The sequence below is a fragment of the Nocardioides agri genome, from assembly GCF_013778305.1.
Lineage (GTDB): Bacteria > Actinomycetota > Actinomycetes > Propionibacteriales > Nocardioidaceae > Nocardioides > Nocardioides agri.
The window spans coordinates 1,440,626-1,552,598 of the sequence record NZ_JACEIC010000002.1; the positions used below are offsets into that span (position 1 = coordinate 1,440,626).

A 111,973-nucleotide genomic window follows, 5' to 3' on the forward strand; every position below is an offset into this window, starting at 1 on the left:
CGCGAGCGTCGCCTACGAGGGCTCCAAGGAGTTCGAGGCCCAGCTCGTCGTCCGGGTCAAGAGCGGCAACCCGCCGGACGTGGCGTTCATCCCGCAGCCCGGCCTGCTGCAGACCCTGGTCAAGGACACCGGCAAGGTCGTCGAGGCGCCCCAGTCGGTCTCGGACAACGTGGACGAGTTCTACGGCGAGGACTGGAAGAAGTACGGCACCGTCGACGGCACGTTCTACGCCCCGCCGCTGACCGCCAACGTGAAGTCCTTCGTCTGGTACTCCCCGAAGATGTTCCAGGAGAACGGGTGGGACATCCCGACCACCTGGGACGACATGCTGGCGCTCTCCGACAAGATCGCGGCCACCGGCATCAAGCCGTGGTGCGCGGGCATCGAGTCCGGTGAGGCCACCGGTTGGCCGGCCACCGACTGGCTCGAGGACGTGCTCCTGCGCACGGCCGGTGCCGACGTCTACGACCAGTGGGTCGCCCACGAGATCCCGTTCAACGACCCGGCGGTCGTCGAGGGCCTCGACACCGTCGGCAACATCCTCAAGAACGACAAGTACGTCAACGGCGGCATCGGTGACGTGAAGTCGATCGCGACGGAGCCCTTCCAGGAGGCCGGCTACCCGATCGCCGACGGTGAGTGCGCGATGCACCGCCAGGCGAGCTTCTACGCCGCCAACTGGAAGGAGAAGGACCCGAACCTCGAGATCGGTGAGGACAAGGACGTCTTCGCGTTCTACCTCCCGCCGATCGGCGAGGAGTTCGGCAACCCGGTCCTCGGTGGTGGCGAGTTCGTCGCCGCGTTCTCCGACGCTCCTGAGGTGCAGGCCTTCCAGACCTACATCTCCGGTGGCGAGTGGGTGAACGAGAAGGGCAAGGCCACCCCCAACGGTGGCTTCGTCTCGGCGAACAAGAACCTCGACATCGCCAACGTCGCGAGCCCGATCGACAAGCTCTCGACCGAGATCCTCCAGGACCCGGACGCCACGTTCCGGTTCGACGGCTCCGACCTGATGCCGGGCGCCGTGGGCGCCGGGTCGTTCTGGAAGGAGATGACCGCGTGGATCGCAGAGGACCAGAGCACGCAGGACACGCTCGACAACATCGAGTCGTCCTGGCCGTGATCTGCCCCTAGTTGAGGCCGTCGGCCGGCCGGTCCCTGACCGGCCGGCCGGCACCGCACCACCCGCGCCGGGCCGCGCGGGGCCCGTCCGAGGGATGGACGGGAGCCGCGCGGCCCGGCAGCATCCTCCTCGTCCACCCGGCCGCGTGAGCCGCCGCTCCGCCGCCCGAGCCAACGGGAGTGCCCTGCATGACCACTGGTGAGAAGTTCGCCCAGATGTTCATCGCGATCGCGCTGTTCTTCGGCGTCGTCGCGGTGATCCTCCTGCTGACCCAACGCCTGCGCTCCCGGCGCGGCGAGCTGATCCAGTCGGCCGCCTTCGTGCTGCCCGCGATCCTGCTGATCTGCATCGGCCTGCTCTATCCCGCGCTCTCCACGATCAAGCAGTCCTTCGGCAACGCCGCGGGCACCGAGAACGTCGGGTTCGAGAACTACAAGCACATCTTCACCGACGAGGCCCTGGTCCGGGTGCTGCTCAACACCGCCGCCTGGGTCGTGATCGTGCCGACCGCCTCGACCGTGATCGGCCTGGTCTACGCCGTGCTCATCGACCGGTCCCGGTTCGAGAAGTTCGCGAAGGCCCTGATCTTCCTGCCGATGGCGATCTCGCTCGTCGGCGCCTCGATCATCTGGAAGTTCGTCTACGAGTACCAGTCGACCGAGAACGCCCAGACCGGCATCGCCAACGCCGTCTTGAAGTTCTTCGGCTTCGACACCTACCGCTTCCTGCTGAACCAGCCCTGGAACACGCTGTTCCTGATCGTCATCATGATCTGGGTCCAGGCGGGCTTCGCGATGACGCTGCTCTCCGCCTCGATCAAGGCGATCCCCGACGACATCGTCGAGGCCGCTCGGCTCGACGGGGTGGGCGGGTTCAAGCTCTTCCGCTACATCACCGTGCCGAGCATCCGACCCTCGCTCATCGTGGTGCTCACGACGATCAGCATCACGACGCTGAAGGCGTTCGACATCGTCCGCACCACCACGGGCGGCAACTTCGACACGAGCGTGCTCGCCTACGAGTTCTACGTGCAGAGCTTCCGCTCGTTCGACCAGGGACTCGGCGCCGCGCTGGCCGTGCTGATCTTCATCCTGGTGTTGCCGATCGTCATCTACAACGTCCGTCAGATGCGCAAGCTGGAGGCACGATGACCACCACAGGTGCCCAGGAGATCTCGGTCCAGGAGGCCTACGAGCAGGAGCCGGTCGCCAGCTCCGCCCGCCGCGCCCTGTCCTCGCCGTGGGCGTCGCTCGCCGCGATCGTCATCGCCGTGCTGTGGACGATCCCGACGATCGGCCTCTTCATCACGTCGTTCCGTCCGGCCGCCGACATCGCCGACAGCGGCTGGTGGACGGTCTTCACCAACCCGAGCTTCACCCTCGACAACTACGACGAGGTGCTCAACGGCGACACCGCCCTGTCGACGTACTTCGTCAACTCGATCGTCATCACGATCCCCTCGGTGCTGATCCCGGTGAGCATCGCGGTGATGGCGGCCTACGCGTTCGCCTGGATGAAGTTCCCCGGACGCGACCTGATCTTCGTGGGGGTCTTCGCCCTCCAGATCGTGCCGATCCAGGTGACGATGATCCCGCTGCTCTCCCTCTACGTCGACCGCGGCCTGGCCGGTGGCGACGCACCGGGCGGCGGCTTCTACACCGTCTGGCTGTCGCACTCGATGTTCGCGCTGCCGCTGGCGATCTACCTGATGCACAACTTCATGCGGCAGGTGCCGGGCGAGCTGGTCGAGTCGGCCCGCGTCGACGGCGCCGGCCACGTGCAGATCTTCAGCCGGATCATGCTCCCGCTGATGGTGCCCGCGATCGCGGCGTTCGCGATCTTCCAGTTCCTGTGGGTCTGGAACGACCTGCTGGTCGCCCTGGTCTTCGCCGGCGGCAACCCGGACGTGTCCCCGCTGACCGTCCGGCTCGCCGAGCTCTCCGGCACGCGCGGCCAGGCGTGGTACCTGCTCTCGGCCGGTGCGTTCGTCTCGCTGGTGGTCCCGCTGATCGTCTTCCTGTCGCTCCAGCGCTACTTCGTGCGTGGGCTGCTGGCCGGCAGCGTGAAGGGCTGACCGGCCGGCAGGCCAGGCGATCAGGACCCAGTGGAGCCGATGTGCTCGACGAGCCAGTGGTAGGACGCCTTGGGGGTCCGGGTGAGGTCCTCCGGGTCGATGTGCACGATCCCGAAGGTCTTCGTGTAGCCCTCGGCCCACTCGAAGTTGTCCAGCAGCGTCCAGACGAAGTAGGCGCGGACGTCGGCGCCGGCCTTGCGGGCGGCCTCGGTGGCGGCGATGTGGTCGCGGAGGTAGTCGATCCGGTCCTGGTCGTCGACCATCGGGCGCCCGTCGGGGCCGTCGACGAACGTGTCGTCGACGCACGCGGCGCCGTTCTCGGAGACGATGATCGGCAGGCCCGTCCGCTCGTGGGTCTGCACCAGGATCGCCTCGAGGCCGGAGGCGTCGGTCTCCCAGCCGATGTCGGTCCGGGGCTCGCGGACGACGAAGGAGATCGGCGAGACGCCCGGGTAGGCCTCGATCTCGGTGTGCACGGGCACGTCGGGGTCGGCCGGCGTCGGCCGGAACGGCGTGTAGTAGTTGACGCCGATCCAGTCGGCGGAGCCCTTCACGAGCGCCAGGTCGCCGTCGCGGACCAGCGTCGGATCGGCGAGCACCGGGGCGACCCGCAGCAGCTCGTCGTCGTAGGCGCCGTGGGCCAGCGGCCCGGTCCAGATCCGGTTCCGCACCGCGTCGAGCTCGGCCGCAGCCTGCTCGGCCTCGGGCGTCTCGGGCCAGAACGGCGCGAGGTTGTGCACGATGCCGAGGTCGGTCACGCCCGCCTCGTGCAGCCGCGCCGCCGCCAGGCCGTGGCCGAGGTTGAGGTGGTGGGCGGCCCGGTTGCCGGCGTCGCCCTCGCGGCGACCCGGCGCGTGGATGCCGGCGGAGTAGCCCAGGTACGCCGCGCACCACGGCTCGTTGTGCGTGGCCCAGACCTTCACCCGGTCACCGAGCCGCTCGTGCACGACCATGGCGTAGTCGGCGAACGCCTCCGCCGTGTCGCGGTTGAGCCAGCCGTCGCGGTCCTCGAGGGCCTGCGGCAGGTCCCAGTGGTAGAGCGTGGCCGTGGGGCGGACGCCTCGCGCCAGCGCCGCGTCGACCAGGCGGTCGTAGTAGTCCAGACCGCGGGTCTCGACCGCGCCGGTGCCAGCAGGGATGATCCGCGGCCAGGCGATGGAGAAGCGGTACCAGCTGCCCGCCCCGAGGCCCGCCACCAGGTCGAGGTCCTCGGCGTAGCGGTGGTAGGAGTCGCACGCGACCGAGCCGTCCCGGCCGTCCCTGGTGGCGCCGGGCCGCGCGGCGAAGGTGTCCCAGACAGAGGGCCCGCGACCGTCCTCGGTGCTGGCCCCCTCGATCTGGTACGCCGCGGTGGCGGTGCCGAGCTGGAGCGTGGATCCGTCGGGAAGGTGCGAGGTCATGGGCACCACCGTAGTGGTTTTCCGCAGGCAGTGGGAGCGTTCCCACCGTGACCAGCATCAAGGATGTCGCGCGCGACATCGAGATGTCGACGGCGACGGTCTCGCGGGCCCTGCGCGGGCTGCGCGGCGTCTCCGACGAGACCCGCGAGCGGGTCATGGAGTCGGCCCTCCGGCTCGGCTACGTGCCCTCCCCCAGCGCCGCCGGGCTCGCCAGCGGTCAGACCCGGACCGTGGCCGTGATCGTCCCGATGGTGACCCGCTGGTTCTTCGCAGCGGTCGTCCAGGGCGCCGAGGAGGTGCTGCGCGAGCGCGGCTACGACCTGCTGCTCTACAACCTCGCCGGTGACGCCACGGCGCGGCACCGGGTCTTCGCGACCAGCCTGCTCACCAAGCGGGTCGACGCCGTCCTGGTGCTCAGCCTCAAGCCCACCGCCGAGGAGCTGGACCGGCTGGGCCGGCTCGGCCGGCCGGTGACGATCGTCGGTGCCGACATGCCGGGCTGGGCCACGGTGCGCATCGACGACCGGGACGCCGCCGCCACCGCGACGGCGCACCTCGTCTCGCTCGGGCACCGGCGGGTCGGCTACATCGGCGGGGCGACCGAGGGGGTCCTGGACTTCACCGCGCCGACGGCCCGGCTGGACGGCTTCCGGTGCACCCTCGAGGCGGCCGGCATCGCCCCGGCTCCCGAGCTCGAGCAGGACGGCGAGTTCACGATCGCCGGCGGCGATCGCGCGACGCGCACGCTGCTGGCGCTTCCGGACCCCCCGACCGCGATCTTCGCGGCCTCCGACGAGATGGCGATGGGCGTGCTGCGCGCCGCCCGCGAGCTCGGCGTTCGGGTGCCGCAGGACCTGTCGGTCATCGGGCTCGACGACCACGAGCTCGCGGACTACTTCGAGCTCACCACGGTGGCGCAGCCGGTGCAGGAGCAGGGCCGGGTCGCCGCCATGCAGGTGCTGGCCGCGCTCTCCGACGGCGACTGGCAGCCCACCCAGGTGATCCTGCCGACCCACCTCGTCGTACGCCGGACCACGGCGGCTCCCGCCCGTCAGCCGTCGTCGCGCCGGCGCACGTAGCGCAGGTCGGTGATCTCGCGGTCCTTCGCGAGCCCCTTGCGCTCGAACTTCGTCACCGGGCGCTCGGCCCACCGCTCGACCCGGCCGCCCTCGAGCAGCGGCTCGGCGTCGAGCACCTCGACCATCTGCTCGGCGTAGTCGGCCCAGTCGGTCGCCAGCCGCCACTCCGCGCCCGGCGCCAGCCGACTCGCGGCCAGGGCGGCGAACGACGGAGTGACCAGCCGGCGCTTGTGGTGCTTCTTCTTGTGCCACGGGTCGGGGAAGAACACCCACAGGCCGGCCAGGCTGCCCGGGGCGATCAGGTGCTCCACCGACCAGACGGCGTCCACGCTCAGCAGCCGGACGTTGTCCAGGCCGGCCTCCCCGATCCGGCCGAGGGTGTCGGCGACCCCGGGCCGCCAGACCTCGAACGCGACGACGTCGTGGTCGGGACGGGCGGCCGCGAGCGCGACCGTCGACTCACCGATGCCGGAGCCGATCTCGACGACGAGCGGCGCGTCGCGGCCGAAGAGACCGGCGAGGCTGAAGCCCGGGTCGTCCACGACCTCGTCGGGCACCCACCACCTCTCGGCGTACGCGTCCCAGGCCTCGGCCTGCCGCGGAGTGAACCGGCTGCCGCGACGGGAGTAGGTGAGCACCTCCCGCATCCGTCGCCCGTCGTCGGTGAGCTTGTGGTGCGGTCGTGCGGGTCGCACCCGGTCGTCTGCCATGTGGCCTATGTTCCCAAGCATGATCTCTCGCGAGCGACTCGGCTCCCTCCGCTCCGCCGAGGAGCAGCGCTTCGCCGACCTGCACCCGCGATCCGCCGCGCTGGCCGCGCGGGCGCGCGGTCCGCTGCTCGCCGGGGTGCCCATGCCGTGGATGACCCGGTGGCCCGGTGGCTTCCCGGTCTTCGTCGACGCGGCCGCCGGTGCGCGGCTGACCGACGTCGACGGCAACGAGTACGTCGACCTCTGCCTGGGCGACACCGGCGCGATGACCGGTCACGCGCTCCCCCAGGTGACGGCGGCCATCGCCCAGCGCGCACAGGCCGGCCTCACCACCATGCTGCCGTCGCCGGACGCGGTGTGGGTGGGTGAGGAGCTGGCCCGCCGCTTCGGCCTGCCCACGTGGCAGCTGGCGATGTCGGCCACCGACGCCAACCGGTTCGTGCTCCGCTTCGCCCGGCACCTCACCGGTCGGCCCAGGATCGCGGTGATGGACTGGTGCTACCACGGCACCGTCGACGAGACGCTGGCCGTCCTGGACGGGGACTCCGTGGTCGCCCGGCCGGGCGCGCTCGGCCCGCAGGTCCCGGTCGCCGAGACCACGGCCGTGGTGCCCTTCAACGACCTCGACGCCCTCGACCGGCGGCTGGCGGTCGGCGACGTGGCGTGCCTGCTGATGGAGCCGGCGCTCACCAACATCGGCATCGTGCTGCCCGACCGCGGCTACCTCGAGGGCGTGCGGGAGGTGACCCGCCGGCACGGGGTGCTGCTGGTCAACGACGAGACCCACACCCTGTGCGCCGGTCCCGGCGGCGCGACGGCGGCCTGGGGCCTCGAGCCGGACCTGCTGGTCGTCGGCAAGCCGATCGGCGGCGGCGTCCCGTGCGCGGCGTACGGCATGAGCGCCGAGGTCGCCGACCGGCTGTCCGGGCCGATGCTCGGCCACGAGATCGACGTCGCGGGCGTCGGCGGCACGCTCACCGGCAGCGCGCTCGCGCTGGCGGCGGTCCGGGCCACGCTCTCGACCTGCCTGCGCGAGGAGGACTTCGCCGTCGCCGTGCCGCTGGCGGAGCGCTTCACGTCCGGTGTCGCCGGGGTGATCGCCGAGCACGGCCTGGACTGGCACGTCCAGCGCCTCGGGTGTCGCGCCGAGTACTGGTTCTGCCCGCCACCGCGGGACGGGGCGGCCGCAGCGGCCGCCGTCGACGAGGACCTCGAGGGCTTCCTGCACCTGTGGTGCCTCAACCGCGGCGTGCTGCTGACGCCCTTCCACAACATGGCGCTCCTCAGCCCGCACCACACCGAGGCCGACGTCGACCGGCACACGGGGGCGTTCGCCGGCGCGATCGCGGCGCTCCTCGCGCCCTAGTCAGGCGGCGGCGAGGCCGACGAGGAAGAGGACGGCCAGCAGCAGCAGGAAGAGCACCCCGACGCCGATGATGGCGGTCCCCACGATCCCGCAGATCCGACCGGCGTTGGCCGCGCCGCGGCCGCCGATGGCGCCGCCGCTGGCGTCGATCTCCCGCACCACCCGGTTGCCCATCACCCAGGCGATCGGCGAGATCACCTGGCAGAGCACGATCCCGAGGATCCCCAGCACCAGCACGGTCGCCGCCTGCTCGTGGTCGGGCGCTCGGTAGTAGGGCTGCTGCGGGTAGGGCTGGCCGTAGGGGTTCGGCGGCGGGTTCTCGCTCACGCGGACATCCAACCAGAGGCCGGGAACGGTCGAGGGCCCCGAACCATGCGGTTCGGGGCCCTCGGTGTGCTGCTGAGTCAGATCACTTCGTGATCACAGCTCGCTTCGCTCGCTGGATCACTTCAGCTCGGAGCGGATACGAGCAAGCTCGATCCGCCGGTCCTCACTTCGTGATCTTCGTGACCCGGCCGGCGCCGACGGTGCGGCCACCCTCCCGGATCGCGAAACGCAGGCCCTCGTCCATGGCGATGGGCTGGATGAGCTCCACCTGCATCTCGGTGTTGTCACCCGGCATGACCATCTCGGTGCCCTCGGGGAGGGTCACGACGCCGGTCACGTCCGTGGTGCGGAAGTAGAACTGCGGACGGTAGTTGTTGAAGAACGGCGTGTGACGGCCGCCCTCCTCCTTCGAGAGGATGTAGACCGAGGCCTCGAAGTTGGTGTGCGGGGTCGTGGTGCCCGGCTTGATGACGACCATGCCGCGCTCGACGTCCTCGCGCTTGGTGCCGCGGAGGAGCAGACCGACGTTCTCGCCCGCCTGGCCCTCGTCGAGCAGCTTGCGGAACATCTCGACGCCGGTGACGGTCGACTTCTGCGACTCCTCGCGGATGCCGACGATCTCGACCTCCTCGCCGACCTTGACGATGCCGCGCTCGATGCGACCGGTGATGACGGTGCCACGACCGGTGATCGTGAAGACGTCCTCGACCGGCATCAGGAACGGCTTGTCGGTGTCACGAGCCGGGGTCGGGATGTACTCGTCGACCGCGGTCATGAGCTCGAAGACCGACTCGCCCCACTTGGCGTCGCCGTTGAGGGCCGGGAAGGCCGCAACGCGCACGACCGGGATGTCGTCGCCCGGGAACTCGTACTCGGAGAGGAGCTCGCGCACCTCCATCTCGACGAGCTCGATGAGCTCCTCGTCGTCGACCATGTCGCACTTGTTGAGCGCGACGACCAGGGCGGGAACGCCGACCTGGCGGGCGAGCAGCACGTGCTCACGGGTCTGCGGCATCGGGCCGTCGGTGGCGGCGACCACGAGGATCGCGCCGTCCATCTGCGCGGCACCGGTGATCATGTTCTTGATGTAGTCCGCGTGACCCGGGCAGTCGACGTGGGCGTAGTGACGCCCCTCGGTCTGGTACTCGACGTGCGCGATCGAGATCGTGATGCCGCGCTGACGCTCCTCGGGAGCCTTGTCGATCTCGTCGAACGGCGTGAACGGGTTCAGGTCCGGGAACTTGTCGTGCAGGACCTTGGTGATCGCGGCAGTCAGGGTGGTCTTGCCGTGGTCGATGTGACCGATCGTGCCGATGTTGACGTGCGGCTTGGTCCGCTCGAACTTCGCCTTAGCCACTGTGGGCTCCTCCTGGTTGGTGTGGTACTTGACTCGTACTTGCTGGGTGTTACTGCCGAGGATCCGGGCGACTACTCGCCGCGGACCTTCTTGATGATCTCGTCGGCGATGTTCGTGGGAACCTCGGCGTACGAGTCGAACTCCATCGAGTACGAAGCCTGGCCGGAGGTCTTGGACCTCAGGTCGCCAACGTACCCGAACATCTCGGAGAGCGGCACGAGGGCGTTGATGACCATGTCACCGTGACGCTCCTCCTGTGCCTGGATCTGGCCGCGACGGCTGTTGATGTCGCCGATGACCGTGCCGAGGAAGCTCTCGGGGGTGGTCACCTCGACGGCGAACATCGGCTCGAGCAGCACGGGCTTCGCCTGGCGGGCGGCCTCCTTGAAGGCCTGGTTGCCGGCGATCTTGAACGCGAGCTCGGACGAGTCGACGTCGTGGTAGGCGCCGTCCTCGAGGCTGAACTTCACGTCCACCATGGGGAAGCCGGCGAGCACGCCGAACTCCATGGCGTCCTGGCCGCCCTGGTCGACCGACGGGATGTACTCCCGCGGCACGCGGCCGCCGCTGACGTTGTTGACGAACTCGTAGCCCGCGCCGGTCCCGGTCTCGGGGTCGATGTTGGGCTCGAGCGAGACGACGACCTTCGCGAACTGACCCGAACCACCGGTCTGCTTCTTGTGCGTGTAGCTGTGGTTCTCCACCTTGCGGCGGACGGTCTCGCGGTAGGCCACCTGCGGCTTGCCGACGGTCGCCTCGACGCGGAACTCGCGCTTCATCCGGTCGACGAGGATCTCCAGGTGGAGCTCGCCCATGCCGGCGATGATCGTCTGGCCGGTCTCCTCGTCGGACTTGACCGTGAAGGTCGGGTCCTCGTCGGAGAGCCGCTGGATCGCGGTGCCGAGCTTCTCCTGGTCGCTCTTCGTCTTGGGCTCGATCGCGACCTCGATCACCGGGGCCGGGAACGTCATCGACTCGAGCACGACCTGGTTCTGCGGGTCGCAGAGGGTGTGGCCGGTCTTGGTGTCCTTGAGGCCCATGACGGCGACGATCTGGCCGGCGCCGACCGACGCGATCTCCTCACGCTTGTTGGCGTGCATCTGGTAGACCTTGCCGATCCGCTCCTTCTTGCCGTTGACCGAGTTGACCACGGTCGCGCCGGCCTCGAGCTTGCCCGAGTAGACCCGGACGTAGATCAGCTTGCCGAGGTGCGGGTCGGAGGCGATCTTGTAGGCCAGGCCGGAGAACGGCTCGTTGTCGGCCGGCTTGCGGGAGATCTCGACCTCCTCGTCGCCCGGCTTGTGACCGATGATCGCGTCGATGTCGAGCGGCGACGGCAGGTACTTGACGACCGCGTCGAGCAGGGGCTGGACGCCCTTGTTCTTGAACGCGGTGCCGCACAGCACCGGGTTGAGCTTGTCGGCCAGGGTGGCGCGACGGATCGCGTCCTCCAGCTCCTCGACCGTGAAGGTCTCGCCCTCGAGGTACTTCTCCATGATCGCGTCGTCGGCCTCGGCGAGGGTCTCGAGCAGCTTCTCGCGGTACTCCGCGGCCTGCTCGGCGAGCTCCGCCGGGATCTCCTCGACGGTGTAGTCCTCACCCATGGTGGTCTCGCCGCGCCAGGTGAGCGCGCGCATGCCGACCAGGTCGATGACTCCGAGGAAGTCGGACTCGGCACCGATCGGGAGCTGGAGGACCAGCGGGGTGGAGTTGAGGCGCTCGACCATCATGTCGACGCAGCGGAAGAAGTCCGCGCCGGTGCGGTCGAGCTTGTTGACGAAGCACATGCGGGGCACGGCGTACTTGTTCGCCTGGCGCCACACGGTCATCGTCTGCGGCTCGACGCCGGCCACGCCGTCGAAGACGGCGACTGCGCCGTCGAGGACGCGCAGCGAGCGCTCGACCTCGGCGGTGAAATCGACGTGACCCGGGGTGTCGATGATGTTGATCTGGTGGTTCTTCCACCAGCAGGTCGTCGCGGCCGACGTGATGGTGATGCCGCGCTCCTGCTCCTGCTCCATCCAGTCCATCGTGGCAGCGCCCTCGTGGACCTCACCGATCTTGTAGGTGATGCCGGTGTAGAACAGGATGCGCTCGGTGGTGGTGGTCTTGCCGGCGTCGATGTGCGCCATGATGCCGATGTTGCGGACCTTGTTGAGGTCCGTCGTGATGTCGACTGCCACTGTTGTCAGCGTCCCTTGAGAGAAGTTCGTAAGTTCTGGGTGGAGCGCGGGCGTGCCGCCCTGGGGCAGTGCCCGCCCGCGCCCGTGGTCACCAGCGGTAGTGCGCGAAGGCCTTGTTGGACTCGGCCATCTTGTGGGTGTCCTCGCGCTTCTTCACCGCGGCACCGAGGCCGTTGGAGGCGTCGAGGATCTCGTTCATGAGCCGCTCGTGCATGGTCTTCTCGCGGCGGTCGGCGGCGTACCCGACGAGCCAGCGCAGCGCGAGCGTGGTGCCACGCGTGCCCTTGACCTCGATCGGGACCTGGTAGGTCGCGCCGCCGACGCGGCGGGACTTGACCTCGATGGCCGGCTTCACGTTGTCGAGCGCGCGCTTCAGCGTGACGACCGGGTCGGTGCCGGTCTTCTCGCGGCAACCCTCGAGGGCGGTGTAGACGATGCGCTGCGCGACCTGCTTCTTGCCGTCCTGCAGCACCTTGGAGACGAGCTGGGTGACCAGCTGCGACCCGTAGACCGGGTCGACGTCGATCGGCCGCTTCGGGGCCGGACCCTTGCGCGGCATATCAGCTCTTCTCCTTCTTGGCGCCGTAGCGGCTGCGAGCCTGCTTGCGGTTCTTCACGCCCTGGGTGTCGAGCGTGCCGCGGATGATCTTGTAGCGGACACCGGGAAGGTCCTTCACCCGGCCGCCGCGGACGAGCACGATCGAGTGCTCCTGGAGGTTGTGGCCCACGCCCGGGATGTACGCCGTGACCTCGACGCCGCTCGACAGGCGCACACGGGCGACCTTGCGGAGGGCGGAGTTCGGCTTCTTCGGGGTGGTGGTGTAGACGCGGGTGCAGACGCCACGGCGCTGCGGAGACCCCTTCAGGGCAGGCGTCTTGGTCTTCGACACCTTGTCCTGGCGGCCCTTGCGGACCAGCTGGTTAATGGTGGGCACCGGGTGGTTCCCCTTCTTGTCACTCTCACGTGCAGGCGCTCTGCCCGCACGGTTGTGGTTTCGGGTCCGGGTGGTGCAGTCTCAACCCGCCGCACTCGCCCCCGAGGTCGGGCGTGTCGCCCTCCCCCGTCTCTCAGCGCGACCCGGTGAGGGTCTCGTCGAGGGGGTTTTCCGCGCCGGAGGAGGGAGCATGTTCTCCCGCCTGAATCCGGGCACGCGGAGCGGCCTGGTTGTCCCAGACACGAGGACCAAGGCTACCCGCGCCCTCTACACCGGTCAAAACGCCCGAGACCCCTCCTCGGAGGCGGACGTACACGGCGGTGGCCAGCAACACGCCGAGCGTCGTCAGCACACCGCCCAGCACGAAGGTCCAGCGGGCTCCGAAGTGCTGGCCGACCCAGCCCATGAGCGGCGCGCCGAGCGGCGTGCCGCCCATGACGATCGTGAAGTAGAGCGCCATCACCCGCCCGCGCATGAGCGGGTCGGACTCGGTCTGCATGGTCGCGTTGGCGGAGTTGAGCGTGGTGATCGCGGCGAACCCGACGACGGGCGCGAACGCCACGAACGTCCAGTACGTCGGGAGCAGGCCGAGCACCAGGCAGGTGACGCCGAAGGCGATGCCGGCCCCCAGGACCAGCCGGAGCCGGATCCGGGTCCGGCGGGCGTTCGCGAGTGCCCCGGCGAGCGAGCCCACCGCGAGCGCGGACCCGAACAGCCCGAAGGCGCTGGCGCCCCGGTCGAAGACGTCGGTGACCATGAGGGCGGCGTTGACCTGGAGGTTCATGCCGAACGTGCCCGCGAAGAACACCAGCACCAGGATCAGGATCATCACCGGCTGGCTCCGCACGTAGCGGACTCCCTCGCGGAGCATGCCGGGCGTGCGCGGTCGCGTCGCCGGCGTGCGCAGCAGCGCGGTGTCCATCCGCTGCAGCTGCCAGATCACGGCGAGGTAGGAGAAGGCGTTGATGAAGATCACCCAGCCGGTCGCCTCGGGGCCGCCGCCGAGGGCGCCGATCATCACGCCGGCGAGCGCCGGGCCGACGACGCGGGCCGCGTTGAAGCTGGCGGAGTTGAGGCCGACCGCGTTGGTGAGGTCGTCGGGGCCGACCATCTCGGAGACGAACGACTGGCGCGCCGGGGTCTCGAAGGCGGCACCGACGCCGAAGAGCAGCGCGAGCAGGTAGACGTGCCAGGTCTCGGCCACGCCGAGCACCGCGACCAGGCCGAGCGCCAGCGACGTCAGCGCCATCATCGCCTGGGCCAGCTGCATGAGCCGGCGCTTGGGGAAGCGGTCGGCGACGACTCCGGCGTACGGCGTGAGCAGCAGGATCGGCAGGAACTGGAGCCCGGTGGTGATGCCCAGCTCGGTGCCGCTGTTGCCGGGGATGTGGAGCACCAGCCAGTCCTGCGCCACCCGCTGCATCCAGGTGCCCACGTTGGACACCACACTGCCGGCCAGGTACAGCCGGTAGTTGGGGTTGCGGAGGGCACGGAACGTGGGGCTCAGGTGCGATCAGTCCTTCTGGGCGAGAGATTCGAGGAGGGCGGCCGCCCGGCGGAGGACCTCGCGGTCCTCCGGGGCGAGCTCGTCGAGGCGGCGGGCCAGCCACGCGTCGCGGCGTACCCGGTCGGCGGCCACCCGGGCCTGGCCCTGCTCGGAGATCTCGACGACGATCTGGCGGCCGTCGGACTCGTGCGGGCGCTTGAGGACGTCGCCGGTCTCAACGAGGCAGTTGACGGTGCGCGTCATCGAGGGCGGCTGCACCTTCTCGGCGGCCGCCAGCTCGCCGACCGTCATCTCGCCGCGGCGGGCCAGCACGCCGAGCACGCCCATCTGGTTGATGCTCAGCTCGTTGTCGGGGTGGCGCTCGCCGGCGAGCCGGCGGCGCAGCCGCATCACGGCCAGCCGGAGCTCGGAGGCGAGCCCGGCGTCGGTGGCGAGTCCCTGCGTGGTCATGTCGTTAGCCTAACTCATTAGCCGTGCTAACTATTCCACCGGGAAGAGGCCCGGCGGTCGCCGGGCCTCTTCGCGCTGCGGACGGCCGGCTACGTGAGCAGCCGGGTGATCGGGTTGATGAAGAAGTAGGCGACGAACAGCGCCGCGACCACCCACATCAGGGGGTGGAGGGCGGCGACCTTGCCGCGGATGACCTTGATGAACACGTAGGTGATGAAGCCGGCGCCGATGCCGACGGTGATCGAGTACGTGAACGGCATCAGCACGATCGTGAGGAACGCCGGGATCGCGATCTCGAGGTCGTCCCAGTCGATGCCCTTGACCTGCTGCATCATCAGGAAGCCGACCAGGACGAGCGCGGGGACGGCGGCCTCCGACGGGATGATCGCGACGAGCGGCGCCAGGAAGATCGACAGCAGGAACAGGACGCCGGTGACGACCGAGGCGAGGCCCGTGCGGGCACCCTCGCCGACGCCGGAGGCGGACTCGATGTACGACGTGTTCGAGGAGACGCCGGCAGCACCGCCGGCCGCGGCGGCGATCGAGTCGACGATCAGGATCCGCTGGGTGTTGGGCGGCGTGCCGTCCTCCTCGAGCAGGCCGGCCTCGGCGCCGATGGCCGTCATCGTGCCCATCGTGTCGAAGAAGTCGGCGAGCAGCAGGGTGAAGACGAAGAGCAGCGCGGTCACGACGCCGGCGCTCTCGAAGGAGCCGAGCAGGCTGAACTCGCCGATGGTGCCGAAGTCGGGGGTGTCGAAGATCTTGTCCGGCCAGGCGGGCGTGGTGAGGCTCCACGCCTTCGGGGCGCCGATCGCCTCGACCACGATCGCGAGGAGCGTGGACGCGATGATCGAGATGAGGATGGCGCCCTTGACCTTGCGCACCCACAGGCCGATGACCAGCAGCAGGCCGAACGCGAAGACCAGCACCGGCCAGCCGGACAGCGTGCCGGTGGCGCCGAGCTGGACGGGCACGGTCGTGTTGGCGGCGTCCGGGATGCGGTGCACGAAGCCGGCGTCGACGAAGCCGATGAGGGCGATGAAGAGGCCGATGCCGACCGAGATCGCGACCTTCAGCTGGGCCGGGACCGCGTGGAAGACGGCCTCGCGGAAGCCGGTCAGCACCAGGACCAGGATCACCAGGCCCTCGATGACGACCAGGCCCATCGCGTCCGCCCAGGTCATCTGGCTGGCGATCGAGAACGCGACGAACGCGTTGAGGCCCAGACCGGTGGCCAGGGCGAGCGGGTAGTTGGCGACGACGCCCATGAGGATCGTCATCAGGCCGGCGACGAGGGACGTGCCGGCGGCGATCATCGCCAGGTTGGGCACGGTGCCGCCGCCGAGGAGCTCGCCGTCGGAGTCGGGCGCGAACCCGAGGATGAGCGGGTTGAGGACGATGATGTAGGCCATCGTGAAGAACGTGACGAAGCCGCCACGCACCTCCTGGCCCACCGTCGACCCGCGCTGGGAGATCTTGAAGAATCGGTCGATGCCGCTGGAGGGCGCGGCCGCGGTCTGGTTGCTCACGGGCGGCACTATCGCAGACGCCGAACCCGTCGACTAGCGTGGTCCACGTGGGACCCGACGAGCAGCCGTTGCAGCACGAGTTCGGCAGCCGGACGTTCTTCGTCGCCGACGTCGAGACGCTCGACATGGACGGCGTGCGGACCGTCGAGGTCGGGTCCGCGCTCTGGCTCATCGCCTTCGTCGGGCTGCTGCCCTTCTACGGGCGGCTGGAGGAGTCCGGCCACCTCTGGTGGCTGTGGACCTGCCTCACCGGGTTCGGCCTCGGGATGATCGGCCTGGAGTTCTGCCGGCGCCGGCGCAAGGCGCGGCTCGAGCGCGAGGCGGCGTACGCCGAGGTGCTCGGCGACGACGCCTGACCGACCCGCCGGTCGCGGGCCTGAGCCCGCTCAGAACTCCTCGAGGTCCGTGGGGGTCAGAGTGTCGAAGGCGTGCTCGGGGCGCGGCTGCGGGGCGTGCTTCTTCGCGAGCCGGACCTCGGAGTGGGCGCCGCAGCCGTGGTCGAAGGACACCACCCGGCCGTCGTCGTTGGCGTCGCCGTTGGCGCACACGCCGAACGCCTCCGACAGCGGGCCGGCGATGCGCAGGAGGAAGCCGCACGTGGTGCACGAGTCCGGGGCGGAGCGGGCGATCGGCGCGTCGGGGCCGCCGTCGCCGTCGTACCAGCGCTGCGCGGCGAGCTCGCGGCCCTCGATCGAGAGCGTGCGGACCCGGCCGAGGCCGAGGTCCTTGGCGACGGTCCGGATCTGGGCCTTCTCGTCGGCGTCGAGCGGGTCGTCGCCGAAGGAGTACGTCGGGACCAGCCGCGGGTCGTCGTCGTCGACCGGGAGCAGGTCGCCCGGCGACAGGTCGCCCGGCTTGATGCGCTCGCGGTAGGGCACCCACGACGGCGCGACGATCGCGCCCTCGCCCGGGACCAGGACGACCTCGTCGACCGTCACCTCCTTCGCGCGGCTCGCGCGGGCGACGGTCACCGACCACTGCCAGCCGACGTAGCCGGCTCGCGTGCAGGCGAAGAGATGGGTGACGACCCGCTCCCCCTCGACGACGTGGCCGAGGTGGTCGCCGACGTCGGCGGCGTCGACTTCCTCGAGGAGCGCGGCGCGAGCCGCGTCGACGGCCGCCACCGTGGCGGAGTCGGGCTTGGGGCGCGCGGTCGTGATCACCGGCAAATCATGGCCCATCGGCTATGTCGATGCCAGGCCGGGGGCGGTGCGACCGGGCAGGATGGAGCCATGACCGAGCCCTCCGACCCCGCGGCTGCCGACGGCGGCTCGAAGGTCACCCGGGGGTTCGGCGCCACCGCGCGGGCCACGAAGCGGGCCGGCAGCTTCACGATGCGCACCGCCCGACGGGCCGCCGAGGCCCAGGGCGCGGGCGAGTCGGGCCTGTCCCGCCTGATCCAGATGCACTTCTTCAACACCGCTGGTGACGCGGCCGTCGCGATCTCGCTCGCGGGCACGCTCTTCTTCCAGGTGCCGTCGGGCGAGGCACGGGGCCAGGTGGCGCTCTTCCTGGCGCTGACGATGCTGCCGTTCGCGATCGTCGCGCCGCTGCTCGGGCCGTTCCTCGACCGCTTCGCGCACGGCCGACGCTGGGCGATCGGCTCGACCATGGCAGTGCGGTCGTTCCTCTGCTGGGTGCTCGCGGGGGCCGTGGTGACCGAGTCGCCGTGGGTCTTCCCGGCCGCGCTCGGCGTGCTCGTCGCGTCCAAGGCGTACGGCGTGACGCGCGCCGCCGCCGTGCCCCGGCTGCTGCCGCGCGACTTCACCCTGGTGCGCGCCAACGGCCGGGTGTCGATGTCGGGCGTCGTCGGGGTCGCCGTGTCCGGCCCCATCGCGGGGCTGGCCGCGCTCGCGGGGCCGGAGTGGGTGCTGCGCTACGCGTTCGCGCTGTTCGTGGCGGCGACGGTCGCCGCGATCCGGCTGCCACCGCGCGTCGACTCCAGCGAGGGCGAGGAGGAGCTGGTGCTGCGCGGCTCGGCCGTGGCGGCGACGTCGGGGCGCCGGCGTACCCGGATCCCGCCCGCGGTGGCCTACGCGCTGCGCGCCAACTGCGGGCCGCGCTGGCTCTCGGGCTTCCTCATCATGTTCATGGCCTTCCTGCTGCGGATCCACCCGATCGAGGGCTGGAGCCCGGAGTTCCTCACCGCCGTCGTCGTCGGGGCCGCCGCGACCGGCAACTTCCTCGGCGTCGTGGCCGCGTCGGTGGTCAAGCGGATCAGCCCGGCGATCACCGTCACCGCCGTGCTCTTCGCCGACGTCGCGGTCACGCTCACCGGGGCGATCTTCTACGGCGTGCTGATGCTGGGCGCGCTCGGCCTGGTGGCCGGCTTCGGGCAGGCGCTGGCGAAGTTCTCCCTCGACGCCACGATCCAGCGCGACGTCCCGCAGCGCGTGCAGGCCAGCGCCTTCGCTCGCAGCGACACCACCGTCCAGCTCGCGTGGGTGATCGGCGGCTTCATCGGGATCGCGATGCCGCTCGACCCGGCCTCGCTCGGGCTGGGGGTCGCGACCGTGGTGCTCGTGGCGTGGACGGCGTTCGTGCTCTACACCCACCCGCGCCGGATGCGGGAGCGGATGACGACCGGCAACTGACCCGCTCTCAGGCCTCGAGCTCGTCGGCGAGCGCGCGCAGCAGCTTGGCGACCGGCTTCGCCGTGGCCCGCTCGGGGTGCCGGCCGTGGCGGTAGGCCTCGCCGATGCCGTCGAGCAGCCCGATGAGGTCCTCGACGATGGTGGCCATCTCGTCGGGCTTCTTGCGCTTGGCGTCGCGCTGGTTGCGCGAGACCGACTGCGGCCGGTCGAGGATCTTCACCTGCAGCGCCTGGTCGCCCTTGCGGCCCTGGGCGATGCCGAACTCGACGCGCGTGCCGGCCTTGAGCGCGCCCGTGCCCTCGGGCAGCGCCTCGGCGCGCACGTAGACGTCGGGGCCGTCCTCCTGCGACAGGAAGCCGAAGCCCTTGTCGGCGTCGTACCACTTCACCTTGCCAGTGGGCACGGGTCTGACCTCTTCTTGCTAGCGGGGATGCTGCGGCGTCAGAGTCTAGAGGGCTTCGTTCATCGAGCCACTCCGGAATCCGCGCGGGTCCACCTCGGCGGCGGCGAAGCCGGCCGCTCGGACGCCGGCCAGCAGCGCGGCCTCGACCTGCGGATCGAGCGGCAGCAGGGCGACGTCGACCTCGACCGAGGCGCGGTCGCCGAGGTCGCGGACGCGCAGGTCGACCAGCCCGGCGTCGGCGAGCGCCGACCGGACCGCGACCTCCGCGCGCTCGACCCGGCCGAGACGGTGGGGGGTGACCTCCACGCCGTACGCGATCCGGGAGGAGAGGCAGGCGGCGGCCGGCTTGTCCCAGGTCGGCAGCTCCCACCGGCGCGACGCGGCCCGCACCTGCGCCTTGGTGAGCCCGGCGTCACGCAGCGGTGCGATCGCACCGCGCTCGGCGGCCGCGCGGATGCCGGGCCGGAAGCCGGCGACGGCGTCGTCGGCGTTGGTGCCGGTGGCGACGTGGGCGAGCCCGCGCGCGGCGGCGATCGGGGCCAGCACGTCGAGGAGCTCGGCCTTGCAGAAGTAGCAGCGGTCGGCGCCGTTGGCGCGGTAGCCCTCCCGGTCCATCTCGTGGGTCTCGGGTGTCAGCACCTCGACGCCGAGCGACTCCGCGAACTCGCGCGCCGGGTCGCGCTCCGAGACCGGCAGCGAGTGGGAGTAGCCGGTGGCCGCAGCGACGCGGTCGGGGCCGAGCGCCCGGACCGCGGCGGCCAGCAGGAACGCGCTGTCGGCGCCGCCGCTGTAGGCGACCAGCACCGAGCCGCGCGCCCGCAGGTCCGCCTCGAGCTCCTGCAGGCGGAGGTCGAGGACATGCTCGTCGAGCCAGGCCGGGAAGGCGTGGAGGTCGTCGAGCACGACGTGGGTGCCGGCGGCCTCGAGCTCCTCGCGGGTGCAGCCGCCGGTGAGCACCGACACGCTGAGAGCGCCTGCGGCCAGCGCTCCCTCGACGTCGTGGACGTGGTCGCCGACGTAGACCGTCGCGCCCTCGCGGCGCAGCACGTCGGCCTTGCCGACGCCCCAGACCCACCCCTCGAGGTGGTCGACGTCGAAGGCGAGGTGGTCGAGGTGGAGCTGCGCGTTGGCGGGGTACTTGCCGGTGACGACGAGGTTGCGGCCCCCGTGACGGCGTACGGCGGCCAGCGCCTCGTGCGCGCCACCGAAGGCCGGCGTGCCCGTGATCGCGTGGTCGGGGTAGAGCGCGCGGAACCGGTCGCCCGCGGCCGCGATCGCCTCGGCTTCGAGGTAGGGCTCGAGGAGCAGGTCGAGCGGCGGCCCGAGCTTGGCGGTCATCTCCTCGACGGGGAACTCGACACCCAGCTCGGCGCCCAGCGCGACCAGCACGTCGCGGAATCCGGGCGCGGTGTCGATCAGCGTCATGTCGAGGTCGAACCCCACGACGAGCTGATCTGGCATGGCCTCAGCCTAGGAGGTCAGGCCAGCCCGAGCGTCTTCGCCGTCTCCTCGCGCATCTGCACCTTGCGGATCTTGCCGGTGACCGTCATCGGGAACTCCTCGACGACCAGCACGTAGCGCGGGATCTTGTAGTGCGCGAGCTTGCCGGACGCGTAGGCGCGGACCGCGTCGGCGTCGAGCGGCTCGGCGTCGGCGCGCATCTTGATCCAGGCGCAGAGCTCCTCGCCGTACTTCTGGTCAGGGACGCCGATCACCTGCACGTCCTCGATGTCCGGGTGCTGGTAGAGGAACTCCTCGATCTCGCGCGGGTAGATGTTCTCGCCGCCGCGGATCACCATGTCCTTGATCCGGCCGACGATGTTGCAGTAGCCGTCCTCCCGCATCACGGCGAGGTCGCCGGTGTGCATCCAGCCGTCGGCGTCGATCGCCTCGGCGGTCTTGTCCGGGTCGTCCCAGTAGCCGAGCATCACCGAGTAGCCGCGCGTGCAGAACTCCCCGGGCTCGCCGCGCTCCACGGTCTCCCCGGAGACGGGGTCGACGATCTTGACCTCGACGTGCGGGTGGACCCGGCCGATGGTGGCGGTGCGGCGCTCGAGGTCGTCGTCGACGCGGGTCTGGCAGGACACCGGCGAGGTCTCGGTCATGCCGTAGGCGATCGACACCTCGGCCATGTGCATGTCGTCGACGCACCGCCTCATCACCTCGACCGGGCAGATCGACCCGGCCATGATCCCGGTGCGCAGCGACGAGAGGTCGTGCTCGGCGAACGTCGGGTGGTGCTGCATCGCGATGAACATCGTCGGCACGCCGTAGACCGCGGTGCACCGCTCGTCCGCGATCGTGCGCAGGGTGACCTCCGGGTCGAAGCCGGGCGCCGGGATCACCATCGTGGCGCCGTGCGTCGTGCAGCCGAGGTTGCCCATCACCATCCCGAAGCAGTGGTAGAAGGGCACCGGGATGCAGAGTCGGTCCTCCTCGGTGAAGCCGATCAGCTCGGTGGTGAAGTAGCCGTTGTTGAGGATGTTGCGGTGGCTGAGCGTCGCGCCCTTCGGGTAGCCGGTGGTGCCGGACGTGTACTGGATGTTGATCGGGTCGTCGGGCGCCAGCGTCCACGTCACCAGCTCGGCCGACGACCCGGTGGCCGACGCCAGGTCGTCCCACTCCGGGGACCCGAGGTAGACGACCTGCTGGACGGGCGTGTCCGCGACGACCTCCTCGACCATCGCGCGGTAGTCGCTGGTCTTGAAGGACGTCGCCGAGACCAGCAGCCGGGTGCCGGACTGGTTGAGGGCGTAGGCGAGCTCATGGGTGCGATAGGCCGGGTTGATGTTGACGAGGATCGCGCCGATCGCCGCCGTGGCGTACTGCACGAGCGTCCACTCGGCGCAGTTGGGCGACCAGATCCCGACCCGGTCGCCCTTGCCGATGCCGGCCCGGGCCAGGCCGACCGCGAGCGCGTCGACGTCGCGCCCCAGCTCCGCCCAGGTCCAGCGCCGCCCGGTGGCCACCTCGACCAGCGCCTCGCGGTCGGCATGGGCGGCGACGGTGCGCGCGAGGTTGGCCCCGATGGTCTCGTCCAGGAGGGGCGGCTGGGTGTCTCCGGCGGCGTACGACTCCATGGAGGGAACGTACGCCGCCGAGGTTGGTCCGGCGACGGTCAGCGCTGGACGCGGAGCACCTGGTACTGCACGCCGTTGGTGTACGTCGTGCTGTCGACGAGCGTGAGCTTGACCTTGTCCTCGGCGTCGGTCGGGAACGGGCCGCGGCCGGCGCCGAGGATCACCGGGAAGACCATCAGCCGCATCTCGTCGACCAGCCCGGCCTTGAGCAGGCTCTGGGTGAGCAGCATGCTGCCCTGCACGTAGATCGGGCCGCCGTCGGTCTGCTTGAGCGCGGCGACGTCGTCGAGCGAGGCGAGCACGGACGTGTTGTGCCACTGCGGGTCGGTCACGGTGCGGGACACGACGTACTTGGGCATCGCGTTCCAGCCGGCGAAGAAGTCGAGGGTGGGCCAGACCTCGCTGAACGCGTCGTAGGAGCGGCCGCCCATCAGGAAGGCGGTCGCCTCCTCCTGCTCGCGGCCCTTCGGCTCGTACTGCGCCGGGTCGGGCTCGACGTCCTGGGTCCAGCCGCTGTGCCGGTAGCCCTCCTCGCCGCCGGGTGCCTCGGCGACGCCGTCGAGGGAGACGAAGTGGGTGGTGATCAGGTTGCGCATGGCGGTTCCTCTCGTCGGGGGATCTCGCCCACACCACGAACGGGCGGCGCCCGTCACGACAGGTCGGTCAGGACTTCTTCTCGGCCATCTGCACGAGCGCCTCGAGCGCCTTGGACGTGTCGCCGGTGACCAGCGGGCCGATGCTCCGCGCCCCGTCGCCCTCCACGCTGGTGCGCACCAGCACCTCGCTGCCGGCGTCGGTGGCCGTCACCTGGTGGTCGACGCGGATGACCAGGTCACCGATCATCAGCCGGTCGAGGTAGCGGGCGCGCGGCTCGACGATCTCGAGCACGAAGGGCGCCTCGACCCCGCCGGACAGGGTCATCGTCCCGGCGGCCCCCTCGCCGAAGTGACCCTCCAGCGCCACGCGTTCGACGGCAGGGTCCCAACGATGCCAGCTGCCGACGTCGCTCCAGAGGGCCCAGACCTCGGCCGGGCTCGCGGTCGTGGTGACGGTGTGCTCGTGCTCGAAGGTCATGACAAGTCAATGTAGAGCGTTTCCGCGTTCGCGGGGAGGGCCAGGCGCGCCCGCTCAGTGCACCGGCTCGACGAGCATCTCCCGGTCGCCGAGCCGGACGCGGTCTCCCGCGAGCAGGGTCGCGGCGCGGTCGGGCGCGAGGCCGCGCGGGACGCCGTGCCGGATCAGGATCGAGCCGTTGGTCGAGCCGCGGTCCACGACCACCAGGGTGCCCTCGGCGGTCACGTGGACCAGCGCGTGGGTCTTCGACAGCGACATGTCGTCGGACGGCAGCGGCACCAGGTGTGCCACCTGCTCCCCGTCGCGCGGCGCCGGGCGCCGGCCCACCAGGACCGGTCCGTCGACCACCACCGACTCCCCCGTGTCGAAGCCGAGCCGCCACTGCTGCGGTCGGGGCGCGGCATGGGCGCCACCGCCGGCGGGCTCCGCGTCGGGCCGGGGCTCGGGGACCAGCGGGAAGCCGAGCTGCTGCCGCCCGTTCTGCGGTGCGGGAGCGGGCGCCGGCGCTGGTACGGCGGCCGCGTGGCGTGCGGCGGGCGCGGGGGCCGAGACCGGGACCGGCACCGGAGGCGCCGGTGGCGGGCTCGCCGGCCGCGCGACGCGCGGCGCGGGCGCCGACTCGGGCACCGGCACCAGGCGCATGGCGGTCAGGTTGACGACGTGCCGCGGGCCGAGGTCGACGTCGGGCTCCTCGGCCGGCGCGGGCCGCACGTCGACGACGACGGAGCCGACCAGGTGGTCGTGCCAGCCGCGGCGCCGTCCGCTCGGGTCCATCGCGACGGTCCACGCGAGCGCGGCGAGGCCGATCCCGAGCGTGGGGAGGGTCGCGACCCCCAGCACGGGCTGCCGCAGCAGCGCGGCGCTCACGCCGATCGGTCCACCGGAGTCCTCCCGGACGACCCGGGTCGAGGTCACGAGGCTGCCCGGCGAGCTGCCGGTCAGGCCGAGCACGACCGCGAGCACGCCCCCGACGACGAGCACCACGGCGGCGATCGCGCCGACGGCGGCCCAGACCTGGTCGGTGCCGAGCGCTCGCACGATCAGCACGGCGGCGGCCACGTCGACGCCCCAGGCGACCGCCCGGTCGACGGCGAAGGCGTAGAAGCGGCGGTCCAGGTCGGCAGCCGGGGCGCTCACGGCGACACCACCCGGATGTTGACGCCGTCACCGAGGTCGACGAGCGAGCCGGGCACCAGCTGGACGGCGACGCCGGGTCGCAGGTCCTCCGGCGGGAGGCCGGGCTGGACGACGACGGTGCCGTTGGTCGAGCCGAGGTCGGTGACGACAGCGGCGCCGTGGTCGGCGCCCGACCCGGGGCGGATCTCCAGGTGGGTGGAGGAGACCTCGTGGTGGGGGCTCGGGACCGTGACCAGCCGTGGTGCCCCGTCGGTCGAGGAGCGGGCGGGCTGCGGGGCGCGTCCGACGAGCACGGCCCGGTCGACCGCGACGGTCTCGCCGTCGTCGAACACCAGCCGGGCGACCGGCTGCGCCGTCACCGGTGGAGCCTGCTCCTGGCCGGCGATGCCGGGCGCACGGGGGCGGAGCAGCTCGAGCGGGTCGACCTCGGGCGGCCTGGTCAGGCCGTCGTGCTCGGGCCTGACGAGCTGCGTGGCCTGGGGCACCTCCGGCTCCGATTCCGGCTCGACACGGGCCGGCGGGTGCTCGGCGGTCGCGACGCGCACCAGCCCGGTCTCGACCAGGCCGTCGACACCATCGGCCTCCTCGTCGACCTCCTCGTCGACCTCGATCCGGATCCGGGTGACGCCGTGCAGGCTCCGCTCGACCCAGGTGGTGCCCTCGACGCCCTCGACGAGGACGACGTCGTCGCCGACCGCGAGGTGCGCGCGGGCCGGTCCGCGGATCACGACCCGGGTGGTGTCGCCGTCGACGCTGACGAGGACGAAGCCGTCCAGGTCCCGCAGCCCCGCGGAGACCAGCGCGTCGAGGGTCTCGTCGAAGCCGGCGCCACCGTCGACGAGCTCCCAGAGCGCGGCCACCCGGGCCCGCTCGCTCGAGGGGAGCGCGACCGTGGCGTGCGGGCCGATGACGGCGTACCAGCCGCCGGGCCGGAAGGACCAGGCGGGCGCGGTCATCGCGGGGCCTCGGGCCGGAGGCCCGGTAGCGTGGGAGGGATGTCCACGACGGCGCACCGCACCCTCGCCGACCAGCTGCGCAGCTGGTCGGACGAGCGGCTCGCCCTCCTGCTCCACGAACGTCCCGATCTCGCCACTCCGGCCCCTCACGACTCCGGCCAGCTCGCGTCGCGTGCGGCCGCCCGGTCCTCTGTCCTGCGCGCGCTCGACCAGCTGAACCTGCTCGAGCTCTGTGTCCTTGATGCCCTCGTCGTCGTGGGTCAAACCAGTGCCGACGAGCCTCTGGAGGTCGTGGCGGGCGACCCCGTCGCCGTGCGGGCCGCCCTCACCCGGCTGGCCGACCTGGCGCTCGCCTGGGAGAGCCCTCAAGGCCTGCGGGCACTGACCACCGTCGCCGAGGCGCTCGCCCCCGGCACCCCCGGGGTCAGCGGGCTGCGGCCCGTCTCGCCCGACCCGCTGCCCGCGGCCGAGATCGAACGCCGCCTGGCTGCGCTGTCGCCGCCCGCCCGCGCCCTGCTGGAGCACGTCCTCGACGCCGGCGGCACCGCCACCACCGGCACCGCCCGCCACGGCGTCGGTCCCGAGGACGCGGCGACACCCGCGGAGGAGCTGCTCGCCCACCGCCTGCTGGTCCCGCGGTCCGGCGGCACGGTCACGCTGCCGGGCGAGGTCGGGCTCGTGCTCCGCGGCGGCCGCACCACGACGTACGACGCCTCGGCGCCGCCGGTGCTCGCGACCTCCGAGCGCGACCAGACCGTCGTCGACCGGGCCGCGGCGGGTGCGGCGTTCGAGATGGTCCGCCGGGTCGAGCTCGTGCTCGACGAGTGGAGCGGCGCGCCGCCGTCGGCGCTGCGCAGCGGCGGCCTGGCCGTCCGCGACCTGCGAGCCCTGGCCGCGGACCTGCACACCGACGAGCCCGGCGCCGCGCTGCTCGTCGAGGTCGCCGCGGCGGCCGGGCTGCTGACGACGGCGGCCGGCCCGGACGGCGACCCGCGCTGGATCCCGACCGACGCCTTCGACGCCTGGACGGCGAAGCCGACGGCCGAGCGCTGGCTCGCCCTCGCCGTCGCCTGGCTGGAGAGCCCGCGGCTGCCCGGGCTGGTCGGGTCGCGCGACCCGTCCGGCAAGCCCTGGAACGCACTGTCCCCGGAGCTGGCCGGCATGCACCAGGTCGAGACCCGCACCCTGACCCTCGCGCTGCTGGCCGGGCTGCCGCCCGGCGCCGTGCTCGCTGCCGGGACCGGCACGCCGTCGCTGGTCGCCCGCGCCGAGTGGGAGCGGCCGCGCCGCCCGCGGACCCGCGCCGACCAGGTGGCGTGGGCGGTCACGGAGGGGTCCGCGCTCGGCCTCCTCGGGCTCGGCGGCCTGGCCGGGTTCGCCCGACCGCTGCTCGCCGGCGACGGGGCGGCCGCGACCGCGGCGCTCGCCGGTCTGCTGCCCGAGCCCATCGACCACGTGCTGCTCCAGGCCGACCTCACCGCCGTCGCGCCCGGGCCGCTGGAGTCGGGACTGGCCCGTCAGCTCCGGCTGGTGGCCGACGTGGAGTCAGGTGGCGGAGGCACGGTCTACCGCTTCACGCCCGGGTCGGTACGCCGGGCGCTCGACGTCGGCTGGTCCGCGGCGGAGATCCACGGGTTCGTCGCGTCGGTGTCCCGGACGCCGGTGCCGCAGCCGCTCACCTACCTGGTCGACGACACCGCCCGCACGTTCGGCACCGTCCGGGTCGGGCACGCGGAGGCCTTCCTCCGGGCCGACGACGAGTCCGCCCTCACCGAGCTGCTGCACCACCCGAAGGCCGCCTCGCTCGGGCTGCGCCGGCTGGCGCCGACCGTGCTGGTCAGCAGCACCCCGATCGACGTGCTGCTCCCCCGGCTGCGCGAGCTCGGCGTCGCACCCGTCGTGGAGTCACCCGACGGCACCGTGCACGTCGCCCGGCCCGACCTGCTCCGGGCCCGCACGCCCAAGGACCACCGCGGCCGGGCGCTGCGCGCGACCCGGGAGGCCGCCCACGTCAGCCAGGTGGTCGGCGCGATCCGGGCCGGCGACCGCACCGAGTCCACCCGGCCGGCGTCGGCCGAACGGCTCACCCCGGCCGGGTCGATGGCCGCGCTGCGCGAGGCCATCGAGACCGGTGCGACGGTGGTGATCGGCTACGTCGACAACCAGGGCGCCAGCTCCGACCGCCTCGTCGACCCCCTCTCGCTCGACGGCGGGTCGCTCACCGCGCGCGACCACCGCAGCGACGACGTACGCACCTTCGCCGTGCACCGGATCACGACCGTGCGGGACGTCCCCGCGTAGGCCGGCTCCGTAAGATTGAAACGTGGACTTCATCCGGTACGCCGAGGCCGCCGCCTCGCTGCTCAACGCCGACCTCGCGGAGGTCGACGGGCTGGTGGCGTACCTCGACGACCGCCCGTGGCTGCAGGAGAAGGCCACCGACCGCGACTGCATGCTGCTGCGCAAGCTCCAGCGGGAGCTCCGCCCGGTCTTCGACGCCGGCGAGGCCGGCGACCTGCCCGGCGTGACCGGCGGCCTCAACACGCTGCTCGCGCGGCACCCGATCACGCCGCAGATCTCCGACCACGACGCGCAGCACCTGCACCTGCACGTCGCCACCGGCTCCGGCAGCGTCGCCGAGCAGGTGATCGGCGAGTCCCTCCTGGGCCTTGCGACGCTGGTCTGCGACCTCGGCGCCGACCGGCTCGGCGTGTGTGCCTCGGCGACCTGCAGCAACGCGTTCGTCGACGCCTCCCCCAACCGCTCCCGCCGCTACTGCTCCGAGCGCTGCTCCTCGCGCGCCAACGTCGCGGCCTATCGGGCACGCCAGAAGGCCGGCGCGTGAACGACGGTCCCCTCATCGTCCAGTCCGACAAGACGCTGCTGCTCGAGGTCGACCACGAGCGCGCGGCGGACTGCCGCAAGGCGATCGCGCCCTTCGCCGAGCTCGAGCGCTCGCCCGAGCACGTCCACACCTACCGGCTGACGCCGCTCGGCCTGTGGAACGCCCGCGCGGCCGGGCACGACGCCGAGCAGGTCGTCGACACCCTGCTGACCTACAGCAGGTACGCCGTCCCGCACGCGCTGCTCGTCGACGTCGCCGAGACGATGGCCCGCTACGGACGGCTGCGCCTCGAGAAGCACCCGGTGCACGGGCTGGTGCTGGCCTCCAACGACCGGCCGGTCCTGGAGGAGGTGCTGCGCGCCAAGAAGGTCGCCGGCATGCTCGGGTCGCGGATCGACGACGACACGGTGGCCGTGCACGCCTCGGAGCGCGGCAACCTCAAGCAGGCCCTGCTCAAGCTCGGCTGGCCGGCCGAGGACTTCGCCGGGTACGTCGACGGCGAGGCGCACCCCATCGCGCTGTCGGAGGTCGAGTGGCACCTGCGTACCTACCAGCGCGAGGCGGCCGACTCCTTCTGGCACGGGGGCTCGGGCGTCGTCGTGCTGCCCTGCGGGGCCGGCAAGACGATCGTCGGCGCGGCCGCGATGGCCGAGGCCCAGGCGACCACGCTGATCCTCGTCACCAACACCGTCTCCGCCCGGCAGTGGAAGGACGAGCTGCTCCGGCGCACCTCGCTGACCGAGGACGAGATCGGCGAGTACTCCGGTGCCGTCAAGGAGGTGCGGCCGGTCACGATCGCGACGTACCAGGTCCTGACGACGAAGCGGAAGGGCGTCTACCCGCACCTCGAGCTGCTCGACGCCCGTGACTGGGGCCTGATCGTCTACGACGAGGTGCACCTGCTGCCGGCGCCGATCTTCCGGATGACCGCCAACCTCCAGGCCCGCCGTCGGCTCGGCCTGACCGCGACCCTGGTGCGTGAGGACGGCCGAGAGGGCGACGTCTTCTCGCTGATCGGCCCCAAGCGGTACGACGCGCCGTGGAAGGACATCGAGGCACAGGGCTGGATCGCGCCCGCCGACTGCGTCGAGGTGCGGGTGACGCTGCCGACCACCGAGCGGCTGGCGTACGCGACCGCGGAGCCGGAGGAGCGCTACCGCCTCGCGTCGTGCACGCACCACAAGATCGACGTTGTCCGGTCGCTGGTCGCATCGCACCCGGGCCAGCCCACGTTGGTGATCGGGCAGTACATCGACCAGCTCGACGAGCTGGCTCTCGCGCTGGACGCGCCGGTGATCAAGGGCGAGACGACCGTGCGCGAGCGGCAGCGGCTCTTCGAAGCGTTCCGGGCGGGCGAGGTCGGCCTGCTGGTCGTGTCGAAGGTCGCGAACTTCTCCATCGACCTGCCGTCGGCCGAGGTCGCGATCCAGGTGTCCGGCTCCTTCGGCTCGCGCCAGGAGGAGGCCCAGCGACTCGGCCGGCTGCTGCGGCCGAAGTCCGAGGGCAAGACCGCGCACTTCTACACGATCGTGTCGCGCGACACCGTCGACGCCGACTTCGCCGCCAACCGGCAGCGGTTCCTCGCCGAGCAGGGCTACGCCTACCGGATCGTCGACGCGGAGGACGTCGGGGCCTGACGCCTCAGTGCATCGACTCAGTGCATCGACGACATCGAGTGGGTCGGCTCGGGCGTCTCCGACGGGGCGGCGGCCGGTGCGTCGCCGGCCTCTCCGTCGCAGCCGGGCCCGCGCTGCGCGGCCTTCGCGGCGGCGCGGTAGTCGTCGAGCTCGCTGACCCCGCGTTGCCACATCGACAGCCACATCTGGGTGGCGGCGGTGGGCGACAGCTTGCCGAGCCGGAGCTGTTCCATGTCCGCCACGTGGTGCCGCCACGTGGCGATCGCGGTCCGGGCGGCGTCGAGCGCATGGACCTCGGCCTCGACCTGGGTGCTGCAGGCGCGCACGGCGGCCGGGACCCCCGTCCCGAGGAGCCGCGGCGCCGGGCAGTCCACGCCGTCCCGCTCGATCCGGGCGGTCGCCCGGTCGAAGGTTTGGATCCGTTGGTGGGCCCCCACCCGGGTCTGGTTCCAGAACGCCGTCGCCTGTGTCAGGGTGATCTCGCCGACCACGAGCTTGTTCATCGCTCCCACGTGGACCGCCCACTGGTCCATCGCGGGCTGCGCGAGCTGGAGCGGCCCCGTCAGGCCGCGCGCCGCGGCGGCGCAGCGGTCCATGCGGCTCGGAGCGGCAGCGGGGGTCGCGCCCGGCGCGGCCAGAGGGGCCCCGATCTCGGCCTCGCCCGCCTGCCCGGAACCCGCGCCGTCCGAGTCCGACGTGACCATGGCGACGGCCCACCAGACCAGCCCGACCAGCAGCGCCCCGATCGCGAAGCCCGTCAGCAGTGGACCCGCCAGGTCGTCGGTGCGCTGGCCGCGCTCCCACTCGCCGTCCGTCTTCTCGATCTCGCCCATGACCTCGGCCTCCCGGAGTAGCCGTCAGTTCTCAACCATGTGCCCGGACAGGGCCTCCGGATTCACCCATAGGAATAACAGGGCGCTCAGAGGGCCGTATTTACCCCAGATGGATGACGCGTGGACGTCACGGGCGACCGAGGGCCCGGGCCACGACCCGGGCCATCAGGTCGGCGGCGTCGGCGGTGGAGAGACCGCTGTGGCGCAGCGACTGCCAGGTCCGGAAGCCGATCGCGAGATCGACCGTCGCGGCGCCCTCGCGATCCGTCGCCCCGCCGAGCAGCGCGGCGCGGATCGCGCCCAGTGGCACGCCCCAGCGCGCCTCGCTGACCTCGCGGACCAGGGGCTCGGACTCGGCGTCGCGGAGCACGTGGGCGACCATCTGCTGGTTGGCCTCCCAGTAGGCGTAGAGCGCGCGCAGGCCGGCACCGGCGCGCTCGAGCGGGTCCTCGACATCGGACCAGCCGTCGGTCGTGGGCACGGGGTTGAGCTCGGAGTAGTGCGCCGAGCAGGCGTGGAGGAGCTCGCGCTCGTCCGGGAAGTAGCGGTAGAGCGTGTTGCGCTGCACGCCCGCCTTCTCGGCGACCGCACTCAGCGATGTGCGCGCTGGTCCGATCGCGCCGTGCAGCCCGACCGCTGCCTCCACGATCCGGCGCCGGGTCTCCTCCTGCTGCTCCGCGCGGCGTCGCTGCTCGTACTTCCTCGTCACGGACAAATAATTGCACACATCTGTTCAACCAATTGACAGGGCGGCCGAGTCGACCTAACTTCGTTGCACATCACTGTTCATCGAAATGAGGAGACCCGCCATGACCATCGAGCTCGACACCGACATCGACCCGAGAACCCTGATCCGGCCCGGCCGGCCAGGCTTCGACGACCTCCGCGGCACGTTCAACGTCCTGGACGACCAGCAGCCCGAGGCGATCGCGGTGCCGACGGACGCCGACGAGGTCGCCGACGTCGTCCGCTGGGCGCACCGCCGCGGCCTCCGCGTGGCAGCGCAGTCGACCGGCCACAACGCCAGCCCCCTGGGCTCCCTCCGCGGCACGGTGCTCCTCAACACCTCGCGGCTCACCGACGTCCGCATCGACGCCGCCGCGCGCAGCGTGCGGGCCGGTGCCGGCACCCGGTGGCGCGACGTCTCGCCCCAGCTGGCCGACCTCGGCCTCGCGGCGCTGCACGGCTCCTCCCCGGAGGTCGGCATCGCCGGCTACTCCCTCGGCGGCGGCATCGGCTGGCTGTCCCGCAAGCACGGGCTGCAGACCAACGCGATCACCGCGATCGACGTCGTCACCGCCGGTGGCGAGCTGGTCCGGGCCGACCGCGAGCACGAGCCCGACCTCTTCTGGGCGCTGCGGGGCGGCGGGGGCAGCTTCGGGGTGGTGACCGGCTTCGAGTTCGGCGTCCAGCCGCTCGCGCAGGTGTACGCCGGCGCGCTGTTCTACCCCGTCGAGCGGATCGCCGACGTGCTGCACGCCTGGACCGCGCTGCTGCCCGGCTTCCCGGAGGAGATGACGACCTGGTGCTCGACGATCCACTTCCCGCCGTTCCCCGAGGTCCCCGAGCCCGTGCGTGGCCGGTCGTTCACGATCGTCCTCGTGGCGTTCCTGGGCGCCGAGGCCGACGGCCGGGCGCTGCTCGAGCCGCTGCGCCGGCTGGGCCCGGCGATGGACACCGTCGCCGTTCAGCCCCCGTCGGCCCTGCACCGCCAGGCGATGGATCCCGAGAGCCCGCTGCCCTTCCGCGCGACCACCGCGCTGCTCGAGGAGCTGACGCCGAGCGCGATCGACGACGTGGCGCGGATCGCCGGCGCCGGGTCGCCGCTCGGGCTCGTGGAGTTCCGGCACCTGGGCGGCGCGCTGCACCGCGCCACGCCCGACGCCGGCGCGCGCGCCACGCTCCCGGGCGAGATCGGGATGCTCAGCCTGGGCGTCGTCCCGGTCCCGGAGGCCGAGCCCGCGGTGCGGGAGGCGCTCGGCGGCGTCGCGGCTGCCACCGCCGACCAGCGCGTCGGCGACTACCCGAACTTCGTCATGCAGCCGACCGACGCCAGCAGGTTCTTCGACGCGCCGACCTGGGCGCGGCTGCGGCAGGTGAAGGCGGCCTACGACCCCGGCGACCTGGTGCGGGGCAACCACCACGTGCCGCCCGCTCGGTAGGCTCGGGGGGTTCGCACCCGTCGTGAAGGGCACAGTGTGGAGAAGAAGAAGTCGGGCACCGCTCGGTCGGTGCTGACGTTCTGGCTGCCGGTGATCGTGCTGATCGCCCTGGTGCCGCTCATCCCCTGGGCTGCCTCGGCGTACTTCGACCTCGACGAGAGGACTCCGCTGGCGATCGCGGAGGACACGCTGGCCGAGGAGTACGGTCTCGAGATGGTCGACGGCGCGGGCCAGCCGCTGCCGGAGGACTCGGTCGAGCTGAGCGTGTCGACCTTCGACATGTCGCCGGGCTCGACGACCGAGGACGTGCCGTTCTCCCGCAACGGCAAGAAGGTGCGCTGCACCGTTCACGTGCCGACCGACGACCCGCGCGACGTCACGGCCGACTGCCCGGGGAGCTGACCCGGGAGGTCAGCGCGCGTCGACGACGGTGACCGTGCGGACGAAGGTCCGCCGGCCGACGTCCAGCCGGACCCGGAGCGTCTCCGGACCCTCCGTGACCCCGTCACGCAGCGTCGGGATGCTCATCCGCAGCACGGTGCGTCGCGGCCGCAGCGACCCGAAGGTCGCCACACCGGTGCGCCAGAGCGCTCGGCCTGCCTCGACGACACCGATGTGGGACGCGATCCAGTCGGGGTCGACGTCGCCCACCCGCAGGGCCGGGCGCGGGCTCCTGACCACGCTGAGCGCGACCGGGACGTCGTAGTCGGCCGGTCGGTCGAGCGCGATGGTCCAGCGGGCCGCCTCCCCCTCCACGATCTGGAGGCGCTGGGTGCGCACCCGCAGCCGCGGCCGGGGGTCGTCGTCGACCACGGTCACCTGACCGAGGTAGCTGTCGGTGACCAGGTTGCGGGTGGCCCACGCCGACACCTCGGTGATGGTCCTGCGCCGGTCCGCGCGCAGGTCGGCCTCGTGGCTCACGGGCACGGACCCCCCGGTCTCGCCGGGGACGAGGTCGACCGTGAGACGCTCGTCGGGGCCAGGTCCCCGCCCGCTGGTGACGAAGACGACCTGGGCAGGCTCGGTGAGCGCGCCGGCGAGCCGGTACGGAAGGTGGACGACGGGGACACCCCGGTCACCCTCGGCGACGGTCACCCGGTCGAGGTCGAGGATCGGCAGCCGTCGCTCGGGCACGGGCGCGAGCGAGGCCGGCGCGGCGGACACGTCGGCGACCCACACCCGCCCGCGGTCGCTCGCCGCGACGAGGTCGACGCGGGTGATCCGGGTCAGGTCGACGGCAGCGGCGGAGGGATCGACGACGAGCGCCTGCGCCCACAGCCTCCGGACGTCCGGCTCCCGACCCAGCGGCTCGAGCACGCCGCCGCCGACCGGCGTGAGCAGTGCCGTCCGGCCGCCGGAGTCGGCGACGCGCACCCGGAGGGCGACCGGCCGGCGCGGGTCGGCGATCGTGCGCACCTCGAGCCGCCGTCCGGTCAGGTCGAGCGGCGCCGTGAGCTGGAGCCCGCCGGCCTGCCCGGCCGCGGTCCACGCCATCTCCAGGAACTGTCGGGTCGGCGCGCGGTCGCCGGCCACGCTCCAGTGCGGGGCGCTCGCCGCACGCAGACCGCCGTACCCGCAGGCACTCGCCTGCCGAGGCTCGTCCGCGCCCCGGCACAGGCGCGTGGCCGCGCCGCCAGGCGGCGTCGCCGGCGACGCCGGCGACGGTGCGCGAACCGAGCGCCCGCCGCCGATCGCGTGGCTGAGCACCTGCGCCCGGCCCTGGGACGCGACCCGCGCCCGCGAGCCGTCCAGCAGCGGGAGCACCCGCTGGTCGCCGGCGGCGAACAGGTGCACCGCGCCGGCGACGTACGCCGCCGCGACCGCGCGCTGCTCGCTCGACGACAGCCGGCCCGGGCTCCGGGCGCCGCACTCGCGCCGGGATGGGCCGGTCCAGTCGTCGGCAGCAGGCGCAGGGCCGGATCCAGGAGACCAGACCGCGTTGAAGTAGTTGTGGTTGGCGCCCATGACCAGCACCGAGCTCTTGAGCGAGGTGTCGTCGTCGGTGAGGTCGCGCGCCGTGTCGGTGAACCGCTGACCCTGCAGGTCGGTGATGTCGCCGTCGCAGGACGGCAGCAGCGTCACGGTCGGCACGTACGGCGAGGTCTGCCAGCCGAAGTCGGTCGGCGCCACCAGGACCTGGCCGACCACCCGGTAGGGCGCGGTCAGCGGGATCCGGATCGAGGCCCGGGCCACGCCCTCCCCACCGCGGCTGTGGCCGACGAGCACCACCCGTCGGAGGTCGACCTGGTGGTCGGCGGCGATCGTGGCCCAGTGGTCGAGGTGGGCGATCGCGACCGTCGCACGGGCGCTCGCCCCGCCGTCACTCACCTGCTCGTCCTGGACGTTGACGCCGTTGGCGCGCACCGAGACGGTCGCGTAGCCCTGGGACGCCAGCACCTGTTGCACGTAGTCGTAGCCCAGGTGGCTGGGGACCTCCACGAACGGCGCCGGGCACGGCCACGCCGCCGTCCACGCGTCCGCGTCGCCGGGCTGGTAGCAGGCGCTGTGCCGCCCGTGCTCGAAGAGCACCAGCGGGCGCGGGCCTGTCGCGGCCTCCGGCGCGGGCTCCACGACGTGACCGACCATCTCGACCGGCCTCGCCAGCCCCGGCACGACCAGCGAGGGGAGCGTGTAGTCGCTGGTGACGACGGCGAAGGGCCCCGGGGTCGCCGGGTCGTCGTCGAGCGTCACGGTGCCCGCGAGCTCCAGCGGGGCGGCCGGCACCGCCGCCACCCGTCGCGTGGGGGCCGCATCCGTCTCGTCGAGCCGGTGGCCGGAGAGGACGACGTCCAGGTCGTCACCGTCCGGGGCGACGGGCGCGGTGACCGTCGCGCGCACCGTGGGACCGGCCACCGCGGTGACCCCGACCAGCACCGAGCCGGGCCCGACGACCCGCGGCCGGTCGTCGGTCATCGGCAGCGGGACCGGTGAGGTCCACGCCACGGCGTACCGCCCGGAGCCGAGCGACTGGACCTGCCAGGTGCCCCGCCCCTCGGTGTCGGCGCGAGCCGGGGCGCGGTGCGGGGCGGCGATCCCGTCGGCCGCACCGGCGGCCAGCACGGTCGCCGCGAGCATGAGCGCGACCGCGACCGCCGTACGCCGAGCCGGACGGGTCATGCGGCTGATCATGCCGGTCGCACACGAACGGCGGGCGGCTATCAGCATTCTGGACCGCCGCCGGGTGGCGCGGTCGCGGCGCCTAGGCTGGACGACCGTGAAGGTGCTGCTGCTCGAGAACATCCATCCGGTCGCCGTCGAGATCCTCCAGGCTCGCGGCTTCGAGGTCGAGCTGCGCACCAGCTCGCTGTCCGAGGAGGAGCTGCTGGAGGCGCTTCCGGGCGTGCACCTGCTGGGCATCCGCTCCAACACCCACATCACCTCGGCCGTCCTCGACAAGGCGCCGGACCTGCTCGCGGTCGGCTGCTTCTGCATCGGCACCAACCAGGTCGACCTGGCGGCCGCCGCCGAGCGCGGCATCGCGGTGTTCAACGCGCCGTACTCCAACACGCGCAGTGTCGTGGAGCTCGTGATCGGCGAGATCATCGTGCTGGCCCGCCGGCTGGCCGAGAAGACCGAGAAGATGCACGCCGGCGTCTGGGACAAGTCCGCCAAGGGCAGCCACGAGATCCGCGGCCGGACCCTCGGCATCGTCGGCTACGGCAACATCGGGACCCAGCTCTCGAACCTCGCCGAGTCGATGGGCCTGCGGGTGATCTTCTTCGACACCGCCGACCGCCTCGCCCACGGCAACGCCCGTCGCGTGAAGACCCTCGACGACCTGCTGGCCGCGGCCGACGTCGTGAGCATCCACGTCGACGGGAGGCCGGGCAACGCCGGGATGTTCGGCGCGGAGCAGTTCGCGAAGATGAAGCCGCGCAGCCTCTTCATCAACGCCTCGCGCGGCATGGTCGTCGACGACGTCGCGCTCCGGGAGAACATCCTCTCCGGCCACATCGCCGGCGCCGCGCTCGACGTGTTCCCCGTCGAGCCGAAGGCGCAGGGCGACGCCTTCGAGTCGGTGCTGCGCGGGCTCGACAACGTCATCCTCACCCCGCACGTCGGCGGCTCGACGCAGGAGGCGCAGGAGGAGATCGGGTACTTCGTCGCGGGCAAGCTCGCCGGCTTCGCGCTCGAGGGACGCACCGAGCTCTCGGTCAACCTGCCGGCCGTGCAGGCTCCGCAGCTGCACGCCGGCCACCGGCTCGGCTTCCTGCACGTGAACATCCCCGGCGTCCTCGCCGACGTGAACCGGATCCTGGCCGAGGGCGGCGACAACATCACCGCGCAGTACCTCTCCACAAGGGGCGAACAGGGGTACGTCGTCACCGACACGCTCGACCCGCTGCCCGAGGCGGCGCTGGCCAAGCTGGCCGAGTCCGACTACACGATCTGGCTGCGCACCTGGGACGCCTGAGGGCGCCTGACGTTGGGGTGACGCTCAGCCTTCGCAATTACGATGGGGGCATGCTCCCCCCGACCCGCTCTCGTGCTGCCCTGCTCGCGGTCGTCACGCTCCTGGCCGGGTTGCTGGTCGTCGTCGCACCGACCGGCGCGGCGAGCGCCGTGGCACCCACGACCGGCACGGTCACCGGCGTGATCAACTTCCCGGCGAAGCGGACGCAGGTCGAGGTCCTCTGGTTCACCTCGGGCTGGCAGTTCATCGGGCGCAAGAACGCCGGCGCGGGCTCGTACGCGATCACCAACCTGCCTCCGGGCCGCTACTGGCTGCAGTTCGTCGACCAGCGCGAGTCCTATGACATCGGCAAGTACGCCGCGACCGACGTCCAGGTGAGCGTCCGGGCGGGCGACACGACGATCCGCAACGTCACGATGCAGCGCGGCGGCTACATCACGGGCACCGTCCGGACCGGCGACGGTCGGCCGGCCGCGAAGGCCACCGTCACGGCGGCGAACCGGCAGGGCCGGTCGTTCTCGACGACCGCGAACAGCAAGGGCCAGTTCGCGATCGGCGGCCTGCCGCAGTCGCGGTACTCGGTGTTCACGTGGGACCGGCGCAAGCGCTGGGTCGCGAAGAGCACCTGGGCCGGCGCGATCAGGCCGCGACAGGGCAAGGACGTGCGGATCCGCCTCGACAAGCGCGCCGGCGCCATGCGTGTGCTTCTCCTCTCGCCCGAGGGCTCGCTGACCGCGCGAACCCAGGTCACCGTCACCAACCGCACGACCGGGCAGTGGTGGACCGCCACCGCACGCTCGGGCAGCGCGGTCTTCCAGGGTCTCTACCCCGGCCGCTACACCCTGGACTTCCCGGGCGCCGGAGTCTGGCTGCGGGCCACCGGCAAGCCGGTCCAGCGGGCGACCGTGCGACCCGGACGGACCGTGATCGGCAAGGTGAAGGTCACCCAGCGGGGCGGCTGGATCACCGGCCAGGCGGTGGACGCCCACGCGCCGGCGTACCCGCTCGCCAAGGCGCAGGTGCAGCTCTACGACGCCTATGGCACCAAGGTCGACGAGACGACCACGGCCACCGACGGCACGTTCCTCCTCGACGGGCAGCTCTACACGCAGACCGGGATGACGGTCGTCGTCAACCCGAACCCGAACGCCGGTGGCTGGACCCAGACGACGGGCTACTGCCAGTTCCAGTCGCTGCAGCTCCCCGGGATCCCGGTGACCCAGGGATCGGCGACCGCACTCGGGGCGGTCAGCGTCCAGCAGACCGCCGACTCCCCCTGCCTCAAGGTCAGCTGACGACGAGGTCGCCCTCGCCCCAGAACGCCCGCATGGCGGTGACCCGGCCGTCGTCGTCGAAGACCATGTGGTCGATCGGCGAGAGCGTGAAGGCCGCGCCGTCGGCGCGGGTGACGATCTCGAAGTGGAACACCGCCTCGCCGCCGGCGATCCGCAGCGACAGCAGCCGGGTCTCCTGCTCCATCGACTCCAGCGGCGCGTAGAACTCGCCGATCGCGGCGTGCCCGCGGCGCACGTCGGTGCCGACCGGGTCCTCGACGGTCGCGTCCTCGGCGTACAGCGCGACGATCTCGTCGGCGGTGCCGGTGCCGACGAGGCGGACGTAGTCGTCGACCACCGCACGGATGCGGTCGGGGCTGGCGGCCATGCGGTCCTCCGGGGATTCGAAACTAGAACACGTTCCTCTTCTGGCCGTAACCGTAGCGCACCGGCCGCGCAAGGGCTTCAATGTCCGCCGTGGACCTCCTCGCGGCCTGGCCGCTGCCGGGCGACCGGGCGCTGGGTGCGCAGCTGGTCGCGTCGTACGCCCATCCCGAGCGTCGCTACCACGACGGTCGCCACCTCGAGGAGGTGCTCGACCGCATCCACGAGCTGGCACTGGCCGGCGAGGAGTTCGACAAGCTCGCCGTGCTGCTGGCGGCGTGGTTCCACGACAGCGTCTACGACGCGCAGCCGGACGCCGAGAAGCGGTCGGCGGCGTGGGCGGCCGAGGCGCTGCCGACGCTGGTCGACCCGGGCCTGGTGGACGAGGTCGTGCGGCTGGTGCTGGTGACCGAGCACCACCGGCCCGCGCCCGACGACCGCAACGGCTGCGCGCTCTCCGACGCCGACCTGGCGATCCTCGCCTCCGACCCCGAGAGGTACGCCGAGTACGCCGCCTCGGTCCGCGAGGAGTGGGCGCACGTCGCCGACGCCGACTTCGCCGCCGGCCGGTCGGCGATCCTGCGCGAGCTGCTCGCCGCGCCGTACCTCTTCCAGACCGCCCACGCCCGCGCGTCCTGGGAGGCTCCCGCCCGCGCCAACGTCGAGGGGGAGCTGGTCGCCCTGGAGGCCCTGGCGTCGCGATAGCCAGCGACGTTCTGGTCGTTCCCGGAGGCTGGGAACAGCCACAACGTCGCTGGCTATCGCGGTGGCGACCCCTTGCGGCGACGGAGGCCGGCAGCGATCAGGCGGGCGACGAGCTCGCGGGAGGTGACGGGGACGGCACCGGCGGCGACGACCGCGTCGTACCACTCGGCGGGCACGTCGTAGTGGTCGCGGTCGAAGCCGCGGGCGGGGACGCCCACCTCGGCCGCGAAGACGTGCAGCTCGTCGTAGGACACGTCGCTGGCGAGGTGCGACCACAGGCGACCGTGGCCGGGGGCGTTCGGCGGGTCGATGAGGATCATGGCCGCCTCATCCGGCGGAGCGGGCGTTCCGTTCGACGGCATGGTCGAGCAGCAGGCGCCAGGAGCGCACGTGGCCGGCGTCGACGTAGGCCTTGGCCGAGCCGCCCGGCCGCGCCTGGAGGTCGAGGTGGAGCTGCCGGACGCCGGCGCGCACGAACCACGGGACCTGCTCGGCGACCAGCCCGCCGCCGGCCACCAGCGTGCGCGCGACCACCGGGTCGCTCGAGGCCAGGGCGAGCAGCTCGTCGTACCCCGCGGCGAGGCCGCGCGGCGACCCCGCGGCGCGTACGCCGACCAGACCGGGCAGACCGGCGAGGCGGCGCCACGAGCGCCGCAGGTCGAGGGTGTCGTCGATCGCCCGGCCGAAGGTCCACGGGACGTGCGGCAGCTGGGCGGAGAGGTAGCCGCAGGTGTCGGCGTCGACCTCGAGGTCGGCGTCGAGGAAGCCGAACGAGATGCCCGCGGCGCCGCTGCCGAGGTAGTCCTCGGCGAGCCCGACCAGCCGCGTCATCTCACCGCCCGTGGTGCTCCAGGTGTTGTTGAGCCGCAGCACGACGTGCACCTCGGCGGCGGACTCGCGGCACACCGCGGAGACGACCGACGGCTCCGGCGAGAGCCCGTCGGGTGTCGAGAGCAGCAGCCGGTCGGCTCCGCCCTCCACCGCGCCGGACACGTCGCGCGGGCCGAGGACGGCGACCTCGAGGAGGACCTGGCCCATGAGTCCATCGTAGGAGCGCGGGCACGCGGTGCGCGGGAGCCGCGCTGACGCCGTCCGCTTTCGGGTGCCAGGCATGATGGAGAGATGGACGACGCGCTGCTGTTCGATGCGCGAGCCCGGGTCCTGGCCGACCTGGCCGCGCGCGACCACGCGACGGCGGTGGCCGTCTCCGCGCTCGAGGACGCGGTCGCCCAGCGCGCGTGGTGGGCCGACCAGTGGCCGGAGGGCGCGCAGTACGTCGCCGGGCTGGTCGCCCAGGACGTCCAGGACGCGCTCCTGGAGCGGGTCGGCCGCTGGCCGGTCTGCGTGGACTGCGGCGCCGACGCGGCCCAGCACCTGCTCTACATCCAGCCCGACCTCGGCGGGCCCGACCCCGTCTGGGTGTGCGAGGAGAGCGGCGACGTGGTGGCGCCGCTCGGTGGGCTCTAGGGCCTCAGTCCTCGGCGCCGACCTGGAGCCACATCGTGTAGCGGTCGGCGCGGTAGACACTGCGGGACACCTCGACGACCTTGTCGCCGGCGAACGCGCGGCGCGAGTGTCGGAGGACCGGCGCGCCCGCGGGGATCTCGAGGTGCTCGCCCTCCTCCGCGGCGGCGACGTCGGCGTTGATCGAGTCCTCGGCCCACGTCGGCCGCAGGCCGCGCGCGTCGAGCGCGTCGTAGAGGCTGGTCGGCATCCCGGACTGCAGGAACCCGGGGATCAGGATCTCGTTGAGGTAGGCGTCCTCGATGCACATCGCGTGGCCGTCCGCGCGCCGCAGCCGGCGCCAGTGGATGACGGCGTCGCCCTCGCTGACGCTGAGCGCGCGCGCCACGCCGGGACCGGCCTGCTCGCGCCGCGCCAGCAGCGTCTGCGACTCGGCCAGGAGGCCGCGTCGGGTCATCTCCTCGGTGTAGCTGCTCAGCCGGCTCGTCATCCGGCGAGGGCGGGCCACGAAGGTGCCGCGTCCGGGGATCCGTTCCAGGAGGCCCTCGACGACGAGGGCGTCCATCGCCTGCCTCACCGTCATGCGGGCGACCCCGAACCGGTGCACGAGCTCGCGCTCGGACGGTGCAGGTGAGCCGGGTGCCGCTCCCGCGACGAGCGTGCGCACGTACTCACGCACCTGGACGTGCTTGAGCGCCCGCCCCTCCGTCATCAGCAACTCGTCCACAGCTGAACTGTAGGGCTCCGGACCGCCCGCGTCCCGAGTTCTCGACTTCCCGCCTGACCAGCGGAAACGGACCTACTCGGTCGCGATCGCCTGCAGTACGTCGAGGCGGGCCGCGCGCCTGGCCGGGAAGACCGCGGCGAGCACGCCGATGACCACCGAGAGCAGCAGGAAGACGACCAGCTGCCCGGTCGGGACGGAGATCACCTCGAGACCCTGGTCGCGCACGGCGTACATCAGCGCGATCCCGAACCCGATCCCGAGCCCGACGCCGAGCAGCGCACCCAGCAGCGCGATCACGACCGACTCGAGCCTGATCATCACCCGCAGCTGGCGGCGGCTGAGCCCGATGGCCCGGAGCAGGCCGACCTCGCGGGTGCGCTCGATGACCGAGAGCGCCAACGTGTTGACGATGCCGAGGACCGCGATCACGAGCGCGAGCCCGAGCAGCGCGAAGATCATCAGCACGAACTGGTCGATGGGCTCGCGCTGCTCCTGGGCGAACTCGGCCTGGTCCTTGACGGTGACGATCGGCAGGTCGGCCACGACGTCGTCCAGCTGGAGGCGGATGCCGCGGCGGTCGTCGGTGAAGACGATCAGCGCGTTGTCGCTCTCGGGGAAGCCGGCGGCGGCGTAGTCGTCGAGGCTCAGCAGCACCGGGGTCAACACGACCGGGTTGTCCTCGAAGACGCCGCCGACGGCGTACGTGCGCTCCCCCGCCGGCATCTCGACGGTGATCTCGTCGCCGACGCCGAGGCCCTCGTCCTCGGCCCAGCTCCGCTGCAGCAGCACCCGGTCCGAGCCGAGGCCGCCCGGGTCGCCGTCGGTCACCTCCAGCTGCAGGCTGGGCACGTCGGCCGGGTCGACCGCCGCCACGGGCAGCCGGTCACCGTCGCGCTCGGCGCCGGCGAACCGCTCGCGCACGACGCGATCGACGCCCTCGATCCTGGCCATCTGGTTGCCGATCGCGGGCGTGAAGCCGGTGCCGATGACGTTGCTGACGACGTAGTCGCCGACGAAGTTGTCCTCGATCGACTTGTCCACGCTGGCCTTCGCGGAGTCGCCGACGATCGCCATCGTGCACGCGAGGGCGAGGCCGATCATCAGCGCCGACGCCGTGGCGGCGGTTCGCCGCGGGTTGCGCAGCGCGTTCTGCCCGGCGAGGTTGCCGACCGACCCGAAGACCCGGGCGTACGTCGCCCGCGTGACCAGCAGGAACGGCCGCGCGATCACCGGGCTCGCCGCAGCGACGCCCAGCAGGATCGCCAGGATGCCGCCGCCGGTCTGCCAGCCGCCGTGCGGCAGGTCGCTGAACAGCCCGAGGTAGAGCACGCCGAGGCCGGCGAGCACGAGGAGGATCCCGGCGACGAGCCGTCGCCGCAGCGTCGCCTCGGGCAGCGCCACGTCGTCGCGCAGCGCCTGCACCGGTGCGATCCGCGCGGTCCGGCGGGCTGGCATCCAGGCGGCCGCCATCGTGACGACGATGCCGACGGCGTACGACGCGATGAACGTGCGTGGCGCGAAGATCAGCGGCTGGCCGGACAGGTCGAGCCCGAAGTTCGAGAAGAGCGCTCGGATGCCGAGCGCCAGCAGGACGCCGAAGCCGAGACCGAGGGTCGAGCCGACGACCCCGAGCACGAACGCCTCGAGCTGGACCGACCACGTCACCTGACGCCGGGAGGCGCCGAGCGCGCGCAGCAGCGCGAGCTCGCGGCTGCGCTGCGCCACCAGGATCGAGAACGTGTTGACGATGAGGAACGCCCCCACGACGAGCGAGATGCCCGCGAAGATCAGCAGGAACGTCGTGAGGAACGAGACCGCCTTCATCAGCTGGCTGGCGGACTCGTCCGCCGCGTCGTCGCCGGTGATCGCCTCGAGGCCGTCGGGCAGCACCTTCTCGACCTCGTCGCGCAGCTCGCCCTGGCTCACGCCGGCCTCGGCGGTGACCCAGATGTCGTTGAACTCGTCCTTGCCGCCGAGGAAGAGATCCTGCGCCGTGGGGGTGTCGAAGGCGGCGTACGTCGCACCGTTGAGCGAGCCGCCGCTCGGGAATCCCACGAAGCCGACCAGGCGCGGCGTCAGCGGCTTCACGTCGACGGGCCCGTCGGACCTCCGCTCCGTCGCCAGCGTCGTCGACGGGATGATCGTGACCTTCTCACCGAGGTGGTAGCCGGCTCGGGACACGGTGCGACTGTCGAGCACGACCTCGTCGGGCCCCTCGGGCGCCCGGCCGGTGACGATGGCGAGGCCCTCGAGCCCGTGCCCGGCGGGCGCGTCGCTCCAGCTGCCGCCGATGGCCGGCGGACCGAATCCGCTGACGACCTTGCCGTCCTTGCCGACCACGAAGACGCCGAACGAGACGACGTTGCCGTCGGCGCGGGCCGCGCCGGGGACCTCCGCGAGGTCCGCCACGACGCTCGCCGGGATCGTCACCGTCGACGGGGCACCGTCGCCCGTGCCGGCGTTCTCCGGGCGCACGACGACGTCGCCGACGGTGGACGCGAACAGCGCGGTGAAGCTGCGGTTGAGGGTGTCGGAGAAGATCAGCGAGCCGGCCACGAACGCGACGCCGAGCACGATCGCGAAGGTGCTCAGCAGCAGCCGGACCTTGCGACCGAGCAGGCTCTTGAGCGCGGCCCTGATCATGACGCGGTCTGCTCGGCCATCCGGTTCATGACGTCGAGCACGCGCTCGCGCGTCGGCTCCCGCAGCTCGTCGACGACGCGACCGTCGGCGAGGAACACCACGCGGTCCGTGTACGACGCGGCGACGGGGTCGTGGGTGACCATCACGACGGTCTGGCCGTGGTCGTCGACGCTGCGGCGCAGCAGCTCGAGCACCTCGGCGCCGGACCGGGAGTCGAGGTTGCCGGTCGGCTCGTCGGCGAAGACGATGCGCGGGCGGCTCGCCAGCGCGCGGGCGACCGCAACCCGCTGCTGCTGACCGCCGGACAGCTCGCTGGGCTTGTGCGAGAGGCGGTCCCGGAGCCCGACGGTGTCGATCACGGAGTCGTACCACCCGCCGTCCGGCCGACGGCCCGCGATCGACATCGGGAGCTTGATGTTCTCCTCGGCCGTCAGCGTCGGCACCAGGTTGAACGACTGGAAGACGAAGCCGATCTGGTCGCGCCGCAGCGTCGTCAGCGCCTTGTCCTTGAGCCGGGTCAGGTCCTGGTCGCCGATGAAGACCGAGCCGGAGTCGGCCCGGTCGAGCGCGGCGCAGCAGTGCATCAGGGTCGACTTGCCGGAGCCGCTCGGACCCATGACCGCGGTGAACTCGCCCGCCAGCAGGTCGAGCGACACGTCGTCGAGCGCCCGGACCAGCGCCTGCCCGGTGCCGTAGGTCTTGGTCAGGTTGCGGACGCGCGCGGCCGCGGGCGAGGTGGAGGGGGCCTCGGTCATGGGTCAACCCTCTCGTGCCGGCGGTGACGGTGCCACCGGAATCCCCCTGGTCTCACCCTGAGGAACGCTCGAACATCTGTTCGATATGACGTAGGGTCGGGACATGGACTTCCAGGGCTCGCTGTTCGAGGCGCCGACGATCGAAGCGCCGCTCTTCGAGGGTGTCGAGCGGACCCTGCTGAGCCGCGGCGCCTGGATCGACATCGGCCGTGCCTGGCTGCCCGAGGCCGACGACGTCTTCGCGACGCTGGTGCGCGACGTGCCGTGGCGGGCCGAGCGGCGGCAGATGTACGACCGTGAGGTCGACGTACCCCGGCTGCTGCACACCTACGGCGTGGGCGACCCGCTGCCCCACGTCGGCCTGGCCCGGGCCCGGGGCGCGCTGTCGGCGCACTACCGGCCCGAGCTCGGGGAGCCGTTCGTGACCGCCGGGTGCTGCTACTACCGCGACGGCCGCGACAGCGTCGCGTGGCACGGCGACACGATCGGTCGCGGCAAGACCCAGGACACGATGGTGGCGATCGTCTCGTTGGGCGACCCGCGGCGGCTGGCGCTGCGGCCGCGGCTCGGCGGCTCGTCGATCTCGGTCGTCATGGGCCACGGCGACCTCCTCGTGATGGGCGGCTCCTGCCAGCGCACCTGGGAGCACGCCGTGCCGAAGGTCGCGCACGCCGGGCCGCGCGTCTCCGTGCAGTTCCGACCGCTCAACGTCTTCTGAGCAGCCGTCAGAACTCCACCGCGGGCGCGACCTCCTGGCCCTCGGGCGCGTCGTAGAACTTGCGGGCGTGCACGTTGGCGATGCCGGTGAGGAACATCCACGGGATGGTCTGCGTGAGCTTGTTGAGGGTGGCGACCGCGTCGTTGTAGTACTGCCGTGCGAAGGAGATCTGGTTCTCGGTCTCGGCGAGCTGCTGCTGGAGCTCGAGGAAGTTCTGGTTGGCCTTGAGGTCGGGGTAGGCCTCGGCGACGGCGTTGACCTTGACCAGCGCCTGGCTGAGCGCCTGGTCGGCGGCCGCCTTCGCCTCCGGGTCGTCGCCCTTCGCGGCGGCCACGACGCCGGCACGCGCGGCGGTGACCTCCTCGAAGACGCCCTTCTCGTGCGCGGCGTACCCCTTGACGGTCTCGACGAGGTTGGGGATCAGGTCGGCGCGACGGGTGAGCTGCACGTCGATCCCGCCGAGCGCCTCCTGGGCGCCGATGTCGGTGGTGCGCAGCTTGTTGAAGCCGACGATGACGAAGCCGACGACGGCCACGAGCACGACGACGACGATGAGGGCGATGAGCATCGGTTCTCCCAGGGTTCGGTGAGGATGAGTGTGGCGGTCACCAGGAGCCGCCGCCACCGCCGCCGCCCCCGCCACCGCCGGAGAAGCCGCCGCCCCCGCCCGAGGAGGACGAGGACTGCTGCGTGGCTTCGTAGGACGAGATGGCGGAGCTGACGGTCGAGCTGAAGTCGGAGACCATCGACGAGACCGCGGACCCGGCGTACACGCCGGCGTAGGTGTGGCCGAGGTAGGACGGGACCGGCGGCTCGCTGCCGGTCTCGATGCGGTACTTCGCCGCCCACTGGTCGGCGCAGCCGAAGGCCACGGCCCACGGGACATAGGCGGTGTAGAGCTCCTCGCGGCCGGAGAAGTCGAAGCGGTCCTGCGCCGACGGGGTCGAGAGGATCCGACGGAAGCCGCCGGCCCGCGACCAGACGTCGCGGCCGGCGCGGGTGCGCTTGGTGCCGGCGCCCGACGCCGCGATTCCGATGCCGAAGACCGCGAACAGGCCAGGGATCAGGCCCAGGGCGCTGAGGCCGAACGGGTTGAAGATGCCGGCACCGAGGACGGCCACGACGCAGGCGCCGATGACGATCGTGCCCCAGCCGCCGAGGCCGCTGCGGGCCATCAGGCCGGCACCGGAGGCCCAGTCCTTGGTGCTCGACTCGAACGCCGCGATCTCGGCCTTCATCCGTTTGCCGTCCTCGACGCTGTCGGCGTTGGCGGTGAACGACGTGCCGGGGCCGCTGAGGACGTGCGCGATGCCGGAGGTGACCGGGTCGAGACCGGCCCAGGCCTCCGGGCCGCCGTTGTCGGTGATCGTCCAGCCCTCGCCGGTGCGGTCGAGCGTGATCGCGCCGCGCTCGGCGGCGTACAGCAGCGTCGCGACGTACTGCTGCTCGTCGACCTGCTCGGTGACGAGGTAGGCCGCCTGCGCGGGGCCGATGCCCTCCGGCGGCGCGTACATGAGCGGGAACTGCGGGTCCGCCTCTCGCGACCGCCGGGCCAGCACGACGCCGAACCCCGCGGCGCCGGCCGCGAGCAGCAGGATGACCGCGAGCAGCGGGATGCTGGTGCCGAGGACCTGGTCGAGCTCCGGCGCCCAGGGCAGCGTCTTGCCGGCCGGCGGGGTCGGCATGTCGAGGCCGACCTGCACGGTGACCGGCGTCTGCGCCGGGAGCGACTCCGCCCGGACCTGGAGGGTCGTGGTGCCCTCGCCCCGGACGTCGCATCCGTCGGTGGCTCCGGTGCCGACGGCGCACCGGACCTCCTCGGCCGCCGCCGGCAGGTGCACGGTCAGGCGGGCGTCGTCGATCGTCTGCAGCCAGCCGCCGGGGATCAGGTTCCAGTAGAACTCCGTCTCCGCCTCGACGCTCGTGCCCTCGCGGAGCACGCCGTCCATCGTGTAGCTGATCTCGTAGACGTGCTGGCCCGGGTCGACGTAGACGTCCGCGTCACCGATCCGGGCCACGGTGTAGCGCCCGCCCTCCTGCGACTCGACCGCGACCGGCACGTCGTCGCCGTCCATCGTCACCGAGATGTCGCGCGGCACCCAGCGGACGTGGTCGTCGTCCGCATCGGCCTCGTCGAAGAACCGGAAGATGCCGTGCCGGTCGCCGGAGGGGAAGTCGACGGTGATCGTCTCGACCACGTCCATGTCACCGTCGTCGCCGATGGTGAAGTCGCCGAGGTAGCTGGTGATCGACGTCGGCTCGTACGGCGTGCCCTCCTCGTCGTCGAAGCCGTAGAGCGTCGCCGGCACCAGGAGCACGAGGACCACGACGGCGAGGCCGATGATCCGACCTACGAGGCGCTTCATGCCCGGAGCCTAGGGCTTGGCGAGGAGCCGCGAATATCGATTGGCCGACGTCGGCGGCCGCTGAAAGACTCGTCCGGATGTCTGACAGCACGCCGCCGCCGCTCACCCTCCGCTCCTTCTGGCACGACCTGCCGCGCGAGGGCAAGCTGCTGCTGTCGGTGGTCGTGTTCGAGTTCATCGGCACCGGTCTCGTGCTGCCGTTCAACGTCGTCTACCTGCACGAGGTGCGCGGCTTCGCGCTCAGCGACGCCGGCCTCCTGCTCGCGCTGCCACCGCTGGTCGGCTTCCTCGTGGTCGGGCCGGGCGGCACCGCGATCGACCGGTGGGGGGCGCGCCGGATCCTCGTGGGTGCGCTCGTGCTGCAGGTCGCCGGCAACGTGCTGCTCGCCTTCGCCTCGACCCCGGCCGCGGCGGGCGCCGCGCTGCTGCTGGTCGGCGCGGCGTTCGGGGTGTCGTGGCCCGGCTTCCAGGCGCTGATCGCCACCGTCATCCCGTCCGAGCTGCGGCAGCGGTACTTCGGCGTCAACTTCACGCTGCTCAACCTCGGCATCGGCATCGGCGGCCTGGCCGCCGGCATGTTCGTGCGGGTCGACCACCTGCCGACCTTCCAGGCCATTTACCTGGCCGACGCCGTCAGCTTCCTGCCCGCGCTGGTGCTGATGCTCGGTCCGCTCCGGCACGTCGCCGGCCGCGTCGAGCACCACGAGGCGGCCGGGCCGAAGGTCGGCTACCTCGACGTCGTACGCCGTCCGGCGGTCGCGTCGCTGCTCGTGCTCAGCTTCGTGGCGTCCTACGTCGGCTACGCCCAGCTCAACGCCGGCATGCCCGCCTACGCGCGGTCGGTGGGTGAGGTCTCGACGCAGGGACTCGGGCTGGCCTTCGCGGCGAACACGTTGGTGATCGTGGTGCTCCAGCTGGTCGTCCTGCGCCGCATCGAGGGCCGGCGGCGTACCCGGATCATGGTCGTGATGGCGTCGGTGTGGGCGGTGTCGTGGCTGCTGCTCGGCGCGAGCGGGCTGGTGCCGGGCACCGCCGGCGCGACGATCCTGGTCGCCGCGTGCGCCGCGGTCTTCGCGTTCGGCGAGACGCTGCTGCAGCCGTCGATGCCGGCGCTGGTCAACGACCTCGCTCCCGACCACCTGCGCGGCCGCTACAACGCGGCCAGCTCGGCGGCCTTCCAGGCGGCGCAGATCATCGCGCCGCCCATCGCCGGGTTCCTGATCGGCCACCAGCTCGAGAACGTCTACATCGGCAGCCTGGTCGTCGGCTGCGTCGTGCTCGCGGTGCTCGCCGTCGCCCGGCTCGAGCCGCAGCTGCCGCCGGGCGTCAACGGCGTCCGCGACCCCGAGCTGCTCGGCGACGCGGACGCCGTGCCCGAGCCCACGCCGAAGACCGGCATCCTCGACTGACCCTCCCGTCCGGGGTCGGTCACGGGGCAGTGCCTGGGTCAGCTGCGGCGGCGTACCCACCAGAGGACGAGCGCGACGAGCGCGAGCGCCCCGACCGCCTGCCTCCAGTAGGTCCGCGCCACCACCGGCAGCACCGTGCTGCCCAGGTCGATGGCCTCGTCCTGCTGCGGTCTCGGTGCGGTGGTTGCAGCGGGCTCCCGGTCGGATACCCACAGACGTTCCGGCTGCTCCGCGGGCTCGGGAACGACAGGTTCGTCTGTGGGTATCGCGGTGGGCGGCCCGGTGAGGCGCTGCTCCAGGCACGCGACGAACTGGCCGAGGAGCTTGTCGGAGACGTCCTGCATCACGCCGCGGCCGAACTGGGCGGGCTTGCCGGTGATCGACAGGTCGGTGACCACCTCCACGTCGGTCGCGCCGCCGTCGGCCGAGACCATCTGGAGGGTGACCTTCGCGCCGGCCGTGCCGTTGCCGCGCTTGTCCTTGCCCTTCGCGTCGACGACGAAGCGGTGCGAATCCTCTTCCTTCTCGACGAACGTGCCCGAGCCGTTGTAGACGAGCGCGATCGGGCCGAGCTTGACCTTCACCGACCCCGAGAAGGAGTCACCGTCGACCGAGGTCACGCTGGCGCCCGGGAAGCACTCCGCCACGGACGCGATGTCCTGGAAGTGCGCCCAGGTCTCGGCGACCCCGGTCGGGACGGTGAACCGGTGGGTGAGCTCCACGCCTACGCCCCCGCGGCCGCGAGCACCGCTCGGCGGGTCAGCACCCGGGAGAGGTGGCGGCGGTAGTCGGCGTCGCCGTTGAGGTCCGAAGGCGGGTTGGTGCCCTCGTCGGCCCGCTCCGCGGCCGCGCGTACGGCGTCCTCGGTGGCCGGCTGCCCGGCCAGCGCCTCCTCGACCGCCCGCGCCCGCACCGGCGTGGAGCCCATGTTGGCCATCCCGATGCGGGCCTCGGCGATGGTGCCGCCGTCGACCCGAACCGTGGCGGCGACCGCGACGATCGGCCACTGGTGGACGATCCGCACGAACTTCTCGTGCCGCGCTCCCCAGCCGGTGTGCTTGGGGATCCGCACCTCGGTGAGGATCTCGTCGTCGCCGATCGCGGTCTCGAAGAGGTCGACGAAGAAGTCGTCGGCACCGACGGTGCGGGTGCCGCCCGCGCCCTGGATCACGAACTGCGCGCCGAGCGCGACGGCGGGGCCGCCGAGGTCGCCCGCCGGGTCGGCGTGCGCGAGCGCACCGCCGAAGGTGCCGCGGTGCCGGATCTGCGCGTCGGCGAGGTGCTCGACCGCCTTGCTGATCAAGGCGGCGTGCTCGGCCACCAGCGGGTCGGAGCCGACCACCGAGTGCGGCGTCATCGCGCCGATCACGATCGCGTCGCCGTCGTCGCGGATCCCGCGCAGCGAGTCGATCTTCCCGAGGTCGATGAGCACCTCGGGCGCGTTGAGCCGCATCCGGAGCACCGGCAGCAGGCTCTGCCCGCCGGCGATGATCTTGGCGTCGTCGCCGTGCTCGGCGAGCGCGGCCAGGGCGTCCTCGACCGAGGTCGGGGCCAGGTAGTCGAACGCTGCGGGGATCATGCGCCCGCTCCTTCCGCCTCGTCGAAGTGGGGTTGGGCCGCCTCGGTGGTCGCGCCACCGGACCCGCCGTCCTGGATCGCCCGCCACACCCGCTCGGGCGTGCACGGCATCTGGATGTCGTTGACGCCGAGGTGGCGCACGGCGTCGACGACCGCGTTCACGACCGCCGGCGTCGAGGCGATCGTGCCGGCCTCGCCGACGCCCTTGGTGCCGAGCGTGTTCGTGAGGCTCGGCGAGGTGGTGTGGTCGACCTCGAAGCTGATCGTGTCGGCCGCCGTCGGCAGCAGGTAGTCGACGAACGACCCGGACACCAACGTGCCGGAGTCGTCGTAGACCGCCTCCTCCCACAGCGCCTGCGCGATCCCCTGCACCAGGCCACCGTGCACCTGCCCGCTCACGATCAGCGGGTTGATGATGTTGCCGATGTCGTCGCAGCAGACGTACTTGCGCATCTTCAGCTCGCCGGTCTCGGTGTCGACCTCCATCGCGCAGAGGTGGGTGCCGTGCGGGAAGTTGAAGTTCACCGGGTCGTACGTCGCGTCGGAGTCCAGCGAGGCCTCGACCCCGTCCGGCAGGTTGTGCGCCGCGAACGTCGCCAGCGCGACCTCGGCCATCGCCATGCCCTGGTCGGTGCCGCGCACCGAGAAGCGCCCGTTGGCGAACTCGAGGTCGTCGGCCGACGCCTCGAGCAGGTGGGCCGCGATCGGCTTGGCCTTCTCGATGACCTTGTCGGCCGCCTTGACCAGCGCCTCGCCGCCGACGACCAGCGACCGGGACCCGTAGGTGTCCAGGCCCTTGGGGGCGACCTGGGTGTCGCCGTGCAGCACCTCGACGTCCTCGAAGGCGACGCCGAGCCGGTCGGCGACGATCTGGCTGAACGCCGTCTCGTGGCCCTGGCCGTGCGCGGACGCGCCGGTCACGACCTCGACCTTGCCGGTGGCCAGCATCCGCACGCTCGCGTGCTCCCAGCCGCCGGCGCCGTAGTCGAGGGTGCCGAGCACCCGTGACGGCGCCAGGCCGCACATCTCGGTGAAGGTCGAGACCCCGATGCCGAGCTGCACCTTGTCGCCGCTTGCCCGCCGGGCCATCTGCTCGGCGCGCAGCTCGTCGTACCCGATCATCTCCTTGGCGCGTGCCGTCGCAGCCTCGTAGTTGCCGGAGTCGTACTCGAGCCCGGCGACCGTGGTGAACGGGAACTCGTCGTGCTTGATCCAGTTCTTCTCGCGGATCGCGATCGGGTCGACGCCGACCTCGGCGGCGAGCTCGTCCATCAGGCGCTCGATGGCGTACGTCGCCTCGGGCCGGCCGGCGCCGCGGTAGGCGTCGGTCCAGGTCTTGTTGGTGAGCACGGTCTGCACGGAGAAGTGGTAGGCCGGGAACTTGTAGATCGCGTTGAACATGAACGCGCCGAGCACCGGCACACCGCCGCCGACGATCGCGACGTAGGCGCCGAGGTCCGCGAGCAACTCGACCTTGAGGCCGGTCACGGTGCCGTCCTTCTCGGCCGACAGCGTCAGCTTCTGCCACTGGTCGCGGCCGTGGTGGGCCGAGAGCAGCGACTCCGAGCGGGTCTCGGTGTATTTGACCGGCTTGCCGAGCCGGCGGCCGACCGCCCAGGCGATCCACTCCTCCGGCGTCACCTGCAGCTTGCCGCCGAAGCCGCCGCCGACATCGGGGGCGATCACCCGGATCTTCGACTCCGAGACGCCGGTCGTCGCGGCGAGCGCGAAGCGCAGGATGTGCGGGATCTGGGTGGCGGAGTACATGACGTACTGCTCGCCGGTCGGGTCGACGACGACCGAGCGCGGCTCCATGAACGCCGGGATGAGCCGCTGCTGGCGGTACTCCCGCTCGATCACGATCCCGTCGGTCCGCGCCTTGGCGATCGCGTCCTCGACGGGGGCGCCGGTGCCGGCCTCGCCGGAGTCGAAGACCCACAGCGCCGACTTGTTGGTGCCGAGGTCGGGGTGGGCCAGCACGGTGTCGGCCGCGGCCTCCTTGAGGTCGAGCGCGGCCGGGAGCACGTCGTACTCCACGTCGACGAGCTCGGCCGCGTCGCGCGCCTCGGCGGCGCTGCGGGCGACGACCACCGCGACGACCTCGCCGGCGAAGGCGACCCGGTCGCTCGGCATCGGCGAGTGCGTCGGCGCGACCTGGTCGGGCGTGATCGGCCAGGCGTTGATGCAGACTCCGAGCTCGTCGCCGAAGTCCGCGCCGGAGTAGACGGCGACGACGTTGGGCGCGGTCTTGGCGGCACTGGTGTCGACGCTCGTGATGGTCGCGTGCGCGAACGGGCTGCGCACCATCGCGAGGTGCAGCATCCCGGGCAGCGTCAGGTTGTCGGTCCAGCGGGTGCGGCCGGTGATCAGGCGCTGGTCCTCCTTGCGCCGGCGGTCACGGCCGATCTCGCGCTCGACCTGGTCCACGGTCGCGGTCATGACGTCACCGCCTGACCTGCCGCGTGCTGCACGGCGCGCACGATGTTGTGGTAGCCGGTGCACCGGCAGAGGTTGCCCTCGAGGCCGAGCCGGATCTCCTCCTCGGAGGGGTTCGGGTTCTCCTTGAGCAGGTCGACGCTCTGCATGATCATCCCTGGCGTGCAGAAGCCGCACTGGAGGCCGTGGCACTCGCGGAACGCCTCCTGCACCGGGTGCAGCCGGCCGTCCTCGGCGAGGCCCTCGATCGTGGTCACCTCGGCGCCGTCGGCCTGCACCGCGAGCACGTTGCACGACTTCACGCTGGTGCCGTTGAGGTGGACCGTGCACGCGCCGCAGTTGCTGGTGTCGCATCCGATGACGGTGCCGGTCTTGCCGAGCTTCTCGCGGAGGTACTGCACGAGCAGCATGCGGGGTTCGACGTCGTCGGAGACCTGCGCTCCGTCGACCGTGAGTGTGATCCGGGTCATACGGCGCACGCTAGGTGCGCCCGGTTGGTCAAACGTTGGTGCGGGTCAGCACCATGCGAGCGACCTCGGCCGCCTGCGACCGGATCTCGGGGATCGCGGTCGACTCCCACAGCGTGCCCTTGCGGGGCGGGCCGACGGCGTACAGCCCGGGGACGACCGCGCCGTCCGCGCCGAGCACCTCGCCGGCAGGGGTCGAGTCGAGGCCGAGCAGCAGCGGGTCGGGTACGACGAGGCCACGCTCCTGGAGCGCGCGCAGCAGCGGGTCGTCGCTGCGGCTGATGTCGGTGAGCGGCCCGGTGCAGTTGACGACGGCGTCGGCGGCCTCGACGTCGCGCTCGGCGAGCCCGCCCCCACGGACCTCGAGGCGCCCGTCGCGGCGGTAGCCGTCGATCCGGTCGGCGACCTCCGGAGCCATCCGGTGCCGACGCACCTCCCAGTCGCGGGCGTGCGCGGCCAGGAACCGGCGGCGCTCGTCGAGGTCGAGGCGTCGCCAGATCGACTGGGTCTGCGGGCGCAGGCCGTCGACGACGTTGCGCCAGTCGACGCCGTGGGCCCGGGCCGCCTCGACCTGGGCGCGCACGAGTGCGGCGACCCCGTCGGCGGTGAGCGGACCGTCCGGGACCTCGCTCACCCAGGCGGTCGACTGCTGCTCGATGTGGGAGTGCGGCAGCAGGCCGTGCCGGCTCACCATGACCGCGCGGCGGCGGGGCTCGTCCTCCAGCAGCGTGATCGCGGTGTCGATGGCGGTGAGGCCGGTGCCGACGATGACGACCGTCGCGTCTCCCGGCAGCGCCCGGATCGCCGCCAGGTCCCAGGGGTTCGCGATGTAGGACGGCAGCCCCGCGAGGCCGGGGAGCTCCTGGGGCTTCTGGTTGCCGTAGGCGAGCACCACGGTCCCGGCCGTGGTGACCCGGTCGCGGGTGCGCACCTCGAACCCACCCGGGACCGGGGCGATGTCGTCGACCCGTCCGGCGCTGATCGTCAGCCGGTGGTCGGCGACGTCGGCGAGGGTGTCCTGCAGGTAGGCGGCGTACTCCATGCGCGGCAGGAAGCCCAGCGGGTCGGGGTCGCGGCCGGCCCGGAGCGCCCAGTCGAGCAGGTCGGAGGGGACGTCGGCGTACGCACTCATGTGACGCGCTCGGACGTTGAGGAGGTGCCTGGGGTCGGACGTGCCGTAGGCGATGCCCCGGCCGAGCACGCCGCTCGCCTCGTGCACGGTGACGCACAGCCCGTCGTCGGAGCCCGCCAGCAGCTGGAACGCCGTCAGTACGCCGCTGGCGCCTCCGCCGACGATGGCGACCTGCTCCCGACGCGGCGCGGAGACCTCCGCCACGACCTGCTCCACGACTGACATGAGGTAAGTCTAGGGAATAACTTCTGATTGGGTGGAATCGCGTCACCGCTGGGCGGCCGCGAGTCGCCCCTTCAGCAGCGGGACGGCGGGGTTCGGTGCGGCGCCCAGCCTGGCGAGGCACACCTCGACGACCTCGGTGTCGTACGGCGCGAGCTCGCTGTAGCGGACCACCGCGTCGGGTTGCGGGTCGGCGAGCAGGGCCTCGCGGACGGCGACGGCGACGAACTCGGCGAGCTCGTTGAGGGCCGGCGAGTTGGTGCCGGGGAGCAGGTCGCCGCCGTACGCGTCGACGGCCGCGGCGACGCGCCCGCCGCGCAGCAGGGAGAGCACCAGGTCGACGTCGGTGGTCACCGGCATCAGGAGGCGGTAGGGGCGCGACGAGAGCTGGCCGCCCAGCGCGGCCCGCAGGTGGGACACCTCGGCCTTGAGCGTGGAGGTGGTCACCGCCTGGTCGCCGTAGACCAGCGCGTGCAGGTGCTCGAGCGAGAGCCCCTCGGGGTGCATGGCGAGCAGCGCGAGGATCTCGGTCTGCCGCCGGTTGAGCAGCAGCCGCTGCCCGTCGAGCCAGGTCTCGGCGGTGCCCAGCAGCCGCATCGTGAGCCCCGGCTCGCTCGCCTCGTCGAGGTCGAGGTGGGCGTACTGCTGGGTGAGCGGCATCGCGGTCTCGATCAGCCGGGCCAGCACGCGGGCCGTGGCCAGCCCGATCGGGTGGGTGCGGTCCCAGGTCGTGGAGATGTCGATGACGCCGAGCTTGGTGCCGGTGGCGGGGTCGTGCACCGGCGCCGCCCAGCACACCCAGTTGTGCACGATCGAGGCGTAGTGCTCCGCGCTGAACACCATCGCCGGCGCGTCCAGCCGGTTGGCGAGGTCGAGGGCGTTGGTGCCGACGGACTCGTCGTCCCACCGCCCTCCGGGCACGAAGTTGACCGACTCGGCCTTGCGGCGCATCACGCGGCCGCCGTAGGTCCACAGGATTCGGGTCATCGGGTCGGTCACCGCGACCACCAGGTCGCCGTCCTCGGCGGTGCGCCGCAGCTCGGCCTGGACCCGGTCGACGGCGGTGGCGAGCGGAGAGCCGCTCCAGTACGCCGCGGTCGCCGCCTCGTCGGCGAGCGGTGCCTCGGTGACGTCGACCGGGATCGCCGCCTCCGAGCGGTTCCAGCTCGTCAGGATCTCCGGGCGGACCAGCGACGCGGCCTCGTCGCCGCGCTCGACGAACGTCGTCCACGCGCGGACTGCGTCCATCCTGCGGGTCTGCAGCTCCGTGCGTCCCATGACACCCCCAGGTGAGTCGCGGCCAACCTAGCACCGGGCCGGTGACGGGCGTCACACCAGAATTCAGGATCCGAGGTGCCGGCGCAGGAAGCGCACCGTGCGCACGATCGAGTCCTGCCAGCGCGCGTAGAAGGCGTGGTCCTCGCCGGGGTAGGTGACCAGCGTGCTGTCGACGCCGGCCCGCTCGAGCAGCCGGTGGGTCGCGCGCGACCACCGCGGCGGACAGGTGTGGTCGACCGCGCCGTGCAGCACCAGCACCGGCTCGGTGATGCGGTCGAAGTAGGTGCGCGAGGACAGGCCGCGGTAGAACGCCGGCTCCGCGCGCGGGGTGCCGAACTCGTCGTAGAGCGCCGCGACCGCCTCGGGTCGGTTGGGGCGGGTGAAGTGGTCCAGGTTGTCGAGGAAGCGCGAGCTGACGCTGGCGTAGATCACCGCGGCGTCGACGAGGCCCGGTGCGGCGACGAGGGCGTTGAGCGTGACGCCACCGCCCATGGACCGGCCGACCATCGCCGTGCGGTCGTCATCGACGTACCGCAGCCTCTCGAGCGCGAGGACGGCGTTGATGCTGTCGCGCGCGTAGGCCAGGCGCAACTCGCGCTCGAGGTCGCCGGCGGGGTCTCCGGCGGCGTGCCCGCGGTAGTCGGTGTGCAGCACGACGAAGCCGGCGCGGGCCAGCCAGTCCTGCTCGCGGGCCATGCCCTGGCCGGTGGCGTAGATCGACGGCTCGATGTAGCCGTGGTTGAGCACGACCGCGGGGAACGGCCCCCGGCCGTGCGGCCTGAGCAGCACCCCGGAGACGAGCGTGCCGTTGCTGCGGTAGGTCACCTGCTGGCGGGTGTAGTCGGCCGTGCGCGCCTCGGTGCGCAGCACCCGGAGCCCGCGGCCGTCGAAGTCGGCCCGCATCAGGTTGGGCAGCGACGGGGTGTCGGTGGCCGGTGGCAGGGTCTTGGTCTGCTCGGTGGGGGTGGGGGGCTGGGTGGGGCCCGAGGAGGGCGACGGCGACGAGGCGGTCACGGTCGGCGGCGGGTCGCCCGCCGGGTCCGGGTCGTCGCCGGCGCAGGCACCCAGCGGAAGCACCAGCAGCAGGGCCGCGGCACCGGCCGGGCGTCGCATCGTCAGTCCGCGAGCCGGTTCGCGACGGTGAGCAGGACGGCCGCGTCGTCGAGGGCCTCGAGGTCGTGGCGCTGCGGCGGGATGAGCAGGAGGTCGCCGGGGCCGCCCTCCCAGGTCTCGTCGCCGGCATGGAGACGCACCCGGCCGCGCAGCACCTGCAGCGTCGCCTCCCCGGGGCTCTCGTGCTCGCCGAGCGACCGGCCGCCGGCGAGCGCGATCAGCGTCTGCCGCAGGTGGTGCTCGCGTCCGCCGTGCACGGTGACCGCGCTCCTGCCGCTCGCGTGCTCGCGCGCCGCGGCGAGGTGCTCGTCGGTGAGCCGGTCCAGGGAGTGTCCGTTCACGCGAGGTCCTTGTGGATGCGTCCGTCGAGGGAGCCGAGCCGCTCGCCGCTGCCGCCCCACCGACCGGCGACGATCTCGGCGGCGATGCTGATCGCTGTCTCCTCGGGCGTGCGGGCGCCGAGGTCGAGCCCGATCGGGCTGGAGAGCCGGGCGATCTCCTTGTCGTCGACGCCGGCCGCGCGCAGCCGGTCGAGGCGGTCCTTGTGGGTGCGGCGCGAGCCCATCGCCCCGACGTACGCGACCTCGGGGAGGCGGAGCGCGACCTCCAGCAGGGGTACGTCGAACTTCGGGTCGTGCGTCAGCACCGTGATCACCGTCCGGCCGTCGACGCGCTCGGCCTCCGCCTCGGCGGCGAGGTAGCGGTGCGGCCAGTCGACGACCACCTCGTCGGCCTCGGGGAAGCGGCTGGTCGTCGCGAAGACGGGCCGCGCGTCGCACACCGTGACGTGGTAGCCGAGGAAGCTGCCGACCCTGGCCACGGCGGCCGCGAAGTCGATCGCCCCGAAGACCAGCATCCGCGGCTTGGGCGCGAACGCCCACACGAAGACCCGCATCCCCTCGCCGCGGCGCTCGCCGTCGGGCCCGTAGGTCAGCGTGGCGTTATGGCCCAGCGCCAGCAGCCCCAGCGCGTCGTCGCGGACGGCGTCGTCGGCGCGTGCGGACCCCAGCGTCGCTGCGGTCGCGGTGTCCGGCCGGACGACGAGGCGCCGGCCCAGCCAGGAGGGGTCGGGGTGCTCGATGACGGTCGCGAGGGCGACCGGGCGACCGGCGGCGACGTCGTCCGCGACGTCGCCGAGCTCGGGGAAGGTCTCGCGGCTGACCTTCTCGACGAAGACGTCGAGGATGCCGCCGCACGTGAGACCGACGGCGAAGGCGTCGTCGTCGGAGACGCCGTACCGCTCCAGCACGGGGGCGCCCGAGTCGACCACCGACTCCGCCAGGTCGTAGACCGCGCCCTCGACGCAGCCACCGGAGACCGAGCCGACGGCCGTGCCGTCGGGGCCGACCAGCATCGAGGCGCCGGGCGGTCGCGGGGCGGACTGGAAGGTCGCGACGACGGTCCCGACCCCGACGGTCTCGCCGGCTCGCCACCACTCCAGCAGCTCGGGCAGCACCTCACGCACGGGAGACCACCTCCGTCAGGTCCGTGAACGTCGCCAGCGAGTGGCCGGCGAGGAAGTCGTTGCAGTGCGGCAGCGCGGCGAGCACGCCCTGCTGCACGGGTTCGTAGCCGGCCTTGCCGCGGTGCGGGTTGACCCACACGACGCGGTGCGCGATGCGCGAGAGCCGGGCCATCTGCTCGCCGAGCAAGGTCGGGTCGCCGCGCTCCCAGCCGTCGCTGAACACCACGACGACCGCACCGCGGGCCAGGCCGCGCTGCCCCCACCGGTCCAGGAAGAACCGCAGCGTCTCCCCCAGCCGGGTGCCGCCCGACCAGTCCGGCACCGTCTCCCCGGCCGCGATCAGCGCGCGCTCGGGGTCGCGCAGCCGCAGCGCCCGGGTCACGTGCGTGACCCTGGTGCCGACCGTGAACGTCTCGACGCCCGGGCAGGCCTGCGTGTAGCGGTGGGCGAGACGCAGCAGCGCGTCGGCGTACCCGCTCATGGATCCGGACACGTCGACGAGCAGCACCACCCGTCGCGGCCGCACCCCGCGCCGCCGCCACTCGATCCGGGCCGGCTCCCCCATGCGGCGCAGGGAGGCCCGCAGCGAGCGCGAGGCGTCGACCTGGCCGCGGTGCCACCGCTGGTGTCGGGCGGTACGACGCAGCGGCGGGCGCGGGCGCAGCCCGGCGAAGAGCGCCGACAGCCGGTGCCTCTCGGCCGCCGAGAGCTCGGCCACGTCGCGGTGGCGCAGCACCTCGGTCTCGCTCGCGCGGGCGCGCAGCACCTCCTCGTCCACGGTCTCGGCGTCGCCCCCGGAGTCGTCGAGGGGCAGTCCGGAGGAGAGGGGCGCGAGCGGGGTCTGCGCCGGCCGGGCGCGGGGCAGCCCGTCGCGACCGAAGTACGCCGTGAACACCTGGTCGTAGCGCGCCAGGTCGTCGGGGCCGGCGCAGAGCGTGGCCCGCCCGGCGAGGTAGGTGGCGCGCTGGTCGTCGGCGCCGAGCTCCGCCGTCGCGCTGAGGAAGCCGTGCGCCCGGTCGGGCGTGACCGGCACCCCGGCGGCTCTCAGCGCGCGGGTGAACCCCAGCAGGATCTCGTCGGCCTGGCGCACGACGGTCATGGCCGCAGCATCTGGTCGAGCGCCTGCCGGACCCGGTCGGCGTCCTCGCGGTACTTCACCAGCGCGCCCAGCGTCGCCGACGCGGCCGCGAGGTCGATCTCGGCGGTGCCGAGGTAGGTGAGGGCGCGGGCCCAGTCGAGGGTCTCGGCCACCCCCGGCGGCTTCTGCAGGTCGCCGCGGTCGCGCAGCCCCTGCACCACGCCGACCACCTGGCGGGCCAGCGCCTCGGAGACCTCGGGCGCGCGGGACCGGACGATCGCCACCTCGCGCTCGAGGCCGGGGTGGTCGATCCAGTGGTAGAGGCAGCGCCGCTTGAGCGCGTCGTGCAGCTCGCGGGTGCGGTTGGAGGTGAGCACGACGACCGGCGGCGTCGCCGCGCGCACCGTGCCGAGCTCGGGGATCGACACCTGGTAGGTGGAGAGCACCTCGAGCAGGAACGCCTCGAACTCGTCGTCGGCCCGGTCGACCTCGTCGACCAGCAGCACGGCCGGGCTCTCCTGCAGCGCCTGCAGCACGGGCCGGGCGAGCAGGAAGCGCGCGTCGTACAGGCTCTTCTCGGCCTCCTCGACGCTCCGGTCGCCACCGGCCGCCTCGAGGGCGCGCAGGTGCAGGATCTGGCGCGGGAAGTCCCAGTCGTAGAGCGCCTGCGTGGCGTCGATGCCCTCGTAGCACTGGAGGCGCACCAGCGGCAGGCCCAGCGACTCCGCGATCGCCTCGGCCAGCGCGGTCTTGCCGGTGCCCGGCTCGCCCTCGAGCAGCAGGGGCCGTTGCATCCGCAGCGCCAGGTAGGTCACCGTCGCCAGCGCGTCGTCGCTCAGGTAGCCGGTGGCACCGAGGTGCTCGGCGACGGCGGCGGGACTCTCGAGGACCATGCTTCCAGGCTACTCAGCGGGGTGTTGGCGCGCGGTTGGTCGGCGCACGGTGTACGCCGCGACCACGGGTGCTGGCCGCCGGAGACGTGCTGCCAGGCGCGCACTCTCAAGTGCGGGTGCCGACGACCAGACCTGGTCGATGTAGCCGGCGCCGAGCGTGCTCGACCCCGCGGCCCGGGGCAGCATGCCACCACCGCCCACCGCCCACCGCCCGGCGCCAGGCGTCGAGACCGCGGTCGCGGTCGATGTTGAAGGTGCCGACCCGGAGGCGGTCGGGATGCTCGGCCGCCGCTGGCGCGGTCGGCGCGACCAGAGCGGCCAGCAGGCAGAGGAGCGCGACCTGCTTCACGGTCGGCCGGTACCCGTCGGCGGTTGGCACGCCGGGCCAGACTGGCGAGGTGGGTGCTGTCGACGCTCGGCTGCAGCAGGCGATCCTCGACCTGCTCGACCAGCGGCGCCCGGGCGCGACGATCTGCCCGTCCGACGCGGCGCGCGCCGTGGCGCCCGACGACTGGAGGCCGCTGATGGACGCGGCTCGCGACGCGGCGCAGCGGCTCGTCGACGCCGGCGAGGTCGACGTGACGCAGGGCGGCCAGGTCGTCGACCTGGCCTCGGCACGCGGGCCGGTGCGGATCAGGCGTCGTTGACGGGCGAGACGGTGTCCTGGTCGAGGCCCGTCGCCAGGTCTCCGCACTCGACGAGCTCGGGGTCGTGGGTCTCGAGGTAGGCGCGGGCGCCCTCGTCGCCGCTCGCCTCCGCGACGATCCCGGCCCAGTGCGCGCGGCCGAGGAGGACCGGGTGGCCGGGTCGGCCGTCGTACGTCGCGCGCCGGAGCGTCCGCTCGTCGGCGCCGTCGCTGAGCACCCGTCGGACCACCTCGGCCGTGACGTCGGGCAGGTCCACCAGGGTCACGACGACGGCGTCCGCGTCACCGGCCGCGGCGGCCCGCAGCCCGGCGCGCAGCGAGGCCGACATGCCGGCGTCCCAGTCGGCGGCGACGACCGCCGCCGCGCCGGTGCCGACCAGCAGCTCGAGCGCCTGCTCGGCGGCGGCGCCCAGCACGACCTCGACGCGGTCGCAGCCGCCGTCGCGGAGCACGTCGATCGCGCGCACCAGCCACGACCTTCCCGCGTCGTCGTGGACCAGCGCCTTGGGCTGCCCCATCCGGCGCCCGGCGCCGGCCGCGAGCAGCAGCGCGTGCACCGTCACCCGAAGGCCTGCTCGTAGACCGCCGCGAGCTCGGGGCTGTAGGGCGCCGAGAAGCCGCACAGCGTCACGTGGCCGCCGACGGCCGAGACCAGGTAGCGGCCGCCGACCTCGAAGGCGACGCCGGACGCCACCCGCTGCATCTGCTCGCTGGGCGCGTCCAGCACGACGGAGGTCGCGGGACCGCCGGCGTACCAGGTCGTCGGCTCGAGGACCACGGTGTCCCCCTCGATCGAGGTGACCGTGCCGTCGAAGGCGACCTGCGCCTGTGCGAGGGCCTCGGGGGTCGGGACCATGCACTTGCCGCTGCCGGCGGTGTCGGACACCGCGAGCTCGACGGAGGCGGGCTCGGTCGCGACGGGGTCGGACGTCGGGTCGTCGCCCGTCAGCGCGCGCACGCCGAAGAACCCTGCGCCGGCGATCACCAGCACGGCGGCGGCCGCCACGACCCAGGTGAGGCGGCTGCGTTCGCGGGTGCCGGTCTCACGGTTCTCGGTGGTCAGCTCGGTGCTCATGACGTCCTCCACGAGTCGGGCGACCCCGGCCGGGTCGCCTGGCGGGAGGGTGGACGCCGGGTCGGCGGCGCTCATCCGCTGACGCAGCTCGTCGTCGTTCACGACGTCCTCCCTTCCCTCGACCCCTCATGTCCGGACACGCGCTGAACCTTTCGCAGCTCGATGCGCAGCTTCTCGCGAGCCCGGTGGAGGCGGATGCTGGCGGCGTTGCCGGTGATCCCGAGCACGGTGGCGATCTCCGCCGGCGTCAGCTGCTCCCAGGCCCACAGCCGCAGCAGCTCGGCGTCCTCGGCGCGCATCCGGCCCAGCGCCACCCCGAGGTCCGGATCGTCCGCCGGCTCTCGCGCGGGTGCCCGCGGCTCGAGGGCGGCCACCTTCGCTGCCACGCGGCGCTGCCGCCGCGCCGCGCGCTCGGCGTTGCGCAGGCAGTTGGCGGCGACGCCGTACGCCCACGGCAGCGGCTCCTCCGGCAGGTCGTCGACCCGTCGCCAGCAGACCAGCAGGGTCTCGGCCAGCACGTCCTCGGCCGTGTCCGGGTCGGTACGACGTACGAGGTAGCGCCGCAGGGGCTCGACCAGCCCGGGCGCCACCCGCTCGAAGCGCTCGCGTCGGCTCTCGTCCACGGGGCCACTGTGCCCGACGCGCGTCGATCACGAACGCGCGGCCACCGCCGGGCCCACCGAGTCGTCGTCGAGTTGGGCCCCCGTCACTCGTGAGTTGGGCCTCGATCGCGCATAAGGCCCAACTCGACCGTGACGCGGGGGCAACTCAACGGTGAGGAGCGCCCAACTCGACGAAATGGCCGAACGGCCCCGGTCCGCGAGGGACCAGGGCCGTTCGGTGTTGCTCGTGATGCTGTGCCGCGAGGAGCGGTCGGACTCAGAAGTCCATGCCGCCCATGCCGCCGGACGGGTCGCCCATGGGGGCGGCCTTCTCCGGCTTGTCGGCCACGACGGCCTCGGTGGTGAGGAAGAGCGCCGCGATGGAGGCGGCGTTCTGCAGCGCGCTGCGGGTCACCTTGGCGGGGTCGATGATGCCGGAGGCGATCATGTCGACGTACTCGCCGGTGGCCGCGTTGAGGCCGTGACCGGCCTCCAGGTTGCGCACCTTCTCAGCCACGACGCCGCCCTCGAGACCGGCGTTGATCGCGATCTGCTTGAGCGGGGCCTCGGTGGCGTAGCGCACGATGTTGGCACCGGTCGCCTCGTCGCCCGACAGGTCGAGCTTGTCGAACGCCGTGGCCGACGCCTGCACCAGGGCGACGCCGCCGCCGGCGACGATGCCCTCCTCGACGGCCGCCTTCGCGTTGCGAACGGCGTCCTCGATGCGGTGCTTGCGCTCCTTGAGCTCGACCTCGGTGGCCGCGCCGACCTTGATGACGGCCACGCCGCCGGCCAGCTTGGCGAGGCGCTCCTGGAGCTTCTCGCGGTCGTAGTCGGAGTCCGACTTCTCGATCTCGGCACGGATCTGGTTCACGCGGCCGGCGATCTGGTCCGCGTCGCCGGCACCCTCGACGATGGTGGTCTCGTCCTTGGTGATGACGACCTTGCGGGCCTGGCCGAGCAGCTCGATGCCGGTCGACTCCAGCTTGAGGCCGACCTCCTCCGAGATGACCTGGCCGCCGGTCAGGATCGCGATGTCCTGCAGCATGGCCTTGCGACGGTCACCGAAGCCCGGGGCCTTGACGGCGACGGACTTGAAGGTGCCGCGGATCTTGTTGACGACCAGGGTCGACAGCGCCTCGCCGTCGACGTCCTCGGCCAGGATCAGCAGCGGCTTGCCGGACTGCATGACCTTCTCCAGCAGCGGGAGCAGGTCCTTGACCGACGAGACCTTCTGGTTGGCGATGAGGATGTAGGGGTCCTCGAGGACCGTCTCCATGCGCTCCGGGTCGGTGACGAAGTACGCCGAGATGTAGCCCTTGTCGAAGCGCATGCCCTCGGTGAGCTCGAGGTCGAGCCCGAAGGTGTTCGACTCCTCGACGGTGATGACGCCTTCCTTGCCGACCTTGTCCATCGCCTCGGCGATGATCTCGCCGACGGTGGTGTCAGCGGCGGAGATCGACGCGGTCGCGGCGATCTGCTCCTTGGTCTCGATGTCGATCGCCATGTTGGAGAGCTGCTCCGACACGGCGGCGACAGCGGCCTCGATGCCGCGCTTCAGGCCCATCGGGTTCGCACCCGCGGCCACGTTGCGCAGACCCTCGCGGACCATCGCCTGGGCGAGGACGGTCGCGGTGGTCGTACCGTCACCGGCGACGTCGTCGGTCTTCTTCGCGACCTCCTTGACGAGCTCGGCACCGATCTTCTCGTACGGGTCCTCGAGCTCGATCTCCTTGGCGATGGACACGCCATCGTTGGTGATCGTGGGGGCGCCCCACTTCTTCTCGAGGACGACGTTGCGGCCCTTGGGACCGAGCGTGACCTTGACGGCGTCCGCGAGCGTGTTCATGCCACGCTCGAGGCCGCGCCGGGCCTCCTCGTTGAAAGCAATCAGCTTCGGCATAACTCCTGCGATTCCTTCGCATGCTGAGTATGTGGACCGGGGCGGCGGGTTGCCCGCGACGGACGGCCCCTGCTGGACCCGGCGAACCCTTCTCGCCGGCGCTCGGGACCTCAACGTCGCCGTTCCGGTGGTGGCACTCTCCGGTCGAGAGTGCCAACGTCATGTTTAGCACTCGACCCCGGCGAGTGCAAGGAGAGGGCGGCCCCCGGAGCTCAGTCGCGGCGGCGGACCCGGGCGGCGACGGCGTCGGCGAACGGCTCGGCGTTCGCCGACAGCACGTCGAGGTAGAGGCCCGGCTCGGTGAGCTCCACCTCGCTGACCACCAGCCGGCCGCGGTGGCGCATCATGTCGACCCGCGCGTAGGCGAGCTCGCCACCGAGCACGTCGACGACGGTCGCGACGGCCTCGGTCGCCAGCTGCGCCGCCTCGGCGTCGAGCGGCACCGGCCGCGAGCTCCCGCCGTACATCTCGTGCACGCGGATGTCGGTCGCGCTCGGGAGCTTGTCGACCTGGCTGACCGCGTGGCCGCCGAGCACGAACACCGAGGTCTCGCCGTCGTGGTGGATCGACTCCATCAGCGGCTGCACGATCCACGGACCGCGGCCGTCCTCACGCGGCTCCCACCCGGCGGCGTCGGAGACCACGTCGAGGCCGCGGCCGCCGGCGGCGACCCGCGGCTTGACGACGGCGACCGGGTGCCGCGCGGCGAGGCGGCGTACGTCGTCAGGGGTGTCGGCAGACATGGTCGGCACGACCGGCAGGCCAGCGTCCTGCAGGTCGAGGAGGTAGCGCTTGTCGGTGTTCCAGCGGAACACCTCCGCGCCGTTGAGCACCCGCGGCCCCAGCCCTGCCGCCCATTCGAGGAACTCGCCGACCCGGGTGTCGTAGTCCCAGGTCGAGCGCACCGCGATCAGGTCGGCGGCCGTCCAGTCGACCGACTCGTCGTCCCACACGACCCAGCGCGCGGCCAGCCCTCGGTCCGCGAGCGCGGCATCCAGCGCCTCGTGCCCGGGCTCCCCGTCGCGGAACCACGCACACGTGGCCAGCAGCACCACCGGCCGCTCGGGGCTCTGATCCATGCGCGCACCCTAGCGAGAGGGCCCGACTCACCGCTTGCGGTTCAGGAGGAGGCGCGTACGACGAGGCGGGTCGGCAGCATCCGACCCGGTCGCGGGGTGGTGGGATCGGCCATCGCGGCCAGCAGCATCGCGACCATCTCCCGCCCCATCTCCTCCGGAGACTGGTGGACGGTGGTCAACGGCGGGTGCGTGGACGCCGCGATCGGTGCGTCCTCGAAGCCGACGACCGCGATGTCCTCGGGGACCTGCACGCCGGCGTCGTTGAGGGCGCGCAGCGCCCCGGCGGCCATCAGGTCGTTGGCGCAGAAGACCGCGTCGGGGGCCGGTGACCGCTCGAGGAGGGCGCGCATCGCGGACTCGCCGCTCGCCTGGCCGAAGTCGCCGTGAGCGACCAGCGCCTCGTCGACCGGCAGCCCGGCGGCCTCGAGCGCCGCGGCGTACCCCTCGTAGCGGGAGTGGCCCGCGACCATGTCGGGCGGGCCGGCGATGGTGGCGATCCGGCGATGGCCGGACCCCACCAGGTGCTCCACCGCGAGGCGGGCGCCCTGGACGTTGTCGACGTCGACGAAGTCGGTCTCGAGGGCGGGGTTCGCCCGACCGCCCACCACGACCGGGAGACCGTGCTCGCGGATCCGCCCGGGCAGCTGGTCGTCGTCGTGCAGCGAGAGCAGCAGGACGCCGTCGACGTGCTGCCGGGTGAGGAACTCGTCGAGCGTGCCACGCCGCTCGGACGCCTGTGCGAGGAGCAGCACCAGCTGGCGGCCGGCGGCGCCGAGCGCGGCCCCGATGCCGCGGACGATGCCGGCGAAGAACGGCTCGCCGAACACCCGCTCCTCCGACTCGGCGATCACGAGGGCGACCGCGTCGGTGCGCTGGGTCTTCAGGGCCCGGGCGGCCCGGTTGGGCACGTAGCCGAGCTCGGCGATCGCGCGCTCGACGGCCTCGCGCGCCTGCTCGGAGACCTTGGCCTGGCCGTTGATCACGCGGCTGGCGGTGCCGCGCCCGACACCGGCACGCGCGGCGACCTCGTTGAGGGTCGGGCGGGGCTGGGGCGCGATCATGGCGTCAGTATGCCGACGCTCGCCGTCCGCGGGAGCGCGAACGGCGAGCCCGGGAGGTCGAGGTATCCCCGGGCTCGCCGCGCGTCTGGGCCCACCGTCGAGCCGCCGCCCGCGGTGGGAGCTCCCCCACGTCGCATCGAGGCCATCGCGCGGTCCACCCCTCGGTGCAGTGTGGTCAGTGGGAGCGTTCCCACAGGCCAAGCCTGCTGCCCGCCGGAGCGGCTGTCAAGCACCTCCGGCAAACCTGCGCCACGGCCTGTCGATTTCACCGACCGCCGCCCGTCATCACGGTGTCAGACTCACCACACGAGGAGGAACCACCATGACCACGTACGTCGTCCTACTGCCCGGCGACGAGTCCGCCTGGGAGAACGCGACCGAGGAGCACCGCTCCGCGGTCTACGCCAAGCACGGCGAGTTCGCCCGTGTGCTCGCGGAGCGGGGGCACACGATCAGCGGGGGCGCGGAGCTCACCCACTCGCGCGAGGCGAAGGTCGTGCGGCGCTCGCCGTCCGGCATCACCGTCACGGACGGGCCGTACGCCGAGACCGTCGAGCAGCTCGGCGGGTTCTACGTCGTCGAGACCGACGACCTCGACGACCTGCTCGAGGTGTGCGCGATCCTGGCCGACGGCGACGGACCGGTGGAGGTGCGCACGGCCAAGGGCGGCGCGGACGGGCCCACGGCGTGAGGTTCGTGCTGCTGATGGCCGAGGAGGACCACTACGCCCGGTGGGACGCGGCCGACGAGGCGGCGCGGCAGCGCGTCGTGGCCGACTTCGAGGCGTTCGACGCGGCCGTCGCCGAGCGCGGCTCGGTCGTCGGTGGCGAGGCGCTGGCGCGGCCCTCGGAGGCGCGCACGGTGCGGGCCGGCGCGGTGACCGCCGGACCGTTCGCCCAGACCGTCGAGCAGATCGGCGGGTTCTACGTGATCGACGTCGACTCGATCGACGTCGCGGTGGAGCTCGCCGGCCTGCTGCCGCGCGCCTACACCGTCGAGGTCCGGCCCGTGCCCGAGGTCCCGATCTGAGCCCCATCGAGCAGCTGCTGCGCGAGGAGTGGGGCCGACTGCTGGCCCTGCTCGTCGCTCAGTACCGCCGCCTCGACCTGGCCGAGGACGGGCTGGCCGACGCGTTCGAGGCCGCGGCCCGCACCTGGACGGTGGCGCCCGCCAACCCGCCCGCCTGGCTGCTGACCGCGGCCCGGCGCCGGATCGTGGACCGGCTGCGGGCCGAGGCGGTCGCCGCGCGGAAGCTCCCGCTGCTCGCCGTCGAGGCGTCCCTGCAGGAGGAGGCGCAGGCGTTCATGGCCGACACCGATGAGCCCCTGGTCGACGAGCGGCTGCGGCTGGTGCTGCTCTGCGCGCACCCGTCGCTGGCGCCGGAGTCGGCCGCCGCGCTGACCCTGCGTCTCGTGCTCGGCGTGCCGACGGAGGACGTCGCGCGTCTCTTCCTCGTGCCGACGCCGACGATGGCGGCCCGGCTCACCCGCGCACGGAAGTCCCTCGCGGGCCGCTCCTTCGAGGTGCCGGCCGACCTGGGGCCGAGGGTCGGCCTCGTGGCGGACGTCGCCTACCTCGCGTTCACGGCCGGCTACGCGCCCGGGTCCGGCCCCGACGTCGTGCGCGCCGAGCTGGCCGGCGAGGCGGTGCGGCTCGTGCGGGTGCTGCGCGCCGTGGTGCCCTACACCGAGGTCGAGCTCGAGGCGCTGCTCGCGCTGATGCTGCTCCAGCACTCGCGCCGCGACGCCCGGGTCGCCGACGGACGGCTGGTGCTGCTGCCCGACCAGGACCGGACGCGGTGGCGGACGGACGAGATCACCGAGGCGCTCGCCCTGCTCCGGCCGTGGCTGGACGCGCCGCCCTCGCCGTACCTGCTGCAGGCGCTCATCGCCGCGGAGCACGCCATCGCGCGCTCTGCCGAGGAGACCGCGTGGGACCGGATCGTGCTGCGCTACGCCGAGCTCGAGGAGCTCACCGGGTCACCGGTGGTGCGGCTCAACCGCGCGGTCGCGGTCGCGGAGGCGGCCGGACCGGCCGCGGGGCTGGCGGTGCTCGACGGGCTCGTCCTGCCCGGCCACCGGCTGCCGGCCACGCGCGCCGAGCTCCTGGCCCGGCTGGGCCGCGTCGAGGAGGCGGTCACGGCGTACGACGAGGCGATCGGCCGGTGCGCCAACCAGGCCGAGCGCGCCCACCTCGTCGAGCGGGTCAGCAGCCTCCGGCGACCGCCGGGATGACCGAGATCTGGGTGCCGTCGGGCGTCGGCGTCGCGAGGTTGTCGAGGAACCGCACGTCGTCGTTGCCGACGTAGACGTTGACGAAGCGGCGCAGCTCGCCCGACTCGTCGAGGATCCGGCCCTTGATGCCGCTGTAGCTGGCGTCGAGGTCGTCGAGCACCTCGGCCAGCGTCGCGCCGGCGGCGGTCACCTCCGACTCACCGCCGGTGTAGGTGCGCAGGATGGTCGGGATCCGGACCGAGACGGACATGTCTCCTCTTTCGGGGTCAGGCGATGCCGGTGGCGGCGAAGGCAGCGTACGTCGGCGCGATGGTCGCGGCGGGACGGACCGCGCCGGAGACCGCGTCGAGGGTCTTGAGACCGTGACCGGTGTTGATCACGACGGTCTCGAGCGAGGTGTCGAGCTGGCCGGTCTCGACGAGCTTCTTCAGCACCGCGACGGTCGTGCCGCCGGCGGTCTCGGTGAAGATGCCCTCGGTGCGGGCGAGCAGCACGATGCCGGCGCGCACCTCGTCGTCGGTCACGTCCTCGACGGCGCCGCCGGTCTCGCGGCAGATGTCGAGCACGTAGATGCCGTCGGCCGGGTTGCCGATCGCGAGGCTCTTGGCGATGGTGTCGGGCTTCACCGGGCGGATCGCGTCGACGCCGGCCTTGTAGGCGGCCGACACCGGCGAGCAGCCCTCGGCCTGGGCGCCGTAGATCCGGTAGGGCTTGGCCTCCACCAGGCCGAGCTCGACGAGCTCCTGGAAGGCCTTGTGCACCTTGGTCAGCTGCGATCCGCTCGCGACCGGGATGACGACCTGGTCGGGGAGCCGCCAGCCGAGCTGCTCGGCGATCTCGTAGCCGAGGGTCTTGGAGCCCTCGGCGTAGAACGGGCGGACGTTGACGTTGACGAACGCCCAGCCGCCCTCCTCGCCCGCGATCTCGGAGGCGAGCTTGTTGACGTCGTCGTAGTTGCCGTCGACCGCGACCAGCGAGTCGGTGAAGACCGCGGAGTTGACCTGCTTGGGCTGCTCCAGGTTGCTCGGGATGAAGACGACGGTCTTGATCCCGGCCCGGGCGCCGGCGGCGGCCACGGCGTTGGCGAGGTTGCCGGTGCTCGGGCAGGCGAAGACCTTGGCGCCGAGCTCGCGGGCCGCGCTGAGCGCGCAGGCGACGACGCGGTCCTTGAAGGAGTTCGTGGGGTTGGTCGAGTCGTCCTTGACCCACAGCCGGGTCAGGCCGAGCTCGGCCGCGAGGTTGTCGGCCTTGAGCAGCCGGGTGAACCCGGGCTCGGTGTTGGGGCTCGACTCGATGTCGTCGGGCACCGGCAGCAGCGCCTTGTAGCGCCAGATGTTCCGCGGCCCGGCCTCGATCTGCTCGCGGGTGACGGTGCCGAAGTCGTAGGCGATCTCGAGCGGCCCGAAGCACTCCGGACACGCGTAGTGCGGGCCGAGCTCGACGTGGTGGCCGCACTCCCGACACGACAGGGCCTTGGCGTTGCCGAAGGCGCCTGCACGAAGGGCCGGCTTCTCGATGACAGGTGCGCTCACGGAGTCCTCCTTCTCATCTTCCCCGGCTGCGACGGTCGCGCCGGGCGGAATTGGCACCGTTTCCACGAACCGCAACCGGCTGGTGCGCCGGGGGCGGAGGCTCGTGGCGGTTGCCGGGACTTCTTCGGGCCGTATCCCTCAGTCCCTCTGGATGAGCTGAGACAGACTGTACGTCGCCCGTCTCACGATGTGCACATCGGTTCCGCGATGTGGGACGTGAGCAAGACGGGCGACGTACGTCGTCGGGAGGCTGTCAGGCGGCTGCGGTCGCGGCTCCCTCCGCCGGCGCGAGCGCGCCCCGGACGACGTCGAGGACGTCGCCGACGACGTGGACGGTGAGCTCCTCCAGCACGTCGGCCGGCACGTCGTCGAGGTCCGGCTCGTTGCGCAGCGGCAGGAAGACCTCGGTGAGCCCGGCCCGCTGGGCGGCGAGCAGCTTCTGCTTCACGCCACCGATCGGCAGCACCCGGCCGTTGAGCGTGACCTCGCCGGTCATGCCCACCTCGGAGCGCACCGGACGGCCGGTCAGCAGCGAGGTCAGCGCGGTCACCATGGTGACGCCGGCCGACGGCCCGTCCTTCGGCACCGCGCCCGCGGGCACGTGCACGTGGATGGCCTTCTCGAACACCGAGGGGTCGACGCCGAGCTCGGCCGCGTGGGAGCGGACGAAGGACAGCGCGATCTGCGCGGACTCCTTCATCACGTCACCGAGCTGGCCGGTGAGCGTCAGCCCGGCGGTCCCGTCGGCGACCGAGGCCTCGATGAAGAGGACGTCGCCGCCGAGCCCGGTCACGGCCAGGCCGGTCGCGACACCCGGCACCGCCGTACGCTCCGCCGACTCCGGGGTGAACCGCGGTCGGCCCACGAGGTCCTTGAGGTCCGGCTCGCCGATGCCGACGTGCGTCTCCCCCGTCGCGAGCCGCGTGGCGGCCTTGCGCAGCGCCTTGGCCAGCAGCCGCTCCATCTGCCGCACGCCCGCCTCGCGGGTGTAGTTGGCGGCGATCTCGCGCAGCGCGGCGTCGGTCACGGTGACCTCGTCCGGGGTCAGCGCGGCGCGCTCCAGCTGGCGCGGCAGCAGGAAGTCCCGCGCGATGGCGACCTTGTCGTCCTCGGTGTAGCCGTCGATGGAGACCAGCTCCATCCGGTCCAGCAGCGCGCTCGGGATCTGCTCGACGACGTTGGCGGTGGCGATGAAGACGACGTCGGACAGGTCCAGGTCGAGCTCGAGGTAGTGGTCGCGGAACGTGTGGTTCTGCGCCGGGTCGAGCACCTCGAGCAGCGCGGCCGCGGGGTCGCCGCGGTAGTCCGAGCCGACCTTGTCGACCTCGTCGAGGAGGACGACCGGGTTCATCGAGCCGGCCTCCTTGATCGCGCGGACGATCCGGCCGGGCAGCGCCCCCACGTAGGTCCGCCGGTGGCCGCGGATCTCGGCCTCGTCGCGCACCCCGCCGAGCGCGACCCGGACGAACTCGCGGCCCATCGTGCGGGCGACGGACTCGCCCAGCGAGGTCTTGCCCACGCCGGGAGGGCCGGCGAGCAGGATGACCGCGCCGGAGCCGCGGCCGCCGACGACCTGGAGGCCGCGCTCGGCCCGGCGGGCGCGGACGGCGAGGTACTCGACGATCCGCTCCTTGACCTCGTCGAGGCCGTGGTGGTCGGCGTCGAGCACGGCGCGGGCGGCCGCGACGTCGGTCGAGTCCTGGGTGGTGACGCCCCAGGGCAGCTCGAGCACGGTGTCGAGCCAGGTGCGGATCCAGGCCGCGTCGGGGGCCTGCTCGCTGGCGCGCTCGAGCTTGTCGACCTCCTTGAGCGCAGCGGTGCGCACGTGCTCGGGCAGGTCGGCGGACTCGACCCGGGCGCGGTAGTCCTCGGCGCCCTCGGGCTCGCCCTCGCCGAGCTCCTTGCGGATCGCGGCGAGCTGCTGGCGGAGCAGGTACTCGCGCTGCTGCTTCTCCATGCCCTCGCGCACGTCCTCGCCGATCTTGTCGGTCAGCTCGGACTCGGCGAGGTGGTCGCGGGTCCAGCCGATGAGGCGCAGCAGCCGCGACTCGACGTCGGGGTCCTCGAGCAGCTCGCGCTTGCGGTCCACGGAGAGGTACGGCGCGTAGCCGGCCGCGTCCGCGATCGCGCTCGGGTCGCTCATCTGGTGCACCTGGTCGATGACCTGCCAGGCCTCGCGACGCTGGAGCACGGCGACCACGAGCCGCTTGTACTCCTCGGCGAGCTCGCGGGCCCGCGGGGTGACGACGTCCTCGACCGGCTCGACCTCGACCCACAGGGCGGCGCCCGGTCCGGTCACGCCGCTGCCGATGGCCGCCCGGGAGCCGGCCTTGAGGACCGCTGCGGGGGCGCCGCCGGAGAAGCGGCCGACCCGGTCGATGGTCGCGACCACGCCGTACGACGCGTAGCGGTCGTCGAGGCGCGGGGCGACGAGGACCTGGGACTCACTGCCGGCCCGGGCGGCGTCGATGGCGGCCTGGGCGGCGTCGTCGAGCTCCAGCGGGACGACCATGCCCGGCAGGACGACGAGGTCCGAGACGAAGAGGACGGGGAGCTTGAGTGACATGCCTCGAGAACGTGCGCCGGCACCCGGGTGTTCCGGAGGCACCCTCCTGTTCGCTCAGGACGAACGCGCCTCCGCGGTCAGCCGGCGCAGCAGCTCCAGGACGCCGTCCGGCCCCTTCACGACGACGTCGCTGCGGTCGACGAGCGCGCTCTCCTCCTCGGAGGCCGAGCAGACCAGCACGGTCGGCAGGCCGTCTCCGCGCAGCTCGGCGACCGCCTCGAACGCCTCGAGGTCGCCGAGGTCGTCACCGGCGAACAGGAAGCCGCCGGCGTCCAGCTCCTCGACCAGCGCCCGGACGGCCAGGCCCTTGTGCATGCCGCCCGACCTGACCTCGATGACCTGCCGGCCCGGCTCCACGAGCAGGTCGTGGCGCTTGGCGAGGTCCCCGATCGCCGGCAGCAGCCGCTGGAACGCGGCCTCGGGCTCCGCGAGCCGGCGGGTGTGCACGGCCACGGCCAGCCCCTTGTCCTCCACCCAGGCGTCGCCGGCGTCCGCGCGCCGGAGCACCCCGGGCAGCTCGCGCTCGAAGGACGCCAGGCCGCGCGGGGGGCGCGGCGAGACGATGCGGCGGTGGGTGGTCGACCACCGCTCGTTGCCGTACTGGCCGAAGACGAACAGGTCGGCGCCGGCCTCGCTCAGCGAGTCGCCCACCTCCTCGAGGCCGCCGAGGTCGAGCACCTGCCGGGCCGGACGTCCCGTGATCACCGCGACCGCCCGCACCTGCCGGGCGAGCTCGACGATCACCGCGCCCGCATCGGGGTGGATGTGTGCCGCCTCGGGGTCCTCGACGATCGGGGACAGCGTGCCGTCGAAGTCGAGGCCGACCACGACGCGCGACGCGACGCGCACCAGGTCGGCCCAGCGCTCCTGGCCCTCGGCGGAGGTGAACTCCATGCCACTACCCAACCACCCGGCCGGGGACCGGCGGGTGGAATGTGGCCGACCCCTCAGCCCAGCGGCTCGGTGAGGATGACCGTGAGGCGGTCGCGGCGCATCGGGTCGACGGCGAGCGCCGTACGACGGATGCCGAGGTCGAGGGCGAGCGTCTTGGCCGCGCGCTGCAGCCGCTGGGGGTAGTAGACCGTGGTGGCGGGGATGGTGCCGTACCAGTTGTCGGAGCCCACGACCTGCCAGCCGATGTCGGAGGCGCGGTCGGCGACGCTGCCGGCCAAGCCGGTGACGCCGGAGTTGTTGTAGACCTCGACGTAGACCTCGCCCCGCTGCACGGCCGGCGGCTCGGGCTTGGGCTTCGGTGTGGCCGTCGCCGTCGGCGACGGGGTCTCGCTCGGCTGCTCCTGGGCGACCGTCGTGACCTCGCGCTCGGTGGGCTCGCCGCCGCGGGTCGCGACGAACGCGATGCCGGCCATCGCGACCGCGATGACGCTGAGGATCACGACGGGCGAGGGGTAGACCGCCCCGCGCTGGGTGCGCACGCGGGCCACCTCAGAGCTCGAAGCCGAGACGGCGGGCGGAGCGCTGCCGCTGCCGGGCGGCGCGCAGCCGGCGCAGCCGGCGGACCAGCAGCGGGTCCTCGGCGAGCGCCTCCGGGCGGTCGATGAGCGCGTTGAGGACCTGGTAGTAGCGCGTCGACGACATGTCGAACTTCTCGCGGACGGCGGTCTCCTTCGCCCCGGCGTACTTCCACCACTGGCGCTCGAACTCGAGGATCTCGCGGTCGCGCTCACTCAGGCCCGACGCGGCAGCGGCGTCGCCGTGGAGTGCGTTGGCGGCATCCATGGTGCTCCTCCCCCGGGGTGCGTCGGCGGTCCGACAGTGCTGGTCAGCCTCACTATAGGGCCCGAACCACATCGATGTGATTCGACCGCGCGGCGAGTCGCCAATAGGGTCCGACCATGAACGACGCCACGATCGGCTGGGGGATCCTCGCGACCGGCAAGATCGCCCACACGTTCGCGCGCGACCTGGCCCTGGTGCCCGGCGCCAGGCTCGCCGCCGTCGGGTCCCGGCGGCTCGCGGCCGCGCAGGAGTTCGCGGCGGCGTACGACGGCGAGGGCACGCCCTCCGCCCACGGCTCCTACGAGGACCTGGTCGGCGACCCGAGCGTCGACGTCGTCTACGTCGCGACGCCGCACGCCCTGCACCTCGACAACGTGCGGATGGCCTTCGAGGCCGGCAAGCACGTGCTGTGCGAGAAGCCGGTGACCCTCGAGACCGCGGACGCCGAGGAGATGGTGCGGCTGGCCGGCGAGCACGACCGCTTCCTGATGGAGGCGATGTGGACCGCCTGCCACCCGGTCGTCCGTGCGCTCGCCGAGCGGCTGCGCTCGGGCGAGCTGGGCCGGCCCCGGCACCTGCACGCCGAGCTCGGCTTCCGGGTCCAGGCCCCGCCCGAGGACCGGATGTTCAACCCGGCGCTCGGCGCGTCCGCCCTGCTGGACATGGGCATCTACCCGCTGACCTTCGCCCACCTGATGCTCGGCGAGGCGAGCGTCGTGCACGCCACTGCCGACCTGACCGAGCGCGGCGTCGACCTCGACGTCGCCATGACCGGCCACTACCCGGGCGGTGCGCTCGCGACGATGACGGCCTCGATGTCGTCGTGGTCCTCCCGCAGCGCGGCGATCGCGACCGACCTCGGCCGGATCGACCTCGAGGACTTCCACCACCCGACGCACGCGACTTTCACGCCGTACGTGCAGGCGGAGGGCAACTGGGTCTTCGAGCCGGGCGAGCCGGTCCAGATCGTGGGTGAGGAGCCGGTGATCGGGCAGGGCTACGGCAACGAGATCGCCGAGGTCAACCGGTGCCTGCGCGAGGGACTGCGCGAGAGCCCCCTGGTGCCGCACGCGCAGACGCTCACGATCCTGCGCCAGATGGACGAGGTGCGCCGCCAGGTGGGCGTCACGTTCCCCGCCTGATCCTGGCTGACCCTCGCTGATCGGCTAGCCGCGCAGGTAGGTCAGCACCGCCCGCACCCGGCGGTGCGCGGTGTCGTCGTCGGGCGCGAGGCCGAGCTTCGCGAAGATCCGCTGGGTGTGCTTCTCGACGCCCCCGAGGGTCACGGAGAGCGCCTCGGCGATCGCGGCGTTCGACCGGCCCTCGGCCATCAGCGCCAGCACCTCCCGCTCGCGCGGGGTGAGGTCGGCGAGCGGGTCGCGATGCCGACCCATCAGCTGCCGGACCACGAGCGGGTCGAGCGCCGTGCCGCCCGCGGCGACGGCCTGGGTCGCCGCCAGGAAGTCGTCGAGGTCGCTGACCCGGTCCTTGAGCAGGTAGCCGACGCCGCCGTCGCCGGTGGCGAGCAGCTCGTCGGCGTACGACACCTCGACGTACTGGGAGAGCACGACCAGCCGTGCCTCCGGCCAGGACCGGCGCACCTGGACGGCGGCACGCAGCCCCTCGTCGGTGTGGCTGGGCGGCATCCGCACGTCGACGATGCCGAGGTCCGGTCGCAGCTCGAGCATCGCGGCGACGAAGGTCGGGCCGTCGGCGACCGACGCGACCACCTCGTGGCCGGCCTCGGCGAGGAGCAGCTGGAGGCCCTCGCGCAGCAGGAACGAGTCGTCCGCGACCACGACCTTCATGCAGGGATCCTCGCCACCAGGGTGGTCCCGACCCCGTCGGGCGAGACGATCTCGAGGGTGCCGTCGACGGCCGCGAGCCGCTGGCGCAGCCCGGCCAGGCCGAGGCCCTTCGCCGGGTGGGCGCCGCCGACGCCGTCGTCCTCGACGCGCACCTTGACGCCCGACGGGTCCGCGACGACGGAGACCGTGGCCCCGGTCGCGCCGCTGTGCTTGGCGACGTTGGTCAGCGCCTCGGCGACCACGAAGTAGACAGCGGTCTCGACGTGCGGCGGCAGCTGCTCCGGGACCTCGATCCGCGAGGTGACCGGCACGGAGCTCTGCGTGAGCATCTCCTCGAGCGCCGCGGCCAGGCCGCGGTCCACCAGCAGCGGCGGGGCGATGCCGCGGCTCAGCGACCGCAGCTCGGCGACGGTCTCGCGTGCCTGGGCGAGCGCGGCGTCCAGGGTCTCGGCGGCGCGCTCGGGGTCGTCGGCCACCTGCTTCTTGGCGCGGCCGAGATCCATGGTCAGCCGGACCAGGCGCTGCTGCGGGCCGTCGTGGATGTCGCGCTCGAGGCGCCGCAGCGACTCCGCCTCGGCCATCCGGGCCGCGTCGCGGCCGCCCTCGACCCGGGCGACCTCGCCCTGCAGCTCGGCGCGGCTGCTCAGCAGCACCCAGGCGAGGCTGGCGTGCATGGTGGTCACCAGCCGCACCACCCAGGGCAGCGTCAGCAGCAGTGCGGCGCCGATGGCCAGGTTGAGCCAGCTCTCCGCCCGCTGCCCCTCGCCGAGGCCGATCAGCTCGGCCAGGGTCGTGTCGTCGGGGTTCTCGGGGAGCCAGCGCTGCCAGAACCAGTAGGTGAGGCCGCCGGCCGCGCCCGCCCACCAGGCGAGGGTCACCGCGAACGCGACGGTGCCGGTCACCAGGCCGGTCAGCGACCACACGACGTCCAGCCAGGACTGCGGGTCCCTGAGCGGAGTGAGCTGGCGGCGCCAGAACCCGGCGTCTCGCGGAGCACAGATGTAGGTGGGGGTGGGTGCGCTGCGACCGAGCATCCCGCGCAGCCGGATCCGCTCGAAGCGCGCGAACCCGCGGGCCACCATCACCCCGACCGCGATCAGCAGCACGCCGCCGATGAAGATCGAGAGGGCGACACCGAGCGTGAGGTCGACGAGCACGACGATGAACGCGACCAACGCGATCGGGAAGGCCGACAGGCTGTAGCCGCTCTCGACGAGCACGCGGCGTACGCCGCGCGGCTTGGTCGGCCGGGCGGTCGGAACCGGCTGGAACGTGGTTGCCATCGCCTCGTCGGGGTACATCGTCTGCGTCATGAACAGAACGCTAGGAACTCTCGGGCAGCGCCACGATCCTGCCAGCAAGACAGCCGGTGTCGGGCCAGCCCGACACCGATCGGGCACCACCACCGGACGACTAGGGTGAGGCACGTGCCCAAGCCTGGCTCAGCCGACACGGTGATCGTCGCCAACCGACTCCCCGTCGACCGGGTCGAGCAGCCCGACGGGACATCCGGCTGGCGGCGCTCGCCCGGCGGTCTGGTGTCCGCGCTGGAGCCGGTGCTGCGCGCCAACCGCGGCACCTGGGTGGGGTGGCCCGGCGACACCGGCGAGGACATCGAGCCGTTCACCGTCGACGGGCTCGACCTGGTGCCGATCTCGCTGTCGCAGCAGGAGGTCGAGGACTTCTACGAGGGCTTCTCCAACGCCACGCTCTGGCCGCTCTACCACGACGTGGTCGCGAAGCCGGAGTTCCACCGCGAGTGGTGGGACAGCTACGTCGCGGTCAACCGGAGGTTCGCCGAGAAGGCCGCGGAGGTCGCGGCCGAGGGCGCGACCGTCTGGGTGCACGACTACCAGCTGCAGCTGACGCCGGCGATGCTGCGCGAGCTGCGCCCCGACCTGCGCATCGGCTTCTACCTGCACATCCCGTTCCCGCCCAACGAGCTCTTCTCCCAGCTCCCGTGGCGCAGGCAGATCCTCGAGGGCCTGCTCGGCGCGGACCTGGTGGGCTTCCAGCTCAACGGTGCCGCACAGAACTTCGTCCGCCTGGTGCGCCAGCGCGTCGGTCACAAGACCCATCGCGACGTCGTCTACCTCCCCGACGGCCGCACCGTGCGGGCCGCGGCGTTCCCGATCTCGATCGACACGGCGGCCTACGAGGACCTCGCGCGCTCCGACTCGGTCACCGATCGGGCCAAGGAGATCCGGGAGGCGATCGGCAACCCCCGCACCGTGTTCCTGGGCGTCGACCGGCTGGACTACACCAAGGGGATCTACGCGCGGCTGCGCGCCTTCGGCGAGCTGATCGTCGACGGCCACTTCGACGTCGAGGACGCCGTGTTCGTGCAGGTCGCGACGCCGTCGCGGGAGCAGGTCGAGCAGTACCGGATCCTGCGTGACGACATCGAGCGGCTCGTCGGGCGCATCAACGGCGACCTCGGCAAGATCGGCCGGCCGGCCATCCACTACCTCCACGCCTCCTTCCCGCGGGAGGAGATGGCGGCGTTCTTCCGGGCCGCGGACGTCATGGTGGTGACGCCGCTGCGCGACGGCATGAACCTCGTCGCCAAGGAGTACGTCGCCTGCCGCTACGACGACACGGGCGCGCTGGTGCTCTCGGAGTTCGCCGGCGCCGCCGAGGAGCTGCGGCAGGCCTGGCTGATCAACCCCTACGACATCAACGGCATGAAGTCCGCGCTGCTCGAGGCCTACCGCGCCGACGGCAAGGAGACCGGTCGCCGCATGAAGGCGCTGCGCCGGACGGTCACCCAGAGGAACGTCGCCGCCTGGGCGGACGCGTTCCTGGCCGAGCTCGCCACCGATCCGTTCGAGCACGACAAGACGGTGCGACCGGCCCAGCGGTCCTGACGGTAGTTTCGACACATGGACCTGGTGCCGAAGCCGGATCAGGTGGTCGCCGCCGCCGGCAACGTCGCGCACCTCCTGCGCCACCGCAGCCTGGCCGACCTGCGGCCGATGCCGCGCTCGCTCGTCGACGCGGGCGACGCGCACGAGGTCCACCGCTACGACACCGCGCCGGTCGTCACGCCGCAGGGCGACCCGGTGCTGCTGGTGAGCCCGCTGGCAGCCCCGCCCGAGTGCTACGACCTGCGGCGCGGCTGCTCCCTCGTCGAGCACCTGGTGGCCGACGGGCGCCCGACGTACCTCGTGGAGTACGGCGACGTCTCGTTCCGCGACGCCGACCAGCGCATCGGGCCCTGGGGTCTGGACGCCGTCCCCGAGGCGGTCCGCGCGGCGTCGCGGGACGCCGGTGGCCGGCCGGTGCACCTCGTCGGCTGGGGGCTCGGCGGCATCTTCGCCGCGCTGGTCGCCGCCGACGGCGCCGACCTGCCGATCGCCTCGCTGACGCTGCTCGGGTCGCCGTTCGACGTCACCGGGGTGCCGATGGTCGCCCCGCTGCGGCCGCTGCTGACCGCGGCCGATGTCCCGGACCCCCTTCGCAACGCCCACCGGGTCCTGCGCGCGGTCAGTCCGCGCGTGGTGCGGTGGGCGGTCGGGCTGGCCACCTCGCCCGAGATCGTGAGCCGTCCGGTCGCGGTCGCCGCTCACCTCGATGACCGCGACTGGCTCGCCCAGGTCGAGGCGGTGGACCGGTTCCGGGGCGCGACCGCGGCGTACCCGGGCCGGAGCTTCGGGCAGCTCTACCACCGCTTCGCCGCCGGCAACGTCCTGGCCACCGGCACCGTCGCGGTGGGCGGGCGCACGGTCTCGCTCGCCGCCGTCACGGCACCGACGCTCGTCGTCGCCGGCGCCAGCGACGCCATCGCGCCGGTCGCGTCGGTGCGCTCGGCGGTGCCGCTGCTCACCGGCGCTCCGGAGGCGAGGTTGGAGATCGTCCCCGGCGGTCACCTCGGCCTCCTCACCGGCCGCGCCGCGCGCACGACGACCTGGCCGACGCTCGACGCGTGGTTCCGGGAGTGGGACGACGGCGCGGCACCGCCGACCGTCGAGGAGCCGATCGGGACCAACCGGCGCCGGCGGCACAGCTCGGCGGCTTCCCGGGCGCTGGCGCAGCGCTCCCAGTAGCCTCCGGGCATGCCAGCCACCGACAGCCTGCCGCGCCGCGTCCGGATCGGCTACGGCTCGGGGTCGGTCGCGACCGGTGCCTTCGGCACCGTGCCGGGACTGATGCTCCTGCCGTACCTCACCGACAGTCTCGGCATCGCCGCGCTCGCCGCGGGCTTCATCGTGTTCCTGCCGAAGGCGTGGGACGTGGTGCTCAACCCGATCGCCGGCCGGATCAGCGACCGCACCGTCGACCCCCGGGGTCCGCGCCGGCCGTGGCTGCTGCGCGCCGGGCTGCTGCTGGCCGCCGGGTTCGCGGTGCTCTTCGCCGCCCCCGGGATGGCGACCTGGCTCGAGGCCGTGTGGGTGCTGGTGCTCTTCCTCGGCTGCGCGACGGCGTACGCGTTCTTCCAGGTGCCCTACGTCGCGATGCCCGCCGAGATCACGGACTCCTACGACGAGCGCACCCGGCTGATGACCTGGCGGGTCGCGATCCTGGCGTTCACGATCCTGCTCGCCGGCGCGAGCGCGCCCGCGATCCAGAACGCGGTCGGCGGCCGCGCCGGCTACCGGGTGATGGGCGTCGCGATCGCCGTGATCATCCTCGTCGGGGTCGTCAGCGCCTACGTCGGCACCCGGAGCGCTCCGGTGGCCGCGCCGCAGCCCGGCGCCGGGAGCCTGCGCGACCAGCTGCGCATCGTCGCCGAGGCCCGCGACTTCCGGTGGCTGCTCACCACCTTCGTCATCCAGGCGCTCGCCACCGGCTGCATGCTCGCCGGCGTCGACTACGTCGCCGAGAACGTGCTCGACAGCGACGCGGCCACCACGTTCCTCTTCGTCTGCTTCGTCGGCCCGGCATTGCTGCTCACGCCGGTGTGGAGCGCGGTCGGGACCCGCATCGGCAAGAAGCGGGGCTACGTCGCCAGCTCGCTCTTCCTCGCCGCCGGCGCGCTGGCCGCGGTCACCGCGCAGTCCGCGCCGGTCGGGGTGGTCTACCTCGCCGTGGTGCTCGTCGGCGTCGGGTACGCCGGCTGCCAGGTCTTCCCGATGGCGATGCTCCCCGACGCCGCCGCCGTCGACGCGCGGCGTACCGGCTCCAACCGCGCCGGCGTCTACACCGGCGTGTGGACGGCCGGCGAGACGCTCGGCCTCGCGCTCGGCCCCGGGGTCTTCGCCCTGGTGCTCGCGCTGGGTGGCTACCGGTCCTCCACCGACGGCGACGTCGCCCAGCCGGACTCGGCGCTGACCGCCATCACGCTCGGCTTCTCGCTGCTGCCGGCCGTGCTCGTGCTGCTCAGCCTGGTGTGGCTGCGCCGCTACTCCCTGGGGGTCGCCGACGTCGACGGCCGCACGGATGAGACGGTGACCGCGTGAGCACTCCCCTCGACCGCCTGCGCGAGCTGCAGGCCGCCGACCTGCCGGTGCACGGTGGCCGCACCCTGGCCTACGTCTACGACTCCGGGCTCGCCGACGTCGACCGGGTCGGCCGCGAGGCCGTGGCGGCGTACGCCGGCTCCAACGGGCTCGACCCGACGGCGTTCCCCAGCCTGCTCCAGATGGAGAACGACCTGGTCGGCTTCTACGCGGGGCTCGTGGACGCGCCCGACACCGTCGTCGGGAGCGTGACCTCCGGCGGCACCGAGTCGTGCCTGCTCGCCGTGCAGGGCGCCCGCGACAGCCGACCCGACGTCGAGCGCCCACGCATGGTCGTGCCGTCGACCGTGCACGCCGCCTTCCTCAAGGCGGCGCACTACTTCGGCGTCGAGGCCGTCGTGGTGCCGGTGGGCCCCGACTTCCGGGCCGACCCGGCGGCCATGCTCGCCGCCGTCGACGCCGACCCTGACCGGACCGTGCTCGTGGTCGTGTCGGCGCCGTCGTACGCGCACGGCGTCGTCGACCCCGTCGCCGAGATCGCGCCGGCCGCCGCCGCCCGCGGCATCCGCTGCCACGTCGACGCGTGCATCGGTGGCTGGGTGCTGCCCTACGCCGCCCGCCTCGGTCGCGAGGTCCGGCCGTGGACCTTCGCGGTCGACGGCGTCACCTCGATCTCCGCCGACCTGCACAAGTACGGCTACACGCCCAAGGGCACCTCGCTGCTGCTGCACCGCACGCCGGAGCACCGCAAGCCGCAGTACTTTGCCTACGCCGACTGGCCGGGCTACACGATGCTGAACTCGACCATGCAGTCGACGAAGTCGGGCGGGCCCCTGGCCGGCGCGTGGGCCGTCGTGCAGTCGATCGGGGACACGGGGTACGAGCTCCTCTCCCGAGAGGTCTTCGAAGCGGTCGACGCGATCGTGGCAGGGGTCACCGACATCGCCGGGCTGAGCGTCCTGGTGCCGCCGGACTCGACGCTGGTCACGCTCGTCACGGACGCGTCGTGCGATCCCTTCACCGTGTGCGACGAGATGGGCGCGCGGGGCTGGTACGTCCAGCCGCAGATGTCCTACGCCGGGCACCCCGCGACCATCCACCTGTCGGTCAGCGCCGCGACCCTCGGCGGCGTCGCCGACTTCCTGACCGCCCTGCGTGCGTCGGTCGCCGCGGCCGTCGCCGCCGGGCCGGTCGCCGTCGACCCCGACGTGGCGGCGTTCATCGAGTCGCTCGACCCGGTCGCCCTCAGCGACGCCGACTTCGACGGGCTGCTCGTCGCGGCCGGCCTGATCGGCGGCGACGACCTCGCCCTCCCCGACCGGATGGCCGAGGTCAACGCGATGCTCGACCTCGCGTCACCGCGGATGCGCGAGGCGCTGCTGGTCGCGTTCCTCGACCGGCTGCAGCGGCCGAACCGGTAGGGCCGGCGGCCGCTAGCGCCGCTCGGCCTCAGCGGCGAACGCGACGACGCTGTCGAGCGAGTACGACCCGGCGTCGGTGCCGAGGCCGCCCGCGACCTGGGCGGCGGCGGCGCAGCCGAGCTCGGCGGCGCCGCGCAGGTCGCGACCGAGGGACAGTCCGCGGAGGAAGCCGGCCGAGAACGCGTCGCCGCAGCCCGTGGTGTCGACGACCTCCACGGCGTACGCCGGCACCTCGATGACCTCGTCGGCCGTGACGACGAGGGCGCCGCGCGCGCCCTGGGTGACCGCGACGCAGCCGGCGCCGGCGTCGACCAGCGCGCGAGCGCCCTCGGCCAGCGAGGAGGCGCCGGTGAAGCCCAGCACCTGCTCGTCGTTGGGCAGGAGGTAGTCGGTGTGCGGCAGCGCGTCGGCGACCCACGCGAGCATGTCGGGATCGCCCGGCGCGAGGATGTCGAGCGAGGTGACGGCACCAGCGGCCCGGGCCTTGCCGAGCAGCTGGCCGGCGGCCTCGCCGCCGAGGAACTCCGGCCCGCCGAGGTGCAGGTGCGTGACCGCGTCGAAGGCCGACGGGGGCAGGTCGTCGAGCGTGAACGCGCCGTTGGCGCCGATGCAGTGCCAGGCGGGGCGGTCGCCGTTGGGCCGCACGGGGATCACCGACGACGACGTCTGGTGCTCGTCCTTGCGCACCAGGCCCGAGACGTCGACGCCCTCCCGGGTCAGCAGCGCGAGCAGCACGTCCGCGATCGGGTCGGTGCCGACGGCGCCGTACGACGTGACCTCGGCGCCGAGCCGGCTCAGCACGAGCGCCGTGCCACCCGCGGTGCCGGCGGCCGACATCCGGATCGTCTCCACCAGCTGGCCGTCGGAGCCGGCCGGGATGGACTCGACCCCGATGACGTGGGTGTCGAGGACGTGGACGCCGACGGCGGCGATCTTCATGCGTTCTCCTGGGTGGTCCCGTAGCTGCGGTTCAGTGCCTGGGTGACGACGTCGGCCTGCTGCTCCTCGGTGAGCGCGCGCGGCGCGCCCAGCGCGCTGGCGCGGTGGTGCAGGGTCGCGAGCCACTCGAGCAGCAGGGCGTGCTCGACGGCCTTGTCGAGCGTCGCGCCGATGGCCACCGAGCCGTGGTTGGCCATCAGCACGGCCGGGCGACCCGCGAGCCCGGCCACGACGGCGCGGGCGAGCTCCGGCGTTCCGAAGGTCGCGTACGGCGCGACCGGGACCGCGCCGCCGAGCAGCAGCTGCTGGTAGTGCAGGACCGGCAGCTCGTCGAGGACGCAGGCGACGGCGGTCGAGTACGGCGCGTGCGTGTGCACCACGGCGGCGGCGTCGGTCGCGGCGTAGACGCCGAGGTGCAGGTCGAGCTCGGAGGTGGGCAGCAGCGCGCCGTCGAGGACCCGGCCGTCGAGCGACACGACCGTGACGTCGCCCGCGGTGCAGTCGCCGAGCACGACGCCGGTGCCGGTCACGGCGACGCGGTCGCCGTCGCGGGCGGAGACGTTGCCCGCGGTGCCGACCAGGAGGCCCTCGGCCGCGAGCCGGCGCGCGGCGGCGGCCACCTGCTCCCGGATCACCGGCGCACTCCCGCGAGGCCGGCGGGCGTGGCGTAGCGCTCGAGGTAGGCGGTCATCATCACGATGCCCTCCTCGACCAGCGCTTCGTCGCCGGCGAGCCGCTCCTCGTAGGCCAGCTGGAAGATCCGGTCGCCGATCTCGAGCGCGAGCTCGGCGATCCGGAGGGTGAGGTCGTCGCTCGCGATCCCGATGTCGAGGGCGTAGCCGCGCAGGTCGTGAGCGAGCTGCTCGAGGTGGGCCCGACCGAACTGGTGCAGCGTCGCACTCGCCCGACCGCGCAGGTAGACCTCGACGAACGCCGGGCGGCGGCCGTAGACCTTCACGAAGGCCAGCATCGTCGTGCGCACCATCGAGGCGACGGACACGACGTCCAGCGCCTGCAGGTCGGCGGCGACCTGCGTGTCCATCTCTCCCATGTCTCGCTGGGCCAGAGCGACGAGGACGTCGTCCTTGTCGGCGAAGTACTGGTAGAGCGAGGCGACCGGCACCCCGGCGCCCGCGGCGAGGTCGCGGGTGGTCAGGGCGTCGACGCCGCGCTCGACCACGAGCCGCTCGGCGGCGTCGAGGATGTCCTCGACCCGGCGGCGGCTGCGCTCCTGCTGGGGCACCCGCCGGATGACGGCGGGAGGCGTTCCGGCGACGGGCATGGCGGGAGCGTAGGGCCAGAACCCGAATCTGACACGGTTTCAGGTATTCCGGGGCTGGCCGACGAGCCCTCCCTGCTACGCGTGCCGGCGTACCGGGACCGCGCCCGGTCCCGGTCGCGGCGCGGCGTCGCGCCGCTCGACGATCACGTGGCCCTCCTCGCAGACCATCTCGGCGTGCACGACCGCCCCGCAGTCGCGGTGCGCGACCTCGACCGGCGGCCCGGCCGGGTCGGCGAGGTAGCGGGCGCCCCAGTCGGCGATGGCGACCAGCACCGGGTAGAGGTCGAAGCCCTTGGGGGTCAGCCGGTACTCGTGGCGCTCCCGCTTGCCCTCGGCGCGGTAGGGCACGCGGGTGAGGATGCCGTGCTCGACCAGCAGCGCGAGCCGGTCGCTGAGCACCTGGCGCGGGATGCCGCTGTGGCTGCGGATGTCCTCGAACCGGCGTACGCCGTTGATGACCTCGCGCAGCACGACGAAGGTCCAGCGCTCGCCGAGGATCGCCATCGCCCGGCCGACCGTGCAGTTGTCGGTCGACCAGGCCAGGGCCGGGATCTCAGTCGTGGTCACGGTCACAGCGTAGGCGGGGCTGGGTCTGGTTGACAGACCCAGCCTTGAACGGGAGGCTGGGTCCGTGACCCAGACCCAGCCCCTCGACCTGGACGCCCTCGCCACCATGAGCGGCCTCGACCAGCTCATGGCGATGCGCGACGGCCTGCTGCCGCCGGCGCCGATCGCGGAGACCCTCGGGATGGTGAACTTCGACGGCGAGCACGGCTCGATCTCGGTCGAGCTCGACCCCGAGCTGCGGCACTACAACCCGCTCGGCACCGTGCACGGCGGCGTCATCTCGACGCTGCTCGACACCGCCGCCGGGTGCTCGGTCCACTCGACGCTCGCCGCCGGCGAGGGCTACACGTCCCTCGACCTGACGGTGAAGTTCCTGCGGCCGGCGACCGTCGACTCGGGTCGGCTGCGGGCCGTCGGCACGGTCATCCAGCGCGGCCGTCGTACGGCGCTCGCGGAGGCGCAGCTCTTCGACGGCGCCGGCAAGCTGGTCGCGCACGCCACGTCGAGCTGCATGATCTTCTCCTAGAGTTCCCCCGTGAGCGCGCTCGCGGGGTTGGTCGACAAGGGCCTGATGGCGCCGGACTGGGCGGCGGCGCTCGCGCCGGTCGACGACCAGGTCGCCGCGATGGGGCGGTTCCTCCGCGAGGCGCTGGCCGCGGGGCGCAGCTACCAGCCCAGCGGCGACCAGGTGTTCCGGGCCTTCGAGCGACCCCTGAACCAGGTGCGGGTGCTCATCGTCGGGCAGGACCCCTACCCCAACCCCGAGCACCCGATCGGGCTGAGCTTCGCCGTACGCCGCGACGTCTGGCCGCTGCCGCCGAGCCTGGTCAACATCTACCTCGAGCTGCGCGACGACCTCGGGATCATGCCGCCGCGCCACGGCGACCTGACCGCGTGGGCCGACCAGGGCGTGATGCTGCTCAACCGCAGCCTCACCGTGCAGCCGGGCGCGTCCAACAGCCACCGCGGGCGCGGCTGGGAGCCGATCACCGAGCAGGCCATCACCGCGCTCGCGGCGCGCGGCGGTCCGTGCGTGGCGATCCTGTGGGGCGCCGACGCCCGCAAGCTCCGGCCGCTGCTCGGCACGATCCCGGCCATCGAGTCGGCCCACCCGTCGCCGCTCTCGGCGTACCGCGGCTTCCTCGGCTCGCGGCCGTTCAGCCGGACCAACGAGCTGCTCGCCGAGCAGGGCGCTCCACCGGTGGACTGGTCGCTCCCGATGGAATAAAGTTTAAGTCTCAACCATTGGAGTGAGCATGAACCGGATGCCCGCGCTCTACATCGGTCACGGCGCCCCGCCGCTCCTCGACGACCCCGTGTGGTCGGGCCAGCTCGCCGCGTGGGCGCAGGACCTCCCCCGCCCGAAGGCGATCCTCATCGTCAGCGCGCACTGGGAGTCCGCGCCGGTGATGCTCTCGGCGACCCCCGCCCCCCTGGTCTACGACTTCGGCGGCTTCGCGCCTCGCTACTACCAGATGACCTACGAGACGCCGGACGCCACGGCACTCGCCGCGCGGGTGGCCGCGATGATGCCGGCGTCCGAGCCGGTGCACCAGCAATCGAGCCGCGGGCTCGACCACGGCGCCTGGGTGCCGCTGAAGATCATGTACCCCGACGCCGACATCCCGGTCCTGCAGATGTCGCTGCCCACCGACGACCCGGTCAAGCTCATGGAGCTCGGCGCGCGCCTGCGGCCGCTGCGCGACGAGGGCGTCCTGATCATCGGGTCCGGGTTCCTCACCCACGGGCTGCCGTTCCTGACCGAGTGGCGCATCGACGCCGCCGTCCCCGGCTGGTCGTCGGACTTCGACGCCTGGGCCGGCGAGGCGCTCGCCCGCGGCGACGTCGACGCTCTCGCCGACTACCGCCACCAGGCGCCCGGTCTGCCCTACGCCCACCCGACCGTCGAGCACTACACGCCGCTCTTCGTCACCCTCGGCGCCGCCACCACCCCCGACGAGCCCGGCCTCCAGGTCATCGACGGGTTCTGGATGGGCCTCTCGAAGCGCTCCCTCCAGGTCGCCTGAGCCCGTCCCACCTGACCTGACGGTCGTGGATCCGGCAGATGCGCGACGCTCAGGTCAGGTGCGACGTCAACGGGTGATGTCGTCGAGCTCGACCAGGTCGGCCTCGGTCGGGCGCCAGCGGAGCGCGGCCGCGTTGGTGCGCACCTGGTCGCCGGACGTCGCGCCGGAGATCACCGAGGCGACCGCGGGCTGGGCGGCCAGGCCGGCGATGGCGACGTCGAGGGGCGACAGGCCGCGCGCTGCGGCGTACGACTCGACGGCCTCGATGCGGTCCCAGTCCGCCTTCGCGAGCCAGCCGGCCCGGCTCGGGTCCAGGTCGGCGCGAGAGCCGGCGGGCGCACGCTCGCCGCGGCGGTACTTGCCGGTGAGCAGGCCGTACTCCAAGGGGAAGAACGGCAGGATGCCGAGCCCGAACGCCTCGCAGGCCGGGGTGACCTCGGCCTCGACGGTGCGGTCGAGCAGCGAGTAGCGGTTCTGCACCGACACGAACCCCTCGAGGCCGGCGGTGCGGGCGGTCCAGGCGGCGTCGGCGACCTGCCAGCCGTCGAAGTTCGAGCAGCCGACGTAGCGGACCTTGCCCTCGCGCACCAGGTCGGTCAGCGCTGCCAGCGTCTCCTCGATCGGCGTGACGCCGTCGGGCTCGTGGAGCTGGTAGAGGTCGATGTGGTCGGTCCCGAGGCGGCGCAGCGAGGACTCGACCGCGCGGCGCAGGTAGCGGCGGGAGGCCCGCGCCCCGAAGTCGTCGCCGTTGGCACCCTGCATGTCCATGCCGAACTTCGTCGCCAGCACGAACTCCTCGCGCTGCCCCCGCAGCGCCTCGCCGAGCAGCTCCTCGCTGGCACCCGGCGGCGCGCCGTAGATGTCGGCGGTGTCGAGCAGCGTCACGCCGGTGTCGCGGGCGGCGCCCAGGATGTCGCGCACCCCGTCGAGGTCCACGCGCCGGCCGAACGCGTTGCAGCCGATGCCGACCGCGCTCACCATCAGCCCCGAGTCGCCCAGCGGGCGGTAGGTCATCTCGCTCACGGAAGCGACAGTACGGCGTGCCTCACACCCAGAAGGTGTCGTGCCGGAGCATGAACTCCGCGCGCTCCTCCTCGCTCATCGCCTCGCCGCGCGCGAGCGTCTCGAAGTAGTCCTCCCGCGGCCCGCCCGGCGCGAACATCAGCAGCATCGACGCCCCGCCGCCGCCCCGGAACCCGTGCAGCCCGCCCTCGGGCACGTAGAGGAAGTCGCCGCTGCGCGCGGTGACCCACGCGCGGCCGTCGTAGAGCCGCACCTCGCCCGAGAGCACGTAGAACTGCTCGGAGATCGAGCGGTGGAAGTGCGGGTCGGGCCCGGTCTCGACGTCGCCGAACGTCCAGCGGTAGAGCCCGAAGCGCCCCGCCGTCTGGTCGCCGGTCGCGATGTACTCGCACGTCCCGCCGGTGCGGTAGGTGATCTCCGGCGGCTCGTCGTCGCGGCGGACCCACGCCGAGACCTCACCGCCCTCCCCGTGGTAGGTGTCGGGCGGGTACGGGCGCGGCAGCGACATGCCCCCAACGTACGACTAGCGGATGCGCGTCTTCCGCATCATCTTCAGACCGCTCAGCATGCCGGCGACGTACTTGTCGTAGTCCTGGCCGGGCTTGGCGCCCATCACCTGCTTCTTGAGCACCGCGAGCTGCTGCACGTCGGTGTACTTGAGCAGGCCCTGGTCGCCGTGCCGCGCGCCGACGCCCGACTGCTTGACGCCGCCCGACGGCGTGCCCTTGGACGCGAACGCCGTCGCGAGGATGTCGTTGACGTTGACGTTGCCGGACTCGATCCGCTTGCCGACCTGGCAGGCGTTGGCGACGTCGCCGCCCCAGACCGAGGCGTTGAGGCCGTAGTCGGTGTCGTTGGCGAGCGCGACGGCCTCGTCGACCGTGCGGTAGCGGTGCAGCGCGACGACCGGGCCGAAGGTCTCGGTCACGCCGGCGAGCATGTCCTTGGTGACGCCCTCGAGGATCGTGGGCTCGAAGAAGGCTGGGCCGAGGTCCGGCCGCGGCTTCCCGCCGGTCACGACGGTCGCGCCCTTGGCGACCGCGTCGTCGACGTGCGCCTTCACCCGCTCCAGGTGGTCGGGCGAGACCAGCGAGCCCACGTCCGGGCCGAAGTCGTACGCCGCTCCGAGGACCAGCGCCTCGGTCGCCGCGACGAACTTGGCCTTGAACTCGTCGTAGCGCGACTCGGGCAGGTACATCCGCTCGATGTGCATGCAGATCTGCCCGGTGTTGCCGAACGCGCCGAAGATCGCGCCCTGCACGACCTCATCGAGGTCGGCGTCCTCGAGCACGACCATCGGGTTCTTGCCGCCGAGCTCGAGGCAGCAGCCGATGAGGTTGCGGCCGGCCCGCTCCCCGATGACGCGGCCGGTCGCCGTCGAGCCGGTGAACATGACGTAGTTCGCGTTGTCGATGAGCGTCGGTCCGACGTCGGGCCCTTCGCCGCACACCACCTGGAAGAGCCCCTTCGGCAGGCCCGCCTCCTCCAGCATCTGCACGCCGTACAGCGGCGACAGCGCGGTCTTGTTGTCGGGCTTGAGCACGATCGCGTTGCCGGCCATCAGCGCCGAGATCGAGTCGGAGATGCCCGTGGCGAAGGGGAAGTTCCACGGCGCGATGATGCCGACGACGCCCTTGGGCTGGCGGATCTCGGTCGAGGTCGAGAGCAGCGGGATCGGGCCGCCGCGCTTGACCGGCGCCAGCAGCTTGGGGGCCCGCTTGAGGTAGTGGCTCATCACCATCACCGGGTCGCAGGTCTCCTCGATCGCCATCCGGCGGTTCTTGCCGCTCTCGGCCTGGATCAGGTCGGTGGTCGTGTGCGCACGCTCGATGAAGAGGGCGTGTGCCCGCTTGAAGACGTCGAGCCGTTGCTTCAGCGGCCAGGCCGCCCACTCGCGCTGGGCCGCCCGCGCCGCGGCGAACGCCTGCTCGATGTCGGAGGGCGTCGACTGGGGCAGCTCGACGAGCAGCTCGCCGGTGTAGACCTCGGTCAGCTTCCACGTGCCGCCGTCGCTGCCGGGCACCCGCGCGACCAGGCCGCGCAGGAAGTCGTCGGTCAGGGTGGCCGGTCGCCGCAGTGCCATCTCAGTTCCTCCCCAGCACGAGATCCGCACCTCGTTCACCGATCATGATGGCCGGTGCGTTGGTGTTGCCGCCGGTGATCGACGGCATGATCGAGGCGTCGCACACCCGCAGGCCGTCGACGCCGCGGACCCGCAGGTCCGGCGTGACGACCGCCAGCTCGTCGACGCCCATCCGGCAGGTGCCGACACCGTGGTAGACCGACGTCGCCCGGTTGAGGATCGCGTCGCGGAGCGCCTGCCCGCGCAGCGCCGTACCGGGGTGGATCTCCTCCTTGACCGCGCCGCCGAAGGCCGCGCTGCCGAAGATCTCCCGCGTCATCTCCGAGCCCTCGGCGAGCACCTCCAGGTCCGCGGGGTCGGCGAGGTACTGGAAGTCGATCAACGGCTGCGCCGTCGGGTCCGCCGACGCGAGGCGCAGGGTGCCGCGGCTCTTGGGGTAGATCAGCGTCGCCAGCACCGTCAGCGCGGTGCGCTTGTCGACGTCGTGGCGGATCGGCTCGTCCTGGTTGGGCGAGACGTAGGCCCACGGCAGCAGGTGCAGCTGCAGGTCGGGCAGGTCGGTCGCCTGCGAGGTCCGCACGAAGGCGACCGACTCGAAGACCGAGTTGGCCAGGAACGTCCGCCCCGGCCGCAAGGTCTCCATCAGCACGCCCTTGGCGAAGTACGCCGGCGTGCCGCGCATCTTCGTCGACGTGACGTGGAAGGTCAGCGCGTGGAAGAGGTGGTCGTGCAGGTTGTCGCCGACCGGCAGGTCGGCGAGCACGTCGATGCCGTGGTCGCGCAGGTGCTGCGCGTGCCCGATGCCCGAGAGCATCAGCAGCTGCGCGGAACCGACGAACCCGGCCGACAGGATGACCTCCTTGCCGGCCCGCACGACGCGCTGCGACCCGTCCTTGTCGGTGACCTCGACCCCGGTCGCCCGGCCGCCCTCCACGACGACCCGGCGCACCAGCACCTCGCTCTGCAGCTCGAGGCTCGCGGGCGCGAGATCGTGCACGTAGCCGCGGGACGCCGAGTAGCGCAGGCCGTCCGCGGCGTTCTGCTGCATGAGGCTCACGCCCTCCTGGGAGGCCGCGTTGTAGTCCTCGAGCACCGGGACGCCGAGGGTCTCCGACGTCGCCTGGAGGAACTGGCGCGAGCCCTCCTGCGGGAACGCGTTGCGGGTGACCTTGATCGGCCCGCCGGCGCCGCGGTAGTCGTTGGCGCCGTCCTCGAAGTCCTCCATCCGGCGGTACGCCGCGTTGACCTCGTCGGCCGACCAGCCGGTGCAGCCCTCGGCGGCCCACGCGTCGTAGTTGGCCCGGTTGCCGCGCACGTAGACCATGCCGTTGATCGAGCTCGACCCGCCGACGACCTTGCCGCGCGGGACCGGCATCCTCCGGTCCAGCAGGTGCTTCTGCGGGATCGAGTAGAGGCCCCAGTCGACGCGCGCCTTGAGCGTGGGCTCGGCGTGCATCGGGCCGATCATCCCCGGCTTCCTCACCAGGTACTGCTCGTCGCTCCTGCCGGCCTCGAGCACGATGACGCTGGCACCGGACTCGGCCAGGCGGCCCGCGATCGTCGAGCCGGAGCTGCCCGAGCCCACCACGACGTAGTCGGCCTCGCTGCTGAACTTCTTCGCCACGGACACACCTTCACATACCGGCAGAATGTCTTGGTCCCGCCAACTGTAACGTGTTCTAGTTTGCTCGTACAGGGTGCGCACGAGTTGGATGCCAGGAGTGAAGATCCTGTCGATCCAGTCCTCGGTCGCCTACGGCCACGTCGGCAACTCCGCCGCGGTCTTCCCGCTCCAGCGGCTCGGGCACGAGGTCTGGCCGGTCCTCACCGTGCACTTCTCCAACCACACCGGGTACGGCGCGTGGCGCGGGCCGCTGCTCGCACCCGACGACGTCCGCGAGGTGATCGCCGGCATCGGCGACCGCGGCGTCCTCGGGGAGGCCGACGCGGTGCTGTCGGGCTACCAGGGCGACCCCGCCGTCGGGCAGATCATCCTCGACGCCGTCGCCCAGGTGAAGGAGCTCAACCCGGACGCGGTCTACTGCTGCGACCCGGTGATGGGCGACGTGGGTCGCGGCATGTTCGTCCGACCGGGCATCCCGGAGTTCATGCGCGACACCGTCGTGCCGCAGGCCGACATCGTCACGCCCAACCACTTCGAGCTGGACTTCCTCGCCGGCCGCGAGACCTCCACGCTGGCCGAGATCCTGGACGCCGTCGACGAGGTGCGCGAGCGCGGCCCCCGCGACGTCCTCGTCACCAGCGTCATCCACGGGGAGGTGCCGGAGGGCCGGCTCGACGTGGTCGCCGTGTCCGACGACGGCGCGTGGGCGGTCGAGACGCCGCTGCTGCCGATCACCCCCAACGGCTGCGGCGACGTCACCGCGGCCCTCTACCTCGCCCACCTGCGGACCACCGGCTCGGCCGCGGAGGCGCTCGCCCGCACGACGTCCTCGGTGTTCGCCGTGCTGGAGAGGACGATCGAGGCCGGCACCCGCGAGATCCAGCTGGTCGCCGCCCAGGACGCGATCGCGGAGCCGCCGATGACGTTCGAGGTGCGCAAGCTGCGCTAGTGACCGGCCGCTCGGGCGAGGGGTGGGGGTTTCATCAAGGGATGAAGGCGAACCCGCGGCTCCCTCGGCGAGCTCGGCGAGGGAAGCGCCGCTTCGACCTCATCCCTTGATGAAACGACGACAGCACGCGCTGCCCTGCCATGCCGGAGCACAGAGCCGGTGACAGGAGTCGAACCCGCGACATCCTCTTTACAAGAGAGGCGCTCTACCAACTGAGCTACACCGGCGACGCCGCGTGAGCGGCGAGGCCACATGCTACGGGTCCGGCTCGGCTCAGCTCATGCCGCCGTCGTGGGCGATGACCGCGCCGGTGATCATCCGGGCCGACGGGGAGGCGAGCCAGACGATCGTCTCGCCGATCTCGGCGGGCTTGATGGCGCCGCCGGGCAGCATCATCATCAGCCGGTCCGCGACCCGGGTGTCGAGGTCGTCGGTGAGCTTGTGGAAGACCTGCTCGACGATCGGGGTGTCGACGGTGCCCGGGCAGATCGCGTTGACCCGGATGCCCTCCGGCGAGAGCTCGAGCGCGAGCGCCTTGGTGAGCTGGGTGAGCCCGCCCTTGGCGGCGGCGTACGCCGTGGCGTAGGGCTGCGGCGCGTTGCCGGCCACCGACGAGACGTTGACGATGGTGCCCTTGGCCGCGCGGATGTGTGTCAGGGCCGCCTGGATCAGGAAGAACGGCCCCTTGAGGTCGACCGCGTGCACGCGGTCCCACTCCTCCTCGGTGACGGTCTCGATCCGGCCGAACTGCACGATGCCCGCGACGTTGGCCAGCACGTCGATGCGGCCGTCGGCGGCACACACGGCGACAGCGGCGTCCACGGCGGCCTTGTCGCCGACGTTGCACTCGACGTAGGTGACGCCGTCGGGGACGGTCGGGTTGATGTCGAGCCCGAAGACGGTGTCACCGAGGTCGCGGAAGAGCTCCGCAGTGGCGTAGCCGATGCCGGACGCGGCTCCGGTGATGACGACGACGCGGTTGCCGGGCTGGTTCATCTGGGACCTCTCGTGGATCGATCAGGGCGTGATGGTGAGGTGGTGCTCGAGCCGGCCGGAGCGACCGATGCCGAAGCGGCGCTCGGCGAAGCGGAGGCCGCCCTCCCCGGTCTCGAACCGGTCGACGTAGGTGCCGGTGACGATCGGCTGGAGCGGCACGTCGGGAAGCGCCTGCAAGACGAGGTACGTCGAGGTCACGGTCACCGTGCCGTCGACCCCCGGCTCGTCGAAGATCGCGTTGGCGACGACGTGCTGGGTGCCGGGCGTGCCGTCGTCGTGCAGCTTGACGAGCCCGGCGTACAGGCGCTCGACCTCGTCGGCGCCGGTCGCGATCACCGTGCCGTCCTCGGTCTTGAGCACCGCGTGCGCCATCAGCGCTCCCACCCCGGCGAAGTCCCCGGCGTCGATGAGGCGGCAGTACGTCGCGAGCAGGCCCCTGATCCGGTCCCCGTCGGTGAGCTGCACGGCCCGGACGCTACTAGAACGCGTTCTATTGGCATAGTCCTTGAAGGGAGGTTGAGGTTCAGAGCAGGCTGGGACCGTGAACCAGCTGACGATCGGCCACCTCGCCGAGCGGGCAGGGGTGGCGACCTCGGCGATCCGCTTCTACGAGTCGAAGGGGCTCATCACCTCCGTGCGCACGGTGGGCAACCAGCGTCGCTACGAGCAGTCGACGCTGCGACGGGTGGCGTTCATCCGGACCGCGCAGCAGGTGGGGCTGAGCCTCGAGGAGATCGGCGCCGCCCTGGGCACGCTCCCCGACGGGCGGACGCCGACGCGCGCCGACTGGCAGCGGCTCAGCCGCGCCTGGCGGAGCCGGCTCGACGAGCAGATCGCCCGCATCGAGGCGCTCCGCGACCGGCTCGACGGCTGCATCGGCTGCGGCTGCCTGAGCCTGAAGACCTGCGCGCTGAGCAACCCGGGCGACGCGGTCGCGGCGCAGGGGTCGGGCCCGGTGCTCCTCGGGCCGTAGCCTGAGGCCGTGGCCCTCCGCATCGTCGCCAACCGGCCGGACCCGGCGCTGCTCGGCCTGCCCTGGTCGACCCCGCTCGAGGAGTGGACCGAGCACGTGGTGCCGCTGCCCCGCGGCCTCTCGCGCCACGTCGTCCGCATCGTCCGCGTCGGCGGCCGCACCTACGCGGTCAAGGAGACGGTCGAGGACATCGCGTTCCGGGAGTACCGCCTGCTGCGCGACCTGCACCGGATCGGCCTCCCGGCCGTCGTCCCCCAGGGCGTCGTCTGCGGCCGCGTCGACGCCACCGGCGAGGAGCTGCCCGCCGCGCTCCTGACCGAGCACCTCCAGTTCTCGCTGCCCTACCGCAGCCTGTTCGCGCACGGCCTGACCGCCGACAACCTGCCCTCGCTCATCGACGCGATGGTCGTGCTGCTGGTGCGCCTGCACCTCGCCGACTTCTTCTGGGGCGACGTGTCGCTCTCCAACGTCCTCTTCCGGCGCAGCGCCGGAGGCTTCGCGGCCTACCTCGTCGACGCGGAGACCGGCGAGCTCAAGCCCTCGCTCTCCGACGGCCTGCGGCGGCACGACCTGACGGTCGCGACCGAGAACGTCTTCGCCGAGCTCCTCGACCTCCAGGCCAGCGACTCCCTCGACCACGAGGTCCGCGCGCACGACATCGTCGAGATGCTCCAGGAGCGCTACGACGCGCTGTGGTCGGAGCTCACCGACGCCGAGGAGTTCTCCACCCATGAGATGTGGCGCATCGAGCAGCGCGTGGAGCGGCTCAACGACCTCGGCTTCGACGTCGACGAGCTCGACATCGTCACCGACTGGGACGGCGAGCAGGTGCGGATCCAGCCGAAGGTGGTCGAGGCGGGCCACCACCAGCGCGAGCTCCAGGCGCTGACCGGCCTCAACGTCGAGGACGACCAGGCCCGGCGGATGCTCAACGACATCGCCACCTACACCGCCTCCCTCGACCTCGGCCGGGAGGACCGCAGCCTGGTCGCCAACCGGTGGCTCAGCGAGGTCTACGAGCCGCTGATCGCCATGGTGCCGGCCGAGGCGCGCGGCAAGCTCGAGCCGGCGGAGATCTTCCACGAGGTGCTCGTGCACCGGTGGTACCTCTCCGAGAACGCCGGGCGCGAGGTCTCGATCTTCGACACCGCCCGCGACTACATCGCCAACCACCTCCTGACGAGGCCGGACGAGACGGTCGCGTCCGACGACTGACTACGGCCGGCAGACCCGGCAGGCGGTCAGGTGCCCGTTGGCCTCCCCGACCGGGTGCAGGTCGGACCGGTGCGCGATCAGCGGGCAGTCGCGGCGGTGGATCGTGGTGCCCTCGCCCGCGGTCACCGGCAGCGCGGAGACGTCGACGCCGTCACTGGTCGACGCGGCCCGCGACGTCACGTCGGCGAGCACCAGCAGCGTGTCGGCCAGCCGGCGCTGCGACTCCTTGGCGTCGGCCGCCAGCCGGGCCAGCCACGCCCCGAAGTAGAGGAACCCGCCGGTGAACGTGAGCCCGAGGCCGAGCAGGCCGCCCGAGACCAGGTAGGACAGCTGGTCGTACTGGTAGGGCGTGTTGGCGGCGCCGTACCAGCCGAGCACGATGACGACCAGGCCCAGCGGGAGCAGGATCGCGCCCGCCCAGAACAGCACGAGCTGCAGGAGCTGGTAGTGGTTGTCCTTCAGCGGTGCGGCGCCGGAGCCGCGGCTGCCGGCCCGGGGCAGGCCCACGGTGAGCTGCTGGCCGGCCTGCTGGGGCGCAGCCGGCACGGAGGTCTGGATCGTCGTCATCGGGGAGCCTTTCGCAGGTCGGGCAGGCCGCTGTCGAGGCCGTGCATGCACGAGCCGGCGCCACCGAGGGCGATGACGCCGATCTTGCGCAGCCAGGTGCCGCCCGCGGCAGCGAGCGCGATGCCGCCGACCAGGAGCGCACCCGGCAGGGAGTAGAGCGGAGGGAGACCCGCGCCCGTGAGCTCGCTGGCCGGCAAGGCGTCCGCGGCGGCGGGAGCCGGAGCGCCCGCGTCCACGGGACCGGTCGCTGCCGGCGCACTGCCGGTCGGTACGCCGCCACCACCGCCGTCGGTGCCGGGCGACCCACCACCGCCCGAGTCGCCGGGCTTCTCCTCCGCCGCGTCGTCAGAGGGAGCGTCGTCGCCGGTCGGGAACGCGATGCCCTGCACGGTGTCGACCTTGGTGCTGGCCGTGCCGAGGGTCACCACGATCTTGGGCGCCAGGCCGGTCAAGGCCTGCAGCGCGCTCTTGAGCTCGGGCGGGTCGGACGGGAAGGCGGCGACGAGCGCGCCCACCGGCAGCGCGGCGAGCTGCTGCCTGAGCGTCTTGGCGTTGATCTCGAGGCGCAGCCCGGCGACCTGGTCGCTGGCCTTGTCGCCGTTGATGGTCTGCGCGGGCCTCGGCAGGGTCAGGGTGAGGCCGAGCTGCGCGAGCGCTGCGGTGAGCTCCGGCGGGAGCTCGGGCAGTGCCTGCTGCTGACCGGCGGCCTCGGCACCGGCCGGCCCCAGGGCGAACGTCTGGCCGGCCACCGTGATGCCGCCGAGGTGCACCGCCTCGGTGCTCGCTCCCGTCCGGCCGTCGCTCGTGCTGCGGCTGAGCGACGTCACGCCCTCGAGCACGACGAGGCCGCCGAGCAGGGACACGTTGCCGAGCGCGGACCGGGCGATGCTGGTGACCGACCCCGCGTCGGCGACGGTCCTGCTCGACGAGGTGTAGCCCTCGACGTCGACCAGCACGGCGAGCTGCGGCGGCAGGCCGGGCATCGAGCCGGTCGACGGCTGGTCGTCGTCGCCCTCCCCGGGCTCCTCCGACGACTCCTCGGCGGGCTCGGTGGGCGCCGGGGCGGCGAGCGGCAGGCCGCCGGTGATCACCTGGCCGAACGAGGTCAGCAGGTCCCCGCTGAGCGGCAGGCCGGGCAGACCCGCCGTACCGCCCTCCTCGGCCGCCGCGGGCGCCTCGCCGTCCTCTACCTGCGCGTCGGGCGAGAGGCCCACCTGCGCGACGGTCGTGTGCTTGCCCGCCTCGGTGCGCATGACGGTCCCGGGGAAGGGCTCGTCGCGCTGCTCGTCCGTGCCGGAGGGCTGGCTGGCGTTGACCTGCACGGGGTAGCCGTTCTCGCCGAGCTGCGGCGGCAGCCCGACCTGCTCGACGAAGGTCTTGAGCCCCTCGCCCACGGAGTCGCCGGGCCACAGCCAGCTGGCCCGCCCCTGCGAGCTGCCGGAGTCCGCCTCGACGGTCGAGTAGCCCAGCACGAGCTCGAGCTGCGGGTTCGCAGGGATCGGGATCGTCGGCTCGTAGATCTCGATCCGCACCGGCGCCGCGGTCGCGTCGGCGGTGTAGCCGCTGAAGGCCCGCGGCGCTGCCTCCTCCGCGGCGGTCGGCGATACCGGGAGCAGGGCACCGACGACGGCGGCCGCGGAGAGGGGAACGAGACAACGCTTCATGCTGCGCCTCCGAGGATGACGTCGGACATCGAGTCGAGGACCTCGGTGGGCTCGCCGGTCGCGACGACCCGGCCACCCACCATGACCGCTGCGTAGTCGGAGACCCGCAGCGCCGTGCGCGCGAACTGCTCGATGCACAGGATCGAGACACCGCTGGCGGCGATCTGCGCGACGGTGTCGTAGAGCTCGTCGACGATCAGCGGCGCGAGGCCCATCGACAGCTCGTCCAGCAGCAGCAGCGCGGGGTCGGAGGCGAGTGCCCGCGACATCGCCAGCATCTGCTGCTCGCCGCCGGACATCGTGCCGGCGAGCTGGTGCCGGCGCTGGTGCAGCCGCGGGAAGTAGGAGTACGCCGTGTCGAGGACCGCGTCGACCCCGACGCCGGCGTAGGACATCAGCGTGAGGTTCTCCTCGACCGTGAGGTTGGGGAAGACCGAGCGTCCCTCCGGGATCGTGCACAGTCCGAGCCGGGCCAGCTCCTCCGGCGACGCGCCCTGCACGTGCACGCCGCCGAGGTGGATGTCGCCGGAGGTCGCGCGGTGCTGGCCGCTGACGACCTTGACCAGGGTGGACTTGCCGGCGCCGTTGGGGCCGAGCAGCGCGACCACGGCGCCGCGCGGCACCACGAGGTCGACGCCGCGCAGCACCTCGATGCGGCCGTACGCCGCGTGCACCCCCACCACCTCGAGGATCGGGACGCTCATGGTGCCACCTGCTCGAGATCGATCTCCTGGGTGACGTCGTCGTCGGCGTAGCCCAGGTAGGCCCGCTGCACCTCCGGGTCGGTGCGGATCAGCGCCGGCGGCCCGGACGCGATCACCCGGCCGAAGTCGAGCACGTGGATGTCGTCGCAGACCGTCATCACGAGCGCCATGTCGTGCTCGACCATCACGATGCCGCGCCCCTCGGCGGCGAGCTCGGCGAGCAGCGCGCCGAAGGCCGCCGTCTCTGACTCGTCGAGGCCGGAGGACGGCTCGTCGAGGAGCAGCAGCTTCGGGTCGCCGGCCAGGCAGCGGGCCAGCTCCAGCAGCCGCGCGGTGCCCGTGGGGATCGAGTCGGCACGCTCGTCGGCGTACGCGAGGATGCCGACCCGATCCAGCAGTGCGTCCACGTCGGCGCCGGCGGGCCGGAGCAGGCCGGCCGGGCCGCGGTGGATGTCCTGGGCGACGCGGACGTTGTCGCGCACGGTCAGCGACCCGAACGCCTCCAGCCGCTGGAAGGTCCGACCCATCCCCCGGCGGGCGCGCCGGTGGACCGGCAGCCGGGTGATCCGCCGGTCAGCGAAGCGCACCGCGCCGTGCTGGGGTCGCTGGAGCCCGGTGATCACGTTGAAGCACGTCGTCTTGCCTGCCCCGTTGGGGCCGATCAGTCCGGTGATCCGGCCGGCCTCCGCCGCGAAGGACGCGTGGTCGACCGCGGTCACCCCGCCGAACCGGACCACGACGTCGTCAACCTCGAGCAGCGGCATGCGCGCCCACCTCCGTCAGCGGGACCTCGGAGTCCTCGTCGACCGCCACGCGGTCGGCGGGCAGCGGCAGCAGCGGTACGGCGGAGCGCACCCGGTCGCCGAACCGCCGGTCGAGCAGGTGGCCGAGCCGGAAGAGCTGGTTGGCCAGGCCGTTGGGGTCGCGACCGAGGGCGACGGCGCCGAAGCCGAGCACCGCGAACACGACACCGGCGAGCTCGGGGCGGTAGCTCTGCAGCACCGGCAGCAGCATCAGCCCGATGCCGCCCATCGCGGCGCCGGTGACCGATGTGACGCCGCAGACGACGGCGAGCAGCAGCAGGGGCAGGCTGTTGAAGAGCTGGAAGTCGGCGGCGCCGATCGTCCCGCGCAGCCCGGCGAACAGCGCACCGGCCAGGCCGGCCATCCCGGCGGACAGGCCGAAGAGCGCGACCCGGAACCACCGCATGTCGAGCCCGAGGGTCCCGCACGCGGCCGGGCTGTCGCGCATCGCGATCAGCACCCGGCCGAGGACGCCGCGGCGCAGCACCAGGAGCCCGACCGCCATCAGCACGAAGAAGGCCGCCATCACCAGCACGTAGCCGCCGAGCGAGTCGAAGCGGTGCCCGAGCACCGAGAGCCGCTCGGCCGGCAGCGTGCCGTTGAAGCCGAACGCGAAGTCGGCCTGGAAGACCAGCTTGTCCATGAGCACGCCGAAGGCCAGCGTCGACAGGGCGAGGTAGAGCCCGGTCAACCGCAGGACCGGGATCGCGACCAGGGCGCCGACCAGGCCGGCGATGAGCGCGGCCAGGAGCAGCCCGTAGAGGTTCGGCTCGTCGAGCTTGGCGTAGGCGAGCGCACCGACGCCGGCGAACGTGAACTGCGCGAGGGAGACGTGGCCGCCGTACCCGGTCAACAGCACGAGCGAGAGCATCACCATGGCGTACGTCGCGGCGGTGCCGACGAGCAGGAGGTTGGCGTTGGACATGCCGACCGCCAGCAGGGCGACGAGGACCAGCAGCGCGGCGCCACCCACGCCCGACCGCACGAGCGACGGCACGGGCGCGCTGACGATGCCCTTGACCTGGCCGATCCGGAGCTGGGCCTGGGGCATGACCACGATGACCGCGAAGAGGAACAGGGCGGGCACCACGGCCCGGAGCCCGGCGAGGTTGCCGTCGGTGGGCAGGTAGGCGACCGCGAACGACTGCAGGATGCCGAGTCCCATCGCGCCGACGAAGGTCAGCGGCAGGCTCTTGAGGCGGCCCAGCATCGCGGCGGCGTAGGCGTTGATCACCAGGAGCGTGAGGTCGTAGTAGGAGAGCCCGATCACCGGGGTGAGCAGGATCCCGGCCAGCGCTGCGAGCGAGACGCCGATCGCCCACGCCAGCGAGGCGACCCGGTCGGGGTTGCCGCCGAAGAGCCGCAGCAGCACCGGGTTGTCGACCGAGGCGCGCATCGCCGTACCGATCCGGGTGCGGTTGAGCAGCAGGTAGAGCGCGGCCGCGACCACCGCGGACAGCAGGATCGTGATGAGCTGGTGGGCCGTCACGTAGGTGCCGCCGATCTCGACGCCCCGGTCGGGCAGGAACGGCGGCAGCGTGCGCGGCTCGGGCGGCCAGATGTACTGCGCGAGGCCGATCAGGCCGACGAACAGCCCGACCGTCACGACGAGCGAGACGCTGACCGGCCCCTCGCCGAGCCCGCGGGTGACGAACCGCTGCACGAACCACCCCGTGGCCGGCGCGATGACACCCAGCACCAGCACCAGCGAGAGCCAGGTCGGCATCCCCTGGCGCTGGCTGAGGTCCCAGAACGTGAACGCCATGACCATGCCGAAGGCGCCGTGGGCGATGTTGAAGACCCGGGTCGTCGTGTAGGTGAGCACCAGCCCGCTGGCCGCGATGGCGTACGCCGCGCCCGTGAAGAGGCCCAGGATCGTGAACGAGAGCAGCGTGGACATGTCAGCTCCCGCTCAGCAGGGCGCCGCACATGTAGTCGCCGGGCGAGACCTGCGACCACGCGCCGCCGTTGAGCTGGAAGACCGCGCCGCAGGTGGCGGTGGTCTTCGCGCCGACCTGTTGCGGCACGTGCAGCCCGTTGCCGGTCCAGTCCTTGACCTTGCTCATCGCCGTCACGAGGTTGGCGCGGTCGAGCTGGCCGCCGAGCGCCACCGCCTGCTCGACGAAGAGACGGGCGGCGGACCAGGCGTACAGGCCGAAGAAGTTGGGGGTCGCGCCCGGCTTCACCTGGTCGAGCCAGGCGCGGTAGAGCGCCATCTCCTTGATCGCGGTGTTGTCGAAGAGCGCCGTGGTGGACCAGGAGTAGACGCCGTTGCCGTTGTCGCCCGCCTCCTGCACGAAGCGGTCGTCGTAGATCGTCGCGTCCTGGACGAAGGCGTCGGGCTTGAAGCCCTGCTGCTGCATGGCGTCGAGCAGCTTCGCGGTGTTCTGGTAGGGGCCGGTGTAGGTGACGAGCTTGATGCCCTTGTCCTTCATCTGCTGGACGTAGGGCGCGTAGTTGAACTCCGCCACGTCGATGCCCTGGAAGTAGTCGACCTTCCACCCGGCCTTCGCGTAGGCGTTCTTGAAGAACTGCGCGTTCGTGGCCGCCGCGCCGGCGTTGATGTAGAGCACCGCCGCGTGCTGCGCGGCGTCAGGGAACTTCTCCGCGAACCAGCGCGGCATCGCGCCGTTGACCTGGGACGGGTCGACCGACTGCGCGGCGAAGCAGGTCGCGCAGTCACGCCGCTCCGGCGTCGTGGTCGTCGACCGGATGTCGGGCAGGCCGCAGGACTGCGCCGTGCCGGCGCCACCGGAGTCGAAGGCGCCCATGGAGCCGACCGCGGCGAACGCCTCGTCGCACGCCTTGGTGTAGGCCTGCTGGTCGGCGCCGGCGTCGGCGCGGCTGTCGAGCAGCTCGACGCTCAGCTTGCGGCCACAGATGTCGTTGGTGGAGTTGAAGTACTCGACGTACGCGCGGGTCGCCTGCTGCGCGGACTCGAAGATGCCCGGCACCGGCCCGGAGATGTCGGCGACGTTGGCGAGCGTGATGGTGTCGTCGGTGATGCCGGTCTGGTTCTTGAAGCCGTCGCAGCTGCCGGCCTCGACCGTGCCGGCCGCGGCGTTCTCGCCGCTGCCCTGCGCGGCGGTGCCGCCGCCCCCGCCGGAGCCGCGGCCGCCGCTGCTGCCGGACCCACCCGTCGAGCCGGAGCTCCCGGCGGACCCCGTGCCGGTGCTGCTGCCCGTGCTCCCGGAGCCGCCGGTCGTGCCGCTGCCGCCCGTGCTGCCCCCGCCGGCCGTCGAGCCGGCCGGGAGCGCGCCGCCGCCGGTGAGTCCGCCGCCACCACCGCCGCCGGCCTGGGCGACCGTCTCCGGCTCGAGCCGGGAGCCGCATGCCGCCAGGGCGAGGCAGAGCGCCGCCGTCGCGGAGAGCGTCAGGAACCTGCGCATGGGGTTGTGCCTCCCGGGCCACCTAGAACACGTATCAGTTCCGTCAACGACGCCATCGGCGGAAGGTGACGCAGGACACGCAAGGCGTGGCAGTGCGGTTCAGACCAGTGGCACCCAGTCCCCGACCTCGAAGACGCCGTTGGGCTGGAGGGTGACCCACTGGATGCCCGTGGGTCGGCCGTCGCGGTAGGTCACCAGGCTGACGTCGGCGTTGCGACGCGGCTTGCTGCCGACGGCGATCGCGTACGCCGCGCCGCCCGTCGTACCCGTCGTGTAGGCGTAGCCGGACTCGCCGTTGTCGCCCACCACCTCGGCCGGAGCGACCCGGACGTGGAGGTGCCCGCCGAGCACCAGGTCGGCGCAGCCGCGCTCGAGCGCGGGGCGGCCCAGGTTGACGTCGTGCACCAGGATCGTGCTCACCCGGTCCTCGCTGTCGCAGGCGGCCTCCGCGATCCGGTCCGCGACCTCGTCGAAGGACAGGCCGGACTCGTCGCGCCACGAGCCGAGCCCGCTCGAGCGCGGGTCGCCGACGCCGAGCAGCGTGCTCCCGCCCGGGCCGTCGACGATCTCGCCGTCGAGCATCGTCCAGCCCGCGTCGGCGAGGTGGTCGTGCACGAAGTCGCCGTGGTCGTGGTTGCCGGTGACGCCCCACCGGTCGAAGCCCTCGAACGCCTTGCTGAGCGAGTCGAGCGAGAACGCCTCCCAGGTCCTGCCGGTGGAGGTGTCGTCACCACCGTCGAAGACGGCCGTCGCACCCGCGGCATCGGCGATCGCGCGGGCCACCGGGTCCATGCCGATGTTGTCGTGCCGGTCCGAGACGAACGCGACGACGGTGTCCCCGTCCTCGGGGACGCGGAGGTCGAGGTCGGCCGCACGCTCGGCCGCGGTCGCGTAGAACGCCTTGCTCTTGTCGTAGGTGTCGACCGCGCTCGTGATCAGCCGCCGGGTCTGCCCAGTGAGCACGTCGCCCCGCACCTCGACGTCGTCGAGATCCTCCGGCACCGGCACCGCCGGCCCGAGGAACTCCGACAGCGCGACCCAGTCGCCCTCGTCCTCCCGCGGCCGTGGGTCCGACCACGGCTGCCACAGGCAGACCCCGAGGACGACGACGACGCCGACGGCGACGAGCGCCTGCGCGGGTCCGAGCCGGTCCCGCAGCTCACGGCGCCGCCGCCGGCCGAGCAGCAGCCACACTCCGACGGGGAGCAGGGCGACGACCGCGCCACGGACGGCCGCGTCGCGGAGCATGTCCTCGATCGCCCCGGTCACGATGGCGACCTGGCCCTCCGGCTGGCCGGCGATGTAGCCGTAGCGACGCACGAGCTCGTCGGTCGAGGTGGCGTCGGTCTTCTCCAGCCGGATCTCGACACCGAGGCGCCGGCCCGTGTCGACCCGCACGTCGGGCAGCACCGGGCCGGTCTCGACCACGGCGTGCCCGGTCATCGTCGGCGCCACGACCGCGTCGTGGCTGGCCAGGTCGATGGAGCGGCTGCTCGAGAAGAACAGCACCGCGGTCACCGCGACGGCGCCGAGCAGCCAGGCCCCGGCGTACGCCAGGACCCGCAGCGCTACTCGCCCGGTCGGCACAGTCAGCGACGCGCCTCCGAGATGGCGTAGAGCGCCACGGACGCGGCGACACCGGCGTTGAGCGACTCGAGGTGGTTGGCCATCGGGATCGACACCAGCTGGTCGCAGGTCTCGGCGACCAGGCGCGAGAGCCCGTCGCCCTCGGAGCCGACCACGAGCACGAGCGGTCCGGTCGCCAGGTCGAGGTCGGGCAGGCTGACCTCGCCGTCGGCGGCCAGGCCGACGACCATGCAGCCCGCCTGCTGGTAGGCCTTGAGCTGCCGGGTCAGGTTGACGGTCTGCGCGACCGGGATGCGGGCCGCGGCACCGGCGCTGGTCTTCCACGCGGCGGCGGTCATCCCGGCCGCCCGGCGCTCGGGGATCACCACACCGTGCGCGCCGAAGCCGGCGGCGCTGCGGATGATCGCGCCGAGGTTGCGCGGGTCGGTCACGTGGTCGACGGCGACGATGAGCGGCTGCTCGGCGTTGACGGCGGCCACGTCGATCAGGTCGTCGGCGTGGGCGTACTCGTACGCCGGGATGCGCGCGGCCAGGCCCTGGTGGACGCCCGCGCCGACCATCCGGTCCATCTCGGACTTGGTGACCTCGAGCAGCTTGATGCCCTTGTCGGCCGCGAGCTGGAAGGCCTCCCGCAGCCGGTTGTCGCGCTCGGCGCCCTCGGAGACGTACAGCGCGTTGACCGGCACGCCCTCGCGCAGCGACTCGACGACGGGGTTGCGGCCGATGATCCACTCGGCGTCGCCGGACGTACGCCGCTTCGGCTTGGTGGCGGCGGCCTTCTCGGCGCGCTTCGCGACCTTGTGGGCCTTGTGGTACTCGCGGTCCTTGGCCTTCGGCGTCGGGCCCTTGCCCTCGAGGCCCCGCTTGACGCGGCCACCCGACCCGGCGGTCGGGTTGCCCTTGCCGGACTTCTTGATCGCGCCCTTGCGCTGTGAGTTGCCTGCCATCTACTTCGTTCCTGCTTCCAGTGACCACTTGGGTCCGTCGGGGGTGTCCTCGACCTCGATGCCGGCGGCCTTGATCCGGTCGCGGATCGCATCGGCGGTGGAGAAGTCCTTGTTGGCCCGGGCCTCGGCGCGCTGCTCGAGCAGCCCGGCGAGCAGCGTGTCGACGGCGTCGGTCAACCGCTGGTCGTCGGCGCGGGCGCCCCAGGCCGGGTCGGCGGGGTGCAGTCCGAGCACGTCGAGCATGGCCAGCACCTGGGCGGCGTACGGCGCCGGGTCGTCGGCCTTGTTGCCGTCGCGCACGGTGTCGTAGATGACGGCGACGGCGGCGGGCGTGCCGAGGTCGTCGTCCATCGCCGCGACGAACGCGGCCGGCAGCTCGCCCGGCGCGACCTCGCCGGCCCGCTCGAGGAAGCCCTCGATCCGGCGGAAGCCCGCGGCCGCCTCGTCCAGCGCCTCGAAGCTGAACTCGACGTGGCTGCGGTAGTGGGCGGCCACGACGTAGAAGCGCAGCTCGATGCCGCGGTACCTCTCCAGCACCGACGGGATCGTCAGCGAGTTGCCGAGGGACTTGCTCATCTTCTCGCCGGCGGTGGTGATCCACGCGTTGTGCATCCAGTACGACGCGAACGGGTGGCCCGCCGCGCGGGACTGGGCCTGCTCGTTCTCGTGGTGCGGGAAGCGCAGGTCGACGCCACCGCCGTGGATGTCGAACGCCGACCCGAGGTACTTGCCGGCCATCGCCGAGCACTCGATGTGCCAGCCGGGCCGGCCGCGGCCCCACGGGCTCGGCCACGACGCGGTCTCCGGCTCGGACTGCTTGCGGCCCTTCCAGAGCGCGAAGTCGCGAGGGTCGCGCTTGCCGCGCGGGTCGGCGTCCTCGGCGGCCTCCATGTCGTCGACCTGCTGGCGCGTCAGCTCGCCGTACGACGGCCACGAGCGCACGTCGAAGTAGACGTCGCCCGAGCCGTCGGCGGCGGGATAGGCGTGGCCCTTCTCGATCAACGTCTCGATCAGCTCGAGCATCTCCGGCACGTGGCCGGTCGCGAGCGGCTCGTAGGTCGGCGGCGCGACGTTGAGCGCTGCGTAGGCCTTGGCGAGCTCGCGCTGCATCACGGCCGCGTGGGCGTACCAGGGCCGGCCGAGGCTCTCGGCCTTCGCGAGGATCTTGTCGTCGATGTCGGTGACGTTGCGGATGAACGTGACGTCGTAGCCGGTGTGGCGCAGCCAGCGCTGGAGCACGTCGAAGTTGACGGCCGAGCGGACGTGGCCGACGTGCGGCTCGGACTGGACGGTGAGACCGCAGACGTAGATGCCCGCCTTCCCCTCCTCGAGGGGAACGAAGTCACGGACTTCGCGGGTCGCGGTGTCGTACAGCCTGAAGGTCACCCGTGAAGTCTAGGGTTTGTGGGTGCGCCGCCCGACATTCGCGATCTTCGCCTGTGCCCTGCTGACATCCCTCCTGGCGGCGCCCCCCGCCGGCGCGGCTCCCGCCCGCCAGATCTCCTACCAGACCTGGGACCTGCCGAGCGCGCAGCGGACGCTCCCGACTGGGGTCGACCGGCGCTCGTGGACGTCTCCGTGGGCGACGCCCGGCTTCGCGCTCACCCGGCTGGTCGCGTCGTGGGAGGCACGCACCCCGGGGCGCAGCCGCGTGCGCATCGACGTGCGGGGCAAGGCCGGCGCGTCCACCTCGAGCTGGGACACGCTGGCCGTCTGGGCGCAGGGTGACCGCCACTTCAAGCGGACGACGCGGGGCGAGCAGGCCGACGACCTCGGCTCCGTCAGCGTCGACACCTGGGTCGTGCCCGACGGCGTGACGTCCTACCAGCTGCGGGTCACGCTGCTGCGGCGGGCCGGCCAGAAGGCGTCGCCCCGGGTCGACACCGTCGGCGCGATGTCCTCGCTGCTGCCGTCGGTCTCGTCGGTGCCGACGTCGAAGCCGGGCGTGGCCCGCGGCGTCGTGCTCGACGTGCCGGCGTACTCGCAGATGGTGCACCGCGGCCACTACCCCGAGTACGGCGCCGGCGGCGAGGCGTGGTGCTCGCCGACCTCCACCGCGATGGTGCTCGGCTACTACGACGCGCTGCCCGGCGCCGCGGCGTACTCCTGGGTGCCGGCGGGGCACCCGGACCCGTGGGTCGACCACGTCGCCCGGATGACCTACGACTACGCCTACGAGGGCACCGGCAACTGGCCGTTCAACACCGCGTACGCCGCCACCCGCGTCGACCACGCCTTCGTGACCCGGCTGCGGTCGCTGCGCGAGGCGGAGGAGCTGGTCCGGGCCGGGATCCCCGTCGTCGCGTCGATCGCGTTCGACCCCGGCGGGCTGACCGGCGCACCCATCGGGTCGACCGACGGGCACCTGCTGGTGATCGTCGGCTTCACCGCCGACGGCGACGTGGTCGTCAACGACCCGGCGGCCGCCACCGACGCCGAGGTGCGGCGCACCTACGACCGCGGCGAGTTCGAGAACGCGTGGATCCCGACCTCCGGCGGCACGGTCTACGTCATCGCCGACGCCGCCCACCCGCTGCCGGCCGGGCACACCAACTGGTGAGGCACCGGGCGACCCGCCGTCGTTTCATCAAGGGATGAGGGTGAAGCAGCGCTTCCCTCGACGAACTCGCCAGGGAAAGCGCGGTTTCGACGTCATCCCTTGATGAAACCGCAGGCGGCCACAACTCAAGCACAGCCGGCTCAGGCGCCGTAGCCGCCGTCGACGTCCAGCTTCTGCCCGGACACGAACCCGGCCCGGTCGGACGCGAGGAAGCAGACCGCCTCGGCGACGTCGTGGGCGGTGCCGAAGCGGCGCAGCGGGATGTTGCGCCGGGTGACGGCGAGCGCCTCGTCCGAGAGCTCGCCGGAGTCGATCAGCCGGGCGGCCATGCCGTCGGTGAGCATGCCGGGACCGACGGCGTTGACGCGGACGCCGTACCGGCCCTCCTCGGCGGCGAGCGCCCTGACCATCGCCTCGACGGCGGCCTTGGGCGCCGACGAGAGCCCGTCGCGCACCGGGAAGCGCGTCGTCGCAGCGGTCGTGACCGCGACGATCGAGCCCTGGCTCGCGCGCAGGTGGCGCAGGGCCGGCCGCACGACGGCGAAGAAGCCCGCGGCGTCGGCCGCGAGCTGGGCGGCCATCTCCTCGGGCTCGACGGCGGAGAGGTGGGTCATCGGCACGTGCGGCCCGGCCGCGTGCACGAGCGTGTGGATGCCGCCGTGCGCCGCGACGACGTCGGCCACCACGCGGGCGGCGGCCTCGGCGGCGTCGGGGGCCGCGAGGTCGAGGGCGTGGGCGGATGCGTGGCGGCCCCACTCCCGGGCCGCCTCGACGACCGCGTTGCCGGCGTCCGGCCGGGTGCGGTAGGTGACGGCGACGTCGGACCCGCGGGTGGCCAGCATCCGGCTGATCGCCAGACCGATGCCGCCGCTGCCGCCCACCACCAACGCGGCGCCCTCGCTGTCGCGGAAGTCGTCCATCACCCCTCCTCGTCCTCGTCGGGCTCCACCGCGGTGACCTTGATCCGGTGCCACCCGGTCGCGCCGTCCGGCACCGTGCCGTGCTCCTCGCCGGTCTGGGTCTCGCCGTGGGCGTCGATGGCCCGGACGGCGAGCACGTGGTCGCCCGGCGCGAGGTCGAGCGTCGCGGCCCACTGCACCCACGTGTCCGAGCTGGGCACGGTCCCGAGGGCGGCGCGCTGCCAGGGCCCGTCGTCCACCGACACCTCGACCGCCTGGATCCCCGTGTGCTGCGCCCAGGCCACGCCCGCGACCCGGGCGCCACCCGTGGCGATCTCGCCACCGCCGCGCGGCACGTCGATGCGGGACGCGATCTTGACCGGCCCCTTCTCGGCCCAGCCGCGCTGCGTCCAGTAGGCCTCGATGTCGGCGAAGCGGGTGACCTCGATGTCCACCACCCACTTGCAGGCGGACACGTAGCCGTAGAGCCCCGGCACGATCGTGCGCACGGGGAAGCCGTGCTCGATCGGCAGCGGCCGGCCGTTCATCGCGACGGCGAGCATCGCGTCGCGGCTGTCGGTGAGCACGCTGAGCGGGGTGCCGCAGGTCCAGCCGTCCTCCGACGTCTGCAGCACAGCGTCCGCGCCCGGCTGCACCCCCGCCTCCTCGAGCAGGTCGGCGAGCCGGACCCCGCTCCACCAGGCGTTGCCGATCAGGTCGCCACCGACCTCGTTGGAGACGCAGTTGAGCGTGATCCAGGCCTGGGTCATCCGCCGATTGATGAGCTGCTGGTAGGTCAGCACGACCTCGCGCTCGACCAGCCCATGGAT

General features: G+C 72.6%; 110 protein-coding genes, 1 tRNA gene and 1 riboswitch (2 of these 112 cut by a window edge). Of the genes, 34 read left to right on the forward strand and 77 right to left on the reverse strand.

Annotation, left to right across the window (positions count from 1 at the left end):
* From HZF07_RS11570 to HZF07_RS11580, 3 genes are all read left to right on the forward strand, one after another.
* Positions 1 to 1,123, forward strand: partial view of an ABC transporter substrate-binding protein gene (locus HZF07_RS11570; RefSeq protein ID WP_157341779.1) — the 3' portion only. 263 nt of this gene lie to the left of the window's left edge; the window shows 1,123 of its 1,386 coding nt (coding positions 264-1,386); the start codon falls outside the window, past its left edge; the stop codon is at positions 1,121 to 1,123.
* A gap of 188 nt (positions 1,124 to 1,311) precedes the next feature.
* On the forward strand, positions 1,312 to 2,274 hold the full coding sequence (locus HZF07_RS11575) for a carbohydrate ABC transporter permease (RefSeq protein WP_157341780.1): 963 nt from the start codon (positions 1,312 to 1,314) through the stop codon (positions 2,272 to 2,274).
* A complete protein-coding gene (locus HZF07_RS11580) occupies positions 2,271 to 3,197 on the forward strand; it encodes a carbohydrate ABC transporter permease (RefSeq protein ID WP_157341782.1) in 927 nt (308 codons plus the stop codon). The genes HZF07_RS11575 and HZF07_RS11580 overlap by 4 nt, the downstream gene beginning before the upstream one ends.
* A 20-nt stretch (positions 3,198 to 3,217) precedes the next feature.
* Here the strand turns inward: HZF07_RS11580 and HZF07_RS11585 are convergent, their stop codons facing one another.
* The gene (locus HZF07_RS11585) at positions 3,218 to 4,597 is read right to left on the reverse strand and encodes a GH1 family beta-glucosidase (RefSeq protein WP_157341784.1); all 1,380 of its coding nucleotides are present in this window, start codon (positions 4,595 to 4,597) and stop codon (positions 3,218 to 3,220) included.
* A 47-nt stretch (positions 4,598 to 4,644) separates the two neighbouring features.
* Between HZF07_RS11585 and HZF07_RS11590 the strand changes: the two genes are divergently transcribed.
* Positions 4,645 to 5,676 (forward strand): LacI family DNA-binding transcriptional regulator, encoded by a 1,032-nt coding sequence (locus HZF07_RS11590; RefSeq protein WP_181645080.1) that lies wholly within the window; start codon positions 4,645 to 4,647, stop codon positions 5,674 to 5,676.
* On the opposite strand, the gene trmB is transcribed toward HZF07_RS11590, so the two are convergent.
* Positions 5,649 to 6,386, reverse strand: coding sequence for a tRNA (guanosine(46)-N7)-methyltransferase TrmB (gene trmB, locus HZF07_RS11595; protein WP_157341786.1), 738 nt, complete (start codon positions 6,384 to 6,386; stop codon positions 5,649 to 5,651). The two genes, HZF07_RS11590 and trmB, sit on opposite strands and share 28 nt — an antisense overlap.
* Positions 6,387 to 6,405: 19 nt before the next feature.
* Here trmB and HZF07_RS11600 point away from each other — a divergent pair, with 19 nt between their 5' ends.
* Entirely contained in the window at positions 6,406 to 7,752 is a 1,347-nt protein-coding gene (locus tag HZF07_RS11600) for an aspartate aminotransferase family protein (protein WP_198346386.1), read from the forward strand.
* Here the strand turns inward: HZF07_RS11600 and HZF07_RS11605 are convergent, their stop codons facing one another.
* The 8 genes from HZF07_RS11605 to HZF07_RS11640 all read right to left on the reverse strand — a co-directional run bounded on the left by HZF07_RS11605 (position 7,753) and on the right by HZF07_RS11640 (position 16,040).
* Entirely contained in the window at positions 7,753 to 8,079 is a 327-nt protein-coding gene (locus tag HZF07_RS11605) for a DUF4190 domain-containing protein (RefSeq protein ID WP_181645081.1), read from the reverse strand.
* A gap of 163 nt (positions 8,080 to 8,242) precedes the next feature.
* Complete coding sequence (tuf, locus tag HZF07_RS11610; protein WP_181645082.1) at positions 8,243 to 9,436, reverse strand: elongation factor Tu; 1,194 nt, start codon at positions 9,434 to 9,436, stop codon at positions 8,243 to 8,245.
* A 71-nt stretch (positions 9,437 to 9,507) separates the two neighbouring features.
* A complete protein-coding gene (gene fusA / locus HZF07_RS11615) occupies positions 9,508 to 11,568 on the reverse strand; it encodes an elongation factor G (RefSeq protein WP_157345091.1) in 2,061 nt (686 codons plus the stop codon).
* A 139-nt stretch (positions 11,569 to 11,707) separates the two neighbouring features.
* A complete protein-coding gene (gene rpsG / locus HZF07_RS11620) occupies positions 11,708 to 12,178 on the reverse strand; it encodes a 30S ribosomal protein S7 (protein ID WP_028636427.1) in 471 nt (156 codons plus the stop codon).
* Position 12,179: 1 nt separating this feature from the next.
* A complete protein-coding gene (rpsL, locus tag HZF07_RS11625) occupies positions 12,180 to 12,554 on the reverse strand; it encodes a 30S ribosomal protein S12 (protein ID WP_181645084.1) in 375 nt (124 codons plus the stop codon).
* Positions 12,555 to 12,687: 133 nt separating this feature from the next.
* Complete coding sequence (locus HZF07_RS11630; protein ID WP_157345095.1) at positions 12,688 to 14,061, reverse strand: MFS transporter; 1,374 nt, start codon at positions 14,059 to 14,061, stop codon at positions 12,688 to 12,690.
* Between the two features lie 6 nt (positions 14,062 to 14,067).
* Positions 14,068 to 14,511: a MarR family winged helix-turn-helix transcriptional regulator gene (locus tag HZF07_RS11635; protein ID WP_157341792.1), complete on the reverse strand. Its 444-nt coding sequence runs from the start codon at positions 14,509 to 14,511 to the stop codon at positions 14,068 to 14,070.
* A gap of 89 nt (positions 14,512 to 14,600) precedes the next feature.
* Entirely contained in the window at positions 14,601 to 16,040 is a 1,440-nt protein-coding gene (locus tag HZF07_RS11640; protein ID WP_181645085.1) for an NCS2 family permease, read from the reverse strand.
* A 47-nt stretch (positions 16,041 to 16,087) separates the two neighbouring features.
* On the opposite strand from HZF07_RS11640, the gene HZF07_RS11645 reads away from it, so the two are divergent.
* The gene (locus tag HZF07_RS11645) at positions 16,088 to 16,396 is read left to right on the forward strand and encodes a DUF2530 domain-containing protein (protein ID WP_309504703.1); all 309 of its coding nucleotides are present in this window, start codon (positions 16,088 to 16,090) and stop codon (positions 16,394 to 16,396) included.
* A 30-nt stretch (positions 16,397 to 16,426) separates the two neighbouring features.
* Here HZF07_RS11645 and HZF07_RS11650 read toward each other — a convergent pair whose 3' ends face one another.
* Entirely contained in the window at positions 16,427 to 17,203 is a 777-nt protein-coding gene (locus HZF07_RS11650) for a DUF3027 domain-containing protein (RefSeq protein WP_309504704.1), read from the reverse strand.
* Positions 17,204 to 17,272: 69 nt separating this feature from the next.
* Here HZF07_RS11650 and HZF07_RS11655 point away from each other — a divergent pair, with 69 nt between their 5' ends.
* On the forward strand, positions 17,273 to 18,634 hold the full coding sequence (locus HZF07_RS11655; RefSeq protein WP_157341796.1) for an MFS transporter: 1,362 nt from the start codon (positions 17,273 to 17,275) through the stop codon (positions 18,632 to 18,634).
* Between the two features lie 7 nt (positions 18,635 to 18,641).
* On the opposite strand, the gene HZF07_RS11660 is transcribed toward HZF07_RS11655, so the two are convergent.
* The 7 genes from HZF07_RS11660 to HZF07_RS11690 all read right to left on the reverse strand — a co-directional run bounded on the left by HZF07_RS11660 (position 18,642) and on the right by HZF07_RS11690 (position 25,284).
* A complete protein-coding gene (locus tag HZF07_RS11660; protein WP_181645086.1) occupies positions 18,642 to 19,037 on the reverse strand; it encodes a cold-shock protein in 396 nt (131 codons plus the stop codon).
* A gap of 45 nt (positions 19,038 to 19,082) precedes the next feature.
* On the reverse strand, positions 19,083 to 20,498 hold the full coding sequence (locus HZF07_RS11665; RefSeq protein ID WP_198346387.1) for an ATP-dependent sacrificial sulfur transferase LarE: 1,416 nt from the start codon (positions 20,496 to 20,498) through the stop codon (positions 19,083 to 19,085).
* A gap of 17 nt (positions 20,499 to 20,515) precedes the next feature.
* Entirely contained in the window at positions 20,516 to 22,117 is a 1,602-nt protein-coding gene (locus tag HZF07_RS11670) for an AMP-binding protein (RefSeq protein ID WP_157341798.1), read from the reverse strand.
* Between the two features lie 38 nt (positions 22,118 to 22,155).
* Positions 22,156 to 22,713 (reverse strand): dihydrofolate reductase family protein, encoded by a 558-nt coding sequence (locus HZF07_RS11675; protein WP_157341800.1) that lies wholly within the window; start codon positions 22,711 to 22,713, stop codon positions 22,156 to 22,158.
* A gap of 67 nt (positions 22,714 to 22,780) precedes the next feature.
* Positions 22,781 to 23,191, reverse strand: coding sequence for an SRPBCC family protein (locus HZF07_RS11680; protein ID WP_157341802.1), 411 nt, complete (start codon positions 23,189 to 23,191; stop codon positions 22,781 to 22,783).
* A gap of 54 nt (positions 23,192 to 23,245) precedes the next feature.
* Positions 23,246 to 24,328 (reverse strand): RDD family protein, encoded by a 1,083-nt coding sequence (locus HZF07_RS11685; RefSeq protein ID WP_157341804.1) that lies wholly within the window; start codon positions 24,326 to 24,328, stop codon positions 23,246 to 23,248.
* Positions 24,325 to 25,284 (reverse strand): FHA domain-containing protein, encoded by a 960-nt coding sequence (locus tag HZF07_RS11690; protein WP_157341806.1) that lies wholly within the window; start codon positions 25,282 to 25,284, stop codon positions 24,325 to 24,327. The genes HZF07_RS11685 and HZF07_RS11690 overlap by 4 nt, the downstream gene beginning before the upstream one ends.
* Positions 25,285 to 25,323: 39 nt before the next feature.
* Here HZF07_RS11690 and HZF07_RS11695 point away from each other — a divergent pair, with 39 nt between their 5' ends.
* Genes HZF07_RS11695 through HZF07_RS11705 form a run of 3 tightly spaced genes read left to right on the forward strand, consistent with a single transcriptional unit; the run spans position 25,324 to position 29,766 of the window.
* Entirely contained in the window at positions 25,324 to 27,585 is a 2,262-nt protein-coding gene (locus HZF07_RS11695) for a helicase C-terminal domain-containing protein (protein WP_157341808.1), read from the forward strand.
* Between the two features lie 22 nt (positions 27,586 to 27,607).
* A complete protein-coding gene (locus HZF07_RS11700) occupies positions 27,608 to 28,129 on the forward strand; it encodes a CGNR zinc finger domain-containing protein (protein ID WP_181645087.1) in 522 nt (173 codons plus the stop codon).
* Positions 28,126 to 29,766, forward strand: a complete 1,641-nt coding sequence (locus HZF07_RS11705) for a DNA repair helicase XPB (protein WP_181645088.1) — start codon at positions 28,126 to 28,128, stop codon at positions 29,764 to 29,766. Before HZF07_RS11700 ends, HZF07_RS11705 begins: the two co-directional genes overlap by 4 nt.
* 17 nt (positions 29,767 to 29,783) lie before the next feature.
* Here HZF07_RS11705 and HZF07_RS11710 read toward each other — a convergent pair whose 3' ends face one another.
* The gene (locus tag HZF07_RS11710) at positions 29,784 to 30,599 is read right to left on the reverse strand and encodes a hypothetical protein (RefSeq protein ID WP_157341810.1); all 816 of its coding nucleotides are present in this window, start codon (positions 30,597 to 30,599) and stop codon (positions 29,784 to 29,786) included.
* 127 nt (positions 30,600 to 30,726) lie between these two features.
* A complete protein-coding gene (locus HZF07_RS11715) occupies positions 30,727 to 31,308 on the reverse strand; it encodes a TetR/AcrR family transcriptional regulator (RefSeq protein WP_181645089.1) in 582 nt (193 codons plus the stop codon).
* 100 nt (positions 31,309 to 31,408) lie between these two features.
* Between HZF07_RS11715 and HZF07_RS11720 the strand changes: the two genes are divergently transcribed.
* Both HZF07_RS11720 and HZF07_RS11725 read left to right on the forward strand, forming a co-directional pair.
* Positions 31,409 to 32,761 (forward strand): FAD-binding oxidoreductase, encoded by a 1,353-nt coding sequence (locus tag HZF07_RS11720; protein ID WP_181645090.1) that lies wholly within the window; start codon positions 31,409 to 31,411, stop codon positions 32,759 to 32,761.
* A 36-nt stretch (positions 32,762 to 32,797) separates the two neighbouring features.
* The gene (locus HZF07_RS11725) at positions 32,798 to 33,163 is read left to right on the forward strand and encodes a hypothetical protein (protein WP_157341816.1); all 366 of its coding nucleotides are present in this window, start codon (positions 32,798 to 32,800) and stop codon (positions 33,161 to 33,163) included.
* Between the two features lie 9 nt (positions 33,164 to 33,172).
* On the opposite strand, the gene HZF07_RS11730 is transcribed toward HZF07_RS11725, so the two are convergent.
* A complete protein-coding gene (locus HZF07_RS11730) occupies positions 33,173 to 35,878 on the reverse strand; it encodes an alpha/beta hydrolase family protein (RefSeq protein WP_157341818.1) in 2,706 nt (901 codons plus the stop codon).
* 97 nt (positions 35,879 to 35,975) lie between these two features.
* Between HZF07_RS11730 and serA the strand changes: the two genes are divergently transcribed.
* Positions 35,976 to 37,175 (forward strand): phosphoglycerate dehydrogenase, encoded by a 1,200-nt coding sequence (serA, locus tag HZF07_RS11735; protein WP_181645091.1) that lies wholly within the window; start codon positions 35,976 to 35,978, stop codon positions 37,173 to 37,175.
* Positions 37,176 to 37,225: 50 nt separating this feature from the next.
* The gene (locus HZF07_RS11740) at positions 37,226 to 38,470 is read left to right on the forward strand and encodes an MSCRAMM family protein (RefSeq protein ID WP_157341820.1); all 1,245 of its coding nucleotides are present in this window, start codon (positions 37,226 to 37,228) and stop codon (positions 38,468 to 38,470) included.
* Here the strand turns inward: HZF07_RS11740 and HZF07_RS11745 are convergent.
* On the reverse strand, positions 38,463 to 38,837 hold the full coding sequence (locus tag HZF07_RS11745; protein ID WP_157341822.1) for a nuclear transport factor 2 family protein: 375 nt from the start codon (positions 38,835 to 38,837) through the stop codon (positions 38,463 to 38,465). The two genes, HZF07_RS11740 and HZF07_RS11745, sit on opposite strands and share 8 nt — an antisense overlap.
* 80 nt (positions 38,838 to 38,917) lie before the next feature.
* Between HZF07_RS11745 and HZF07_RS11750 the strand changes: the two genes are divergently transcribed.
* Complete coding sequence (locus HZF07_RS11750) at positions 38,918 to 39,538, forward strand: HD domain-containing protein (RefSeq protein ID WP_157341824.1); 621 nt, start codon at positions 38,918 to 38,920, stop codon at positions 39,536 to 39,538.
* A gap of 53 nt (positions 39,539 to 39,591) precedes the next feature.
* Here the strand turns inward: HZF07_RS11750 and HZF07_RS11755 are convergent, their stop codons facing one another.
* Complete coding sequence (locus tag HZF07_RS11755) at positions 39,592 to 39,858, reverse strand: DUF4031 domain-containing protein (protein WP_157341826.1); 267 nt, start codon at positions 39,856 to 39,858, stop codon at positions 39,592 to 39,594.
* 7 nt (positions 39,859 to 39,865) lie between these two features.
* Positions 39,866 to 40,576 carry a copper homeostasis protein CutC gene (locus tag HZF07_RS11760; RefSeq protein ID WP_157341828.1) on the reverse strand — a complete coding sequence of 237 codons (711 nt, stop codon included), beginning with the start codon at positions 40,574 to 40,576 and terminating at the stop codon, positions 39,866 to 39,868.
* 84 nt (positions 40,577 to 40,660) lie between these two features.
* Here HZF07_RS11760 and HZF07_RS11765 point away from each other — a divergent pair, with 84 nt between their 5' ends.
* Positions 40,661 to 41,005, forward strand: coding sequence for a hypothetical protein (locus HZF07_RS11765; RefSeq protein WP_157341830.1), 345 nt, complete (start codon positions 40,661 to 40,663; stop codon positions 41,003 to 41,005).
* A gap of 4 nt (positions 41,006 to 41,009) precedes the next feature.
* Here HZF07_RS11765 and HZF07_RS11770 read toward each other — a convergent pair whose 3' ends face one another.
* The 3 genes from HZF07_RS11770 to HZF07_RS11780 form a co-directional block, all read right to left on the reverse strand.
* Positions 41,010 to 41,729, reverse strand: a complete 720-nt coding sequence (locus tag HZF07_RS11770; protein WP_309504705.1) for a GntR family transcriptional regulator — start codon at positions 41,727 to 41,729, stop codon at positions 41,010 to 41,012.
* Positions 41,730 to 41,801: 72 nt separating this feature from the next.
* A complete protein-coding gene (locus HZF07_RS11775; protein WP_157341832.1) occupies positions 41,802 to 44,372 on the reverse strand; it encodes an ABC transporter permease in 2,571 nt (856 codons plus the stop codon).
* Positions 44,369 to 45,127 (reverse strand): ABC transporter ATP-binding protein, encoded by a 759-nt coding sequence (locus tag HZF07_RS11780; protein WP_157341833.1) that lies wholly within the window; start codon positions 45,125 to 45,127, stop codon positions 44,369 to 44,371. The genes HZF07_RS11775 and HZF07_RS11780 overlap by 4 nt, the downstream gene beginning before the upstream one ends.
* A 103-nt stretch (positions 45,128 to 45,230) precedes the next feature.
* Here HZF07_RS11780 and HZF07_RS11785 point away from each other — a divergent pair, with 103 nt between their 5' ends.
* Positions 45,231 to 45,845, forward strand: coding sequence for an alpha-ketoglutarate-dependent dioxygenase AlkB (locus tag HZF07_RS11785; RefSeq protein WP_157341835.1), 615 nt, complete (start codon positions 45,231 to 45,233; stop codon positions 45,843 to 45,845).
* 7 nt (positions 45,846 to 45,852) lie between these two features.
* Here HZF07_RS11785 and HZF07_RS11790 read toward each other — a convergent pair whose 3' ends face one another.
* Both HZF07_RS11790 and HZF07_RS11795 read right to left on the reverse strand, forming a co-directional pair.
* Positions 45,853 to 46,413, reverse strand: a complete 561-nt coding sequence (locus HZF07_RS11790; protein ID WP_157341837.1) for a LemA family protein — start codon at positions 46,411 to 46,413, stop codon at positions 45,853 to 45,855.
* A gap of 37 nt (positions 46,414 to 46,450) precedes the next feature.
* Positions 46,451 to 48,211, reverse strand: a complete 1,761-nt coding sequence (locus HZF07_RS11795; protein ID WP_157341838.1) for a DUF2207 domain-containing protein — start codon at positions 48,209 to 48,211, stop codon at positions 46,451 to 46,453.
* A gap of 77 nt (positions 48,212 to 48,288) precedes the next feature.
* Between HZF07_RS11795 and HZF07_RS11800 the strand changes: the two genes are divergently transcribed.
* Positions 48,289 to 49,620, forward strand: a complete 1,332-nt coding sequence (locus HZF07_RS11800; RefSeq protein WP_157341840.1) for an MFS transporter — start codon at positions 48,289 to 48,291, stop codon at positions 49,618 to 49,620.
* 38 nt (positions 49,621 to 49,658) lie between these two features.
* Here the strand turns inward: HZF07_RS11800 and HZF07_RS11805 are convergent, their stop codons facing one another.
* The 12 genes from HZF07_RS11805 to HZF07_RS24430 all read right to left on the reverse strand — a co-directional run bounded on the left by HZF07_RS11805 (position 49,659) and on the right by HZF07_RS24430 (position 61,661).
* The gene (locus HZF07_RS11805) at positions 49,659 to 50,342 is read right to left on the reverse strand and encodes an SRPBCC family protein (RefSeq protein ID WP_181645093.1); all 684 of its coding nucleotides are present in this window, start codon (positions 50,340 to 50,342) and stop codon (positions 49,659 to 49,661) included.
* Positions 50,343 to 50,344: 2 nt separating this feature from the next.
* Positions 50,345 to 51,199 carry an FAD binding domain-containing protein gene (locus HZF07_RS11810; protein ID WP_157341842.1) on the reverse strand — a complete coding sequence of 285 codons (855 nt, stop codon included), beginning with the start codon at positions 51,197 to 51,199 and terminating at the stop codon, positions 50,345 to 50,347.
* On the reverse strand, positions 51,196 to 53,637 hold the full coding sequence (locus tag HZF07_RS11815; RefSeq protein WP_157341844.1) for a xanthine dehydrogenase family protein molybdopterin-binding subunit: 2,442 nt from the start codon (positions 53,635 to 53,637) through the stop codon (positions 51,196 to 51,198). Before HZF07_RS11815 ends, HZF07_RS11810 begins: the two co-directional genes overlap by 4 nt.
* Complete coding sequence (locus HZF07_RS11820) at positions 53,634 to 54,104, reverse strand: (2Fe-2S)-binding protein (protein ID WP_157341846.1); 471 nt, start codon at positions 54,102 to 54,104, stop codon at positions 53,634 to 53,636. Before HZF07_RS11820 ends, HZF07_RS11815 begins: the two co-directional genes overlap by 4 nt.
* A gap of 28 nt (positions 54,105 to 54,132) precedes the next feature.
* Positions 54,133 to 55,458, reverse strand: a complete 1,326-nt coding sequence (locus HZF07_RS11825; protein ID WP_157341848.1) for an FAD/NAD(P)-binding protein — start codon at positions 55,456 to 55,458, stop codon at positions 54,133 to 54,135.
* A 42-nt stretch (positions 55,459 to 55,500) separates the two neighbouring features.
* Positions 55,501 to 56,703 (reverse strand): helix-turn-helix domain-containing protein, encoded by a 1,203-nt coding sequence (locus HZF07_RS11830; RefSeq protein WP_232523038.1) that lies wholly within the window; start codon positions 56,701 to 56,703, stop codon positions 55,501 to 55,503.
* 93 nt (positions 56,704 to 56,796) lie between these two features.
* Positions 56,797 to 57,846 (reverse strand): alpha/beta hydrolase family protein, encoded by a 1,050-nt coding sequence (locus HZF07_RS11835; protein WP_157341852.1) that lies wholly within the window; start codon positions 57,844 to 57,846, stop codon positions 56,797 to 56,799.
* 2 nt (positions 57,847 to 57,848) lie between these two features.
* On the reverse strand, positions 57,849 to 58,187 hold the full coding sequence (locus tag HZF07_RS11840) for a cupin domain-containing protein (protein ID WP_181645094.1): 339 nt from the start codon (positions 58,185 to 58,187) through the stop codon (positions 57,849 to 57,851).
* Positions 58,184 to 59,311: an XdhC family protein gene (locus HZF07_RS11845; RefSeq protein WP_181645095.1), complete on the reverse strand. Its 1,128-nt coding sequence runs from the start codon at positions 59,309 to 59,311 to the stop codon at positions 58,184 to 58,186. Before HZF07_RS11845 ends, HZF07_RS11840 begins: the two co-directional genes overlap by 4 nt.
* Positions 59,304 to 60,410: a vWA domain-containing protein gene (locus HZF07_RS11850; protein WP_157341854.1), complete on the reverse strand. Its 1,107-nt coding sequence runs from the start codon at positions 60,408 to 60,410 to the stop codon at positions 59,304 to 59,306. The genes HZF07_RS11845 and HZF07_RS11850 overlap by 8 nt, the downstream gene beginning before the upstream one ends.
* Positions 60,407 to 61,282 carry an AAA family ATPase gene (locus HZF07_RS11855; protein ID WP_157341856.1) on the reverse strand — a complete coding sequence of 292 codons (876 nt, stop codon included), beginning with the start codon at positions 61,280 to 61,282 and terminating at the stop codon, positions 60,407 to 60,409. The genes HZF07_RS11850 and HZF07_RS11855 overlap by 4 nt, the downstream gene beginning before the upstream one ends.
* A gap of 106 nt (positions 61,283 to 61,388) precedes the next feature.
* A complete protein-coding gene (locus HZF07_RS24430; protein WP_220131839.1) occupies positions 61,389 to 61,661 on the reverse strand; it encodes a hypothetical protein in 273 nt (90 codons plus the stop codon).
* 19 nt (positions 61,662 to 61,680) lie between these two features.
* Here HZF07_RS24430 and HZF07_RS24435 point away from each other — a divergent pair, with 19 nt between their 5' ends.
* Positions 61,681 to 61,929 carry a DUF3253 domain-containing protein gene (locus HZF07_RS24435; protein ID WP_220131840.1) on the forward strand — a complete coding sequence of 83 codons (249 nt, stop codon included), beginning with the start codon at positions 61,681 to 61,683 and terminating at the stop codon, positions 61,927 to 61,929.
* On the opposite strand, the gene HZF07_RS11865 is transcribed toward HZF07_RS24435, so the two are convergent.
* The 6 genes from HZF07_RS11865 to HZF07_RS11890 form a co-directional block, all read right to left on the reverse strand.
* The gene (locus HZF07_RS11865; protein WP_181645096.1) at positions 61,916 to 62,491 is read right to left on the reverse strand and encodes a nucleotidyltransferase family protein; all 576 of its coding nucleotides are present in this window, start codon (positions 62,489 to 62,491) and stop codon (positions 61,916 to 61,918) included. The two genes, HZF07_RS24435 and HZF07_RS11865, sit on opposite strands and share 14 nt — an antisense overlap.
* Positions 62,488 to 63,105: a hypothetical protein gene (locus tag HZF07_RS11870; RefSeq protein ID WP_157341860.1), complete on the reverse strand. Its 618-nt coding sequence runs from the start codon at positions 63,103 to 63,105 to the stop codon at positions 62,488 to 62,490. The genes HZF07_RS11865 and HZF07_RS11870 overlap by 4 nt, the downstream gene beginning before the upstream one ends.
* A complete protein-coding gene (locus HZF07_RS11875; RefSeq protein WP_181645097.1) occupies positions 63,102 to 63,626 on the reverse strand; it encodes an RNA polymerase sigma factor in 525 nt (174 codons plus the stop codon). The genes HZF07_RS11870 and HZF07_RS11875 overlap by 4 nt, the downstream gene beginning before the upstream one ends.
* A 256-nt stretch (positions 63,627 to 63,882) precedes the next feature.
* Positions 63,883 to 65,508, reverse strand: a complete 1,626-nt coding sequence (gene groL, locus HZF07_RS11880; RefSeq protein WP_157341862.1) for a chaperonin GroEL — start codon at positions 65,506 to 65,508, stop codon at positions 63,883 to 63,885.
* A 212-nt stretch (positions 65,509 to 65,720) separates the two neighbouring features.
* Positions 65,721 to 66,587 carry an ATP-grasp domain-containing protein gene (locus HZF07_RS11885; protein WP_157341864.1) on the reverse strand — a complete coding sequence of 289 codons (867 nt, stop codon included), beginning with the start codon at positions 66,585 to 66,587 and terminating at the stop codon, positions 65,721 to 65,723.
* 41 nt (positions 66,588 to 66,628) lie between these two features.
* Entirely contained in the window at positions 66,629 to 67,648 is a 1,020-nt protein-coding gene (locus HZF07_RS11890; RefSeq protein ID WP_157341866.1) for a LacI family DNA-binding transcriptional regulator, read from the reverse strand.
* Positions 67,649 to 67,970: 322 nt separating this feature from the next.
* Here HZF07_RS11890 and HZF07_RS11895 point away from each other — a divergent pair, with 322 nt between their 5' ends.
* The 3 genes from HZF07_RS11895 to HZF07_RS11905 all read left to right on the forward strand — a co-directional run bounded on the left by HZF07_RS11895 (position 67,971) and on the right by HZF07_RS11905 (position 69,882).
* Complete coding sequence (locus tag HZF07_RS11895) at positions 67,971 to 68,339, forward strand: YciI family protein (RefSeq protein WP_157341868.1); 369 nt, start codon at positions 67,971 to 67,973, stop codon at positions 68,337 to 68,339.
* Positions 68,336 to 68,677, forward strand: a complete 342-nt coding sequence (locus HZF07_RS11900) for a YciI family protein (protein ID WP_181645098.1) — start codon at positions 68,336 to 68,338, stop codon at positions 68,675 to 68,677. Before HZF07_RS11895 ends, HZF07_RS11900 begins: the two co-directional genes overlap by 4 nt.
* Before the next feature lie 131 nt (positions 68,678 to 68,808).
* Positions 68,809 to 69,882, forward strand: coding sequence for an RNA polymerase sigma factor (locus HZF07_RS11905; protein ID WP_309504706.1), 1,074 nt, complete (start codon positions 68,809 to 68,811; stop codon positions 69,880 to 69,882).
* On the opposite strand, the gene HZF07_RS11910 is transcribed toward HZF07_RS11905, so the two are convergent.
* From HZF07_RS11910 to HZF07_RS11935, 6 genes are all read right to left on the reverse strand, one after another.
* Positions 69,854 to 70,132 (reverse strand): MoaD/ThiS family protein, encoded by a 279-nt coding sequence (locus HZF07_RS11910; RefSeq protein WP_157341870.1) that lies wholly within the window; start codon positions 70,130 to 70,132, stop codon positions 69,854 to 69,856. The two genes, HZF07_RS11905 and HZF07_RS11910, sit on opposite strands and share 29 nt — an antisense overlap.
* A gap of 16 nt (positions 70,133 to 70,148) precedes the next feature.
* Positions 70,149 to 71,414, reverse strand: a complete 1,266-nt coding sequence (gene thrC / locus HZF07_RS11915) for a threonine synthase (protein WP_181645099.1) — start codon at positions 71,412 to 71,414, stop codon at positions 70,149 to 70,151.
* A 10-nt stretch (positions 71,415 to 71,424) separates the two neighbouring features.
* Positions 71,425 to 71,572, reverse strand: a riboswitch (SAM riboswitch).
* A gap of 95 nt (positions 71,573 to 71,667) precedes the next feature.
* Positions 71,668 to 73,980 carry an endopeptidase La gene (lon, locus tag HZF07_RS11920; RefSeq protein ID WP_157341872.1) on the reverse strand — a complete coding sequence of 771 codons (2,313 nt, stop codon included), beginning with the start codon at positions 73,978 to 73,980 and terminating at the stop codon, positions 71,668 to 71,670.
* Positions 73,981 to 74,034: 54 nt separating this feature from the next.
* Complete coding sequence (gene otsB, locus HZF07_RS11925) at positions 74,035 to 74,874, reverse strand: trehalose-phosphatase (RefSeq protein ID WP_157341874.1); 840 nt, start codon at positions 74,872 to 74,874, stop codon at positions 74,035 to 74,037.
* A gap of 53 nt (positions 74,875 to 74,927) precedes the next feature.
* Positions 74,928 to 75,413, reverse strand: a complete 486-nt coding sequence (locus tag HZF07_RS11930; RefSeq protein WP_309504707.1) for a LytR C-terminal domain-containing protein — start codon at positions 75,411 to 75,413, stop codon at positions 74,928 to 74,930.
* A 10-nt stretch (positions 75,414 to 75,423) separates the two neighbouring features.
* Positions 75,424 to 75,717, reverse strand: coding sequence for a DUF3263 domain-containing protein (locus HZF07_RS11935; RefSeq protein WP_157341875.1), 294 nt, complete (start codon positions 75,715 to 75,717; stop codon positions 75,424 to 75,426).
* Between the two features lie 116 nt (positions 75,718 to 75,833).
* On the opposite strand from HZF07_RS11935, the gene HZF07_RS11940 reads away from it, so the two are divergent.
* Complete coding sequence (locus HZF07_RS11940; RefSeq protein ID WP_157341877.1) at positions 75,834 to 76,859, forward strand: Gfo/Idh/MocA family protein; 1,026 nt, start codon at positions 75,834 to 75,836, stop codon at positions 76,857 to 76,859.
* Positions 76,860 to 76,883: 24 nt separating this feature from the next.
* On the opposite strand, the gene HZF07_RS11945 is transcribed toward HZF07_RS11940, so the two are convergent.
* Together HZF07_RS11945 and HZF07_RS11950 are read right to left on the reverse strand one after the other, a co-directional pair.
* Positions 76,884 to 77,525 carry a response regulator gene (locus tag HZF07_RS11945; RefSeq protein WP_157341879.1) on the reverse strand — a complete coding sequence of 214 codons (642 nt, stop codon included), beginning with the start codon at positions 77,523 to 77,525 and terminating at the stop codon, positions 76,884 to 76,886.
* Positions 77,522 to 78,838, reverse strand: a complete 1,317-nt coding sequence (locus HZF07_RS11950) for a sensor histidine kinase (RefSeq protein ID WP_157341881.1) — start codon at positions 78,836 to 78,838, stop codon at positions 77,522 to 77,524. The genes HZF07_RS11945 and HZF07_RS11950 overlap by 4 nt, the downstream gene beginning before the upstream one ends.
* A gap of 114 nt (positions 78,839 to 78,952) precedes the next feature.
* Here HZF07_RS11950 and HZF07_RS11955 point away from each other — a divergent pair, with 114 nt between their 5' ends.
* The 4 genes from HZF07_RS11955 to HZF07_RS11970 are packed head-to-tail and all read left to right on the forward strand — an operon-like array spanning position 78,953 to position 84,345.
* Positions 78,953 to 80,392 (forward strand): alpha,alpha-trehalose-phosphate synthase (UDP-forming), encoded by a 1,440-nt coding sequence (locus tag HZF07_RS11955; RefSeq protein WP_396954809.1) that lies wholly within the window; start codon positions 78,953 to 78,955, stop codon positions 80,390 to 80,392.
* 15 nt (positions 80,393 to 80,407) lie between these two features.
* Positions 80,408 to 81,571 (forward strand): alpha/beta fold hydrolase, encoded by a 1,164-nt coding sequence (locus HZF07_RS11960; protein WP_157341883.1) that lies wholly within the window; start codon positions 80,408 to 80,410, stop codon positions 81,569 to 81,571.
* 9 nt (positions 81,572 to 81,580) lie between these two features.
* On the forward strand, positions 81,581 to 82,924 hold the full coding sequence (locus HZF07_RS11965; protein WP_157341885.1) for an MFS transporter: 1,344 nt from the start codon (positions 81,581 to 81,583) through the stop codon (positions 82,922 to 82,924).
* The gene (locus HZF07_RS11970; RefSeq protein ID WP_181645101.1) at positions 82,921 to 84,345 is read left to right on the forward strand and encodes a pyridoxal phosphate-dependent decarboxylase family protein; all 1,425 of its coding nucleotides are present in this window, start codon (positions 82,921 to 82,923) and stop codon (positions 84,343 to 84,345) included. Before HZF07_RS11965 ends, HZF07_RS11970 begins: the two co-directional genes overlap by 4 nt.
* Before the next feature lie 12 nt (positions 84,346 to 84,357).
* On the opposite strand, the gene HZF07_RS11975 is transcribed toward HZF07_RS11970, so the two are convergent.
* The 4 genes from HZF07_RS11975 to HZF07_RS11990 all read right to left on the reverse strand — a co-directional run bounded on the left by HZF07_RS11975 (position 84,358) and on the right by HZF07_RS11990 (position 87,133).
* Entirely contained in the window at positions 84,358 to 85,284 is a 927-nt protein-coding gene (locus HZF07_RS11975; RefSeq protein ID WP_157341887.1) for a carbohydrate kinase family protein, read from the reverse strand.
* Positions 85,281 to 85,919 (reverse strand): class II aldolase/adducin family protein, encoded by a 639-nt coding sequence (locus HZF07_RS11980; protein ID WP_181645102.1) that lies wholly within the window; start codon positions 85,917 to 85,919, stop codon positions 85,281 to 85,283. Before HZF07_RS11980 ends, HZF07_RS11975 begins: the two co-directional genes overlap by 4 nt.
* The gene (locus tag HZF07_RS11985; protein ID WP_157341889.1) at positions 85,916 to 86,566 is read right to left on the reverse strand and encodes a TetR/AcrR family transcriptional regulator; all 651 of its coding nucleotides are present in this window, start codon (positions 86,564 to 86,566) and stop codon (positions 85,916 to 85,918) included. Before HZF07_RS11985 ends, HZF07_RS11980 begins: the two co-directional genes overlap by 4 nt.
* Before the next feature lie 75 nt (positions 86,567 to 86,641).
* Positions 86,642 to 87,133, reverse strand: a complete 492-nt coding sequence (locus tag HZF07_RS11990) for a winged helix-turn-helix transcriptional regulator (RefSeq protein ID WP_309504708.1) — start codon at positions 87,131 to 87,133, stop codon at positions 86,642 to 86,644.
* 64 nt (positions 87,134 to 87,197) lie between these two features.
* On the opposite strand from HZF07_RS11990, the gene HZF07_RS11995 reads away from it, so the two are divergent.
* Genes HZF07_RS11995 through HZF07_RS12005 form a run of 3 tightly spaced genes read left to right on the forward strand, consistent with a single transcriptional unit; the run spans position 87,198 to position 89,160 of the window.
* The gene (locus HZF07_RS11995; protein ID WP_198346388.1) at positions 87,198 to 87,659 is read left to right on the forward strand and encodes a PaaI family thioesterase; all 462 of its coding nucleotides are present in this window, start codon (positions 87,198 to 87,200) and stop codon (positions 87,657 to 87,659) included.
* 9 nt (positions 87,660 to 87,668) lie between these two features.
* Positions 87,669 to 88,361 (forward strand): uracil-DNA glycosylase, encoded by a 693-nt coding sequence (locus HZF07_RS12000; RefSeq protein ID WP_309504709.1) that lies wholly within the window; start codon positions 87,669 to 87,671, stop codon positions 88,359 to 88,361.
* Positions 88,362 to 88,389: 28 nt separating this feature from the next.
* Positions 88,390 to 89,160: a dioxygenase family protein gene (locus HZF07_RS12005; protein ID WP_198346389.1), complete on the forward strand. Its 771-nt coding sequence runs from the start codon at positions 88,390 to 88,392 to the stop codon at positions 89,158 to 89,160.
* Between the two features lie 66 nt (positions 89,161 to 89,226).
* On the opposite strand, the gene HZF07_RS12010 is transcribed toward HZF07_RS12005, so the two are convergent.
* From HZF07_RS12010 to HZF07_RS12025, 4 genes are read right to left on the reverse strand one after another with little or no spacing between them, the layout of a single operon-like run.
* Entirely contained in the window at positions 89,227 to 90,174 is a 948-nt protein-coding gene (locus HZF07_RS12010; protein ID WP_157345135.1) for an aldo/keto reductase, read from the reverse strand.
* 31 nt (positions 90,175 to 90,205) lie between these two features.
* The gene (locus tag HZF07_RS12015) at positions 90,206 to 90,691 is read right to left on the reverse strand and encodes a cupin domain-containing protein (RefSeq protein ID WP_157341893.1); all 486 of its coding nucleotides are present in this window, start codon (positions 90,689 to 90,691) and stop codon (positions 90,206 to 90,208) included.
* Positions 90,692 to 90,706: 15 nt separating this feature from the next.
* Complete coding sequence (locus HZF07_RS12020; protein ID WP_157341895.1) at positions 90,707 to 92,266, reverse strand: succinic semialdehyde dehydrogenase; 1,560 nt, start codon at positions 92,264 to 92,266, stop codon at positions 90,707 to 90,709.
* A 1-nt stretch (position 92,267) separates the two neighbouring features.
* The gene (locus HZF07_RS12025) at positions 92,268 to 93,890 is read right to left on the reverse strand and encodes a GMC family oxidoreductase (protein WP_181645103.1); all 1,623 of its coding nucleotides are present in this window, start codon (positions 93,888 to 93,890) and stop codon (positions 92,268 to 92,270) included.
* 97 nt (positions 93,891 to 93,987) lie between these two features.
* Here HZF07_RS12025 and pdxY point away from each other — a divergent pair, with 97 nt between their 5' ends.
* Positions 93,988 to 94,839: a pyridoxal kinase PdxY gene (gene pdxY, locus HZF07_RS12030; protein ID WP_181645104.1), complete on the forward strand. Its 852-nt coding sequence runs from the start codon at positions 93,988 to 93,990 to the stop codon at positions 94,837 to 94,839.
* Between the two features lie 154 nt (positions 94,840 to 94,993).
* Here pdxY and HZF07_RS12035 read toward each other — a convergent pair.
* From HZF07_RS12035 to HZF07_RS12045, 3 genes are all read right to left on the reverse strand, one after another.
* Positions 94,994 to 95,066 (reverse strand) — tRNA-Thr (locus HZF07_RS12035).
* Between the two features lie 46 nt (positions 95,067 to 95,112).
* Positions 95,113 to 95,835: an SDR family NAD(P)-dependent oxidoreductase gene (locus tag HZF07_RS12040; RefSeq protein WP_157341900.1), complete on the reverse strand. Its 723-nt coding sequence runs from the start codon at positions 95,833 to 95,835 to the stop codon at positions 95,113 to 95,115.
* Positions 95,836 to 95,856: 21 nt separating this feature from the next.
* Positions 95,857 to 96,300 carry a nuclear transport factor 2 family protein gene (locus HZF07_RS12045; RefSeq protein WP_157341902.1) on the reverse strand — a complete coding sequence of 148 codons (444 nt, stop codon included), beginning with the start codon at positions 96,298 to 96,300 and terminating at the stop codon, positions 95,857 to 95,859.
* Positions 96,301 to 96,376: 76 nt separating this feature from the next.
* Between HZF07_RS12045 and soxR the strand changes: the two genes are divergently transcribed.
* Positions 96,377 to 96,808 (forward strand): redox-sensitive transcriptional activator SoxR, encoded by a 432-nt coding sequence (soxR, locus tag HZF07_RS12050; protein WP_181645105.1) that lies wholly within the window; start codon positions 96,377 to 96,379, stop codon positions 96,806 to 96,808.
* Positions 96,809 to 96,817: 9 nt separating this feature from the next.
* Positions 96,818 to 98,023 (forward strand): DUF4032 domain-containing protein, encoded by a 1,206-nt coding sequence (locus HZF07_RS12055; protein ID WP_181645106.1) that lies wholly within the window; start codon positions 96,818 to 96,820, stop codon positions 98,021 to 98,023.
* Here the strand turns inward: HZF07_RS12055 and HZF07_RS12060 are convergent, their stop codons facing one another.
* From HZF07_RS12060 to cysS, 9 genes are all read right to left on the reverse strand, one after another.
* The gene (locus HZF07_RS12060) at positions 98,024 to 98,590 is read right to left on the reverse strand and encodes a hypothetical protein (protein WP_157341904.1); all 567 of its coding nucleotides are present in this window, start codon (positions 98,588 to 98,590) and stop codon (positions 98,024 to 98,026) included.
* Complete coding sequence (locus HZF07_RS12065) at positions 98,587 to 100,254, reverse strand: choice-of-anchor P family protein (protein WP_157341906.1); 1,668 nt, start codon at positions 100,252 to 100,254, stop codon at positions 98,587 to 98,589. Before HZF07_RS12065 ends, HZF07_RS12060 begins: the two co-directional genes overlap by 4 nt.
* Positions 100,251 to 100,958, reverse strand: a complete 708-nt coding sequence (locus HZF07_RS12070; RefSeq protein WP_157341907.1) for an ABC transporter ATP-binding protein — start codon at positions 100,956 to 100,958, stop codon at positions 100,251 to 100,253. The genes HZF07_RS12065 and HZF07_RS12070 overlap by 4 nt, the downstream gene beginning before the upstream one ends.
* Positions 100,955 to 101,722, reverse strand: a complete 768-nt coding sequence (locus HZF07_RS12075) for an ABC transporter ATP-binding protein (protein WP_157341909.1) — start codon at positions 101,720 to 101,722, stop codon at positions 100,955 to 100,957. The genes HZF07_RS12070 and HZF07_RS12075 overlap by 4 nt, the downstream gene beginning before the upstream one ends.
* On the reverse strand, positions 101,703 to 103,661 hold the full coding sequence (locus tag HZF07_RS12080; RefSeq protein WP_157341911.1) for a branched-chain amino acid ABC transporter permease: 1,959 nt from the start codon (positions 103,659 to 103,661) through the stop codon (positions 101,703 to 101,705). The genes HZF07_RS12075 and HZF07_RS12080 overlap by 20 nt, the downstream gene beginning before the upstream one ends.
* Before the next feature lies 1 nt (position 103,662).
* Positions 103,663 to 105,150, reverse strand: coding sequence for an ABC transporter substrate-binding protein (locus tag HZF07_RS12085; RefSeq protein ID WP_157341913.1), 1,488 nt, complete (start codon positions 105,148 to 105,150; stop codon positions 103,663 to 103,665).
* A gap of 99 nt (positions 105,151 to 105,249) precedes the next feature.
* Complete coding sequence (locus HZF07_RS12090; RefSeq protein WP_157341915.1) at positions 105,250 to 106,737, reverse strand: metallophosphoesterase; 1,488 nt, start codon at positions 106,735 to 106,737, stop codon at positions 105,250 to 105,252.
* 2 nt (positions 106,738 to 106,739) lie between these two features.
* Positions 106,740 to 107,684, reverse strand: a complete 945-nt coding sequence (gene rlmB / locus HZF07_RS12095) for a 23S rRNA (guanosine(2251)-2'-O)-methyltransferase RlmB (RefSeq protein ID WP_157341917.1) — start codon at positions 107,682 to 107,684, stop codon at positions 106,740 to 106,742.
* The gene (gene cysS / locus HZF07_RS12100; RefSeq protein WP_181645107.1) at positions 107,685 to 109,070 is read right to left on the reverse strand and encodes a cysteine--tRNA ligase; all 1,386 of its coding nucleotides are present in this window, start codon (positions 109,068 to 109,070) and stop codon (positions 107,685 to 107,687) included.
* Between the two features lie 22 nt (positions 109,071 to 109,092).
* Between cysS and HZF07_RS24440 the strand changes: the two genes are divergently transcribed.
* Entirely contained in the window at positions 109,093 to 110,244 is a 1,152-nt protein-coding gene (locus HZF07_RS24440) for a peptidase C39 family protein (protein ID WP_157341919.1), read from the forward strand.
* A 140-nt stretch (positions 110,245 to 110,384) separates the two neighbouring features.
* Here HZF07_RS24440 and HZF07_RS12110 read toward each other — a convergent pair whose 3' ends face one another.
* Together HZF07_RS12110 and HZF07_RS12115 are read right to left on the reverse strand one after the other, a co-directional pair.
* Positions 110,385 to 111,164 (reverse strand): SDR family NAD(P)-dependent oxidoreductase, encoded by a 780-nt coding sequence (locus tag HZF07_RS12110; protein ID WP_157341921.1) that lies wholly within the window; start codon positions 111,162 to 111,164, stop codon positions 110,385 to 110,387.
* Positions 111,164 to 111,973 carry the 3' portion of a molybdopterin-dependent oxidoreductase gene (locus HZF07_RS12115; protein WP_181645108.1) on the reverse strand. The gene runs 759 nt beyond the window's last position, so the window shows 810 of its 1,569 coding nt (coding positions 760-1,569); its start codon lies off the right edge, out of view — the gene reads right to left on this strand; the stop codon is at positions 111,164 to 111,166. Before HZF07_RS12115 ends, HZF07_RS12110 begins: the two co-directional genes overlap by 1 nt.

Bases quoted from the DNA above. Each gene is read 5' to 3' on its own strand.
- HZF07_RS11910 (WP_157341870.1), bottom strand. From the start codon at position 70,132: ATGTCCGTCTCGGTCCGGATCCCGACCATCCTGCGCACCTACACCGGC.
- HZF07_RS11755 (WP_157341826.1), bottom strand. From the start codon at position 39,858: ATGATCCTCATCGACCCGCCGAACGCCCCCGGCCACGGTCGCCTGTGG.
- HZF07_RS11810 (WP_157341842.1), bottom strand. From the start codon at position 51,199: ATGATCCCCGCAGCGTTCGACTACCTGGCCCCGACCTCGGTCGAGGAC.
- HZF07_RS11775 (WP_157341832.1), bottom strand. From the start codon at position 44,372: ATGATCAGGGCCGCGCTCAAGAGCCTGCTCGGTCGCAAGGTCCGGCTG.
- HZF07_RS11655 (WP_157341796.1), top strand. From the start codon at position 17,273: ATGACCGAGCCCTCCGACCCCGCGGCTGCCGACGGCGGCTCGAAGGTC.
- HZF07_RS11950 (WP_157341881.1), bottom strand. From the start codon at position 78,838: ATGACGCAGACGATGTACCCCGACGAGGCGATGGCAACCACGTTCCAG.
- HZF07_RS11745 (WP_157341822.1), bottom strand. From the start codon at position 38,837: ATGGCCGCCAGCCCCGACCGCATCCGTGCGGTGGTCGACGACTACGTC.
- otsB (WP_157341874.1), bottom strand. From the start codon at position 74,874: ATGGAGTTCACCTCCGCCGAGGGCCAGGAGCGCTGGGCCGACCTGGTG.
- HZF07_RS12070 (WP_157341907.1), bottom strand. From the start codon at position 100,958: ATGAGCGTCCCGATCCTCGAGGTGGTGGGGGTGCACGCGGCGTACGGC.
- HZF07_RS11895 (WP_157341868.1), top strand. From the start codon at position 67,971: ATGACCACGTACGTCGTCCTACTGCCCGGCGACGAGTCCGCCTGGGAG.
- rlmB (WP_157341917.1), bottom strand. From the start codon at position 107,684: ATGGCAGGCAACTCACAGCGCAAGGGCGCGATCAAGAAGTCCGGCAAG.
- HZF07_RS12040 (WP_157341900.1), bottom strand. From the start codon at position 95,835: ATGAACCAGCCCGGCAACCGCGTCGTCGTCATCACCGGAGCCGCGTCC.
- HZF07_RS12080 (WP_157341911.1), bottom strand. From the start codon at position 103,661: ATGTCCACGCTGCTCTCGTTCACGATCCTGGGCCTCTTCACGGGCGCG.
- HZF07_RS12010 (WP_157345135.1), bottom strand. From the start codon at position 90,174: ATGACCTACCGCCCGCTGGGCGACTCGGGGCTGATGGTGAGCGCGGTC.
- HZF07_RS11960 (WP_157341883.1), top strand. From the start codon at position 80,408: ATGGACCTGGTGCCGAAGCCGGATCAGGTGGTCGCCGCCGCCGGCAAC.
- HZF07_RS11885 (WP_157341864.1), bottom strand. From the start codon at position 66,587: ATGGATCAGAGCCCCGAGCGGCCGGTGGTGCTGCTGGCCACGTGTGCG.
- HZF07_RS12020 (WP_157341895.1), bottom strand. From the start codon at position 92,266: ATGGCACTGCGGCGACCGGCCACCCTGACCGACGACTTCCTGCGCGGC.
- HZF07_RS11785 (WP_157341835.1), top strand. From the start codon at position 45,231: ATGGACTTCCAGGGCTCGCTGTTCGAGGCGCCGACGATCGAAGCGCCG.
- HZF07_RS11815 (WP_157341844.1), bottom strand. From the start codon at position 53,637: ATGACCGCGACCGTGGACCAGGTCGAGCGCGAGATCGGCCGTGACCGC.
- HZF07_RS11790 (WP_157341837.1), bottom strand. From the start codon at position 46,413: ATGCTCATCGCCCTCATCGTCGTCGTCGTGCTCGTGGCCGTCGTCGGC.
- HZF07_RS11965 (WP_157341885.1), top strand. From the start codon at position 81,581: ATGCCAGCCACCGACAGCCTGCCGCGCCGCGTCCGGATCGGCTACGGC.
- HZF07_RS11635 (WP_157341792.1), bottom strand. From the start codon at position 14,511: ATGACCACGCAGGGACTCGCCACCGACGCCGGGCTCGCCTCCGAGCTC.
- HZF07_RS11765 (WP_157341830.1), top strand. From the start codon at position 40,661: ATGGACGACGCGCTGCTGTTCGATGCGCGAGCCCGGGTCCTGGCCGAC.
- HZF07_RS11680 (WP_157341802.1), bottom strand. From the start codon at position 23,191: ATGACCTTCGAGCACGAGCACACCGTCACCACGACCGCGAGCCCGGCC.
- HZF07_RS11720 (WP_181645090.1), top strand. From the start codon at position 31,409: ATGACCATCGAGCTCGACACCGACATCGACCCGAGAACCCTGATCCGG.
- lon (WP_157341872.1), bottom strand. From the start codon at position 73,980: ATGTCACTCAAGCTCCCCGTCCTCTTCGTCTCGGACCTCGTCGTCCTG.
- HZF07_RS11795 (WP_157341838.1), bottom strand. From the start codon at position 48,211: ATGAAGCGCCTCGTAGGTCGGATCATCGGCCTCGCCGTCGTGGTCCTC.
- HZF07_RS12065 (WP_157341906.1), bottom strand. From the start codon at position 100,254: ATGAAGCGTTGTCTCGTTCCCCTCTCCGCGGCCGCCGTCGTCGGTGCC.
- HZF07_RS11890 (WP_157341866.1), bottom strand. From the start codon at position 67,648: ATGATCGCGCCCCAGCCCCGCCCGACCCTCAACGAGGTCGCCGCGCGT.
- HZF07_RS11830 (WP_232523038.1), bottom strand. From the start codon at position 56,703: ATGGACGCAGTCCGCGCGTGGACGACGTTCGTCGAGCGCGGCGACGAG.
- HZF07_RS11690 (WP_157341806.1), bottom strand. From the start codon at position 25,284: ATGACCGCGCCCGCCTGGTCCTTCCGGCCCGGCGGCTGGTACGCCGTC.
- HZF07_RS12075 (WP_157341909.1), bottom strand. From the start codon at position 101,722: ATGCCGCTGCTCGAGGTTGACGACGTCGTGGTCCGGTTCGGCGGGGTG.
- HZF07_RS11665 (WP_198346387.1), bottom strand. From the start codon at position 20,498: ATGCCAGATCAGCTCGTCGTGGGGTTCGACCTCGACATGACGCTGATC.
- HZF07_RS11820 (WP_157341846.1), bottom strand. From the start codon at position 54,104: ATGACCCGGATCACACTCACGGTCGACGGAGCGCAGGTCTCCGACGAC.
- HZF07_RS11695 (WP_157341808.1), top strand. From the start codon at position 25,324: ATGTCCACGACGGCGCACCGCACCCTCGCCGACCAGCTGCGCAGCTGG.
- groL (WP_157341862.1), bottom strand. From the start codon at position 65,508: ATGCCGAAGCTGATTGCTTTCAACGAGGAGGCCCGGCGCGGCCTCGAG.
- HZF07_RS12015 (WP_157341893.1), bottom strand. From the start codon at position 90,691: ATGTCGCTGCCGCGCCCGTACCCGCCCGACACCTACCACGGGGAGGGC.
- HZF07_RS12005 (WP_198346389.1), top strand. From the start codon at position 88,390: ATGAACCGGATGCCCGCGCTCTACATCGGTCACGGCGCCCCGCCGCTC.
- HZF07_RS11670 (WP_157341798.1), bottom strand. From the start codon at position 22,117: ATGGAGTCGTACGCCGCCGGAGACACCCAGCCGCCCCTCCTGGACGAG.
- HZF07_RS11580 (WP_157341782.1), top strand. From the start codon at position 2,271: ATGACCACCACAGGTGCCCAGGAGATCTCGGTCCAGGAGGCCTACGAG.
- HZF07_RS11585 (WP_157341784.1), bottom strand. From the start codon at position 4,597: ATGACCTCGCACCTTCCCGACGGATCCACGCTCCAGCTCGGCACCGCC.
- HZF07_RS11985 (WP_157341889.1), bottom strand. From the start codon at position 86,566: ATGCCCGTCGCCGGAACGCCTCCCGCCGTCATCCGGCGGGTGCCCCAG.
- HZF07_RS12085 (WP_157341913.1), bottom strand. From the start codon at position 105,150: ATGCGCAGGTTCCTGACGCTCTCCGCGACGGCGGCGCTCTGCCTCGCC.
- HZF07_RS11730 (WP_157341818.1), bottom strand. From the start codon at position 35,878: ATGACCCGTCCGGCTCGGCGTACGGCGGTCGCGGTCGCGCTCATGCTC.
- rpsG (WP_028636427.1), bottom strand. From the start codon at position 12,178: ATGCCGCGCAAGGGTCCGGCCCCGAAGCGGCCGATCGACGTCGACCCG.
- HZF07_RS12110 (WP_157341921.1), bottom strand. From the start codon at position 111,164: ATGGACGACTTCCGCGACAGCGAGGGCGCCGCGTTGGTGGTGGGCGGC.
- HZF07_RS11710 (WP_157341810.1), bottom strand. From the start codon at position 30,599: ATGGGCGAGATCGAGAAGACGGACGGCGAGTGGGAGCGCGGCCAGCGC.
- HZF07_RS11600 (WP_198346386.1), top strand. From the start codon at position 6,406: ATGATCTCTCGCGAGCGACTCGGCTCCCTCCGCTCCGCCGAGGAGCAG.
- HZF07_RS11780 (WP_157341833.1), bottom strand. From the start codon at position 45,127: ATGACCGAGGCCCCCTCCACCTCGCCCGCGGCCGCGCGCGTCCGCAAC.
- HZF07_RS11800 (WP_157341840.1), top strand. From the start codon at position 48,289: ATGTCTGACAGCACGCCGCCGCCGCTCACCCTCCGCTCCTTCTGGCAC.
- HZF07_RS11825 (WP_157341848.1), bottom strand. From the start codon at position 55,458: ATGTCAGTCGTGGAGCAGGTCGTGGCGGAGGTCTCCGCGCCGCGTCGG.
- fusA (WP_157345091.1), bottom strand. From the start codon at position 11,568: ATGGCGCACATCGACGCCGGCAAGACCACCACCACCGAGCGCATCCTG.
- HZF07_RS12060 (WP_157341904.1), bottom strand. From the start codon at position 98,590: ATGACGACGATCCAGACCTCCGTGCCGGCTGCGCCCCAGCAGGCCGGC.
- HZF07_RS11740 (WP_157341820.1), top strand. From the start codon at position 37,226: ATGCTCCCCCCGACCCGCTCTCGTGCTGCCCTGCTCGCGGTCGTCACG.
- HZF07_RS11750 (WP_157341824.1), top strand. From the start codon at position 38,918: ATGTCCGCCGTGGACCTCCTCGCGGCCTGGCCGCTGCCGGGCGACCGG.
- HZF07_RS11975 (WP_157341887.1), bottom strand. From the start codon at position 85,284: ATGAAGATCGCCGCCGTCGGCGTCCACGTCCTCGACACCCACGTCATC.
- HZF07_RS11850 (WP_157341854.1), bottom strand. From the start codon at position 60,410: ATGACCGTCGTGCGCCAGGCCGACGAGATCCTGCTGGGGTTCACCCGC.
- HZF07_RS11760 (WP_157341828.1), bottom strand. From the start codon at position 40,576: ATGGGCCAGGTCCTCCTCGAGGTCGCCGTCCTCGGCCCGCGCGACGTG.
- HZF07_RS11945 (WP_157341879.1), bottom strand. From the start codon at position 77,525: ATGAAGGTCGTGGTCGCGGACGACTCGTTCCTGCTGCGCGAGGGCCTC.
- trmB (WP_157341786.1), bottom strand. From the start codon at position 6,386: ATGGCAGACGACCGGGTGCGACCCGCACGACCGCACCACAAGCTCACC.
- HZF07_RS11935 (WP_157341875.1), bottom strand. From the start codon at position 75,717: ATGGATGCCGCCAACGCACTCCACGGCGACGCCGCTGCCGCGTCGGGC.
- HZF07_RS11835 (WP_157341852.1), bottom strand. From the start codon at position 57,846: ATGCGACGCCCGGCCGGTGCCGCGGCCCTGCTGCTGGTGCTTCCGCTG.
- HZF07_RS11575 (WP_157341780.1), top strand. From the start codon at position 1,312: ATGACCACTGGTGAGAAGTTCGCCCAGATGTTCATCGCGATCGCGCTG.
- HZF07_RS11855 (WP_157341856.1), bottom strand. From the start codon at position 61,282: ATGGTCCTCGAGAGTCCCGCCGCCGTCGCCGAGCACCTCGGTGCCACC.
- HZF07_RS11675 (WP_157341800.1), bottom strand. From the start codon at position 22,713: ATGCGCAACCTGATCACCACCCACTTCGTCTCCCTCGACGGCGTCGCC.
- HZF07_RS11940 (WP_157341877.1), top strand. From the start codon at position 75,834: ATGAACGACGCCACGATCGGCTGGGGGATCCTCGCGACCGGCAAGATC.